Annotated in this window: 108 protein-coding genes (2 of these 108 cut by a window edge); 48 read left to right on the top strand and 60 right to left on the bottom strand. The window is 41.2% G+C overall.

Annotation, left to right across the window (positions count from 1 at the left end):
• The 9 genes from LH29_RS21655 to pheT all read right to left on the bottom strand — a co-directional run.
• A protein-coding gene (locus tag LH29_RS21655; protein WP_045033411.1) for a V-type ATP synthase subunit D crosses the window boundary here: on the bottom strand, nt 1-127 show its beginning. 479 nt of this gene lie to the left of the window's left edge; the window shows 127 of its 606 coding nt (coding positions 1-127); it begins with the start codon at nt 125-127; the stop codon falls past the left edge of the window.
• Nucleotides 128-144: 17 nt separating this feature from the next.
• Nucleotides 145-1,263, bottom strand: a complete 1,119-nt coding sequence (locus tag LH29_RS21650; RefSeq protein WP_045033410.1) for a universal stress protein — start codon at nt 1,261-1,263, stop codon at nt 145-147.
• 19 nt (nt 1,264-1,282) lie between these two features.
• On the bottom strand, nt 1,283-2,608 hold the full coding sequence (locus LH29_RS21645) for a V-type ATP synthase subunit B (protein ID WP_045033409.1): 1,326 nt from the start codon (nt 2,606-2,608) through the stop codon (nt 1,283-1,285).
• 11 nt (nt 2,609-2,619) lie between these two features.
• Nucleotides 2,620-4,392, bottom strand: a complete 1,773-nt coding sequence (locus tag LH29_RS21640; protein ID WP_045033408.1) for a V-type ATP synthase subunit A — start codon at nt 4,390-4,392, stop codon at nt 2,620-2,622.
• Nucleotides 4,393-4,398: 6 nt separating this feature from the next.
• Nucleotides 4,399-5,256 carry a DUF2764 family protein gene (locus LH29_RS21635; protein ID WP_045033407.1) on the bottom strand — a complete coding sequence of 286 codons (858 nt, stop codon included), beginning with the start codon at nt 5,254-5,256 and terminating at the stop codon, nt 4,399-4,401.
• 101 nt (nt 5,257-5,357) lie between these two features.
• On the bottom strand, nt 5,358-5,984 hold the full coding sequence (locus tag LH29_RS21630) for a hypothetical protein (protein ID WP_045033406.1): 627 nt from the start codon (nt 5,982-5,984) through the stop codon (nt 5,358-5,360).
• 20 nt (nt 5,985-6,004) lie between these two features.
• On the bottom strand, nt 6,005-6,874 hold the full coding sequence (locus LH29_RS21625) for a universal stress protein (RefSeq protein WP_045033405.1): 870 nt from the start codon (nt 6,872-6,874) through the stop codon (nt 6,005-6,007).
• A 165-nt stretch (nt 6,875-7,039) separates the two neighbouring features.
• Nucleotides 7,040-7,942: a DMT family transporter gene (locus LH29_RS21620; RefSeq protein WP_045033404.1), complete on the bottom strand. Its 903-nt coding sequence runs from the start codon at nt 7,940-7,942 to the stop codon at nt 7,040-7,042.
• A gap of 73 nt (nt 7,943-8,015) precedes the next feature.
• Nucleotides 8,016-10,466 carry a phenylalanine--tRNA ligase subunit beta gene (gene pheT, locus LH29_RS21615; protein WP_045033403.1) on the bottom strand — a complete coding sequence of 817 codons (2,451 nt, stop codon included), beginning with the start codon at nt 10,464-10,466 and terminating at the stop codon, nt 8,016-8,018.
• A gap of 240 nt (nt 10,467-10,706) precedes the next feature.
• Here pheT and LH29_RS21610 point away from each other — a divergent pair, with 240 nt between their 5' ends.
• From LH29_RS21610 to LH29_RS21595, 4 genes are all read left to right on the top strand, one after another.
• Nucleotides 10,707-12,827, top strand: a complete 2,121-nt coding sequence (locus LH29_RS21610) for a M3 family metallopeptidase (RefSeq protein WP_045033402.1) — start codon at nt 10,707-10,709, stop codon at nt 12,825-12,827.
• Nucleotides 12,828-13,552: 725 nt separating this feature from the next.
• On the top strand, nt 13,553-14,137 hold the full coding sequence (locus LH29_RS21605; RefSeq protein ID WP_052671163.1) for an RNA polymerase sigma factor: 585 nt from the start codon (nt 13,553-13,555) through the stop codon (nt 14,135-14,137).
• Nucleotides 14,091-14,660: a hypothetical protein gene (locus LH29_RS21600; protein ID WP_157493792.1), complete on the top strand. Its 570-nt coding sequence runs from the start codon at nt 14,091-14,093 to the stop codon at nt 14,658-14,660. The genes LH29_RS21605 and LH29_RS21600 overlap by 47 nt, the downstream gene beginning before the upstream one ends.
• A gap of 121 nt (nt 14,661-14,781) precedes the next feature.
• Nucleotides 14,782-15,282, top strand: coding sequence for a DUF4252 domain-containing protein (locus tag LH29_RS21595; RefSeq protein ID WP_157493791.1), 501 nt, complete (start codon nt 14,782-14,784; stop codon nt 15,280-15,282).
• A gap of 121 nt (nt 15,283-15,403) precedes the next feature.
• Here the strand turns inward: LH29_RS21595 and LH29_RS21590 are convergent, their stop codons facing one another.
• Nucleotides 15,404-16,249 (bottom strand): Nif3-like dinuclear metal center hexameric protein, encoded by an 846-nt coding sequence (locus LH29_RS21590; RefSeq protein ID WP_198152545.1) that lies wholly within the window; start codon nt 16,247-16,249, stop codon nt 15,404-15,406.
• Between the two features lie 337 nt (nt 16,250-16,586).
• Here LH29_RS21590 and LH29_RS21585 point away from each other — a divergent pair, with 337 nt between their 5' ends.
• The 4 genes from LH29_RS21585 to LH29_RS21570 all read left to right on the top strand — a co-directional run bounded on the left by LH29_RS21585 (nt 16,587) and on the right by LH29_RS21570 (nt 19,412).
• A complete protein-coding gene (locus LH29_RS21585) occupies nt 16,587-16,814 on the top strand; it encodes a 4Fe-4S dicluster domain-containing protein (protein ID WP_045033398.1) in 228 nt (75 codons plus the stop codon).
• A gap of 113 nt (nt 16,815-16,927) precedes the next feature.
• Nucleotides 16,928-18,049, top strand: a complete 1,122-nt coding sequence (locus LH29_RS21580) for a 3-methyl-2-oxobutanoate dehydrogenase subunit VorB (RefSeq protein ID WP_045033397.1) — start codon at nt 16,928-16,930, stop codon at nt 18,047-18,049.
• A gap of 13 nt (nt 18,050-18,062) precedes the next feature.
• Nucleotides 18,063-18,848 carry a thiamine pyrophosphate-dependent enzyme gene (locus LH29_RS21575; RefSeq protein WP_045033445.1) on the top strand — a complete coding sequence of 262 codons (786 nt, stop codon included), beginning with the start codon at nt 18,063-18,065 and terminating at the stop codon, nt 18,846-18,848.
• A gap of 12 nt (nt 18,849-18,860) precedes the next feature.
• Entirely contained in the window at nt 18,861-19,412 is a 552-nt protein-coding gene (locus tag LH29_RS21570) for a 2-oxoacid:acceptor oxidoreductase family protein (protein ID WP_045033396.1), read from the top strand.
• A 57-nt stretch (nt 19,413-19,469) separates the two neighbouring features.
• Here LH29_RS21570 and LH29_RS21565 read toward each other — a convergent pair whose 3' ends face one another.
• Entirely contained in the window at nt 19,470-21,554 is a 2,085-nt protein-coding gene (locus LH29_RS21565) for a helix-turn-helix domain-containing protein (protein WP_045033395.1), read from the bottom strand.
• A 336-nt stretch (nt 21,555-21,890) separates the two neighbouring features.
• Between LH29_RS21565 and LH29_RS24380 the strand changes: the two genes are divergently transcribed.
• The 15 genes from LH29_RS24380 (at nt 21,891) to LH29_RS21485 (ending at nt 38,995) form a co-directional block, all read left to right on the top strand.
• A complete protein-coding gene (locus tag LH29_RS24380) occupies nt 21,891-23,618 on the top strand; it encodes an acyltransferase family protein (protein ID WP_082063899.1) in 1,728 nt (575 codons plus the stop codon).
• A gap of 10 nt (nt 23,619-23,628) precedes the next feature.
• Nucleotides 23,629-24,825: a serine hydrolase domain-containing protein gene (locus LH29_RS21555; RefSeq protein ID WP_052671162.1), complete on the top strand. Its 1,197-nt coding sequence runs from the start codon at nt 23,629-23,631 to the stop codon at nt 24,823-24,825.
• 174 nt (nt 24,826-24,999) lie between these two features.
• Nucleotides 25,000-25,830 carry a C-GCAxxG-C-C family protein gene (locus LH29_RS21550; RefSeq protein ID WP_045033394.1) on the top strand — a complete coding sequence of 277 codons (831 nt, stop codon included), beginning with the start codon at nt 25,000-25,002 and terminating at the stop codon, nt 25,828-25,830.
• 86 nt (nt 25,831-25,916) lie between these two features.
• The gene (locus LH29_RS21545; protein WP_052671161.1) at nt 25,917-26,450 is read left to right on the top strand and encodes a DUF4382 domain-containing protein; all 534 of its coding nucleotides are present in this window, start codon (nt 25,917-25,919) and stop codon (nt 26,448-26,450) included.
• Between the two features lie 297 nt (nt 26,451-26,747).
• Complete coding sequence (locus LH29_RS24140; protein WP_082063897.1) at nt 26,748-27,389, top strand: porin family protein; 642 nt, start codon at nt 26,748-26,750, stop codon at nt 27,387-27,389.
• Between the two features lie 449 nt (nt 27,390-27,838).
• Nucleotides 27,839-29,008 (top strand): endo-1,4-beta-xylanase, encoded by a 1,170-nt coding sequence (locus LH29_RS21535; RefSeq protein ID WP_082063896.1) that lies wholly within the window; start codon nt 27,839-27,841, stop codon nt 29,006-29,008.
• Between the two features lie 705 nt (nt 29,009-29,713).
• Nucleotides 29,714-30,061 (top strand): hypothetical protein, encoded by a 348-nt coding sequence (locus tag LH29_RS21530; RefSeq protein ID WP_045033393.1) that lies wholly within the window; start codon nt 29,714-29,716, stop codon nt 30,059-30,061.
• A 56-nt stretch (nt 30,062-30,117) separates the two neighbouring features.
• Nucleotides 30,118-30,684 carry a hypothetical protein gene (locus tag LH29_RS21525; protein WP_045033392.1) on the top strand — a complete coding sequence of 189 codons (567 nt, stop codon included), beginning with the start codon at nt 30,118-30,120 and terminating at the stop codon, nt 30,682-30,684.
• A gap of 437 nt (nt 30,685-31,121) precedes the next feature.
• Nucleotides 31,122-31,496 carry a hypothetical protein gene (locus LH29_RS21515; protein WP_045033390.1) on the top strand — a complete coding sequence of 125 codons (375 nt, stop codon included), beginning with the start codon at nt 31,122-31,124 and terminating at the stop codon, nt 31,494-31,496.
• Between the two features lie 126 nt (nt 31,497-31,622).
• Nucleotides 31,623-32,006 carry a hypothetical protein gene (locus LH29_RS24855; protein ID WP_045033389.1) on the top strand — a complete coding sequence of 128 codons (384 nt, stop codon included), beginning with the start codon at nt 31,623-31,625 and terminating at the stop codon, nt 32,004-32,006.
• Nucleotides 32,007-32,011: 5 nt separating this feature from the next.
• Nucleotides 32,012-32,293, top strand: a complete 282-nt coding sequence (locus LH29_RS21505; protein WP_045033388.1) for a hypothetical protein — start codon at nt 32,012-32,014, stop codon at nt 32,291-32,293.
• 202 nt (nt 32,294-32,495) lie between these two features.
• Nucleotides 32,496-33,623 (top strand): hypothetical protein, encoded by a 1,128-nt coding sequence (locus LH29_RS21500; RefSeq protein ID WP_045033387.1) that lies wholly within the window; start codon nt 32,496-32,498, stop codon nt 33,621-33,623.
• Between the two features lie 123 nt (nt 33,624-33,746).
• The gene (locus tag LH29_RS21495) at nt 33,747-34,166 is read left to right on the top strand and encodes a VOC family protein (RefSeq protein WP_045033386.1); all 420 of its coding nucleotides are present in this window, start codon (nt 33,747-33,749) and stop codon (nt 34,164-34,166) included.
• A 297-nt stretch (nt 34,167-34,463) separates the two neighbouring features.
• Nucleotides 34,464-37,502 (top strand): beta-L-arabinofuranosidase domain-containing protein, encoded by a 3,039-nt coding sequence (locus tag LH29_RS21490; protein ID WP_045033385.1) that lies wholly within the window; start codon nt 34,464-34,466, stop codon nt 37,500-37,502.
• 224 nt (nt 37,503-37,726) lie between these two features.
• Nucleotides 37,727-38,995 (top strand): serine hydrolase domain-containing protein, encoded by a 1,269-nt coding sequence (locus LH29_RS21485; RefSeq protein WP_082063895.1) that lies wholly within the window; start codon nt 37,727-37,729, stop codon nt 38,993-38,995.
• Nucleotides 38,996-39,050: 55 nt separating this feature from the next.
• Here the strand turns inward: LH29_RS21485 and nifJ are convergent, their stop codons facing one another.
• The 12 genes from nifJ to LH29_RS21425 form a co-directional block, all read right to left on the bottom strand.
• Nucleotides 39,051-42,614: a pyruvate:ferredoxin (flavodoxin) oxidoreductase gene (gene nifJ, locus LH29_RS21480; protein ID WP_045033383.1), complete on the bottom strand. Its 3,564-nt coding sequence runs from the start codon at nt 42,612-42,614 to the stop codon at nt 39,051-39,053.
• Between the two features lie 67 nt (nt 42,615-42,681).
• Nucleotides 42,682-43,131, bottom strand: coding sequence for a four helix bundle protein (locus LH29_RS21475; protein ID WP_082063894.1), 450 nt, complete (start codon nt 43,129-43,131; stop codon nt 42,682-42,684).
• A 63-nt stretch (nt 43,132-43,194) separates the two neighbouring features.
• Entirely contained in the window at nt 43,195-44,376 is a 1,182-nt protein-coding gene (locus tag LH29_RS21470; protein ID WP_045033382.1) for an ATP-binding protein, read from the bottom strand.
• Nucleotides 44,377-44,522: 146 nt separating this feature from the next.
• Entirely contained in the window at nt 44,523-45,095 is a 573-nt protein-coding gene (gene rsxA / locus LH29_RS21465; RefSeq protein WP_045033381.1) for an electron transport complex subunit RsxA, read from the bottom strand.
• A gap of 11 nt (nt 45,096-45,106) precedes the next feature.
• Complete coding sequence (locus tag LH29_RS21460) at nt 45,107-45,691, bottom strand: RnfABCDGE type electron transport complex subunit E (protein WP_045033380.1); 585 nt, start codon at nt 45,689-45,691, stop codon at nt 45,107-45,109.
• A gap of 9 nt (nt 45,692-45,700) precedes the next feature.
• Nucleotides 45,701-46,318, bottom strand: coding sequence for an RnfABCDGE type electron transport complex subunit G (locus LH29_RS21455; protein ID WP_198152544.1), 618 nt, complete (start codon nt 46,316-46,318; stop codon nt 45,701-45,703).
• Nucleotides 46,305-47,282: an RnfABCDGE type electron transport complex subunit D gene (locus LH29_RS21450; RefSeq protein ID WP_045033379.1), complete on the bottom strand. Its 978-nt coding sequence runs from the start codon at nt 47,280-47,282 to the stop codon at nt 46,305-46,307. The genes LH29_RS21455 and LH29_RS21450 overlap by 14 nt, the downstream gene beginning before the upstream one ends.
• A 78-nt stretch (nt 47,283-47,360) precedes the next feature.
• Nucleotides 47,361-48,692 (bottom strand): electron transport complex subunit RsxC, encoded by a 1,332-nt coding sequence (gene rsxC, locus LH29_RS21445; protein ID WP_045033378.1) that lies wholly within the window; start codon nt 48,690-48,692, stop codon nt 47,361-47,363.
• 6 nt (nt 48,693-48,698) lie between these two features.
• Nucleotides 48,699-49,565: a Fe-S cluster domain-containing protein gene (locus LH29_RS21440; RefSeq protein ID WP_045033377.1), complete on the bottom strand. Its 867-nt coding sequence runs from the start codon at nt 49,563-49,565 to the stop codon at nt 48,699-48,701.
• 3 nt (nt 49,566-49,568) lie between these two features.
• The gene (locus LH29_RS21435) at nt 49,569-49,946 is read right to left on the bottom strand and encodes a SoxR reducing system RseC family protein (RefSeq protein ID WP_262485572.1); all 378 of its coding nucleotides are present in this window, start codon (nt 49,944-49,946) and stop codon (nt 49,569-49,571) included.
• 318 nt (nt 49,947-50,264) lie between these two features.
• A complete protein-coding gene (locus LH29_RS21430) occupies nt 50,265-52,157 on the bottom strand; it encodes a monovalent cation:proton antiporter-2 (CPA2) family protein (RefSeq protein WP_045033375.1) in 1,893 nt (630 codons plus the stop codon).
• The gene (locus LH29_RS21425; RefSeq protein WP_045033374.1) at nt 52,150-52,746 is read right to left on the bottom strand and encodes an NAD(P)H-dependent oxidoreductase; all 597 of its coding nucleotides are present in this window, start codon (nt 52,744-52,746) and stop codon (nt 52,150-52,152) included. The genes LH29_RS21430 and LH29_RS21425 overlap by 8 nt, the downstream gene beginning before the upstream one ends.
• 231 nt (nt 52,747-52,977) lie before the next feature.
• Here LH29_RS21425 and LH29_RS21420 point away from each other — a divergent pair, with 231 nt between their 5' ends.
• The 5 genes from LH29_RS21420 to LH29_RS21400 all read left to right on the top strand — a co-directional run bounded on the left by LH29_RS21420 (nt 52,978) and on the right by LH29_RS21400 (nt 64,204).
• Nucleotides 52,978-58,500, top strand: a complete 5,523-nt coding sequence (locus LH29_RS21420) for an alpha-2-macroglobulin family protein (protein WP_045033373.1) — start codon at nt 52,978-52,980, stop codon at nt 58,498-58,500.
• 12 nt (nt 58,501-58,512) lie between these two features.
• Nucleotides 58,513-60,873, top strand: a complete 2,361-nt coding sequence (pbpC, locus tag LH29_RS21415) for a penicillin-binding protein 1C (RefSeq protein ID WP_045033372.1) — start codon at nt 58,513-58,515, stop codon at nt 60,871-60,873.
• A gap of 93 nt (nt 60,874-60,966) precedes the next feature.
• The gene (locus LH29_RS21410; RefSeq protein WP_045033371.1) at nt 60,967-62,193 is read left to right on the top strand and encodes a bifunctional 3,4-dihydroxy-2-butanone-4-phosphate synthase/GTP cyclohydrolase II; all 1,227 of its coding nucleotides are present in this window, start codon (nt 60,967-60,969) and stop codon (nt 62,191-62,193) included.
• Nucleotides 62,194-62,272: 79 nt separating this feature from the next.
• Complete coding sequence (locus LH29_RS21405) at nt 62,273-63,820, top strand: arylsulfatase (RefSeq protein WP_045033370.1); 1,548 nt, start codon at nt 62,273-62,275, stop codon at nt 63,818-63,820.
• Nucleotides 63,821-63,913: 93 nt separating this feature from the next.
• Nucleotides 63,914-64,204 carry a hypothetical protein gene (locus tag LH29_RS21400; protein WP_045033369.1) on the top strand — a complete coding sequence of 97 codons (291 nt, stop codon included), beginning with the start codon at nt 63,914-63,916 and terminating at the stop codon, nt 64,202-64,204.
• 55 nt (nt 64,205-64,259) lie between these two features.
• On the opposite strand, the gene LH29_RS21395 is transcribed toward LH29_RS21400, so the two are convergent.
• The 4 genes from LH29_RS21395 to LH29_RS21380 all read right to left on the bottom strand — a co-directional run bounded on the left by LH29_RS21395 (nt 64,260) and on the right by LH29_RS21380 (nt 66,584).
• Complete coding sequence (locus LH29_RS21395; RefSeq protein WP_045033368.1) at nt 64,260-64,730, bottom strand: hypothetical protein; 471 nt, start codon at nt 64,728-64,730, stop codon at nt 64,260-64,262.
• Between the two features lie 5 nt (nt 64,731-64,735).
• Nucleotides 64,736-65,146 (bottom strand): hypothetical protein, encoded by a 411-nt coding sequence (locus LH29_RS21390; protein ID WP_157493790.1) that lies wholly within the window; start codon nt 65,144-65,146, stop codon nt 64,736-64,738.
• Between the two features lie 94 nt (nt 65,147-65,240).
• Nucleotides 65,241-65,789, bottom strand: coding sequence for an RNA polymerase sigma factor (locus tag LH29_RS21385; protein ID WP_045033366.1), 549 nt, complete (start codon nt 65,787-65,789; stop codon nt 65,241-65,243).
• Nucleotides 65,790-65,837: 48 nt separating this feature from the next.
• Nucleotides 65,838-66,584 carry an NUDIX hydrolase gene (locus LH29_RS21380; RefSeq protein ID WP_045033365.1) on the bottom strand — a complete coding sequence of 249 codons (747 nt, stop codon included), beginning with the start codon at nt 66,582-66,584 and terminating at the stop codon, nt 65,838-65,840.
• A gap of 167 nt (nt 66,585-66,751) precedes the next feature.
• Between LH29_RS21380 and ychF the strand changes: the two genes are divergently transcribed.
• Nucleotides 66,752-67,852 (top strand): redox-regulated ATPase YchF, encoded by a 1,101-nt coding sequence (gene ychF / locus LH29_RS21375; RefSeq protein ID WP_045033364.1) that lies wholly within the window; start codon nt 66,752-66,754, stop codon nt 67,850-67,852.
• A gap of 111 nt (nt 67,853-67,963) precedes the next feature.
• Here the strand turns inward: ychF and yajC are convergent, their stop codons facing one another.
• The 6 genes from yajC to LH29_RS21345 form a co-directional block, all read right to left on the bottom strand.
• Nucleotides 67,964-68,287: a preprotein translocase subunit YajC gene (gene yajC, locus LH29_RS21370; RefSeq protein ID WP_045033363.1), complete on the bottom strand. Its 324-nt coding sequence runs from the start codon at nt 68,285-68,287 to the stop codon at nt 67,964-67,966.
• Between the two features lie 11 nt (nt 68,288-68,298).
• Nucleotides 68,299-68,730: a DUF1573 domain-containing protein gene (locus LH29_RS21365; RefSeq protein ID WP_045033362.1), complete on the bottom strand. Its 432-nt coding sequence runs from the start codon at nt 68,728-68,730 to the stop codon at nt 68,299-68,301.
• A complete protein-coding gene (gene nusB, locus LH29_RS21360; protein WP_045033361.1) occupies nt 68,730-69,677 on the bottom strand; it encodes a transcription antitermination factor NusB in 948 nt (315 codons plus the stop codon). The genes LH29_RS21365 and nusB overlap by 1 nt, the downstream gene beginning before the upstream one ends.
• Before the next feature lie 496 nt (nt 69,678-70,173).
• Nucleotides 70,174-71,469, bottom strand: coding sequence for an acyloxyacyl hydrolase (locus LH29_RS21355; RefSeq protein ID WP_045033360.1), 1,296 nt, complete (start codon nt 71,467-71,469; stop codon nt 70,174-70,176).
• Between the two features lie 102 nt (nt 71,470-71,571).
• A complete protein-coding gene (locus tag LH29_RS21350; RefSeq protein WP_157493789.1) occupies nt 71,572-72,303 on the bottom strand; it encodes a rhomboid family intramembrane serine protease in 732 nt (243 codons plus the stop codon).
• 101 nt (nt 72,304-72,404) lie between these two features.
• A complete protein-coding gene (locus LH29_RS21345; RefSeq protein ID WP_045033359.1) occupies nt 72,405-73,430 on the bottom strand; it encodes a threonine aldolase family protein in 1,026 nt (341 codons plus the stop codon).
• Nucleotides 73,431-73,497: 67 nt separating this feature from the next.
• Between LH29_RS21345 and LH29_RS21340 the strand changes: the two genes are divergently transcribed.
• Nucleotides 73,498-74,172, top strand: a complete 675-nt coding sequence (locus LH29_RS21340; protein WP_045033358.1) for a GOLPH3/VPS74 family protein — start codon at nt 73,498-73,500, stop codon at nt 74,170-74,172.
• An 8-nt stretch (nt 74,173-74,180) separates the two neighbouring features.
• Complete coding sequence (locus LH29_RS21335) at nt 74,181-74,504, top strand: hypothetical protein (RefSeq protein ID WP_045033357.1); 324 nt, start codon at nt 74,181-74,183, stop codon at nt 74,502-74,504.
• Here LH29_RS21335 and LH29_RS21330 read toward each other — a convergent pair.
• Complete coding sequence (locus LH29_RS21330; protein WP_045033436.1) at nt 74,494-75,024, bottom strand: glutathione peroxidase; 531 nt, start codon at nt 75,022-75,024, stop codon at nt 74,494-74,496. The two genes, LH29_RS21335 and LH29_RS21330, sit on opposite strands and share 11 nt — an antisense overlap.
• Nucleotides 75,025-75,313: 289 nt before the next feature.
• On the opposite strand from LH29_RS21330, the gene LH29_RS24375 reads away from it, so the two are divergent.
• Both LH29_RS24375 and LH29_RS24370 read left to right on the top strand, forming a co-directional pair.
• Entirely contained in the window at nt 75,314-76,417 is a 1,104-nt protein-coding gene (locus LH29_RS24375) for a DNA polymerase III subunit gamma/tau (RefSeq protein ID WP_082063893.1), read from the top strand.
• A gap of 245 nt (nt 76,418-76,662) precedes the next feature.
• Entirely contained in the window at nt 76,663-77,064 is a 402-nt protein-coding gene (locus LH29_RS24370) for a hypothetical protein (RefSeq protein ID WP_082063892.1), read from the top strand.
• On the opposite strand, the gene pdxH is transcribed toward LH29_RS24370, so the two are convergent.
• Entirely contained in the window at nt 77,061-77,696 is a 636-nt protein-coding gene (gene pdxH / locus LH29_RS21320) for a pyridoxamine 5'-phosphate oxidase (protein ID WP_045033435.1), read from the bottom strand. The genes LH29_RS24370 and pdxH overlap by 4 nt on opposite strands.
• Before the next feature lie 226 nt (nt 77,697-77,922).
• On the opposite strand from pdxH, the gene LH29_RS21315 reads away from it, so the two are divergent.
• Nucleotides 77,923-78,531 carry a redoxin domain-containing protein gene (locus tag LH29_RS21315; RefSeq protein WP_045033434.1) on the top strand — a complete coding sequence of 203 codons (609 nt, stop codon included), beginning with the start codon at nt 77,923-77,925 and terminating at the stop codon, nt 78,529-78,531.
• 55 nt (nt 78,532-78,586) lie between these two features.
• On the opposite strand, the gene rsmD is transcribed toward LH29_RS21315, so the two are convergent.
• Genes rsmD through LH29_RS21300 form a run of 3 tightly spaced genes read right to left on the bottom strand, consistent with a single transcriptional unit; the run spans nt 78,587 to nt 80,574 of the window.
• On the bottom strand, nt 78,587-79,120 hold the full coding sequence (gene rsmD / locus LH29_RS21310; protein WP_045033356.1) for a 16S rRNA (guanine(966)-N(2))-methyltransferase RsmD: 534 nt from the start codon (nt 79,118-79,120) through the stop codon (nt 78,587-78,589).
• A 5-nt stretch (nt 79,121-79,125) separates the two neighbouring features.
• Nucleotides 79,126-79,938 (bottom strand): DUF3822 family protein, encoded by an 813-nt coding sequence (locus LH29_RS21305; protein ID WP_045033355.1) that lies wholly within the window; start codon nt 79,936-79,938, stop codon nt 79,126-79,128.
• Between the two features lie 3 nt (nt 79,939-79,941).
• Nucleotides 79,942-80,574: a hypothetical protein gene (locus tag LH29_RS21300; RefSeq protein WP_045033354.1), complete on the bottom strand. Its 633-nt coding sequence runs from the start codon at nt 80,572-80,574 to the stop codon at nt 79,942-79,944.
• Nucleotides 80,575-80,666: 92 nt separating this feature from the next.
• Between LH29_RS21300 and LH29_RS21295 the strand changes: the two genes are divergently transcribed.
• The gene (locus LH29_RS21295; RefSeq protein ID WP_045033353.1) at nt 80,667-82,094 is read left to right on the top strand and encodes an ATP-dependent DNA helicase; all 1,428 of its coding nucleotides are present in this window, start codon (nt 80,667-80,669) and stop codon (nt 82,092-82,094) included.
• A 2-nt stretch (nt 82,095-82,096) separates the two neighbouring features.
• On the opposite strand, the gene LH29_RS21290 is transcribed toward LH29_RS21295, so the two are convergent.
• The 3 genes from LH29_RS21290 to rpsA are packed head-to-tail and all read right to left on the bottom strand — an operon-like array spanning nt 82,097 to nt 85,367.
• Nucleotides 82,097-83,008: a ribonuclease Z gene (locus LH29_RS21290; protein ID WP_045033352.1), complete on the bottom strand. Its 912-nt coding sequence runs from the start codon at nt 83,006-83,008 to the stop codon at nt 82,097-82,099.
• A 7-nt stretch (nt 83,009-83,015) separates the two neighbouring features.
• A complete protein-coding gene (locus tag LH29_RS21285; RefSeq protein WP_045033351.1) occupies nt 83,016-83,369 on the bottom strand; it encodes an STAS domain-containing protein in 354 nt (117 codons plus the stop codon).
• A gap of 39 nt (nt 83,370-83,408) precedes the next feature.
• Nucleotides 83,409-85,367, bottom strand: a complete 1,959-nt coding sequence (gene rpsA / locus LH29_RS21280) for a 30S ribosomal protein S1 (protein WP_045033350.1) — start codon at nt 85,365-85,367, stop codon at nt 83,409-83,411.
• Nucleotides 85,368-85,675: 308 nt separating this feature from the next.
• On the opposite strand from rpsA, the gene rfbA reads away from it, so the two are divergent.
• The 5 genes from rfbA to LH29_RS21255 all read left to right on the top strand — a co-directional run bounded on the left by rfbA (nt 85,676) and on the right by LH29_RS21255 (nt 90,549).
• Nucleotides 85,676-86,557, top strand: coding sequence for a glucose-1-phosphate thymidylyltransferase RfbA (gene rfbA / locus LH29_RS21275; protein ID WP_045033349.1), 882 nt, complete (start codon nt 85,676-85,678; stop codon nt 86,555-86,557).
• A 7-nt stretch (nt 86,558-86,564) separates the two neighbouring features.
• Nucleotides 86,565-87,119 (top strand): dTDP-4-dehydrorhamnose 3,5-epimerase, encoded by a 555-nt coding sequence (gene rfbC, locus LH29_RS21270; protein ID WP_045033348.1) that lies wholly within the window; start codon nt 86,565-86,567, stop codon nt 87,117-87,119.
• Between the two features lie 5 nt (nt 87,120-87,124).
• The gene (gene rfbD / locus LH29_RS21265) at nt 87,125-87,982 is read left to right on the top strand and encodes a dTDP-4-dehydrorhamnose reductase (RefSeq protein ID WP_045033347.1); all 858 of its coding nucleotides are present in this window, start codon (nt 87,125-87,127) and stop codon (nt 87,980-87,982) included.
• Nucleotides 87,983-87,984: 2 nt separating this feature from the next.
• Nucleotides 87,985-89,727 carry a phospho-sugar mutase gene (locus LH29_RS21260; protein ID WP_045033346.1) on the top strand — a complete coding sequence of 581 codons (1,743 nt, stop codon included), beginning with the start codon at nt 87,985-87,987 and terminating at the stop codon, nt 89,725-89,727.
• Nucleotides 89,728-89,796: 69 nt separating this feature from the next.
• Nucleotides 89,797-90,549, top strand: a complete 753-nt coding sequence (locus tag LH29_RS21255) for a 3-keto-disaccharide hydrolase (protein WP_045033433.1) — start codon at nt 89,797-89,799, stop codon at nt 90,547-90,549.
• A gap of 75 nt (nt 90,550-90,624) precedes the next feature.
• Here LH29_RS21255 and LH29_RS21250 read toward each other — a convergent pair whose 3' ends face one another.
• The gene (locus LH29_RS21250) at nt 90,625-91,899 is read right to left on the bottom strand and encodes a hypothetical protein (RefSeq protein ID WP_045033345.1); all 1,275 of its coding nucleotides are present in this window, start codon (nt 91,897-91,899) and stop codon (nt 90,625-90,627) included.
• A 149-nt stretch (nt 91,900-92,048) separates the two neighbouring features.
• Between LH29_RS21250 and LH29_RS21245 the strand changes: the two genes are divergently transcribed.
• Entirely contained in the window at nt 92,049-93,137 is a 1,089-nt protein-coding gene (locus LH29_RS21245; protein WP_157493788.1) for a hypothetical protein, read from the top strand.
• Nucleotides 93,138-93,237: 100 nt separating this feature from the next.
• Nucleotides 93,238-93,924, top strand: coding sequence for a nitroreductase family protein (locus LH29_RS21240; RefSeq protein ID WP_045033343.1), 687 nt, complete (start codon nt 93,238-93,240; stop codon nt 93,922-93,924).
• A gap of 70 nt (nt 93,925-93,994) precedes the next feature.
• Here the strand turns inward: LH29_RS21240 and LH29_RS21235 are convergent, their stop codons facing one another.
• The 10 genes from LH29_RS21235 to LH29_RS21190 all read right to left on the bottom strand — a co-directional run bounded on the left by LH29_RS21235 (nt 93,995) and on the right by LH29_RS21190 (nt 100,588).
• The gene (locus LH29_RS21235; RefSeq protein WP_045033342.1) at nt 93,995-94,627 is read right to left on the bottom strand and encodes an NAD(P)H-dependent oxidoreductase; all 633 of its coding nucleotides are present in this window, start codon (nt 94,625-94,627) and stop codon (nt 93,995-93,997) included.
• A 31-nt stretch (nt 94,628-94,658) separates the two neighbouring features.
• Entirely contained in the window at nt 94,659-95,084 is a 426-nt protein-coding gene (locus tag LH29_RS21230) for a MarR family winged helix-turn-helix transcriptional regulator (RefSeq protein ID WP_045033341.1), read from the bottom strand.
• Between the two features lie 151 nt (nt 95,085-95,235).
• Nucleotides 95,236-95,733 (bottom strand): YciI family protein, encoded by a 498-nt coding sequence (locus LH29_RS24135; protein ID WP_052671155.1) that lies wholly within the window; start codon nt 95,731-95,733, stop codon nt 95,236-95,238.
• Nucleotides 95,734-95,761: 28 nt separating this feature from the next.
• A complete protein-coding gene (msrA, locus tag LH29_RS21220) occupies nt 95,762-96,301 on the bottom strand; it encodes a peptide-methionine (S)-S-oxide reductase MsrA (RefSeq protein WP_082063902.1) in 540 nt (179 codons plus the stop codon).
• 47 nt (nt 96,302-96,348) lie between these two features.
• Nucleotides 96,349-96,645 (bottom strand): DUF6787 family protein, encoded by a 297-nt coding sequence (locus LH29_RS21215; protein WP_045033339.1) that lies wholly within the window; start codon nt 96,643-96,645, stop codon nt 96,349-96,351.
• Nucleotides 96,646-96,699: 54 nt separating this feature from the next.
• Nucleotides 96,700-97,275 (bottom strand): hypothetical protein, encoded by a 576-nt coding sequence (locus LH29_RS21210; protein ID WP_045033338.1) that lies wholly within the window; start codon nt 97,273-97,275, stop codon nt 96,700-96,702.
• Between the two features lie 93 nt (nt 97,276-97,368).
• Entirely contained in the window at nt 97,369-98,637 is a 1,269-nt protein-coding gene (locus LH29_RS21205) for a metallophosphoesterase (RefSeq protein ID WP_045033337.1), read from the bottom strand.
• A 139-nt stretch (nt 98,638-98,776) separates the two neighbouring features.
• Nucleotides 98,777-99,508 carry a 23S rRNA pseudouridine(2604) synthase RluF gene (gene rluF / locus LH29_RS21200; RefSeq protein WP_045033336.1) on the bottom strand — a complete coding sequence of 244 codons (732 nt, stop codon included), beginning with the start codon at nt 99,506-99,508 and terminating at the stop codon, nt 98,777-98,779.
• Nucleotides 99,509-99,631: 123 nt separating this feature from the next.
• Nucleotides 99,632-100,075, bottom strand: a complete 444-nt coding sequence (locus tag LH29_RS21195) for a DMT family transporter (RefSeq protein WP_045033335.1) — start codon at nt 100,073-100,075, stop codon at nt 99,632-99,634.
• A 51-nt stretch (nt 100,076-100,126) separates the two neighbouring features.
• Complete coding sequence (locus LH29_RS21190; protein WP_045033334.1) at nt 100,127-100,588, bottom strand: GAF domain-containing protein; 462 nt, start codon at nt 100,586-100,588, stop codon at nt 100,127-100,129.
• Nucleotides 100,589-100,668: 80 nt separating this feature from the next.
• Between LH29_RS21190 and LH29_RS21185 the strand changes: the two genes are divergently transcribed.
• Nucleotides 100,669-101,025, top strand: a complete 357-nt coding sequence (locus tag LH29_RS21185) for a DUF4870 domain-containing protein (protein ID WP_045033333.1) — start codon at nt 100,669-100,671, stop codon at nt 101,023-101,025.
• A gap of 50 nt (nt 101,026-101,075) precedes the next feature.
• Here LH29_RS21185 and LH29_RS21180 read toward each other — a convergent pair whose 3' ends face one another.
• Nucleotides 101,076-101,681 (bottom strand): hypothetical protein, encoded by a 606-nt coding sequence (locus LH29_RS21180; RefSeq protein WP_045033332.1) that lies wholly within the window; start codon nt 101,679-101,681, stop codon nt 101,076-101,078.
• Nucleotides 101,682-101,810: 129 nt separating this feature from the next.
• On the opposite strand from LH29_RS21180, the gene hisS reads away from it, so the two are divergent.
• Nucleotides 101,811-103,172, top strand: a complete 1,362-nt coding sequence (gene hisS, locus LH29_RS21175; protein WP_045033331.1) for a histidine--tRNA ligase — start codon at nt 101,811-101,813, stop codon at nt 103,170-103,172.
• Between the two features lie 230 nt (nt 103,173-103,402).
• Complete coding sequence (gene hutH, locus LH29_RS21170; protein WP_045033330.1) at nt 103,403-104,905, top strand: histidine ammonia-lyase; 1,503 nt, start codon at nt 103,403-103,405, stop codon at nt 104,903-104,905.
• A 54-nt stretch (nt 104,906-104,959) separates the two neighbouring features.
• On the opposite strand, the gene LH29_RS21165 is transcribed toward hutH, so the two are convergent.
• The gene (locus LH29_RS21165; protein WP_045033329.1) at nt 104,960-105,481 is read right to left on the bottom strand and encodes a thioredoxin family protein; all 522 of its coding nucleotides are present in this window, start codon (nt 105,479-105,481) and stop codon (nt 104,960-104,962) included.
• A 194-nt stretch (nt 105,482-105,675) separates the two neighbouring features.
• Between LH29_RS21165 and LH29_RS21160 the strand changes: the two genes are divergently transcribed.
• Entirely contained in the window at nt 105,676-106,383 is a 708-nt protein-coding gene (locus LH29_RS21160; protein WP_045033328.1) for a NigD1/NigD2 family lipoprotein, read from the top strand.
• Between the two features lie 84 nt (nt 106,384-106,467).
• On the opposite strand, the gene LH29_RS21155 is transcribed toward LH29_RS21160, so the two are convergent.
• A complete protein-coding gene (locus LH29_RS21155) occupies nt 106,468-107,877 on the bottom strand; it encodes a S41 family peptidase (RefSeq protein WP_198152543.1) in 1,410 nt (469 codons plus the stop codon).
• Nucleotides 107,878-107,952: 75 nt separating this feature from the next.
• Nucleotides 107,953-110,025, bottom strand: a complete 2,073-nt coding sequence (locus LH29_RS21150) for an HD family phosphohydrolase (protein WP_198152542.1) — start codon at nt 110,023-110,025, stop codon at nt 107,953-107,955.
• 203 nt (nt 110,026-110,228) lie between these two features.
• Between LH29_RS21150 and LH29_RS21145 the strand changes: the two genes are divergently transcribed.
• Nucleotides 110,229-111,014, top strand: coding sequence for a C40 family peptidase (locus LH29_RS21145; protein ID WP_045033325.1), 786 nt, complete (start codon nt 110,229-110,231; stop codon nt 111,012-111,014).
• Nucleotides 111,015-111,261: 247 nt separating this feature from the next.
• The gene (locus tag LH29_RS21140; RefSeq protein WP_045033324.1) at nt 111,262-111,678 is read left to right on the top strand and encodes an NUDIX domain-containing protein; all 417 of its coding nucleotides are present in this window, start codon (nt 111,262-111,264) and stop codon (nt 111,676-111,678) included.
• A 62-nt stretch (nt 111,679-111,740) separates the two neighbouring features.
• On the opposite strand, the gene LH29_RS21135 is transcribed toward LH29_RS21140, so the two are convergent.
• The 4 genes from LH29_RS21135 to LH29_RS21120 form a co-directional block, all read right to left on the bottom strand.
• Nucleotides 111,741-113,351, bottom strand: a complete 1,611-nt coding sequence (locus LH29_RS21135; RefSeq protein WP_045033323.1) for a dipeptidase — start codon at nt 113,349-113,351, stop codon at nt 111,741-111,743.
• 104 nt (nt 113,352-113,455) lie between these two features.
• Nucleotides 113,456-114,394, bottom strand: a complete 939-nt coding sequence (locus LH29_RS21130) for a molybdenum cofactor synthesis domain-containing protein (protein ID WP_045033322.1) — start codon at nt 114,392-114,394, stop codon at nt 113,456-113,458.
• 8 nt (nt 114,395-114,402) lie between these two features.
• The gene (gene moaC / locus LH29_RS21125) at nt 114,403-114,849 is read right to left on the bottom strand and encodes a cyclic pyranopterin monophosphate synthase MoaC (protein WP_045033321.1); all 447 of its coding nucleotides are present in this window, start codon (nt 114,847-114,849) and stop codon (nt 114,403-114,405) included.
• A gap of 3 nt (nt 114,850-114,852) precedes the next feature.
• Nucleotides 114,853-115,343: the 3' portion of a GTP 3',8-cyclase MoaA gene (locus LH29_RS21120; protein WP_045033320.1), read on the bottom strand. The gene runs 310 nt beyond the window's last position; only the last 491 of its 801 coding nucleotides appear in the window; its start codon lies off the right edge, out of view — the gene reads right to left on this strand; it ends in the stop codon at nt 114,853-114,855.

Raw genomic sequence — 115,343 nt, 5'->3', positions numbered from 1 at the left:
CCTTTTTAACCTCCAAACGAAGAGCGGCTTCCTTGTTTTTTAAGGTAGGTAATGCCTTTTGCCTGATCTTCAGTTGTTTGTTCAGGTTGTGGAGGGCAGTTTTATTGTATTGAAATTTTATTGCCAATTTTTTGTTTTAATAAATTAAACCGGAAAAATCAGGATGGGCACATTTGCTTGTGCAATGAGTGTTGATACCAGATCGGTGTGGAAAAATTTGTAAATACCCGAGCGCTTTACCTTCGACAACGATATGATATCGATATGCTTTTTGTCAACAAATTCCTCAATTCCTTTAAGCAAGTCGTCACTCTCGAAAAGCTCGCATCTGATTCGGAATTCGCTGTAATCCCTTTCAAGCATGGCATTTAACTCGTTCACTTTTTCCTGATGTTGCTTGCCGTTGTTTATATCGAAATGAACGCAATAGATCTTTTTCTTAACGGGCTCCAGTATCTTCAGTAATTTGTTCAACGATGAATTATCGGAATCGTAAAAATCGGTTGAGTACAACACGTTAATTTCTTCTTTTCCTTTATAAACTGCGGATAAGGGAACGGCCAGAACCGAGTGTTGTGTTTGTTCAATTACCTTAATCAGCGTTTTTCCCAAAAACTCACCTTCGGCATTTTTTGTAGCGCGTGTTCCCATTAGAATGATATCGGGATTATAGCGTTTACATGCTGCAGTAATTACGTTTTCGGGCGTTCCTTTTAGCATTCGGTAATGCAATTTTACGGCGTTAAAAAGTTCCGCAGGAACCTGATTCTTTAGCTCCCGGCTAAAGTCTACCAGTTTTTGCTGTGCATTTTTATGTGCTTCTTTCAGCTCCATTCTTACGTACTTTTCCCACGAAGCGGTATAACGGCTGGGTTCATTAAAATTCGGGTCGGGATAAACATATAAAATCTTGATCTCGGCATTTTGTTTTATTGCCAGCCCGATGGCATATTTGCACAGGTCAATGCAGTCTTCGCTTAATTTTACGGGAAGCAGAATTTTTCTCAGTCCGGTAAAACTTGCATCATCTTTAACTTTTTCGAGGTCGTAATCTTTATGCAGCTGCAAAAGTCGGGCAATGGCTTTTTCCGACTGCCGGACCTTCACTTTTAGGAGCACTTCGTCGGGATTGTATCGTTCACCCGGGGTCATTCCCTCGTTGGTGAAAAATACTTCAATCCCGATTTCCTCCAGCTTATCTTTAACAAAAGATCCCAGCTGAGGTGTCGAAATCCTAAGGATTGTAACTAATTGATTTTCCATAACAACTCCATTTAATGTTTCATACTATCTGTTTTCCATATTTCTCCACCAACTCGGCTTTTATGCCTGTTTCTGCAGGAGAGAAATATTTATCGAATAATCTCCATGCCGTATCAATCATCGTATCAATTTCAATGTTTATGTCAATGGCAAGTAGTTCATTTGCATAATCTTTTGCAAAACTCATGGTACGTTTGTCGTAATCGGTAAGGTCGAAACCGTTTTCGATTTTGGTTTTGGCATTGGCGGCATCGGCATACAATCGGATGGCCGCATTCATTACCTGCGGATGATCTTCGCGTGTTTTTTTGCCAATTACCAGCTGTTTCAGGCGCGATAAACTTCGGAACGGATCGATGATAACCTTGCCAATGTCGGTTTCTTTACGCAAGAAAAGCTGCCCTTCGGTAATGTAGCCGGTGTTGTCGGGAATGGCATGGGTAATATCGCCGCCCGAAAGTGTGGTAACTGCAATAATTGTTATCGAACCGCCATCGGGGAATTGCACCGCCTTTTCGTATAGTTTGGCCAGATCGCTGTACAACGAACCCGGCATACTGTCTTTCGATGGAATTTGATCCATACGATTTGAAACGATACTCAATGCATCGGCATACAAGGTCATATCGGTAAGAAGCACTAGTACGTTTTGGTTTTTTTCTACCGCAAAATACTCGGCAGCCGACAAGGCCATATCCGGAACAAGCAAACGTTCAACCGGTGGATTTTCGGTAGTATTTACAAAACTGATAATGCGGTCGATGGCACCGGCATTTTCAAAAAGATTTTTGAAAAACAGGTAATCGTCGTTGGTAATTCCCATGCCGCCCAGAATGATCTTATCGGCTTTCGCACGTAAAGCTACCATCGCCATAACCTGGTTATAAGGCTGATCGGGATCGGCAAAAAACGGAATTTTCTGTCCGGTTACCAGCGTGTTATTCAGGTCGATTCCTGCAATTCCCGTTGCTATCAATTCCGAGGGCTGTTTACGGCGAACAGGATTTACCGAGGGGCCACCAATTTCTATCAGCTTCCCGTCCACTTCCGGGCCGCCGTCAATCGGTTGTCCGTATGCATTAAAAAATCGTCCGGCCAGCTCGTCGCTTACAGCCAGCTGCGGTGCATGACCTAAAAATACCACTTCTGCATTGGTAGGAATTCCTTCCGTTCCCGAAAAAACCTGCAGGGTTACCAGGTCGCCTTCAATTTTAACTACCTGCGCCAGGCGGTCGTTAACAAGGGCCATTTCCTCATTGCCAACCCCCGTAGCGTGTAACGAACAGGTTGCTTTCGTTATCTGATCAATTTTAGTATGTATTTTCTGAAAAGCTGTAGTTTCCATTCTCTTCGCATTTATAGTTGTTCGGTCTCAACAACGGCTTTTTCGTTTATTATTTCTTCTAATTCCTTTTCAAATTTTTTGAATTGTTCCGATTCAAACTCCGAGTAATTCATTTGTTTCAGCACGTTTATTATTTTTTTGAAGTAGGGATTTACCTCCTCAAAATGTTCGAAATTGAACCGGGTGTTATTGATGGTAAGTACTTTTTCGAGCATGTATTGCTGGCGGTTTATGGGCGTTGATGCATCAATCTTGTCAAAAGCATCTTGCTGAAGAATCACAAAATCGATCACCTCCGATTTCCAGAATATTTCGTGGTATTCTATCGGTACGCCATCATCTCCCAGAATATTTATTTGTTCGTAGGTTTCGCGTCCACGCACAAGGCTATTTCGGGCCTGGAGAATATTATCGACCCAGTTTGGTGAAATAGCTTTCGATACATAATCGATATATTCCGGGTATTCGAGGTACTTCGAATAACTTTCCACAGCATCAATAGCGGGATAACGTTTGCTATCGGCCCGGTTTTGCGACAGTGCATAAAAACACCTTGCTGCTTTTTTAGTGGCTTCGGTAACCGGTTCTTTCAGGTTGCCACCGGCGGGCGAGACGGTACCAATAAAAGTTACCGATCCGGTTTCTCCGTTCTTCAGATTTACAAACCCGGCACGCGAGTAAAAGTTGGAGATAATAGCGGGCAAATCCATCGGAAATGCATCGGGGCCGGGAAGCTCTTCCATGCGGTTCGACATTTCGCGCAAAGCTTGTGCCCAGCGCGAAGTGGAATCGGCCAGCAACAATATTTTAAGTCCCATCGATCGGTAATACTCGGCAATTGTCATGGCAGTGTAAACCGATGCTTCGCGGGCTGCTACCGGCATATTCGATGTGTTCGCAATAATGGTTGTGCGCTCCATAAGTTTGCGTCCGGTCCTCGGGTCGTCCAGCTCCGGAAATTCGGCAAATATCTCCACCACTTCGTTGGCGCGCTCGCCGCAGGCGGCTACTACAATCATATCGGCATCGGCTTGTTTCGACAGGGCGTGCTGCAGAACGGTTTTCCCTGTTCCGAACGGGCCGGGAATAAAACCTGTTCCTCCTTCAACAATAGGAGTAAAACTGTCGATTACACGGATTCCGGTTTCGAGAAATTTAGCCGGACGTGGTTTATTCTTGTAGGTTTTTATAGGAACTTTAACCGGCCACTTTTGTATCATTGAAACCGGATGATTGTTGCCTTCCGCGTCTTCCAAAACAGCAATTGTATCCTCAATTTTATAATCGCCCGAAGCTACAATTTTCGTTACCTTAAAATCGCCTTTAGAAGTAAAGGGAACCATAATTTTATGGGCAATCCAGTTTTCGGTAACTTCCCCCAGCCACGATCCGGTTTCCACTTCATCGCCAACTTTTGCAAGTGGTTTAAAACTCCAGTTTTTATCCACCTCCAGCGGGTGGGTGTAATCGCCTTTTTGCAGAAAAACACCTTCCATTTTATCAAGGTCGTGTTGCAGTCCGTCAAAATTCTTCGATAAAATTCCGGGACCAAGAATCGCTTCCAGCATGTGGCCGGTGAATTCTACCGGAGTTCCGGTTTTTAATCCACGTGTACTTTCAAATACCTGTATATAGGCGTTTTCGGAACCAATACGAATCACCTCGGCCATCAATTTTACAGCTTCGTGATCGATATAGCATATCTCGTTTTGCGAAACCGGGCCATTAACTTTAACCACTACCAGGTTTGAAATTATTCCAACTACTTTTCCTGTTGTAGCCATATTGTTTTATTTAGTCAAGCTGAACTCCGCAGGGAATTCATAATTTGTTTTTAACTCGTCAATTAATTTGTGCAGCAGTTTTTTGCCTGTTTCTTTATCCATTTTCATCCACCGCTCAATAAGCAGGAGTTTTATGGTAAATGCCAACACCTTCTCAATGGTAAAAAAGTGAAAGAAGGTATTCTCATCCAGGTATTCCCACTTGATTTTGTCAACTGCTTTTTCCTTTTCAATCCATACCCTATTCGATTCGGCAATCTTAAAAAGTTCTTCGTGGTAGGGAAGCAACTCTTCGAAGTAATCCGCTTTAAGTTTGTTTTCAATTAGTAGTGAATAGACAATACATTCGCCTTCAACTTCCAGTAAATGTATTTCCGGCTCGTAGTTGTATTTTTTACAGTTGAAAGCGGTAAATATATTTTTCAGGTTGAGCTCGAAACGAAACCAATTTTGAAGAAATGAATTTGGGCATTTCAATGCGTACTCGAAAAACAAAGTCGTAAGGATATTTTTATCTTCTAAATCAGCCTGTTTTTTATCCATGCCTTTCATCCAGCATAAAAATGTTTTCATGTATTCCGGAAGCTGAATTTCTTCGTTCTCCGGCGATAACTGAGACTCCAATTCGTGCTTGGTAATGTTGCCGGGGTAGAAGAAAGGTTTGTTTTGCCCGAAAAAAACATTGAGCAGGTTTCGATTGTCGAAAGGTAAAAAGAGGTACTCAACCAACTTAAAGTCGGGTTGACTAAGCTGGTGTTGCAGTTCTTCCCTGAAATCACTGCCGGTAACAGTTGGTTTGTTCTCGTCGAAGAACAAATCGGGAAGCCCGGCAATCAAACAATAATATTCTCTTTTTATCAGCATAACCGAATTTTAAATGGTCTTCAAAAATCATTTAAAGCCCGGTGTAAACAGCTCTTAATTTATGTTTGTATCACAACTCCTGCGATGCCTCTTTTCGGTTTTTACTCTGTTTCAGCGGCATCAAACAGTAACTTTTTTGTTCGGTCTTTAAAGTATTGTTTAAAATAATTTGCAAAGTCTTGTGCGGTGAAACTGATGAGGTAGCTGCCATCCTTTGGGCCAATTCTGAAACCGGATTTTAATTTGGGATCTACTGAAATTTCAATGCCATTGTTCATGGCTTCGGTTGCCCTTTTTTGCAGGAAAGCTGTCAGTTCTTTTTGATCATCGGGTGGAAGAAGCAGGTGGAGATCCATACTTTTACCGGTTTTTGGATTCCACTTTTCAATTAATGTAAGTATGATTTTTTTGATGAAATCGCTGTCGTTAAAGGCTTCATTAACTGGCGGGTTGATTTGGGCAGTGTTGATAAGCCCTGTAATTTGTTGTTTTAACTTGCTTATAAACTGACGTGCTGCCAGTTGCAATTCGGCTTCTGTTCTTTTTTTGTTTTCCGCTGCTTTTTTTTGTGCGTCGCGAATAATCTCATCCTGTTTAAGTTTAGCCGACCGAATAATGTCATCCGCTTTTTCTTTTGCTTCAGCAAGCAACTGGTCGGCATCGTCTTTGGCTTTAACAATGCCTTCGTTATAGATTTTTTGCGTTATTTCTGAAATGCGGTCAGTCATACACTTTGGTTTTGTAAGTTTTATATGGCATCCAAATCGTATTTTTGGGTAACACCGCCAACGGTAAAAACAGGTTTATTACACCCGTGAACAATTGCCGAAACAAATTTTCCAATCTTTTTTCCGGTAAACCTCGATTCCTGGTGCGTACGTATCATTACCATACCGGCGTTAACTTCTTCTATATAATTTAATATTGCGGTGTGTCTCTCTCTGTCATGAACTTTTAAAATCTTCACTTCACATTCAACACCTCGTTGCTCAAGCATCTTTCTAATCTTCTCCGCATTTTTGTAGGCTAAACTTTTTCGTTCCTCAATATCGATGTGCAATGCTGAAACAATGTGGATTTTTGCTTTCAGCCGTTTGGCAAAAAATGTTACCCAATACAATCTTTTTTTGGTGTGCTGCGAAATGTCGATCGGCACAACGATACTTTTGATCTCATTTATCGGATATTCTTTGTTTACTGATAGAACCGGACAGTAAGACTTGCTTACATACCGGCTTACATCAGCCGGTGAAAGGTGTTCGTTGTTGGCATGTTTACTTTTGTCTATCATTACAAAATCGTAACCACCACGTTCCGATTCGGCAATTAGCGTGTTGATGATTTTCCCCCAGCCAATTCTTAAAATTATGTTATCAGGAATATCAGTGCCTAAGCTGTTTTTTACAAAGTCTGTAAACTTTTCCAGGGCCTTCTGGTGGCGAATCTTGTTCCGCTTCGATTTTGGGTTATGAAATATTGCCGGCCCGGTTTTTATTACATCGAGAAGGAAGATGCGCATGTTTAATGCATTTGTAAAAAACAAAGCTTGTTTAAGAATGCTTTCTCCATCTCGGTTTTGAGGGATGTGTGTCAGAATACTATTCGATCTATAGTTCATAGCTATTCCTGTTAAAAGTTGTATCCCAATGCAATAAGTAAAGAGTTGCAACAGCTCGTTTATGTTTTATTATATACGAAAACGGGGGAATTAGTTACAGAAATCAGGTTTGAAACATATGGAATAATGATGTTAAAGCAGGTGTTTAGAATGGCTGAAAAGTACTTAGCGCGATTTATTTTTCCGGGCTACCAGAACGGCACCTAGAAATACCAATGCTGCACCAACAATTGTTATAGCCGAAAACCGCTCGTGTTCTACCCATGAAACATTGAGCTCGGTTAAAATTCCCATGGTAATAAAAGTGATCATCGGGTTTAATATGATGATGATACTTACTTTGTTGGCTTCGGCGTATTTAAGGGCTTTCCCGAGGCAGGTATAGGCAATAAAAGTGTTGGCACCCAAAAACACAAGAAGCAACCACCAGCTCCAGCTTAGTTCGAGTAAGGGACGAAATTCAACAAAAGGAATGTACAACAGCGCAGGAAGTCCGAACAATACGAGGTTGAGGCTGTCGACCGAAAAAGTACGAACCAGCTTTTTTTGCAAAATGGCATAAACCGACCATGCAAGGGCTCCCGATATGGTTAACAGAATTCCGAGTTGGTAAGTATCAGCACTTTCGAAAAATGCCTGCAGCTGGTCGCGGTAGAAAAATGAGAACCCTAACAGCGCTATTGAAAAACCGATAATCTGGTTGCGGAGCAGCTTTTCTTTAAATATGAGAAAGCCTGCAATGGCTAGAATAAGCGGTCCGGTTTGTATAAAAAGTTGCGCATTGCTGGGGGTTGTGTGGTGGATACCCAGCATGTAACCCATGTAGTTCCACGACAGGGCCAGCGCGGCCAGTATTAGCAGAACGGGCGGTTTTATCAGAATTCTGAACGATGCCGGAGATTTAAAAGACTGCCAGCCGGAGAGCATAATAAATGCTACTACAAAACGTATCCAAACCACAGTAACCGGGGCGACCTCGCGTACGGCAACTTTTAAGGCGATGGCTAAAAAGCCCCAAAAGAAAGCAGTTATTGCTGCGTATATGATTCCTTTTGTGTGGTTTTGCATACGATGTAGTTGCTTTAAACAAACATCCCGGAAATAAATCCGGGATGCAAGTTAGTTTATATGTGGTAATCTTTTAGCGTAATTCAGCACCAAAATCCCGTTCAAAAGCCATAATCAGCTTTTGCATCGTTTTGTCGATTTGTTTGTCTTTTAGCGTTTTGCTATCGTCGCGAAGAATGAAACTAACAGCATACGATTTTTTACCATCGGGCACGCCTTTGCCTTCGTAAACGTCAAACAGGTCCACTTCGCGTAATAGCTGGCGTTCCATTTTAAAGGCCGTTTCTTTTAGCTGGCTAAACTTCACCGATTTGTCGAGCAGCAAAGCCAGATCGCGACGAACAGCCGGGAATTTTGGCAACTCGCTAAACAGCACTTTATGTTGTTTGTGTGCTTTAAATACATTGTCCCAATTGAAATCGGCGTAATAAACCGGGTTTTCAACCTCGAATTTCTTCAGCCATTTTCCGGCAACAATACCCAATTTAAGTACAACTTTGTTGTTGTAAGTGTAAGCCAGTGCTTCGCTGTATAATTCATCTTCACAATCGTCAACCTGGATATTGTCAGCAGATAAACCAAGGCGTTTCAGAATGTTTTCAGCGTATGATTTTAATCCGTAGAACGATGCAGCTTCTTCTTTCATCGTCCAGCTTTCAGCCTCTTTATTTCCGCTTATGAAAAGTCCAAGGTGATTTTCTTCCCAATAATTATTGGCCGGCTGGTCTTTTAACTGCGTTCCTTTGTAAAAGTAAGTGTTCCCGAATTCGTATATCTTCAGGTTTTTATTCTGGCGGTTGGCGTTGTATGCAATACATTCAAGCCCGCCGAATAACAGGGTTTGGCGCATTCCGTTTAAGTCGGCACTCAACGGATTCAGCATTTTTACCGATTGCTCGTCTTTGTACTGTTCCAATCCTTCGTAGTAGCTCGATTTTGTTAACGAGTTCGACCAGATTTCGTTAAAACCCTGTGAAGTCAGCATTTCTGCAACCAGGTTTTTAACGCTGTCAGGATTTGGTTTGTCGGCAGTTTGCAACGACGATTTTACCTGTGTAGGAATTTCAATGTTATTGTATCCGTAGATTCTCAGAATCTCTTCAATTACATCGGCTTCGCGTTTTACATCAACACGGTAAGCCGGCACAAGCAATTCCAAACCGGTTTCGTTCTCGCTTTCAATTTTAATTTCCAGCGATTCCAAAATGCTTTTTACAACATCAGCCCCCAGATCTTTACCGATTAAACGTGTGATGTTTGCGTACGAAACACTCACTTTAAAATCTTCAATCGGTGTAGGGTAAATATCAATAATGTCAGAAGAAATAGTTCCTCCGGCAATTTCTTTAATCAGCAAAGCGGCACGTTTAAGTGCATAAACTTGTCCGTTAGGATCAACACCGCGCTCGAAACGGAAGGATGCATCAGTATTCAAACCATGACGACGGGCAGTTTTACGAATATAAACCGGATCGAAATAAGCACTTTCCAAAAACACGTTTTTGCTTGTTTCTTTTATGCCCGATTTCATTCCTCCGAAAACGCCACCTATACACATAGCTTCTTCTGCGTTGCAAATCATCAGGTCGTTTTCGTCCAGTTCGCGTTCCACTTCATCAAGCGTAGTGAATTTTGTTTTTGCAGGCAAGGTTTTTACAATCACTTTTCCGCCGGTAATTTCGTCGGCATCAAAAGCATGCAGCGGCTGGGCAGTTTCAAATAACACGTAATTGGTAATGTCAACCACGTTGTTAATCGGTGTCAGACCAATCATTTTTAAACGGTTTTGTAACCATTCCGGCGACTCTTTCACTTCGATGCCTGAAATAGTTACCGCAGCGTAACGCGGGCAAGCCTCCGTATTTTCTACCTCCACGGGAATAACCAAATCGTTGTTGTCAACTTTAAAATCGTCAACCGATGGTTTTGTATATTCAATATCCTGTGTTTTTTTCAGAAAAGCGGCCAAATCGCGGGCTACTCCAATTAGCGAAGCTCCGTCGATACGGTTGGGTGTAAGATCGATTTCGATTACCCAATCTGACTCCACGTTGAAAAAATCTTTTGCCGGTGTTCCCACTTTGGCGTGCGGATCGAGTACCATAATTCCGTCGTGACTTTGTCCCAAACCAATTTCATCTTCGGCACAAATCATTCCCATCGACACTTCGCCACGGATCTTTGATTTTTTAATTTTAAATTCCTGGTCACCATCATAAAGCGTAGTTCCAACAGTAGCTACAACAACCTTTTGTCCGGCGGCTACGTTTGGTGCACCGCAAACAATTGGCAACACTTCGTCGGTGCCAACATTTACAGTTGTTTTGCTTAAATGATCTGAATTAGGGTGTTGCTCGCAGGTAATAACTTCGCCAATTACCAATCCGGCCAAACCTCCTTTTACGGTTTCAACCTCTTCCAAACCGCCAACTTCCAAACCGGTTTGCGTTAAAATGTCGCAAATCTCTTCGGGCGATTGTTCCAGTTTAATGTAATCTTTTAACCAGGAATATGAAATTTTCATCTTATAATGATTTTTCTGTCAATTTTTTTTTTGAATCGCACAAAAGTACTGATTTTTATAACATATACATAAGCAGCTTTCTGCTAATCACAAAGAATTAAAACTTGAAGTAGTGTTCTTCCCAAAAATCAGACAAAAGCGATCCTAATCAGTTGAAAAACTTGAATTCTGTCATTTAGTAATGGTGTGAAAAGTATTATCTTGCGCAGCTAAATTTGAATTATCATAAATATTTGGGAAATGAAAAAACTGCTATTTTTTGTTTTTATCCTGGGTTTGGTGGTCACATCGTGCCAAACACAGCAAAAGGAAAGTACAAATAACATGGAGAATCCGTTTTTTAAGGAATGGAACACACCATTTGGTGTTCCGCCGTTTGATCAGATTGAAAACGAACATTTTCGCCCTGCTTTTGCAGAGGGAATGCGTTTGCACAAAGAAGAGATTGATGCAATTGTAAACAATCCGGAAGAGCCAACTTTTGAGAATACAATGGTTGCGCTCGACAAGTCGGGAACGTTTTTAAATCGTGTAAATAATGTGTTCAGTAACTTGAGTGGCGCTGATACTAACGACAGTATTCAGGCCATTGAAAAAGATATTGAGCCGCTATTATCGGCACACTACGACGATATCAACCTGAATGAAGGTTTATTCAAAAAAGTGAAAGCGGTTTACGAGCAACGTGAAAACCTTGATCTGACGACTGAAGAAGCTCGTTTCCTGGAGAAAAAATACAAGTCGTTTGTACGCGGTGGTGCTGAACTTCCGGCAGATAAAAAAGCGCGTATGCGCGAGATCAACGGTGAGTTGGCAACTCTTTCGGTGCAATTTGGCGAAAACGTTTTGAAAGATAACAATGCTTTCAAACTGGTTATTGAAGATGAGGCTGATTTAGAAGGTCTGCCGGCGTCTTCTGTTTCGGCTGCTGCTGCCACAGCAAAAGAAGAAGGACAGGAGGGAAAATGGATTTTCACCATTAGCCGCCCGAGTTTGTACCCGTTTCTTACCTATTCGCCAAACCGCGAATTGCGTGAGAAATTGTACAAAGGTTACATCATGAAAGGCGACAATGGCAATGAGTACGACAATAATAAAATTGTAGCCCGAATTGTTGAATTGCGCAGCGAACGTGCAAAACTGTTTGGTTACAACAACCATGCAGAATACATTCTGGTAGAGAACATGGCAAAAAATCCTGAAAATGTGTACGATATTCTAACGCAGGTTTGGGAAAAGGCTTTGCCGGTAGCCAAACAAGAGGTGGCCGACATGCAGGCTATTGCCGACAAAGAAGGCGCCAATATTAAAATTGAAGGCTGGGACTGGTGGTATTATGCCGAGAAAGTTCGCCAGGATAAATATGCATTGAGCGAAGAAGATGTAAAACCTTATTTTCAGGTTGACAACGTGCAGCAGGGAATTTTTACTTTGGCGAATAAACTTTGGGGAATTACATTCAGCGAAAGAACTGATTTGCCAAAATACCACAAAGACGGAAAAGTATTTGAAGTAAAAGAAGCCGATGGTACACCAATTGGAATTTTTTACACCGATTATTTTGCGCGCCCAAGTAAACGTGGTGGCGCGTGGATGAGCTCTTTCCGCAAACAGGAAATGCGTGACGGCGAAAATGTTCTTCCGGTAATTACAAACGTTTGTAACTTCCCGGCTCCAACTGATGATATTCCGTCGTTGTTGAGCCTGGACCAGGTAATAACAATGTTCCACGAGTTTGGTCATGGTTTGCACGGATTACTTTCTGACTGCGAAACAAGAACATTGTCGGGAACTTCGGTTTCACGCGACTTTGTTGAGCTTCCATCGCAAATTATGGAAAACTGGGCTTTCGAACCTGAAATGTTGGCGTTGTATGCAAAACACTATAAAACAGGTGAAGTAATTCCAGATGAACTGGTAGAGAAAATCAACAATGCCGCCCACTTTAACCAGGGATTTGCAACCATTGAATTTTTGGCTGCCGGATTGTTAGATATGGATTACCATACTTTAAACGAAGTGGATCCGAATATGGATGTTGCGGCTTTCGAGAAAGCGTCGATGGACAAATACGGATTGATTCCGCAAATTGCACCACGTTACCGCAGCACTTACTTCTCGCATATTTTCTCAGGAGGTTATTCTTCTGGTTACTACGCTTATTTGTGGGCTGAAGTATTGGATAAAGATGCTTTCCAGGCCTTTAAAGAAAATGGTTTGTTTGATCAGGCAACTGCTGCTTCGTTCCGCGAAAATGTATTGTCGAAAGGTGGATCAGACGATCCGATGAAACTGTACTTGCAATTCCGTGGGAAAGAACCGGGAATTGAGCCACTGTTGAAAGGCAGAGGGTTATTGTAATAAGTGAAAAGTTTTTTCAAGAGATATAAAGAAAGGTCGCCAGTGGCGGCCTTTTTTTGTTTTTGATCGATCATTCGAAGAGAGCTATTTTTCGTCCGGAACAACCATCAGCGTTGAACGGCTTTCTTCGCCGGACGATTAACACGTTACCTTGTTACCCGGGGCGACGTAATTTTAAGAATTACTTTGCCCCGGGCTAAAGTATAGCGCACTTTCAGCGCTTTTTATTTTGAGCCCCAAAGGGGCGAAAGGCAATAACCCGGTGCGACTGACGGTAGTCAGGAAGCGCCGGGAAAGAGAATGAAATCGATCTCGTCCGGCGAAGAAAGCTGGATAGAGATCGTTCGTAATCCCGGACGAAATCATCGGTTCTGACGATTCAGAATCATTTTTCCGCGCGGCGCAGACCATTCTGAAATATTTTTTTGATGAAACTGTGCAGCGCGAACAAAACTTACAGTCAATGCTAACCAAACCGCGCGGCGCGAGCAATCTTGATAATCTTTTTTGATGAAACCGCGCGGAATGTTCTATCCTGAAGGTTCAGATTCATAAATCCGCACGGCACGAACAATCCTGGCGGTCAGATTTCTTTGCGCCGGCTGGCGAAATGAAATCCAATGATGGATTTTATTGTCAACACCCGTCGTTATCCGTGAAATTCATTTCTTTTCAAAAAAAATAACCAAGCGATGTAATGCAATTGTTGCCCCCGCGTCTTAACTTTGAAAACAAGCAAAAACGAATACAAAACAAAGGAGCACATGGTTGCCAAGGATTTTAAAACAAGTGTACTACCTGTCAGTAATAAGCTGCTTCGCTTTGCAACGCACTTTTTACACGACGAAGATCAGGCACGGGATGTAGTGCAGGATGTGTTCCTGAAATTATGGCAACGAAAGGAAACGCTCGACGAAGTGGAAAACATTGAGGCCTTTGCGATGCGGATGACACGGAACCGCTGCCTTGATGTAATAAGAGCAAACCGAACAGTTCCGATAGATGAAGACACTGACCGAAGATTAAAGGCGAAAACGATAGACGTTCATTCAAAAGTTGAGTTAGGTGAGTCGGCAAAACAGATTAAAATGCTGATAGGGCAACTGCCCGAACTGCAGCAAAATATAATGCATATGCGAGACATTGAACAACTCTCGTACGACGAAATTGAGGAGGCCACCGGACTTCAGCGAAATGCGATAAGGGTAAACCTTTCGAGAGCACGAAAAAAAGTGCGCGATGAATATTTAAAAATGAATAGAAATGATGGAAACACAAGAAATACTACGATTACTGCAACGCTACTTTGATGGCGAAACCACTGAGGCCGAAGAGCAACAACTGAATGTTTATTTTCAGTCGGGGCAGGTGGCCGAAGAGTTGGCAGAGTACACCGAGTTTTTCGGAGGTATATCAGAGTTAGCGGAAAAAGCCAATGATCCGACCATTGAAGACGATGTGATGGATTACATTCTGGAAAACGAGCACCGCGATAAAACGAAATACCTCACGATGTGGAAAACGGTTACCGGAATTGCCGCAACAGTGATCATTGTTTTGGGTGGTTTCCTGTTCTACCAGGAGCAGCAAAAACCTTTCGAGGATACGTTTAAAGATCCGAAAGAAGCTTATGCTTACGCAGCCAAAACACTACAGTTTGTGGGCAGTAAATACAACGAGGGAATGGTGCACTTATCGGAGTTCGAAAAGCTAAGAAAAGGAAATGAACCTGTTAAAAAAGCCACCGAGCCGGTAGTAGAGTTTTACGAAGGAATTGAAAAAATAGAAGCAACAGAAGCTAGTAGCCCGTTGCAGGATATCGACAGCCTGTAATAAGCCAACAGTTTCGACTTAAAAATAAAGAAATAAACATTCAGAAACGATGTAGTTGGCGCGCAGTCTGCAAGTTCTGAGTGGAAACAGAAAAGTACAAACAATTAAAAAAACGAATATCATGAAGAAGTTATTATTGATTTTAGCAGTTGTATTGCCCATGGCAGTATTTGCACAAAAAAGCCCGGTTGACAAGCTCTTTGAAAAATATGCCAACCAAAAGGGAATGACCACCGTAAATATTTCGGGTAAATTACTGGGATTTGCCGCTCAAATTGAAACAGGCGACAAAGACACACAGGAATTATTGTCAGGATTAAACGGAGTTCGAATTTTATCTGTAGAAGATGACGCGTTGAACGAAAAACTCGATTTTTACAAAGAACTGGAAGCTGATGGTTTTTTCAAAAACAACGATTTTGAAGTGTTGATGGAAGTAACCGAAGACGATGAAATTGTTCGTTTCCTGGCACGCGATGCCGGTAATGGTAAAATATCAGATCTGATTCTTGTAGTGGGAGGAGATGACAATGCATTGATCAGCATCAGTGGAATAATCGATCCGCAAAATATTGGCAAGATCACCAAGGCAGTAAATGTTGATGTAGGTGATTTTGAATAAATGAGTTTACCATCAAATCCAACCATATCTGAAAAAAAAATCCGGGGAAAACCCGGATTTTTTTTATGCTTGATTTAACTGTCATACTGAGCGAAGTCGAAGTGTGAGTTCACTTCTAAATTTAAAACGTTACAAAATTCGCCTCATTCTCAATAAAATGAATAGGCACACCCTTTACAAATCCTTTTAGCCATTGTGCACAATAATCCATGCCGGCCTCCTCTGATTTTATATGACCAACAAAAATAACGGCTTTGTTTTTTCCTAAAGTGGTGGCATCATTGGCATAAAGGTAGGTTTCCCATTCGTTGGCTTCACCGGCAACCATAACTTCAACGTCGGGCATATTCAGCATTTGTATCTGGCGCGCGCCACCCGGTGCTCCAACAGCCAGTCCTACTTTGGTAAATTTCATTTCGGGGTTACCGATCACACGTACTGTTTGTAAGCCCAGTTGCTTTTTTAATTCTTGCGCAAAGTCTGCTAATTGTATCTCCGGCATTTTAAATAATGTACCCCGATCATCAACGGCATAGTCTTTCCATCCCAGTTTTTCAATCATTCCGGCATAAATTCCATCTGGTTTAGTCATGTGAATGTGATCATGAAACCGGAATACAACTAACTTGTGGTCTTCAATAAATTGGCGTTTTTCTTTATAAACCGGGTCATTTGCATAAGCTTCGGTATCATCAAGGTGATTGTAGAAAACCGGTTCGTGGGTAATAATAAAGTTGCAATTCATTTCAACCGCTTTTTGCAGGGTTCGCATATCGGCAAACATACATACGGCAATTCCTTTTATTTCGGTGTCCGGATTGCCAGCTTTAAAAACATCAACCGTTTTTTCGGCCCAATCGCAGGTTACATTTTCTTTTATTTGGTTTACCACCGAGCGGGGAGTTGGTTTATTTTGTGCGAATGTGCAAAAAGGAATAAGTATTACGAAAAGCAGAAGTTTTTTCATTGGTTTAATCATTAAATGGTATTGATGATTTCAAAAGTAAATATTTTTTATTTGCCATTGTACCGTATATGTGCTACAGCTGGTGTAAAACATAGATATTGTTCAATATCCGAAATTAGAAAGCAACTATTGTTGCACACATTTTATGTTGTATAAAATAGTTTTGTCAGCAGAGTAGAAACTCAAAATAATTTACGGTGATAAAATTCGAATCTGAAAGAAAAAATCCATTAAAAATTAAGAACTCAAACCACTGGTTATAAAAGTCTGATAAGCTGATTTTTATAGGTTTTTTACGTTGTTCAGATTGTTAATTTTGTTGTAAAATCATTATAAAATGGCAAAAGTAAAAGGAGCAGTTGTTGTTGATAAGGAAGGCTGCAAAGGCTGCAGTCTGTGTGTGGAGGCTTGTCCGCACGATGTATTGGCATTACACAAAGAGGTAAACAGCAAAGGATATCATTATTCGTATATGGAAAATCCTGATGCCTGTATCGGATGCGCCAATTGTGGTGTTGTTTGTCCGGATACCTGCATAACGATTTACCGAGCAAAAGCCAGCTAGAACTTAAGGGCTGAAGAAATGAGGGATTGAAGGAATGATTTAACTCTTGCATCCATCGTTCTTCATCTGGTATCAAGTATCAAAAATCAAGAATCAAAATTAATTACCAAGATATGGGAGAATTAAGATTAATGAAAGGAAACGAGGTGTTGGCCGAGGCCGCCATCCGCTGCGGATGCGACGGTTATTTTGGCTATCCCATAACACCTCAGTCGGAAGTGATGGAAACACTTATGGCACGCCAGCCCTGGAACGAAACAGGAATGACGGTATTACAAGCCGAAAGTGAAGTTGCTTCGATAAACATGGTATACGGAGCTGCGGCTACCGGCAAAAAAATTATGACTTCTTCATCGAGCCCGGGTATTAGCCTGATGGCCGAAGGAATCTCGTACATTGCCGGAGCAGAACTGCCATGTTTAATTGTAAACGTGCAACGAGGTGGCCCCGGACTGGGAACCATTCAACCTTCGCAGGCCGATTATTTTCAGAGTGTAAAAGGTGGTGGTCACGGCGATTATAAAATGATTGTGCTTGCCCCAGCATCGGTTCAGGAAATGAACGATTTTGTTGATCTTGGTTTCGAACTGGCGTTTAAATACCGCAATCCGGCAATGATTTTGGCTGATGGAGCCATTGGCCAGATGATGGAAAAAGTAGAGCTGGCCGACCAAAAGCCACGCTGGACAAAAGAGCAGATTCTGGAAATGAGCAGCGACTGGGCTACGACCGGAAAAACTGCCGACCGCAAAAAGAATATAGTTACGTCACTGGAGATGGATTCCGACAAAATGGAAGAAAACAACCGTCGTTTCCAGGAGAAGTACCGCAAAATGGAAGAGGAAGAAGTACGTTACGAAGCTATTCAGTGCGACGATGCCGAGTTTGTAATTGTCGCATTCGGAACGTCGGCGCGTGTGTGCCAAAAGGCAGTGGAAATTGCCCGGGCAAAGGGCCTGAAGGTTGGTTTGCTTCGCCCGATTACTTTATTCCCGTTCCCTAAAAAAGCCATTCAGGAACTGGCACGCAAAGCCAAAGGATTCCTTTCGGTTGAAATGAGTGCCGGACAAATGGTGGAAGACATTAAACTGTCGGTTTACGAGGCCGGAAGCAATGCCCGTGTTAACCATTTTGGTCGCATGGGAGGAATTATACCTACACCAACAGAGGTAGTTGAAGCACTGGAAGAAAAATTTTCGTGGGAGTTGAGTTATGGAGTTAAACGTAGTTACTAAACCGGAGGAGATTATGGACATTAAAGAAATTATAAAGCCGGAAAATCTGGTTTACCAAAAGTCGGAAGTTCTGAACGACGATATTATGCACTACTGCCCGGGGTGTTCTCATGGTGTGGTTCATAAAATACTTGCCGAATTGATTGAAGAAATGGGCCTTCAGGAAAAAACCATTGGTATTGCACCGGTGGGTTGTGCCGTTTTTGCTTACAATTATATCGATATCGATTGGCAGGAAGCAGCGCACGGTCGTGCACCTGCAGTAGCAACCGGCGTTGCCCGTGTAAATCCTGATAATTTTGTGTTTACCTACCAGGGCGATGGTGACCTTGCATCGATTGGAGCAGCCGAAATAATGCATGCCTGTAACCGTGGCGAAAATATTCTTGTGGTTTTCATCAATAACGGAATTTACGGAATGACCGGTGGACAAATGGCACCAACAACACTGGAAGGAATGGTTACAGCTACTACTCCTTATGGACGTAATGTTGATTTGAATGGTTATCCGATGAAGATTACCAACCTGATCGCTCAGTTGCCCGGAACATCATATGTAACACGCCAGGCGGTGCACACTGCAGCTACGGCTCGAAAATGCAAACGATCGCTGAAAAAAGCCATTCAGAATGTGCTGGATAAAAAAGGAACATCATTTGTTGAGGTGGTTTCAACCTGTAACTCGGGTTGGAAAATGAGCCCGGTGGAAGCCAACAACTGGATGGAGGAGAACATGATTCCTTATTATCCGTTGGGCGATTTGAAAGACAGTGTAAAAGGTGAACATTCGGAAAATTAAAAAATTGAAGCTATGACAGAAGAAATGATAATTGCCGGATTTGGAGGACAAGGTGTACTTTCAATGGGTAAAATTCTTGCTTATTCGGGTATTATGGAAGACAAGGAAGTTACCTGGTTCCCGTCGTACGGACCTGAAATGCGTGGTGGAACAGCCAACGTAACCGTAATTGTTAGCGATACCCGCATTAGTTCGCCTATTTTGCAGGAGTTTGATACTGCCATTATTCTGAATCAGCAGAGTATGGACAAATTCGAAAAAGCGGTGAAACCCGGTGGAACTTTATTGTACGATCCGAATGGAGTGATCAATCCGCCAACACGTACCGACATCAACATCTATAAAGTTGAAGCCACAAAAACGGCTGTTGAAATGGGAAACCCAAAGGTGTTTAATATGATCGTTTTTGGAAGTTACCTGAAAGTGCGACCAATTCTTTCGTTGGATAACGTTGAAAAAGGTCTGGAAAAATCACTTCCGGAACGTTACCACAAATTAATTCCACTAAACCTGGAAGCCATTAAAAAAGGCCAGGAAATTGTTGCTGATGTGCAATTGGTATAGAATAATTGAAGCTAATTATAGAAAGCCCTTCACTGTTTGAGGGGCTTTTTTTATGCGCTACAAAAGCCCTTTATCCTCAAGCGATTCTTTTATGCGTTTGTGGTTTGCGTTAAATTTGTTTTCAATCTCACGGAACACATTTTTATACTGCGGATGTTTCAACAGATTATCCATCAGCGGATCGATTGGGGTAAAAAGAATGGTCCAGTAGTGAAAGTTGTCCTGCTGCGAAAAAGCCTTTAAATAATCGATGGCTTTGTTGTTATCTCCGTTATAAGAGTAGTAAAATGCCAACGACAAGTTGCTGTATATCGACGGATCATTTTCTGCCCATGTTTTGTACTGCTCAAAATATTTATCCGCCAGTTCCTGCTCGCCAACTTTATCAAAGGTTACAGCTATTTTCCCGTTTTCCGATCGGTAAATATCAAGCTGATACAATTCCCGGGCCTCAACAAAGGCTTTGTAATATTTTGCTGCGCTTTCAAAGTCGCGCAGGTAGTAATATGACTTTGCGACTTCCTGCAAAATGTCGAGGCGCGTTTTGTCTTTTTCAAAGGTAGCCAGCAAGCTTTTATTCAGCTGGTGCAGGTCTTCGTCCTGAGCATATTGAATATACGCCTTTACGTATTGCGAGTATAGATTTTCAGGAAGATATTCCAATGATCGTTCAATATTCTTTTCAGCTTCATCAACAAAACCCGATTGAATAAAAGCATTGCTGATGTGCAGGTAACTGTAACTCGCGGCGGATGAATCGTAGGCTGCAACAATATCGATCTCAAGGCCTTTCAAGGCATATTCAAGGTACTTCTCTGTGTTGGGCAGGTAGTTTACATACAATTCAACCAGGAAAATTAGAACCACATCAGAGTTAGGGCTGATCTCCAAAGCTTTTTCAAGATAGGGGAGAGCCAGCTCGTATTCGCTGTGCTCCATATAAAAAAGCGCTTTGGCGGTTAAACTCTGTGGCAATTTCGAGTCGTGGAAAAGTGCCTGGTCGGCATAAAAATTTATGGAGTCGGCAAACTGTTTTTCCGTTTTATTCTGGTCAAGAAGATAGAAAGCAATAGCAATTCCGGCATAGGCACGGGCAAACTCATCATCATGTTTAATGGCTTGTTTGAAATATGGAATTGCTGCCCGAAGGTTTTCTTCGCTTGGTTTTCCAAGTAAATCATATCCTTTCAAAAACAGGTCGTAAGCCACCAAATTATTGGTAGGTGCTTTTTCAATGCGTTTTATTTCTTCCGGGGTAACAATGGCTTCTATTTGTTCTGCAATATTTTTTGCCACATCGGCCTGCAGCGTAAAAATGTCTTCTGTATCACGCCGGTATTGCTGGCTCCACAAATGTTTATCGCTTTCGGCTTCTATCAACTGAATGTTCAACAGTATCTGATTCCCGATTTTTTGTCCGCTGCCTTCAACCAGGTAGGTGGCATTCAGTTCGCGCGCAATTTCGGGTGTCGGTTTTGGATTGTTGCGGTACTGCTCAACCGAAGTGCGGCTAATCACCCTCAGGTCCTGAATTTGTTGGAGGTTATTCAATGTGGCCTCCATCAGGCCGTTAATGATATAAACATTCGTGGTGTCGTTACTATCGTTTAGAAATGGCAATACGGCAATTGATTTCACCTTATTACCAGTGTCGGACCCGGGGCGTAATGCTATGTATAACACCACAGCAATAACCGCAATTGCCAAAAAAGAGATCAATAAAACCGGAATCTTCTTTTGCCGATCGGGGGCCTGTAGCTCCTGCTCCGTTTCTGTTTCCTGGGTTTGCTGTTCTTCTGTTTCTTCGTGCATACTCATTTCGCCGGGAGGGTAACCGTACAGCTCGCGGAAGCATTTTATAAAATACGAGGGACTGCCAAAACCCACCTTATACGAAACTTCCGAAACCGTGTACGATCCTTCCTGAAGCAACTCGGCGGCATATTTTAAACGCACGTTGCGAATAAACTGGCTTGCAGATAGATCGGTTATTTTTTTTATTTTTCGTAACAGGTTCGAGCGACTCATTCCAACCGCATCTGCCAACTCCGAAACACCAAACTGCTCGTTGGAGATGTTCTCCTCAACAAGCTGAGTTATTTGGTTTAGAAAGTTTTTTTCTGCGGTGTTAAGACTAGGCATAGTTGACTGCTTCGGATAAATACGATCCTAAAAATACGAATTATGTTTGTTAGTCCCTTATACTATCCTTTCTTTCGATGATATTTTATTTTGAGGAGAGCGTTTTTTTCGATGTTTTTATGTGCTTCTTAGAACACTGACTTAGCAAGCTTTTCAGGGCTTTGCATCACGTGTTGCATCATAATTTATATGCTTGCGTCATAAGTTTTAAGCCTTCAGCAAACTTCATATTCCTGGCTGCATAGTTCATTAGACTTGCGTCACGCTTCACCCGACCTTTACACTAACGAAAAACTTCGGACTGCGGGCTTCCGTCTTCCGGCTAAATAAAAAATCATGAAAACACGAATTTATTTTCTCGACCATTTAAGAACATTAATGATCTTTCTTGTTGTGGTGCTACACTCAGGATTGGTTTATGAACATGTTTTGCAAAACTCCTGGATCGTTGTTGATCCCGTAAAAGCAAATTCAATCGGAATGATCCGTTTGTATCTCGACCTTTTTATAATGTTTACGATCTTCTTTATTTCCGGATATCTTGTTCCGCTATCGCTGAAGTCAAAAACATCAGTCGAATTTATTAAATCAAAAGTGAAACGCATTTTGATTCCCTGGGTAATCGCCGTTTTTACGTTGATTCCTGCTTACAAATTCATCTTTTTATATTCACGGGGTTTACCACAGGAAGAATGGTTCTCATACTTTCACTTTTTTGAACGGGCAGGAAGCGACCTAAGTTTTTATGCCAATAACCCGGCGCAAAACTGGTTGTGGTTTTTGCCTGTACTGTTCCTGTTTCAGGTGATTTACCTGGTACTTGCAAAAACAAAAGTGCTGTCATTAAAAATAAACCTGAAAACAGCTGTAATCGTAATGTTTGTAGTTGGAGTTGTTTACAGCGTTACAATTGCTCAACTGGGACTTAACGGCTGGTACGATTCTGCCATTCTGCATTTTCAACGCGAGCGCCTGCTGGTTTATTTTATGTCGTTTTTGCTGGGTACACTTTGCTACAAGTTAAAAGTGTTCGAATCAACTAAAAAGAATAAACGCCTGTATATTATTGCAAATGTAGTGCTGACTTTCACTCTGGGTATTTTTACCGCGGTTGCCCTGAATACCTTTTTTAATATAATCGATCCGCAACGTAACTACTATTTCATTTCGCAGTTTGCCGACCGTGTTGCTTATTATGCTTTTGGCCTGGCATCGCAACTTACTTTGCTGTATGTATTCCTTTATGGTTTCCGTCACAGCCTAAATAAAAGGTATGCACTTATGGACGAGCTGAACCGCAATTCGTACTCGGTTTATATCATACACACAATTGTACTTGGCGTGGTTGCACTGTCGTTAATGGCATTACCTATTCCGCCGATGGTAAAATTCCTGATGGTTACCCTATTAACCTTTGCTCTTTCAAACCTGCTTATTTACTCGTGGCGAACAATCCGTCAGCGCGAGATTAATACAAAAACCGTTGCTACTGCAATACTATCGGTAGTAATTGTAATGGCTGCTTTTACTGCATATCCCGGAACAACTGAAAACAATGAAGAACAGAAAACAGAAACAACAGAAACAAAAACAGCGCCTCAAAGCGGGAACAGTATACATGCAGCAGTAATTGCCGGCAACATTGAAGCTGTAAAATCAATAATTGCAGCTGGAGCCGATTTGAATGAAAAAGAGCCTGCTGGTGGTTCGAGCCCTTTAATGACTGCCAGTGTATTCGGAAAAACAGAAATTGCCCAGGTACTGATCGACGCCGGAGCCAACCTGAACGTAACCAATAACGATGGTTCTACCGCACTGCATACCGCTGCTTTTTTCTGCCGGACCGAAATAGTTAAAGCATTATTAAACAAAGGTATCGATACTTCCGTAGTAAATAATTCAGGTGCCACAGCTGCACAGTCGGTTATGGCTCCTTTTGAAGCAGTTAAAGGAATCTATGAATATTTTGCCAAAGTATACGAGCCACTCGGACTCCAACTCGATTTGAACAGGATTGAAAAAACACGTCCTGTAATTGCTGAAATAATATCAACTAACTCATAAATTTGAAGCCATGAAACTGCTTATCGGAAGAATGTTACTCATATTGGTAATACTGCAGGCAGTATTGGGAGCCAGCTCGTGTAACAATAAAAAAAGGGAGGAGGTTGTTCTAACTCCTCCGGCAGAAATGAACGACGGAATTCATGTTGGCACACCGGTTGACGCCAATATTGATGAACGTTTTATTCAGGATGCTATCCGGAAAATCTACGCAGGGAAATTTGGTGAAATTCACTCCATGTTGATCTACAAAAATGATAAACTGGTTGTTGAACAGTATTTCCCTGGCCATTTGTATGCATGGGACAAACCTTATTACCATGGCGAGTACGTGGAATACGGTCCGGAAACCATGCACAGTGTGATGTCGGTAACAAAAAGTTTTGTGTCGGCATGTATCGGAATCGCCATCGATAAAGGTTTTATCGAAAGTGTAGATCAGTCGATTTTTGATTACCTGCCCGAACATCAGCATCTGAAAACCAATAACCGCGAATACATTACTATCGAACATCTGCTTACCATGACTTCGGGATTGGCCTGGGACGAATGGAGCGCCGCGCACGGTACAGAATCGGCCAACGACATGGATCGTTTGTATTTCGATTGTAACGACCCGGTAACTTGTGTTTTAGATCGTGAATGGTGGGCCGAACCCGGAACATTTTTTACCTACAACGGCGGTGGTATTGTTATTCTTGGTGAGATTTTAAGAAACGCAACCGGCCTAAATCTCGACGAATTTTCGAAAAAATACTTGTTCGAACCGCTGGGAATTAAAGAAGGTACGTGGATGAAATATTCGGATGGAGTAGTTGTTGAAGCAGCCAGTTCTTTGAGTGTTACTCCCCGCGATATGCTGAAACTGGGAGTTACATACCTCGATAACGGAATGTGGAACGGCGAGCGCATTCTGTCTGCCGAATGGGTGGCAAAAAGCTCAACCGTTTACAATAACAATGTTGGGATAAATCTCCCTATTGAAGATTCGGGTAAAAACGGATACGGCTACACCTGGTGGCAAAGCGATTTGTACCACAGTGGCAAAAACATAAAAATGTATCGTGCCAATGGCTGGGGCGGACAGGTAATTATGGTTTTCCCCGAGCTGGATATGACCGTGGTATTTACCAGCGGAAACTGGGCCGGTAAATCGAAGTTGTTTAAGCTGGTGCGTGAGTATATTATGTCTTCGATTGAAATGTAAGTTTAAATAACCTAAAAAAATGAAAAAGATTGAAACAGACTTTAATGTCATTTCGACGAAGAATGAGGAGAAATCTCTAACAATTGAAACAGATTTCTCATTCGTACCTCATTCGAAATAACATCGCTGATGGTCTGTTACTTCCCGCAAAGCAATCCAAAACGATTTTATAAAATGAAAAACACCTGTTCAACCAGAAAAGAAGCCCGCAGCCTCCTGTTTAAACTGGGGTGCACCGGGGCACTATTTGCGGTGGTAAATAAAAATTTCGGACAGCGCGACAGTGAAGTTGAGAAGGCAACCGGGCCATTATGTGGCGGAATTTTGCAAGAGGGGCACCAATGCGGAATGCTTTGGGGAGCTGCTCTTGCTGCCGGTGCCGAGGCCAACCGAAGAACGAAAGACCCAAACGCTGCCACTTCGCTGGCTATTTCAACCGCCCGTGATCTGGTTGATTCATTTAACCAAAGAAAATCAAGTGTGAATTGCCGCGATATTACAAACTGTAACCAAAAATCTGTGCTGGGGCAAATTAAATTTTTTATAAGCGGGAAACCGCTGAATTGTGCCCGCTTGATAGGCCGTTGGGCACCCGAAGCAGTGACAACGGCAGAACGAAGCCTGGCTTTAACGCCCGAAAGTTCTGACATGCCCATTGTAAGTTGTGCCAGTATTGTGGCCGAAAAAATGGGTGCCGACAAAGAAAAAGCAATGATGCTGGCCGGTTTTGCCGGCGGAATAGGATTGAGTGGCAATGCCTGTGGCGCACTTGGCGCTGCTGTTTATCTGGGTGCCGAAAAGTGGTTTCGTGAGAATCCTGGTGAGGTAAGGTTTATCGTCCCCGGAGTGGAACAGAAGATGCTCGATTTTCTGATGGAAAACAGGGGAGAGGTACACTGTAGTAAGATATGCGGAAAGACATTTGCTACAGCAGAAGAGCACTCTGAATATATACGAAATGGCGGTTGCAGTAAGTTGTTGAATGTGTTGTCGGGAACAGGTTAGCTGAATCATCTTAGCTGTTGAAATGTTGATGTTCTCAACATTTTTCAATAATTTGCGTTATATTTTTTAATAAACACAAAACCATCATGAAGAAATTTATTACAGTATTTATTATTGCAGCAACATTTTTTGTGGCTTGCAGCGACGACGACAACAAGGCCGGAAACGGTACCTTAAAAGTAAACTTAACCGATGCCCCGGCAGAATACAGCAAAGTACTTGTTGATATCCAGGGCCTGCGAATTAATGTGAACGATGCCGATACAACTGAAGGCAAATGGATGGATCTGGAACTGGATACCATGGGACAGATCGATTTGCTGGAGTTAATGAACGGTGTTAGTATTCAGTTATCTGATGACGAAATTCCGGCTGGTTACCTGTCGCAAATACGTTTGATACTGGGCGAAAACAACCAGCTTGTGATTGGTGAAAACGATACTGTGGATATGGATACGCCTTCGGGACAGCAATCAGGGCTGAAAGTAAATGTACACGACTCGATTGCCGATGGCGAAACATTTAGTATGATGCTCGACTTTGATGCTGAACAGTCGGTAGTTGACAAAGGAAACGGAAGCTATTCGTTAAAACCCGTTTTAACTGTTATTAAAGACTAAGTATTAAATACGAAATTGAACAGGAGAGGTCGCTTATCAAGCGACCTTTTTTTATGCAAATTACTCTCGTTGCAATAATCAGATCAATCACCCTAAGATTGCTAAGCTTTTCGCTAAGCAATTAAGTTAAACGTTGTAATGAGTTAAAAACCTCTGCGATTGTTGTGCTTCTTCATTCCTTTGCGTGAAACGATATTCATATGCTTGTGTTCCTGCTGGTTCATCGCGCTTTATTCTACACCAAAACATATATCGATTCCGGCACGTATAGAATGCTATAAGCCAAAATCGAAAGTTATGAAAACGTTTACCCGGTTAGTAGCAATGCTTGCTTTTACTTTCTTTTCAGTTGGTTTGCTGGCACAAACCATTGGAATAAAAGCCGGATATACCTTGTCGGATATGTTGATTGAAACAAACGGTGAAATTTTAACCGAACCCTTGGATATGAGATCGGGATTTCACTTTGGGCCAACATTTGAATGGGGAATTAACGAAGGTGCGGGTATTGAAACGGCGCTGTTAATGACCACAAAAGGCATAAAAGTAAATCAGCCGGAGACCGTTGACGATATGTGGTACAGTGCCAGCTCGAAAGTCAACCTGTGGTACCTCGATATTCCTGTGTTTGGGAAATTGTATACCAATGTAAACGACATAAAATTGTACGGAATGTGTGGCCCTTACCTTGGCATTGGCCTTAGCGGCAAAATAAAGTCGGAAAACGGCAGGGACATGGTGTGGGGACCCGATGAGGACGACGATTTGCAGCGCCTGGGATTAGGTTTGGGCGTTGGCGGAGGTTTTGAGTTTAATTCGTTTTTGATTGAGTTCACCGCTCATTTTGCGTTGAATAACGTTGCACCCAAAGCCAACCCCGATGTAACAATGCGCAACCGTTCGTTTATGTTTTCGCTGGGGTATAAGTTTCGGAAGTAAAATATTTATGTATTTCCGTAATCACCAATAGAACTGAAAGCAATACAATTTACAGCTAACTCTCCCTCATTCCCTCTCTTTTCAAAAAGAGAGGGACGATTGTGTCGAAGGCACAATCAGGGTGAGTTAAAAAAACGTTGCACCAAATTTTGCTATTAATTTTTGGTGACTTTACTCTAACTATACTACCCCTCGTTTGTAACGAGGGGTAAGGTATTTTCGCATTTGTAATGCTAAAAGTGGTCGTTAAAAACGACAAAATAATAATCCCTCGTTACAAACGAGGGCTAGAGTAGGCAAGCTACCTTTCACGTATCAACGGAAAAGTAATTTCCAATTCGTGTCATTAAATATTTTTATCCGGAGTTTATATTTTTCCTGCTTTTCAGGAAAGAACAAATCTTTTTTCTAATTTAACTACTCTAAATAACCAAAGTAAATTCCAATCCATGAAAAATGCGATTCTTCTTATTTTAAGTTTTTTCCTGATTTCATCGTGTGCTCAAAAAAAATCAGAACAAACCAACGGGCAAGCTGCCCCTGAAAGTTTAAAAGAAGCCTATGCGGGTGCATTTAAACTCGGTAGTGCCGTTAACGGACTTGTAATTTCCGAGAGAGATACGGCCGCCCGGAACATCATAACCAGTCAGTTTAATACCATCACGCCCGAGAATTCGATGAAAGCGGCTCCCATAAACCCTCGTCCCGGAGTTTATAATTTTGAACCGGCCGACCGGATTGTGGAATTTGGTGAAAAAAACGGCATGTTCATCGTGGGGCATACCCTGGTTTGGCACAACCAGACTCCTGAATGGTTTTTTGTGAATCCTGAGGGTAATCCCAATACTCCGCAGGAACAGATCGAGCGTATGCGCAGCCACATCGAAGCAGTAGCCGGAAGGTATGCCGGGCGCGTACATGCCTGGGATGTGGTGAACGAAGTGATTGATAACGATGGATCGTATCGTCCTACCACCTGGGTAAATGCAGTTGGCGACGGTGATACACTGGTAAAATATGCCTTTCAATATGCCAACCAATATGCCCCGGATACCGAACTGTATTACAACGATTTTAATGCCTGGCGACCGACAAAAAGAGACGGCATAGCCCGCCTGGTGCGGATGTTGAAAAAAGAAGGAGTCAGGATCGACGGGGTTGGCATACAGGCACACTGGGGCCTGAATTTCCCAAAAAATGAATACATCGAAGCAGCCATCGACACCTTTGCCTCATTAGGTGTAAAAGTTATGATCACCGAACTGGATGTAGATGTTCTCCCCCTGACCAAAGAGGGGCAGATTATCGGACAGGTGATGAGCCACCCTCAGTTTCAGCTGGAAGAATTTGAGGAATTCCTCGACCCCTATAAAGACGGGCTGCCCGAAGAGGTGCAGCAACAGCTAACCGAAAGGTACGAGGAGCTGTTCCGGATTTTTTACAACAAACGCGACAAAATTGACCGGGTAACCCTGTGGGGAGTGCAGGACGATATGTCGTGGAAAAACGGGTACCCCATCCCCGGCAGAACAAACTATCCGCTTCTTTTCGACAGGCAGAAGAAAGCCAAACCAGCGTTAAAAGCGGTATTGGAAATACCGAAACAAACTTTGCAGTAAAGCGAATCAGCCAAAAACATCGATTGTACATAACGATTCTGATGCCCCTCGTTTGAACGAGGGGTAAAGGGAAACTAGCTAGTACAAAATGTAAATTATCCAATATCCAATCAGAAATTACCAATAAAAGAGAATGATGGAAATTGAGGATTGAAAATTCAGAATTGATTATTTGAGTAGGGGGCTCTATAAAAAGAGTCAGATTACGAGGCGCATACAACGATTGTGCCTTGAATAACTTATTAATTGCGCCTCTGTTTACTTTCACATCAACCCCGGGTTTCGCCCGTGGTTACTCATATTTTATCCCTTCGGGACATTGTGTAGAATTATAAAGTTACGACGAGTTGATTGCCCAACGGTGCCGGAATTTCAGACGTTTTATGGCGCTGAAAGCGTCGAAAGTAAATAACCCGGTGTGTAAGCGCCGGGATGAAATGACCAAAAGGAAATCGTCCGGCGAAGTACGCCGATCGAAGCCAGATAGTCCCCCCCGGACGAATAGCAGCTGTTGTCTTTTGATCTCAACTATCCCACGTTTGCAACGAGGGGTAAAACATCTTTGCATTTGTAATACAGCAGTAGTCGGTACAAACGACAAAATATTAGCCCTCGTTGTAACCGAGGGGCAGAGATCGGACTTAGTGCCGTAATAGTTTCTTCCCACAAACCGGAAATTTGCTAAGTTTGCGCAAAATTACAACGATGAATATTTCAGGGAACTGGACATACAACGAAGATTTTGAATACGGAAATTCAGTAGGAGAGGTGGAGCTAATCCAAACCGGCGACGAGGTTAGTGGCATATTTTCGTTTACCGAAGAGGTGAAAAACAACTACAGCATTCAGGTTACCGAAAAGGTAAAAGGCACCCTGGCCGACGGGAAACTACTGCTGGAGAGCGTTGAAGTAAAAGCCCTGCAAAACGGCCGCGAAATCAGTTACCTGCCCAATACTTTCGAAACACACCGCATTACCGAAACCCAAATCATTGGCTCAACCTACGACAGCGAAGACGTGTGTGGCGTTTTTGTGCTCGAACGGAAAGTTTGATTTTTACTTATTCTGCCCTAACTTGTAAGGAAATTAATCCTTTAAAGTAACAAGATATGGGACTTGAAGATTATGAAAATCTAATTCGCCGGATGGACGAAATGGAGAAGCTTTACGCGAATCGGTACAAAGGGTTTAGTCTGGAGCTTCCTCCTGCATTAACTTCTGTCGTGTTTGAATATTGGCCTGAAATGGCTGAGAACCCGGCCAAATACAAGCCTTTGTTGTTCAAACTTGGCGAAAAGTACATTGGCGAAATCTGGGAGGAATACAATAATTGTGACTCTTTAAACAGAAGTGGCGGACCGATGGCCGATCTTTATCCGGTTGACACGATTGATAAATTAAAACCAAAATACGACAAACGTTGCCAGGAATTAAAAAGTACTTACCCTGCTGCAGGCGATGAATTTTGGGACGAGATTATCCGGGAAGATTATGAACGCGAAAAAAAGGATCTGCAATTTAAGCTGGCGGTTCACGAAACAATGAAAGGCGTATTTAATGCGCATTACATCGATGATGTAATGGAGTTTGAAAGCCATATTCTACGGTATTTCGAGCGGGGCATGTACCTGATGTGCGCGTTACGATATGTTGACGAGGTATACTCGTTGGATTAAAACCGTGTGATTGCTTCATTCGTTCCTCCCTCGCAATGACAGTTTTGATGGCTATATTCCGGTAGCGGACAATGACCTCATTCATCCCGGCACGATTCATCACTGTTCTACTACCCCTCGTTTGCAACGAGGAGTACATATTCGCATTTGTAATGCTACCAGTAGTCGTTAAAAACGACAAAATTATAAGCCCTCGTTATATACGAGGGGTAGAGGGTACTCCCAAAGCTAATGTTTTACAAAAAATCTGTTATTTTTAAAGAATTAAAACCAAAATTACCGAATACATTGAACCCGACTCTTGCAAAAATAAAAACAAAAATCGGCCCGCTTTTCAATGTTAATACAAACATTATTAAAGTTTTACAGCAGTGCAGGCTAAATAATATGTATGTTGCATTGCAACATACACGTACGTTACCAACCATTTAAACAACATGACTTTAAATCATTTAGAAATATCATTAATTGAAGAAATAATTGAGGCTAATTCATCCTCTTTCCCTGAGTTGAAAGAACAATTGTCGAGGTTGAATGTCTCGGAACGAGAATATACAGGTGTTGGAATTTATGTCAACTTTGAATTGGATAATCAAATAGAGATATACAAATCAACTATAATATCGACTGAGATATTAGGAAGCAAGACTTCATTTTTCGTGGACAGTCTTGTGAATGAAATTGCATATGAACTTTGTTTAACTCAAAGCGGTAATTTCAAGTTTTTAGAAATTGTGAACAATGATGGAATAGATTGGAATGGGAAATTCAAAACATTTAAAAAAATAAAAACGGTTGGTAACAATTTGTAATATGGCAGGCGGGGGTTTTAGCGGTCTGACAAGTCAGACCTTGCGCCCACTTTCCTGCGGGTCTGACACTCCCGATTGCATCGGGACCGCCCGACCACATACAAGTGACCGTTACCACCAATTTAAATGGAACAACACACACCATATGAACAAATTAGAAAACGTCCTTGCGATTTCATCGTGAAGTACAGGTTTCTTACGGAAGAAGAAGGAGGTCGAAAGACAGGTCCACCTTCACAAAGATATAAGTCAGACTTTATGTATTATGGAGATAATCCTATGACAGAAAGAATATTTATGATTCATCCTGAATTTATAGATGACAATGGTAATGTAATCTTGGATAAGTCCCTGCATTCATGGACAGGAAAGGCGAATATGTGGATATTGAATACTGACTTTAATGAATACCATAAAAGGAGAATTAAGCTTGGGTTAAAAGGATTTTTTATGGAAGGTGCTCACAGGACTGCTGTGTGCGAAGTCATTGAAATTGTAGGACTAAAATAAATCGTATGGACAAATCGAAATCATTTCAGCTATTCATTTTGAGTTTCATAATAATTGGATTAACATTTCTGATAGCAACATTCTGGGATATGTTGGAATTGGGCGCGAATAAGATTCCATTAGCAATATCGATGACAATTACTTTTGGGATAAGCATAGCTGGAGTAATTTTAGGAATAACTGAATTAAAAAAAGCAAAGGAGAAAAAGAAATGGATTGGAGTAATAGGTAATATGCTGGTATTATTACTCTTTATTTTTATGATAATATTTAGCTTGAAAAAATAAAAAACTGGTGCTAACACATTGTACATGGCAGGCGGGGATTTTAGCGGTCTGACAAGTCAGACCTCGCGCCCACTTTCCTGCGGGTCTGACACTCCCGATTGCATCGGGACCGCCCGACCACATACTAGTGACCGTTGTAGCAAATTACTGAAGAACATAAACATATTAGAAACCATAGATTCAAACCATATAATTAATTATTATGACAACAAACTATTTAAGAAGTTTTGTTTTAGGAATTATCATTTTTAGTTGCTTCAATTGTAAAGATTCGAGCGAATCAATTGAACCTGAAGGTATCAATCCGATTGAAGTTCCAACAGAATCATCAATTGAATTTCAGAAGCAATACCAAACAAACGATTCTATATTTACATTGAATAGTGCTATTCAATTAATTGATAGTAGCTACACTATTGCTGGTGCAGTAAGGTATAATGGATCGTATAATAAAAATGTTATAATGAAATTCGACAAATATGGAAATAGAGTTTGGGTTAAAATAATGGAAAACACCAATACACCACATGGAATAGAGAAGTTATTTAAAACCGACAATGGCTACATAGGTTATCGTGGACATCATTATAATTTCCAAAATTCATCTCACATAATATATTTTAATGAAACTGGTGATGTCGAAAATGAAATCTTTATGAATAATGATATGTTAGGAAATGATATGTTAAGAGAAGGTAATAACTTTTTAATTGCAGGGAGAACAGGTGGAATGTTTTTTAGAATGATTAACCAAAATGGGGAATTGGTTTGGGAAAAACCATATGACTCATCTTATCCTGAAGCATTTTCAATTACTAAACTTACCGACGGTAATTTTATATCAATTGGAGGAGGTAACTATACTGGAAATGGAGATTTTTTAATAAAACTTAATGAATTAGGAGAGAAAGTTTGGGCTAAAAATCATAAAGGATTAAGTGTTTTAGCAATTTCAAATAACGAATTTTTGGCTATTATAAATAATGGAAATAATGGAAACTTAATTCGGTTTAATCAAGAAGGAAATATTGTATGGTCTAAACAATTAGATAACTTTAGTCCAGACGTCAATAAACCAAGTCCATCAACCATAATCAATTACTCTATGGAATATTTTATTTGTACATATGTTAATCAAAATAATAATCTCAAAATTTTAGTTCTTGATCAAAATGGAAATGAAATAAATTTACACATAATTGACAATTATAGTGGAGCAGATTATAGATGCGTTTCAAAAACTATTGATGACGGAATATTAATTACTTATGCTGGAAGTATTTATAACTTTGGTATAATTAAATTATCTAATGAATTTCTTTTTAATTAAAACATAAATTTCAAAAAGAGATAAAATTAACCTGCTACAACAAATTGTAATATGGCAGGAAGAAGATCCAGCGGTCTGCCATGTCAAACTCGTAGAAAACTGGCCGGTATAAAATAAAAGAACATGCATAAAAACAACGAAATAACCATTGAATTTTTAGACCATGTAGCGCTTAGGGTGGCTGATATAGAAGCTTCGGCAAAATGGTACGAAAAAGTGTTGGGCCTAAAACGGTATCAATTGCCCGAGTGGGGCGATTTCCCCATCTTTTTACTTGCCGGAAAGTCGGGAATTGCCTTATTCCCCGCAAAAACAACCGACCCTGAATTGCAGCCAACATCAAAAAATGTAAAAATAGATCATTTCGCTTTTAATGTAAACAACGAAAATTTTGAAAAAGCCAAAAAGCGATATGCTGAACTCGATCTGGATTTTAATATTCAGGATCATTATTTTTTTGAGTCGATATACACGAAAGACCCCGACGGACATACGGTTGAACTGACTACACTAAAAGTGAACGAACAGGAATTTTATAAATAGAAACAACATTCAACAGGTCGGCTTACAAGCGACTGTTATTACATGCCAAAACCAAAATTTACCAAAAGCCAACTAATAAAAACCGTTCTATATGTATCAATTTTCAAGGCACCAAAAAACGCCGAAGTACTTGCGTTTCTACAGCTTGCCGATAAGCATGAATATTCGTTATAATAATTTGAACATATAGACAAGTATTGGTAAGCCCAATCTATCGGCCATTGCAACATGTTTTCTAATTTTGAAACCGAAGTTGACGCAATAGTCGAATCGCATTAAAAACTTAAAATAAATAGTATGAATTTAGTAAAGCCGATCGTTGGAATAATACTTGCCTTTTGTGCCTGGGGTACAGACAGCGTATTTGCACAAAGCGGTGATCAGATTTTAGACGGAATTGGCGAAACGGGATTAATTGCCCGTTATACGCTGGAAGAAAATGTAAAAGACTGGTCGAGAAATAACCTGCACGGAAACATCGGGGGTTCCGGTTACGAATTTGTCGACGACGAAGTATTCGGCAAGGTAATCGCATTATCCGGCGACGGAAAAACGTATATAAGTATTCCCGGCGAATTGCTGGCAGGCGAGGAGTCGCTAAGTATTTCGGCCTGGGTTAATTTACGTTCGGCCAAAGCCGGTGCGCCACTTTTCGATTTTGGCAAAAACAATAAATCTACGTTCAGCGCAGCCCCTGCCGGCGAAAACGGTTTCGTGGCACAAGTGGCCGGTTATACAGCAAGTTCGGAAGCAGCAGCATTAAATAAATGGAACCACATAGTAGTTGTTGTTAATGTTCCTGAAAAAACGTTTACAACCTACCTTAACGCTGAGATGGTGAGCGAAGTAGAAGATGTTGAGGTGGAGCTAAAACAACTGTTCGATAGCCGCAAAGGAAATAATGATCAGTTTGTGATCGGGAAATCACTGGCTGCAAACGAAACCTCGCTGGATGCTAAATTGCACGATTTCCGCATCTACCGTATTCCTTTAAACCGTCGACAAATTGGATGGATTAACTTTAGTGCCCTGCACAAAGAGGAGGCAGAAGAGATGATGAGAAACAGGCAAGAAGCCGAACTACAGGAATTTCCGGAAACAACACCACAGCTGTATACCCAGTATTTAAACGGCGTTGAAACGATTGAAGTGGAAACCGAAGTGGGGTTTCTGCCGCGATTGCCACGTTTTGTAAAAGGCGTTTACAGCGACACTTTCGAGGGGCCTGAGGTACGTGTGCTTTGGCCTGCCCCGGAAGATAACAGTGAAGTGCAAAGTGCCGGAAAATATACCGTAACCGGACGAGTTGCCGGAACCGATATTCAACCCACGGCAATTGTTACGGTAGTTGAACACGATCATGATCGTCATGCTCCGCACCGCACGCTGGAGGCTTTTCATTTGAATGAGGTGCAGTTAACAGAAGATGCTCATAAGCACGAAACCAAATTTGTAGAGAACCGCGATAAGTTCGTTAAGGGTTTGTTGGAAACCAATCCTGATAATTTCCTGTACATGTTCCGCAATGCATTTGGTCAGGAACAACCTGCGGGAGCCAAACCACTGGGCGTTTGGGACAGCCAGGAAACAAAACTTCGCGGTCATGCCACCGGACACTACCTGAGCGCATTGGCACAGGCTTATTCGAGTTCGGCTTATGATCCTGCTATCCAGGCTAAGTTTGCCGAAAAAATGGAATACATGGTGAATACCTTGTACGAATTTTCGCAACTATCAGGAACTCCTAAAACTGCCGGAGGTGAGTCGGTATCCGATCCTTTGGCCGTTCCTCCCGGACCGGGAAAGGAAGGTTATGATTCGGATTTAAGCGAAGACGGTATCCGCACCGATTACTGGAACTGGGGAAAGGGTTTTATCAGTGCCTATCCACCTGATCAGTTTATTATGCTGGAACACGGCGCAAAATACGGAACCGATAACGATAAAGTTTGGGCTCCCTACTATACTTTGCACAAAATATTTGCCGGTTTAATGGATATTTATGAAGTGAGTGGCAACGAGAAAGCGCTTGACATTGTAGAAGGAATGGGCGACTGGGTGCATGCACGTTTAAGTGTGGTTCCAGCCGAAACGCTTATCAGCATCTGGAACACGTACATTGCCGGCGAATTTGGCGGAATGAACGAAGCGATGGCACGTTTAAGCCGCCTCACCAATAATAAAAGTTACCTGGAAACAGCGAAGTTATTCGATAACATTCGCCTGTTTTTTGGCGATTCCGAACATTCGCACGGACTGGCGAAAAACGTAGATATGTTCCGTGGTTTACACGCCAACCAGCACATTCCGCAAATTATGGGAGCACTGGAGATTTATCGCGATTCGAAGGAGCCGGAATATTTCAATATTGCCGATAACTTCTGGAATAAAGCCACGGGCGATTACATGTACAGTATCGGAGGTGTGGCAGGAGCCCGTAACCCTGCCAATGCCGAATGTTTCACCACTCAGCCGGCAACGCTTTACGAAAACGGGTTCTCGGTAGGCGGACAAAACGAAACCTGTGCAACCTACAACATGCTTAAATTAAGCCGCAATCTGTTCCTGTATAATCAGCAAGCCGAATTGATGGATTATTACGAGCGCGGGCTGTACAACCATATTCTGGCGTCGGTTGATGAGCATACTCCTGCAAACACCTACCACGTACCTTTGCGTGCGGGTTCTGTTAAGCATTTTAGCAACGAACACATGGACGGTTTTACCTGCTGTAACGGTACGGCAATCGAAAGCAACACAAAATTGCAGAACTCGATCTATTTCCACAGTGCCGATAACAAAGCTTTGTATGTAAACCTTTATGTGCCGTCGATTCTGAAATGGACAGATAAGGACATTACCATTACACAAACAACTGCTTACCCAAAAGAAGACCATACAACATTAACCATTAACGGTAGCGGTAAATTCGATTTGAATGTACGTGTACCACACTGGGCTACCAAAGGATTTTTTGTAACCGTTAACCGCAAAAAAGAAGAAATAACAGCAGAACCGGGAACTTACCTTACTATCAGCCGCAAATGGAAAGACGGCGATAAAGTGGAGCTGCGTATGCCATTTCACTTTTATCTGGAGCCGGTAATGGATCAGCAAAATATTGCCAGTTTATTCTACGGACCGGTATTGCTGGCCGCGCAGGAAGAAGGACCACGAAAAGAATGGCGTAAGGTAACGCTGGATGCAGAAGACATCAGCAAATCAATTTCAGGTGATCCTGAAAAGCTGGAGTTCGAAATTGACGGTGTTACTTACAAACCTTTTTATGAAACATACGGCCGTCATTCGGTATATCTGGATGTACGGTTGAAATAGTTGTACAGCAATGAAAAATAGTATCATTTCATTGCTGACAATAATACTATCTTTCACAAAAACAATTTATTAGTTTAAAATACCTGATTTTGTATTAGGTTTTGAAAGCCGCTTCACCTGGAGCGGCTTTTTTGGGTATAGTTAGCGACAGTCAGTTACAAATGAATGAAACAATGCATAGTAGAAAACGTAATATGGCAGGCAGGGAATAATCGAATCAAATAATGAAAATTCCGAAAGTCAACAAAATCAACCTGTTTTTGATGTTACTGGTAGTGGTTATTTTCTCCATTTCTTGGCAGAATAATAACAAGCTTTCGCTGGAAGAAAAATTACAGCAGGCACTCGATCAGAACCTTGACAAATTCAATGTAAAGGGAGCATCGGCCGCTTTAATTTTTCCTGATGGCAAAGTATGGACTGGCACAAGTGGTATATCGCACGATACGGTTACTATTAAACCCGATATGCTTTTTGCCATTGGAAGCATAACCAAAAGTTTTGTTGCCACCCTTACTCTTAAACTGGTTGAGGAAGAAAAGTTGGCTCTCGATGATCCTTTGTCGAAATGGTTGCCGGAATATCCGCATATAAACAGCAGTATTACAATCAGGCAACTGCTAAATCATACCAGTGGAATTTACATGTTCTGGAGTAACCAGCAAATTTGGGACGACCTGAAAAAGGACAGGGATAAGGTATGGACGCCGGAAGAAGTGCTGTCGTACATTAAAGAACCCTATTTTGAACCGGGAGAGCGATTTCGGTATTCCAATACTAATTATCTACTATTGGCAATGATCATAACCAAAATAACAAATACAAGTCTGTCATCGGAGTTAGAACAGCAGTTCTGGCAGCCATTAAATATTTCTAATGCCTACTTGTCCATAGAAGAGGTGATTCCTGAAAATCAGGCTCATGTTTACGGAGATAACTGGAATAACGATGGTTCTTATCTTGATGTGACTTTTCTTCCGCGGGCAGCGCACGAAAGTATAACCTATGGTTCAGGTGGTATTTTTATTACTGCTAAGGACCTCGCAGTTTGGAGCAGGGCTCTTTTTGAAGGGAAAATTTTGAAACAAGCAACCTTGGATGAGATGCTGGACTTTGTAACTTTTATGCCAAATGGAAATATGACCGGTTATGGATTGGGAGTTCAGCGCTACAAAAGGGATTACACTAACGGGAAACTGGCATACGGACATAGTGGAGCCAATATCGGGACTTCAACATATATGGCCTATCTGCCAAATGTTAAGCTAACTGTTGTTGCTACAATCAATGAGATGAAACATGATTGTTCTGAAGCCATTTTTAAAGATTTGGTGAAAATCTCGCTTCGAGAACTAAATGCATATTCGGTTATATCAGCTTTCGACTTTTTTCCATACGGTGTTATTTTGATTGTTGCAGGGACGTTCTGGACCGTGTTTATTGTTGTTCGGTTAAGGCGAAGGAGAAAAAGGATTAGAGCATTAACAAATTAGTACAAAAAAAGCCGCTTCAAAACGAAGCGGCTTTTCTATATAGCTCGAATAATTTCTATTCTTCTCCTTCTTCAGGTTTTGAATAATCCATAGCTGCCATACGTACGTACGACTGGTAACGCCATTTTGCGTTAACCTCAGCAGCTGCGAACAATTCATCAGCTTCAGCAGGGAACGATTTCTTCAATGAAGTATAACGAACCTCGCCGTTCAGGAAGTCCTGGAATTTGTTCCATTCAGGTGTTTTCGAATCCAATTGGAATGGGTTTTTACCCTCTTCTTCCAACAGCGGATTGTAGCGGAACAGGTGCCAGTATCCTGACTCAACAGCTTTTTTCTCCTCTTCCTGGGTACGTCCCATGCTGGCACGCAATCCGTGGTTGATACATGGAGAATAAGCGATAATGATAGAAGGACCCGGATAAGCCTCAGCTTCTTTCAGTGCTTTAAAGTACTGCGACTGGTTAGCTCCCATGGCTACTTGGGCAACGTATACGTAACCGTAGCTCATCATCATAGCGCCAAGGTCTTTTTTACGTACTTTTTTACCTGATGCAGCAAATTTAGCAACTGCTCCAACAGGAGTAGCTTTACTCGACTGACCACCGGTGTTAGAGTAAACCTCGGTATCCATTACCAATACGTTTACATCTTCGCCGCTTGCCATTACGTGGTCTAAACCACCGTAACCGATGTCGTATGCCCATCCGTCGCCACCAAATACCCAAATCGATTTTTTAACCAGGTATTGTTTCAACGATAGGATGTCTTTTGCATACTGGCTGTCGCTTGTTGCAATAACATCAAGAACTTTTTTAGAAGCAACAACAGAACCTTCTGCATTGTCTTTATTATCCAGCCATTCGCCAAATACTTCTTTCTCAGCGTCTGAAGCACCATTTGAAAGGGCAGTGGTCATAATGTCGGCAATGCGGCTACGTTGTGCGCTAACACCCTCCGAGAAACCAAAACCGTATTCGGCGTTGTCTTCGAACAGTGAGTTAGCCCAGGCAGGACCATGACCCGACTCTTTGTGTTTACAGTATGGAGTTGACGGAGCAGAACCACCATAGATTGAAGAACAACCTGTAGCGTTGGCAACCATCATACGCTCGCCGTAAAGCTGAGTGATCAGTTTAATGTATGGAGTTTCACCACAACCTGCACAAGCTCCCGAGAACTCGAACAATGGTTGAGCGAACTGTGAGTTTTTAACTGATTTTGTTTTGTCAACAACAGTTTCTTTAACCGTAACTTTTTTGTCCATGAAATCCCAACGACCAACTTCAGCCTGCTGTGTTGCAAGTGGCTTCATTACAAGCGATTTCACTTTCGATGGACAAACATCGGCACAGTTACCGCAACCTGTACAATCAAGTGGCGATACCTGGATACGGAAATTCAATCCACCAAATACTTTGGCAGGAGTTGCAGTTTTTGTTTCAGTACCTGCAGGTGCTGCAGCTACTTCTTCTTCTGTCATCAGGAACGGACGAATAGCTGCGTGAGGACAAACGTAAGCACACTGGTTACACTGAATACAGTTCTCTGACTGCCATTCAGGAACGTTTACTGCGATACCACGTTTTTCGTAAGCTGCTGTTCCAAGTGGGAACTGACCGTCTTCTGATCCGGCAAAAGTAGAAACAGGAAGGTCATCACCTTTTTGAGCGTTGATCACATCAACCACTTTGGTAATGTATTCCGGACGATCGGCATCAGCACTTGCATCATCAGCAATTACAATGTCTTTCCATTCAGCAGGAACGTCAACTTTTTCTACGTTTTTACCACCGGCGTCAACCGCTGCGTAGTTCATGTTTACAATGTGCTCTCCTTTATTACCGTATGATTTTACGATAGCCGCTTTCATTTTCTCAACAGCCAGTTCGTAAGGAATCACCTCAGTAATTTTAAAGAAAGCCGATTGCATAATGGTGTTGGTACGCGTTCCCAAACCAATCTCTTCACCCAGTTTAGTACCGTTAATGATGTAGAAGTTGATTTCGTTTTCGGCCAAATATTTCTTCATTGCATCAGGCAACTGTTTTTTGGTCTCTTCTGCATCGTTAATCGAGTTCAGCAAGAAAGAACCACCTTTTTTCAGGCCTTTCAGCACGTCGTACATATTTACATATGCCGGAACATGACAAGCAACAAAGTCAGGAGTAGTAACAAGGTAAGTTGATCGGATTGGTTTATCCCCGAAGCGTAAGTGTGAACAAGTGAAACCTCCCGACTTTTTCGAGTCGTACTGGAAGTATCCCTGACAATATTTATCTGTTGCGTCACCAATAATTTTAATCGAGTTTTTGTTAGCACCAACAGTACCGTCAGAACCCAAACCGTAGAATTTAGCCTGGTAAGTTCCTTCCGGAGTCATGTTGATCTCTTTTTTCAACGGTAGTGATTTGAAAGTCACATCATCAACGATACCGATTGTGAAGTTGCCTTTTGGCTCATTCATTTCAAGGTTTTCGTATACCGAAAGAATTTGAGAAGGAGTAGTATCTTTTGATCCTAAACCGTAACGACCACCAACAATAACAGGTGCATTCTCTTTTCCGTAGAATTGCGACTGAACATCAAGGAATAAAGGCTCGCCACTTGCTCCCGGCTCAGCAGCACGGTCTAATACAGCAATACGTTTTACTGTATCAGGTAATGCTTCAACAAAATATTTTGATGAGAATGGACGGAACAGGTGTACCGACATTAAACCTACTTTTTTGCCTTGAGCTGCCAGGTAGTCGATAGTTTCTTTAATGGTTTCGGTAACCGAACCCATAGCAATGATGATGTTTTCAGCATCAGGTGCACCATAGTAAGTGAAAGGACGGTATTTTCTACCTGTCAGTTCGCTGATCTGGTCCATGTAATCAGCAACGATATCAGGAACTGCATCGTAGTATTTGTTTGCTGATTCTTTTGCCTGGAAGAAAATATCAGGGTTTTGAGCTGTACCACGGGTTACAGGATTTTCAGGATTTAACGCACGATTGCGGAATGCCTGAATTGCTTCCTGGTCAACCAATGGTCTCATGTCTTCCATGTCGATTGCTTCAATTTTCTGAACTTCGTGTGATGTACGGAATCCGTCGAAGAAAGCAAGGAAAGGAACTCTTGATTTCAATGTTGCCAAGTGTGCAACACCTGCAAGGTCCATTTCTTCCTGTACCGAACCTGAAGCCAACATTGCAAAACCAGTTTGACGGGCAGCGTAAACGTCGCTGTGGTCGCCAAAAATTGATAATGCGTGACCGGCTAAGGCACGTGCACTTACGTGAAATACTGTTGGTAATAACTCACCTGCAATTTTGTACATGTTAGGGATCATTAATAATAAACCCTGTGATGCAGTGTAAGTAGAAGTTAAGGCACCCGATTGCAGTGCTCCGTGAACAGCACCGGCAGCACCGGCTTCACTTTGCATTTCTGCCAAACGTACTGGGCGACCAAACATATTTTTCTTTCCAAAAGCAGCCCATTCATCAACGTACTCTGCCATGGTTGACGACGGAGTGATCGGATAAATACAGGCGACTTCGCTGAACATGTAACTCATATACGCTGCGGCGTAGTTTCCGTCACATGTTACCATCTTTTTTTGTTTTGCCATCTTTATTCGTCTTTAATTTATTTAGATTGAAATTGATATTTTTCTTCTTGATGCTTGATCCTCGATTCTAGATGCTGGATTCTTGATCCGGGATACTTGATGTTTGATTTTCAAAATTTGTATAATAATCTTCAATTGGTTCTGCTAATGTGTTGTGGTGTTTGTCCACTGAACTAATAAAGTTGTTTAGCTTTCTGCCCAATAAGTTTGCTAAGTTTTTTAATTCGCTATATAATTTTTCGTTTTTCAGAGATCCTGTATTAAAAAGGTTCTCCAGGTGGTCGATTGTTTCATCATTCGATGCAATTGAATACGTTAGAAATCGTAAAAAATCCATTTTATATCTTCTTCTTCCATAACCCTCAACAATTTGCGATTTAGAAGATTTCGATGAACGTCTTATCTGACTGCCTTCTTCGTATAACTCGAAACCCGGCAGTTCTTCCATGGTCATTTTATGAACCTTAATTACCAGTTCATTTGCCAATTGCCATATTTCAAGTTTCTTATAAGACATTTATTTTATTCAGTTATAATCTATTTTATCGATATCCAGTATCCAGTATCCAAAATCCAGTATCTAGTACAGGAATCCAAAGAGCCATAATGGAATTTTATTTCCCTGGCCAACCTCGATTACATCAGAGGCAGCATAAATTCCTTTTTCAGGTTTTAGTTTTCGTCCGCCAACATTGAATTTGTATTTTCCGTTGACGCAAAAATCGGCAGCCGGCGATTTCGCCAACTGGCATACATAGCCAACCTGGTTGTAAAAGAACGTTTGTCTTACCGTGGCTTTATCGTAATTATTCGGAGCAATAGCGTTTAGCAGGTTGGTATTGTGCATGTACACTTTGTCCGGCTTCTTCATCTGGTCATCATCACTTCCGCCGTTTTCATAAAGCAGGTTAATCAGTCGGGCGTGCTTCAAATATTTCAGGTAATTCATAATGGTTGCACGCGACGTCTCAACTGAACTTGCTAATTTACTAACATTCGGAGTAAAAGGCGCTTCTGAAGCAATGATGTGCAGCAGCTTTCTGAGTTTTGGAAGGTATTTAAATTCAATCTGGTTGATGTATGGTACATCAATCTCCAATGCCAGGTTGATATTCTTTAACAACTTGTCGATATAAAAATTCGGATCGTGAATGTAGTAGGGGAAATAACCATGACGTAAATAATCGTCGAAATACGCCAGAGGTCTTACCTGATCGACCACTTTTTGTGCAATTTCAATGTGGTTTTTCAGTATCTCCTCAAGGGTGTATGTTGTAAAATTGCTTCCTGTTTCGTGATTCAGGTACTCGCGGAACGATAAACCTTCGAGGTGGTAAATGGTAGCCATTCCCTCCAAATCAGGGTTATCCTCGGTAATACGCAGTACCGGCGACGATGTGAAAATAATTTTCAGGTCAGGAATTTCATCCAGACATTTACGCAAATCGGCCGACCAGTCGGGGTACTTTTGTATCTGATCGAGCAGAAGTAATTTCCCTCCGCGTTTTGCAAATTCGTCGGCAAATGAACTGATTTTGCGTTTTGTGAAATAAAAATTATTCAGGTTAAGATAAAGTACATCGTTGCTGTCGGGGTGATGCGCTTTTATATAGTCGAGCAAAAATGTTGTTTTTCCAACACTCCTGAATCCTTTGATACAGATAAGCCTTTCGTTCCAATCGATATTGTTCATCAGCTCTCTCTGGATGGTATCTTTTGAACCCTGAAGTAATGACTTATGTACTTGTTGAAAAAATTCCAATGTTTACGATTTTAGATTAAATTGAGTTTGTAGATTTTGTAATCTCTACATAGCAAATTTAATAAATTTGTGTAAGGCGTGCATGTTTATTTTGTCTCTATGACAAAAATCATAAATGGTTAATATTGGGTTAATCTAAAACTAACTTACACTAAGCCAGAGAATCCCATAAAAGCCATTGCAAGAATACCTGCAGTTATTAATGCAATTGGAGTACCTTTTAATCCTTTTGGTACATCTTGCAGATCGAGGTGCTCGCGAATACCGGCAAAGATGATCAGTGCCAGTCCAAAACCGATGGCATGCGACGTTGAAAAAATAACGCCTTCCAAAAGGTTAAATTCGTTTTGCACAGTAAGAATTGCCACACCTAAAATAGCACAGTTGGTTGTAATAAGCGGCAGGAAAATTCCCAACGCCTGGTAGAGTGGAGGACTTACTTTTTTTAGAATAATTTCCACCATTTGCACCAACGAAGCGATTACCAAAATAAAGGCTATGGTTTGCAAAAATCCTAATCCGAATTTTTCAAGCACATAGTTTTGTATCAGGTAAGTTACAATGGTTGCCAGAATCATTACAAAGGCAACGGCGCCGGTCATACCAATACCGGTCGACACTTTTTTGGAAACACCCAAAAACGGGCAAATTCCCAAAAACTGCATTAGAACAATGTTGTTTACAAGTATGGCGCCTATTACAATTACTAAATAGTTCATCTTTTATCCTCCTAATTCTTTTTCATTCGGTTGATTAATGCAATCAGGTAACCAAGAACAATAAATGCTCCGGGTGCCAGCACAAATACAAGGGTTACGTAGTTCTCGGGGTAAATGGTAATATTAAAGATTTTACCGCTTCCCAGAATTTCTCTGATACCTCCCAGTAAAACCAGTGCGAATGTAAACCCGAGTCCAATGCCAAGTCCGTCAATGGCTGAAGAACCAACATTGTTTTTCGAGGCAAAAGCTTCGGCACGACCCAGTACGATACAGTTTACCACGATTAAGGGAATAAACAAACCGAGGCTTTTGTACAACGCAGGAACAAAGGCCTGCATAGTAAGTTGCACAATGGTTACAAACGTGGCTATAATTACGATAAATGCCGGAATACGCACTTTTTCAGGAATGGCGCTTTTTACCAGCGATACCACAATGTTCGACATCAGCAATACAAAAGTAGTGGCCAGACCCATGCCCAGACCGTTAATTGCCGACGAGGTAACACCCAGGGTAGGGCACATTCCCAGCAACAATACAAATACCGGATTTTCTTTTAAGAAGCCTTTTGAAAAGTTTTTCCACTGATTCATAACACGAAATTATTGTCCGGAATCTCCGGTGGTTTTATTGTCTTTATAAGTACTGTATGCTCTGTTCAATGCATCAAGAAATGCGCGAGAGCTAATGGTAGAGGCAGTAATTGCGTCAATGTCTCCTCCATCTTTCGAAACTGAAAATTTGGTTGTCTCCGGGTTTTTACCAATCACATACTGATTTGGTTTTTCCGGGTTGCTAAACCAAACATCCATTTTTGAACCCAAACCGGGTGTTTCGGCATGTTCCAACACGGAGTAACCCGAAAAATTGCCGTCTTTATCAATACCGGCCATTATGGAAATAAATCCGCTGAAACCACTTTTTGTATAGGTTTTTATGGCTGTTCCAACCAGTTCGCCATTTTTATAGGCAGGGAAAAATTCCAGTGAGTCTTGTCCTTCTCCGGGGCTGAGCACCATACTTTCTCCCAACTCGTCAAACTCGGGCAATACAGTTTTAATTGCCTCGGTTTGTGCTTTTAACTTTGCCACTTCGATAGGTCCTTTTGTGAAATCGTACACAAACCCCAGGGCAGCTGCAGCAATACCGGTTACTAAAACCAGTGTTACCACCATATTTGTAAAACTCGATTCTCGTTTTGCCATTTTACTGTCCTCCAAAACGTTTAGGTTTAACATACATGTTAATTAGTGGCACAAACGCATTCATAATCAGAATTGCGAACGAAATACCTTCGGGGTAAGCGCCAAACATACGAATGGAGATGGTGATCAAACCAATTCCAAAACCGTAGATCAGTTGTCCTTTTCCGGTCATTGGAGAAGTTACCATATCGGTGGCCATAAATATGGCTCCCAACATTAAACCTCCGGTAAATATGTGGTAAACCGGGTTTACATACATTTCAGGATTTATCATCCAGAAAATACCCGAAACCACCAAAACAGTAAGTAGAATCGATACCGGCGTTTGCCAGGTTATCACTTTTTTCCAAAGCATGTAAAGGCCTCCAAGAACCAGCAACAGCGCTGATATTTCGCCCATTGAACCGTGGTTGAAACCAATGGCCATGTCGGATAAGTTGGGCAGTCCCTGAAGTTGTGAAACCGGAATACCGTTTTTAATACCTTCTTTAATAATGGCAAGTGGTGTGGCTGCCGAAACAGCATCAACGTCCATCATTCGGGTTACGGGCCACGATGTCATTTGCACCGGGAACGAGATCAACAGGAATACCCTGCCTACCAAAGCCGGGTTAAACACGTTTGATCCTAAACCGCCAAACGACAGTTTGCCAACTCCCATGGCAGCAATAGCACCAATTATAATGATCCACCATGGCAGACTTACCGGCACATTAAATGCTAAAAGTACACCTGTGATTAAGGCTGAACCGTCGGTAAGACTAGGTTTTACCTTCATTACATATTTTTGAATGAGGAATTCGATAGCCAGACAGGACAGGACTGAAATTAATCCAACCCGAACGGCATCGAGGCCAAACATATAAATACCCCAGATCATGGCCGGAATCATCGCATATACCACCCGAAGCATAATCTTCTGGGTTGATTCGCTCGAATGAACGTGCGGTGATGGTGAAACTGTTAATAATTTACTCATTACTCAGTTGTTTGTTTTTCTTTCTTCTTGTCATTTCAATCCGCCGGTTGACGGACAGCATGACATTTGGTTTGATTTTTATTTTTTACGTGAGCGAATCATCGCTCCAACTTTCCCTTTTCCAAAACGGATATAATCGAGCAACGGACGGCTTGATGGACAGGTGTAACTGCATGAGCCACACTCGATACAATCCATTATGCGTTCGTTTTCTGCACGCTCGAAAATTTGTTTTTCACCTAATGTCATCAGCAGGTAAGGTTCCAGTCCCATCGGGCAAACCGATGTACAACGCGAGCAGCGAATACATGCTTGTATCTCTTCACGTTTACTTTCTTCTTCCTGCATCAGAAGAAGTCCTGAAGTCCCTTTTGTTACCGGAACATCGAGCGATGCAATGGCGCGTCCCATCATAGGGCCACCACTGATAATCTTTCCTGTATTCTCAGGAAGACCGCCGGCAGCTTCAATCAACTCGGAGGTAGCAGTACCAACACGAACCATAAAGTTCGATGGTTTTTCAACGCCTTTTCCGGTTACGGTAACTACGCGCTCAAACAATGGTTTATTTTTCTGAATGGCCTCGTAAACTGCAAAAGCAGTACCTACATTACTTACCACAGCACCAACTGCAATTGGTAAAGCTCCCGAAGGAACTTCTTTTCCTGTTACCGCGTTGATGAGTTGTTTTTCACCCCCCTGCGGGTATTGTACTTTAAGCGCCTGAACGCTCACTCCGTTATAGTCAGCGCATTTTTCATTTAGCAGTTTAATGGCATCGGGCTTGTTGTTTTCAATACCGATAACGGCTTTGTCAACGCCCATTGCTTTCATCAGCAACTGGATTCCCACCATAATCTCGTCGGCTTTTTCAAGCATCAAACGGTGGTCCGAAGTCAGGTAAGGTTCGCATTCCACGCCGTTAATCAACAGCACTTCAGCTTTCATTCCTTTTGGCGGCACCAGTTTTACGTGGGTAGGGAAGGTTGCACCACCCAAACCTACGATTCCGGCTTCCTGAATCTTTTTAACGATTTCAGGTCCGTCAACAGAAATTTCCTTAACCAAATCTTCCGAGCGGTCGATGCCTTCCACCCACTCATCGCCTTCAACGGTAATAAAAATACCTTGCTTCGGATAACCCGAACTGTCGGCTGAGAAATCAACCTTGGTAACTTTTCCTGAAACCGATGAATGGATATTTGTAGAAACAAAACTGCTGCTTTGCGCAATTACCTGTCCTACTTTTACCTCGTCGCCTTTTTTTACCACCGGAGTAGCCGGTGCACCAATGTGCTGAGCTACCGGGATAAACACTGTTTTTGGAAGTGGCAGTACCTCAATCTTTTTATCTTTCGATAACTTATTTTCGGGAGGATGTACTCCGCCAATTTTGAACGTCTTCAACATCCTGTATTAATTTACTGGTTCAGTTTCTTTTTTTTCTTCTGGTTTTACTTTCCGTGGAGGAAAGTTCTCTTCGATGATGGCACCTGTTGGGCAAACGGCCACACATTTGCGGCACAGTTTACACTTGTCGGAATCAATGTATGCCAGGTTGTTTTCCATGGTAATGGCATCAAACGGACATTCTTTGAAACACTTGCTGCAACCGATACATGCAACACTACAAGCTTTGCGAGCTACGCCACCTTTATCCTGGTTGCGGCACGATACCACCACTTTTCGGTTTTTAGGCATCTTCTTGCGCAACTCAATAAGGTCTTTCGGACAAGCGTCAACACATGCTCCGCAGGCCACACATTTGTCGTCGATAATTTCCGGAATTCCGGTTTCGGGATGCATAACAATAGCATCAAAATCGCAGGCATCGAAACAATCGCCGTAACCCAAACAGCCAAACTGGCAACCGGATTCGCCACTGTAAACCGATGATGCGATGGCGCAGGTAGTTGCTCCATCGAAACTACTGGTTTTCGGGCGGTGATCGCAGGTTCCGTTACAACGAATGTAAGCCACACGCGGATCTTTTTTAACAGCCTCAAGCCCCAGGATAGAAGCCACATTGCTCATGGTTTCGTTTCCTCCAACCGGACAGTTTAAATCGCCCAACTCGCTGGCTTTTACACAGGCTTCGGCAAAAGCTCTACAGCCTGCAAAACCACAACCTCCGCAGTTAGCTCCCGGCAATGCTTCGTCAACATCGTCGATGCGCGGATCTTCAATAACTTTGAATTTCTGTGCCACAAAATATAGAATTACCGCTGCTGCGGCGCCAATTACGGCTAATGTGACAATTGTATATACAACCGTGATACTCATGTTTTAATTGGTTTCTTCGAGTTCGAATTTCAATACTTTTTTTAATAAATGCCTAAAAAAATATAATGTTATATAGTATGGTACCAGAATGAATAAGGAGAGAAGCCCCGATTTTAGTTCGTCGCCGGTAACTTCAAGTGCAATGATTAAAGTGCCTAACACAACAAAAAACGGAATTACATACCCCCAGATAAGTGCTGTAAAACCTTTTGATTGTTTAAAAAGAATGGTAACCTCGTCGCCAATTTTGTAGCTGCCTTTGTATTCGCTTACCTCAATTTCCTTGTCCTGGAAATCGGAAACCGAACAGGCGCCTTGTGCGTGACAAGTTGAGCAGGCCGACTGGCTTACAATATTCACAGTAAGCGAAGCATCTTTTATTGCTTTAACAAATCCCTTATGTCTAATTATAGATTCCGTAGCTGTAAATTTTGCTATTTGCAGATGGCAAAACTATATAATAAATTGAATCTCGAAATGACAGAAATACAATTTTTCTGAAAACAGGACTATTTATAAGTAGTCTAATTTAGATTGTCGAACCTTTCTATAATTAGTTCGAAAAAGTAAGGAAATACGTTCTGAATTTAAGTTCAGATTTAAAGTGTAAACCAGTCTTTAATGCTTGAGTTTGTGCAATTAAAGTGTACTTCGTCTTTAGCCGTGTAATTTTGTTCTGTTAAATAAAACGGAAGGAATCTACTTTTCCTTTTTAGCTTCATCCTTCAGCGAATCCACATCCCAGGCGCAATCGGTTTCATGAATGGAGTAGTTTTTTTCGGCTTGCAAGGTTTCTTTTACCTGTTCTGCAAAACGACGGGTTTCCTGAATAAACTTACCCTGGTCTTCCAGCCAGTGTCGGTACAGCTCTTCTGTAACCTGGTCTTCGTGGTGTTTAAAAGTGCGTGTGGCACGGTAGGCTTCGTATTTCGAAAATCCCAGTTCAATCAATGCGTCGTTTCCCAGTTCGGCGGCCGAATGAAAGTTTTCGCGTTGTACTTTGTTAATGTTTAAATTCAGGTATTCAAACACATGGAAAATATCTTTGGCACGCGCCAGTATTTTTACATGCGGGTATTTCTTACGCACAATCTCTGCCACTTTCAACGCGTTTTCATGCTCGGCCATACTAAGAATCAGCAAACGGGCATTTTCAATTCCTGCTTTTTCGAGCATTGTAGGGCGGGTAATATCACCAAAATACAGTTTGAAACCATATTTACGCAGTGTTTCAACGTTCGATGGATTATTATCGAGGATGGTAACTTTTATTCCGTTTGCCAGTAAAATACGGCCAACTGTCAGTCCAAATCGCCCGAAACCTGCAAGAATTACCGGTGTCTCTTCATCCTCAATATCATCGTATTCCAGTTTGTTTTGCCAGCGCGCCAAAATAGGGCTCACCGCTTTGTCGTTAAAAATTAGCAGTAGTGGCGAAATCGCCATCGATAAGGTAACTACCAGTAAAAGCATGCCCGAAGTTTGTTCGTCGAACAGTTTGTTTTGTTTCGAGAAAGAGATAAGTACAAAAGCAAATTCGCTGGCCTGTGCCAACAGAAATGCAAAAAGAAACTCAAAACCTTTTTTAAGCCGGAATATTCTGCCCAATATCAACAGAACCACAAACTTTATAAAAATAAGAAGGAGCACAAACAGAATGATTACCCATGGATCTTCGATAAGCAGGTTAAAGTTGATGCCGGCTCCCACAGAAATAAAAAAGAGTCCCAGCAGTAATCCTTTAAACGGATCGATGGTTGTTTCCAGCTCGTGGCGGTATTCGCTGTCGGCCAGAACAACGCCGGCGATAAAAGTTCCAAGTGCGGGTGATAATCCAATGGCATCCATACCAAGAGCAGTTCCAATAACCATTAGCAGGGCCAGTGCTACAAAAACCTCGTGTAAACCGGTTTCGGCAACCAGACGAAAAATATGGCGGGCAGCAAACCGGCCAATAATAACCAATACGGTAATCGCTCCAATAATAATTAATAATTGCAGCCAGCCGGGCAATTGTGCAACCTGTCCAATACTGTTTATCGATGTATCCGAAAGATCGGCCGGTGTCCCCAGAGTGGCTATAATTGGTAGTAATGCAAGTATTGGAATAACCGCCATATCCTGAAACAATAAAACCGAAAAAGCCGATCGCCCGGCAATGTTGCGCATTAATCCTTTTTCGCTTAAAGTTTGTAATACAATTGCTGTTGACGAAAGTGCAAGAATAAGCCCGATTGCCACCGCCCTGTTTAGCTGGAAGTTGAGTAAAAGAGCTACTCCGGTAATTATTCCTGCGGTAAGAAGAACTTGTAATCCCCCGAGTCCAAAAATAGATCGCCGCATTTTCCACAATAGTTTGGGCTCCAGTTCCAGACCGATAATAAAAAGCATAAGCACAACGCCAAACTCGGCAAAATGCATCACTTCTCCGGCTTCGTTGCCCACCAATCGTAACACAAATGGTCCGATAATAATTCCGGCAAGCAGGTAACCCAGCACCGAACCAAGACCCAGTTTTTTGGCGATTGGAACAGAAACTACTGCTGCACCAAGGTAAATTAATGCGTTTAAAAAGAATTCCTGATTATGCATCGTGCTTAATTATTTCGTTCATGTACTCCATTGTGTTCAGTTGTTCCGAATCGATCTCGTTGTCGCGAAGCAGAGTTATAACCTTACGATAATCGTCGGCAAATTTTTTTATGTCATCTCTGCTTAGGGTATTTGAACCGTGCACTACAAAAGGCGGGAGGTTTTCCATCCGGCAAAGACTGGCCGATTGTATAAAAGGTGCTAAAAACTGGTTTATGGTATACCGGTTTTTCCCCTCGGCACTGTATACTTCTTTTCTTCCGCCTGTTGAAATGCACGACATGGCCCATTTACCTTCCAAAGCCCGTCCGTGTGTACCATAAGCAAAGCCATGTTGCAACACCAAATCCATCCATTCTTTGATAATAGCCGGAGCACTGTACCAGTAAAACGGATGTTGCCAGATTATGATATCGTGCTGGGTTAGCAGTTTTTGTTCAACAGGCACATCAATAAAAAAATCGGGATACTTTTCATACAAATTATTAACTGTAACGCCATCCAGATCTTTAATAGCTTCCATTAGCGTTTTGTTTATGAGCGACTTGTGAAAAGCCGGATGTGCAAAAAGTATTAGTATTTTTTTCATTTGCCTGAACTGTTTTTTTTCCCAATTTAATGAATAAAATTATGAAACGAACATGAATTTTGATATTCTAAAATTTACAAAACAGAATGATTAAAATTCATGGCGGGTTGCATCTGTTACGAAAATAAATAAACACGATTAAACAGATGAAACATAAATAACCAAAAGTTTAGAAGTGGTTACAAATTTCTTATTTTTATCATCTTAATATGAAATCATAAAACCCAAAAAGTGAAAAAGTTTATTGTCCCCTTGTTTTTTTTGCTTCTCGTTGCAGCTTCATGCAAAAAATCGAACAAAACAAAAGCTGATCCCGGAGCAGAGTTTGCTCATTACGTTCAGGCATACACGAGTGGTGTAATTTCCAGTAGAACAACAATTGCGGTTTACCTTACCAAACCAGTGGAGCTGGACGGCCCGGCAGGCGAACTTTTTGAATTTAAACCGGAGATAAAGGGCGAAACCGTGCAAGTTGGAGATCGGATTTTTGAGTTTCGGTCTTCAGAGCCGTTAAAACAAGGCACTGAATACGAAGCCAGTTTTTTCCTGGGCAAAGTATTGGATGTTAAAAACGATTTGCAGGAAATGCCATTCCGGTTTTCAACGGTACCTCAATCGTTTACAGTTACGGTTGAAGGGTTAAAGAATTACGAAGATATTGGTGCTACTCAGATGCAGTTAAACGGTTATATTTTAACCGCCGACGTAGCCGAGGCACTGGCTGTTGAAAATATGCTGACAACCCGATTGGATGGTGAAGAGTTGCCCGTAACATGGAACCATGAAACAGGCGGACGTAAACACTTTTTTACCGTCGATAGTATTCAACGCAAAGAGGATGAGTCGGGTCAACTGCAAGTCAGCTGGGATGGTGGTTCGCTGGATGTGGATGAAAAGGGAATGAAAGAACTTGAAGTGCCGTCGTTAAGTGATTTTAAAGTGCTTGAGGCCAATGTAGTGCAGCAACCTGAACAATGTGTTACTATAAGATTTTCTGACGCATTACTAAAAACACAGGACCTTACGGGACTAGTAGAACTTGAAGGTAATAAGAACCTGCGGGTTGAATTGGATGGCAACCTGCTTAAAGTTTGGATTGATAAAAGAATTATCGGTGAAGTAAATCTAACCGTTCACGAAGGAATTAAAAGTAGCAATTATGCGCGCTTGAAGTCGGGTGAGAATTTTTTATTACAATTTACCAATGCCGAGCCAAAGGTGAGGTTGTTGGGTAAAGGTGTAATTGTTCCGCAAAGCGAATCGATGATTTTTCCTTTTGAAGCCATAAGTTTAAATGCCGTTGATGTTCGGATCATTCAGATTTTTAAAGATAATGTAGCGCAGTTTTTTCAGGAGAACAGCATTGACGGAGACGAAAACTTAAAACAAGTTGGGCGTTTGGTGTACGAAAAAAAGGTTGATCTGTATTCTGATGAACCGATTAATTATAACAACTGGAACACCTTTAAAATTGATCTGGCCAAAATGGTCGATATTGAGCAGGGAGCCATTTACAGAGTGGAGTTGCGTTTTCGAAAAGAATATTCGTTGTACAATTGCCCCGATAACGAAACGGAAGAAAGCCTGCATGAAACAGATTTAAGCCGGGAGGAAGACTATAAAACCAGTTGGGATACGCCCGGTTGGTATAGCAATTACTATTATCCTGATGGTTACAACTGGCGCGAACGCGATAATCCTTGTCATGTTTCATATTACAATTACGACCGGTTTGTGAGCAAAAATATTATGGCTTCGCAATTGGGAATTGTTGCCAAAGAAGGAAAAGATCACCGGATGTTTTTTGCTGTTTCTAATTTGTTAAACACAGCTCCGGAAAGCGATGTGGATTTGAAGCTATATAATTTTCAACATCAGCTAATTGAACGAGTAAAAACTGATTCTCGGGGATTGGCAGAAGTGGACTTAAAGAAAAAGCCATTCTTGTTGATTGCTCATAAAGGAAATCAGTTTGGCTATTTACGTTTGGATGATGGAACTTCGCTATCGGTAAGTAATTTTAATGTTTCAGGACAGGAAATAACCGATGGAATGAAAGGATTTATTTATGGCGAACGCGATGTTTGGCGCCCCGGCGATACGCTGTTTCTCAATTTTATCCTGGAAACAAATGCTGACCGCCCCGGGAATCATCCTGTAATTTTTAGTCTGATTAACCCAAAAGACCAGCAGGTAGAACGACGTGTGGTAACCAACAATGAAAATGGTTTTTATCAATTAACAACAACTAGCGAAAAAGATGCACCAACCGGCAACTGGCGTGCAGAAGTGCAGGTTGGCAACAGCCGGTTTTCAAAACGGGTAAAAATTGAAACCATAAAACCCAACCGCTTAAAAATTGACCTCGATCTGCCGGAAGACAAAGTGCTAGATGAAAGTAATGATGTAGTACCAATTACAGCAAGTTGGTTGCACGGTAGCCCGGCAAAATCGTTAAAGGCAAAAGTTGAAGTATCGCTGGCCAAAACCAATACAACATTTGAAGATTATCAAAACTATTCGTTTACCGACCCTGCATCTGGTTATGCACAAAAAGAGCAAACTGTTTTTGATGGGAAACTGGATGAAACCGGAAAAGCAAAAGTTCCTTTTGTATTGGAAGGATTGGATAATGCTCCCGGAATGCTGAATGTATGGTTTACTTCGCGGGTGTTCGAAAGTGGAGGCGATTTTAGTACATCAATAAGCAGTGCCAAATATTCTCCTTTCGAATCGTATGTTGGTGTGCGAATGCCCGAATCGGATGATAACTGGTATACCACCGATACCGATTATTTACCGGAGATTGTTACGGTAGATAAAAACGGCAAAGCAGTATCAGGTGATGATCTCGAAGTAAGACTATATAAAATCAACTGGCGCTGGTGGTGGGAGTCGGGTTCTGAGAATCTGGCGCATTACGTCTCAGGCAGGTATTATCAGCCGGTGAGTAACTGGAATATTCCGGATGCCAAACATAAATCAAAAATTAAACTCAATGTAAAATACAACAACTGGCAAGATAACGGCCGGTACTTTTTGTGGGTGAAAGACAAAACTTCGGGGCATGCTACCGGAATAACTTTCTACATGTCGAGATGGGGAAGCTGGCGTTCTGATGGTATGGAGCAGGGGGCTACTATGCTTAGTGTTCGTACCGACAAAGAAAAATACAATGTTGGCGATGATATTGAAGTAATTATTCCATCGTCGAAAGCCGGGAAAGCATTGGTAAGTCTTGAAAACGGAACCGAAGTAATTGATATGTTTTGGGTAGAAACGACCGATAAGGAAACACGTTTTACGCTAAAAGCCAATAAAAAGATGGCACCCAATTTTTATGTGAATGTAAGTTTGATTCAGGCTTATGAAAGCACGGGAAATGATGCTCCTTTAAGGCTTTACGGTATAATTCCGGTTAAAGTTGAAGACCCGGAAACCATTCTTCAGCCACAGATTAAAACCAGTAAGGAAATTGAACCGGAAACAAATTATACAGTGGAAGTGTCGGAAAAAGCCGGCAAAAAAATGACTTACACACTGGCCATTGTCGATGAAGGATTGTTGGGCTTAACCAATTATAAAACCCCAAATCCGCACTACTCGTTTTATCAGCGTGAAGCATTGGGCGTTAAAACCTGGGATATGTACGATTATGTGGTTGGAGCGTATGGTGCGCGTCTTGAAAAAGCCTTTGCTGTTGGTGGCGATGGCAGTTTGGTAGAGACAGATAAAAAGGAAGCCAACCGTTTTAAACCGGTAGTGCAGTTTGCCGGGCCTTTTACGCTTGAGGCAGGAAAAACCCAAAAGCATGAATTTAAAATGCCAAATTATGTTGGTGCGGTTCGGATGATGGTTGTGGCCGGAAACCAGGGCGCATATGGTGCCGAAGAAGTTTTGGTGCCGGTGCGTAAAGGATTGATGTTGCTGGCCACGGTTCCCCGAATGTTGGCGCCATTAGAAACATTTGATCTTCCTGTTGATGTATTTGCCATGAAAGATCATGTGAAAAATGTTTCAGTTTCAGTAAAAACAAATGAGCTGTTTGAGCTTGTAGGCGAGAAAGAGAACTCCATTCAGTTTACTGAAATTGGTGATAAAATGACCTTCTTTAAATTAAAGGTAAAGGACGATATTGGCGTTGGGAAAATTGTTGTTGAAGCAAAATCGGGCAACGAACGCGCCACTTATGAGGTGGAGGTTGACGTGCGGAATCCGAATTTAGAGGTTGTGAAACAAGATGCAAAACTGGTTCCCGGTAACCAAAGCTGGACTTGTAATTTGCAGTCGCCCGGAACGCCGGGAACAAATGAAGCCTGGATTGAAATTTCAGGATTCCCTCCATTGAACCTGTCAAAACATTTGGATTATCTGATACAATATCCTCACGGTTGTGTAGAGCAGGTTACTTCTTCGGTTTTCCCGCAATTGTTCCTGGGACAATTAACCGATTTAACCGCCGACCAGAAACTGGCGATAGAGGACAATGTGCGTAAGGCGCTTGTAAAATTGCAGTCGTTCCAATTAGGTAGTGGCGGATTTAGCTACTGGCCCGGATCGGCTTACGTAAACAGCTGGGCAACAAATTACGTCGGGCACTTTATTCTTATGGCCGAAAAGGCCGGTTATTCACTTCCATTTGGCTTAAAAGATAAATGGCTGCGCTATCAGCAATCGGAGGCCAGAAACTGGAAAGGAAATCAATATTTCGCGCATTATTCGCAATTACGAAACTACGACTTAACACAAGCGTATCGTTTGTATACTTTAGCTTTGGCCGGAAATCCTGACATGGGGGCGATGAACCGTTTGCGCGAAAAAGGCAGTAAAGCCTCAGATGTTAGCTGGCGTTTGGCTTCGGCTTATATTTTGGCAGGAAAAAAGGATGCCGCAGAGCAACTGGTTGCTAACTTAACAACCGAAGTAAAAGATTATATCGAGTTTGGAGGAACTTTCGGATCGTCGTTACGCGACAAAGCCATGCTGCTTGATGCATTAACCTTGCTTAAGGATCAGGAAAATGCTTTCGAAATGTTAAAGTCGATATCTGATGAGTTGAACAGCCGTGACTGGCTGAGTACACAAACGGCTGCATGGTGTTTATACGCGGCAGCGCGCTTTTCGGAAGAATTTTATACCGATGGTAACGAAACCGCATTCGAACTTACGCTAAATGGTAAGAAGCATCAATTGCGCACAAAAATACCGGTAGTTAAAATTCCGGTGGAGAATGGTACTGCGGATAAAGTTAATGTTGAATATGAGAACAAAGGAAGTAGTGCAACTTATGTAAGAGTTGTGGCAAAAGGAGTTCCGTCGGGTATCGATTCTGTTTCTTCTTCAGCGAATCTGGTGATGAATGTGAAGTACCTGGATAGTGCAAACAAGGAAATTAATCCCGAAAGCATTGAGCAGGGTAGTGATTTCAGAATGGAAGTTACCGTAAAACATCCGGGTAAACGTGTTGATTATGAAGAAATGGTATTGTCAACGTTAATACCATCGGGGTGGGAAATTCTGAATAAACGCATTGGTGATGTTCCGGGAGAGGAATCGAATTTTGAGTACCAGGATATTCGCGATGACCGGATTTACACCTATTTTGACCTGGATATGAATGAGCAGAAATCTTTTGTATTCTATTTAAATGCGGCCTACAAAGGTCAGTTTTATCAACCTCCGGTAAGTTGCGAGGCCATGTATGATAATTCAGTAAACGCAAGAAAAGCCGGTAGAATGGTTGTTGTAAAATAATAGTTCAGTGCTTTGGTAAAGATTCTGAAAAACAGACGGTTTTGGAAATGGGGAAGTATTGGATTTTTATCAATACTTGTCCTTTTCTTGCTTGGTGGCCTTTTTATACCAAGCCCGTTGTTTACAACTTCCTATTCAACGGTTGTAGAAAGCAGCAATGGCGATTTATTGGGGGCACGAATTTCGGATGACGAACAGTGGCGTTTCCCTGCTAACGATAGTATTCCGTATAAGTATGAAGTTTGTGTATTACAGTTTGAGGACAAGCATTTTTATCATCATCCCGGTGTAAATCTGGCATCGATAGTACGTGCGATGGTTCAAAATATAAAAGCCCGTGAAGTGGTAAGTGGTGGTAGTACCATTACCATGCAGGTGAGCAGACTGGCACGTGGAAATAGAAAACGAAGCCTGAAAAATAAATTGATTGAAGTTTTTTGGGCTTTACACATCGAGCTGCGTTATTCAAAAGCCGAAATTCTGAAACTCTATGCATCACATGCACCTTTTGGCGGAAACGTTGTTGGTATTGAAGCGGCATCGTGGCGATATTTTGCCCGCGATAGCGAACAATTATCCTGGGCCGAATCGGCCACTTTAGCAGTGCTTCCCAATGCTCCTTCGCTAATTTATCCCGGCCGGCTCGACGATAAACTGAAGCAGAAGCGTGATCGCCTTTTAGAAAAACTACTGGAAGTCGGAAAAATCGACAGTATGACCTTCGAATTGGCAATTTCTGAATCTTTGCCTGAAAAAGTAAATGCTTTGCCAAATCCGGCTTATCATTTTACGGAAATGATGAATGAAGAAAGAAAGGGACAGCGAACACGTTCAACCATTAATAGCGTAATTCAAAACCGGGCCAAACAGGTTGTGCGAAAACACCAGAGGCGTTTAAAAGCCAACTACATAAACAATATGGCTGTTTTGGTGGCTGAAATACCATCAAAAAAAGTACTGGCTTATGTGGGAAATACTTTTTCCATTGATAGTTTGGATCACGGAAATTTTGTAGATGTTATACAATCACCCAGAAGTACAGGTAGTATTCTGAAGCCGTTTTTGTATTGTAAAATGATGGACGATGGCATGCTCTTGCCAGGCATGTTGGTACCTGATATCCCGATACGTTTTGGCGGTTTTACCCCTATGAATTTCGATCGGCAATACAATGGAGCAGTGCCTGCAGAAGAAGCTTTAGCACGGTCGTTAAACATTCCTGCCGTGCATTTATTACGCGAATTTGGCGTAGCACCTTTTTATTCCTTTTTGAAACAAACCGGAATGTCAACCTTGTATCAGTCCTCCGATTATTACGGACTATCACTGATTTTGGGGGGTGCTGAAGTAAAACTTTGGGACCTTGCCGGAATGTATGCCTCTTTAGCAACAATTTTAGATACTTACAATAACCAGGACGGTTTATATCTTTCAATGCCTTTTACCCCTTTAATTTGGCATGAAAATGAAAATGCAGAGCAAGGATCAGAATTGAAACAACCGGTTGTTCGGTCAGCATCAATATATTCAACGTTTAAGGCTCTTTTAGAAGTAACGCGGCCCGAGACTGAAAGTGGCTGGGAGCGGTTTGCTCATTCGAAAAGAATTGCATGGAAAACAGGTACCAGTTTTGGATTTCGTGACGCCTGGGCAGTTGGTATTACATCAAAATATGTGGTTGCTGTGTGGTGCGGAAATGCCGATGGAGAAGGGCGGGCCGGATTAACAGGCGTGTCGGCTGCCGCTCCGGTAATGTTTGATGTGTTTTCAACTTTACCCGATGCCAGCTGGTTTGAGACTCCTGTTGACGAAATGGACAGCATTGAAGTTTGCAGCGAAAGTGGCTTCTTACCCGGAGAAAACTGTGAAAATAGAAAGACTATACTTGTTCCACAAGGAAATAAAATTGGTGTTTGCCGGAGGCATCAGCGTATTCATTTAAATGCAGAGCAAACACACCGGGTAAACGCCAATTGTTATCCGGTATCAAAAATGGTGCACAAAAACTGGTTTGTCCTCCCGCCATCAATGGAATATTATTACAAACGAGAGAATGTACTTTATGCAACTTTGCCCCCGCTAATGCCCGGTTGTACAGAAAATCAACAGCAACTTGATTTTATTTATCCGAGAGAATGGAACCGGATTTTTATTCCGGTAGAACTGGATGGAACCAAAGGTAAGTTAATTGTTGAGCTGGCACACCGTTTAACTAATGTTGATGTTTACTGGTATCTGGACGATGATTTTCTGGGAATTACAAAAAATATTCATCAGTTTGAGCTTCGGCCGGAGCCGGGATGGCACACCCTTAGCGTAAGCGATAATCTTGGAAATATTCTCACAAAACGTTTTCTTGTGGTTAATCCTTAGTGTAGTTAATGTTATTTCACGCAAATGATATCAAAAAGTCATGAAACCGTTTCAGAAAACTTTGTAATTTTGCGGCTGATTTAAAGGACAGATATGACAGATATTAAGCTTAACACAATTCCTGAAGCCATAGCTGCTATACAGAGAGGTGAAATGGTAATTGTTGTTGATGATGAAGATAGAGAGAACGAAGGTGATTTAATTGTCGCCTCGGAATTGATCACCACTGAAATCGTAAATTTTATGGCTTCGCAGGCTCGCGGCCTTATTTGCGTAGCATTAACAGAGGACCGTTGCAAGGAACTGGAGCTGGAATTGATGGTGGGTAAAAACACTTCGGCCAATGAAACGGCTTTTACCGTTTCGGTTGATGCAATTCATCCAGAAGTAACTACGGGAATTTCTGCTGCCGACCGGGCAATTACCATTAAAATGCTGGTTGATAAAAAAACCCGACCGGAACAATTGGGCCGACCGGGGCATATTTTTCCTTTAAAAGCTATGGAACGTGGGGTGTTGCGCCGTACCGGACACACCGAGGCTGCTGTTGACCTTGCTCGTTTAGCCGGTTTAAAACCTTCGGGTGTGCTGGTTGAAATTATGAACGACGACGGAACAATGGCCCGTTTGCCACAATTGTATGAGTTTGCTCAAAAACATAAGCTGAAGCTGATTACCATAAAAGATCTGATTTCTTTCCTGTTCCAGAGCGAAAGTCTGATTGAAAGAGGTGAAGAAGTGGCTTTACCAACCGATTACGGCGATTTCAGAATCGTTCCTTTCCGTCAGAAATCGAATGGTGCCGAACATGTTGCTTTGATAAAAGGCGAGTGGGAGCCAAACGAGCCTATTATGGTTCGCGTGCACTCTTCATGTATGACCGGCGATATATTTGGATCCATGCGTTGCGAATGTGGCGATCAGCTGCATAGCTCGATGGAAATGATAGAAAAAGCCGGAAAAGGTGTTATCGTTTACATGATGCAGGAAGGACGAGGCATTGGGCTACTCAATAAAATTGCTGCTTACAAGCTTCAGGACCAGGGAATGGATACCGTTGAAGCCAATCTTCATCTTGGATTTAAAGCCGACGAACGTGATTATGGCGTGGGAGCGCAAATTTTATGTAATCTTGGTGTTACCAAAATGCGTTTGCTAACCAATAATCCGGTAAAACGTGTTGGTTTAGAAGGTTATGGTTTGGAAGTTACCGAAATTGTACCCATAGAAATTGCTCCAAACGAGCATAATCAGCGTTACATGAAAACCAAACGCGACCGAATGGGGCATCACCTTCGAAAATTTAACTACGATAGATAATTTGCACTTTGTAAATATTTTACAAAGTTGTCTTGATAGATGAAATTTCATGATTAGATTTGTAGTATAAATCTAATCTATGAAACATCTATTTGTAATTGCCTTTTTGGTAATGGTAGCGGCACTCAATGCTGCTGAAAAAGGAACACAACCCAACATTATTTTTATTATTACCGATCAGCAACGCGCCGATGCACTGGGCTGCATGGGCAATGCTGCCGTAATATCACCCAATATTGATAGGCTTGCTGAAGCAGGTGCTACCTTTGTAAACGCCTATTCATCGGTGCCCAGTTGTACACCGGCACGGGCGGGTTTGCTTACTGGTTTGTCGCCCTGGCACCACGGTATGTTAGGTTATGGCCGTGTAGCCCGCAAGTATAAATACGAAATGCCACGTATGTTGCGCGAAGCCGGTTATTACACGTTTGGAATTGGTAAGATGCACTGGTTTCCGCAAAAAGCTTTGCACGGATTTCACGGAACGCTGGTTGATGAAAGTGGCCGTGTTGAACAGGATGGTTTTGTTAGTGATTATCGCGATTGGTTTAAACTGCAGGCCCCCGGCGAAGATCCCGATAAAACGGGAATAGGTTGGAATGAACACCGTTCAGGAGTTTATCAGCTCGACGAAAAATTACACCCTACATACTGGACCGGCCAAACCGCTGTTGAATTAATCGAAAATTACAATCAGGATAAACCACTTTTTCTAAAAGTATCATTTGCTCGTCCACATAGTCCGTACGACCCGCCACAACGTTTTCTCGATTTGTATAAAGATGTTCAGATTCCGACACCGTATACAGGTGAGTGGGACGAACAATACGAAGGTTTGGAAGGTGGAAAAGACGCCGCTTTTGGAGATTTTGGAGTTGATCATGCCATTGAAAGCCGACGACATTATTATGCGAGCATCACCTTTATTGACGAGATGGTTGGAAAGATCATTCAAACGCTAAAAGATAAAGGGATATACGAAAACACGCTTATTTGTTTTACATCCGACCATGGCGACATGTTGGGCGACCATTACCACTGGCGCAAAACCTATGCTTACGAAGGTTCGTCCAATATTCCCTTTATTATAAAATGGCCTGAATCTCTCAAAAGTAAATCAGCGCCCGGAACAAAATTGGAACAGGTTACCGAACTGCGCGATTTTCTCCCAACATTTTTAGATGCAGCCGGAGCAGAAATTCCCGACGATATGGATGGCCTTTCCGTTCTCCAGTTGATAAAAAATCCGCATAATGCATGGAGAAATTACATCGATTTGGAACATGCAACAACCTACAGTGAAGAGAACTACTGGTGTGCTTTAACTGATGGTGCCTGGAAATATATCTGGTTTTTCAGAACCGGAAAAGAGCAGCTTTTTAACCTGAAAACTGATCCGGGAGAACAATTCGACCTTTCTTCCTCAAATTTGGAAATAACAGAAAACTGGCGCCAAAAGATGGTTGATCATCTAAGTGAAAGGGGAGAAGGATTTGTAAAGAATGGAAAGCTGGTTCAGAGATCGGAGACTTTATTGTACAGTCCGAATTACCCAACTGACGAGCGAACCCCAAATGAGTTAATGAATACCTGGAGATCAGAGTATAAAGGAGTGGACGAGGATTAAAAACCGGGATTACGAAAAAACTTCATTCAACTATTTTGTTTATTTACGAAAAGAAATCCCTACATTTCGTTACACTTTTTAAACTCAAATAATATGGATGGAAAAACAAAAGCAATTGTAGCCCACATCTTCTGGGTGGGTTGGATTATTGCGCTTATTGTAAATTCGAATGACAGAGAAGAGCTGGCAAGTTTTTATATCAGGCAAACGTTAGGCATTTGGCTGTTTTCGGTAGTTATATCTTTAATTCCTCCTCTTATTGCTATCGGATGGGTTGTTACACTGGTTTTCTGGATTATTAGTTTGCTTGGAGCAATAAACGGGGAAATGAAAGAAATACCATGGATTGGGAAATATTTTCAGGATTGGTTTAGAGCATTATAATCAAAAAAAAAGCTATAAAGAAAAAGACAGGTTATTGGCCTGTCTTTTTTTATGCTTAGTCATTGTTGTTTCCCCGGTTTCTATCGCGGTATTTGCGGAACATATAAATGCGGAACTCGTATTCCATTTTGTACAATTTTATCACTTTTAATGGTGGCAAAATTTCAAGAAATTTTTCATTGTATTTCTCCCGCACTTCTGCTTCAGTTTTCCCCAATGCTACGTGTTCGCGCGTTAGTTTTATCAACTCCTTGTTCGACAGGTTTTCATCCACATTTCTCACCTTATCTTCCAGCTCGTGGCGTTTTTGCTGAAATTCACCCATCTCTTTTTCCATCTGATTGTATACCGGCCAGAATTTTTGAGCTTCTTCCGGTGTAAAATCAAGATTGGTGGTAAAGAAGGCTACCTTTTCGGTGCGGTAACGCTCCCAGCGGTCTTCTTCATCGTCATTTCTTTGTGCATTTGCCTGTGTTTGGGTAAAAATCAACAATCCTAGTGTTAGTATTGCAATTAGTTGTCTCATAATTCTTACTCTTCTGTATATTCAAAAATTTCGTATGCATTAAAATTGGAGCTCACGTATGCAAGCAAATCTTCGTCGCTAAATGTTTCGTTGTTATCATCGTTTTCCAGTAATGTAAAGAATGATGTTTCGTCGAGTTCCTCCAGGATAGAATGCATTTGCTTATCGGAAAAGTTTGTTGAAACCGTTGTTTCAATAAACTGTTCCTGTGGTATAAATGTTTTTAATGGTATATATACCAGCATGAATATGATAGCAAAACTGGCAGCAAGACCAAGTGCAGGCTTTAAAAGAGTGATAAGTTTAAATTCCTTGTTGGTGGCCACATGTTTTTCCGCTTCGATTTGCATTTGCATGCGTGCGGAAAAATCGTCGAAATAATGTTTCGGAGCCCCAAAAGGGTTTTCCTTCTTCATTTTCGACAAATTTGGTGCTATGTTCTTTAATTCTTCCATTGCGGCATTTTTATCTATTGACTATATCTCATTTAAAAGGTTTAAAAACAAACTATTAATCCGTGCTTTTTAAGTATTCTTCAATTTTTTTTGCTGCATGATGATAGGATGCTTTTAACGCTCCAACCGATGTATCGAGGATTTCCGACATTTCATCGTACTTTAAATCATCAAAATACTTCATATTAAACACTATACGTTGCTTTTCGGGTAAACGTAAAATTGCTTTCTGTAGCTTTAGCTGAATTTCATCTCCTTCAAAATAGGGATCGGAAGTAAGATTATCCATTAAAAACTCGCTGGCATCGTTCATCGGCATCAAGCCCTTTTTCTTTTTCGAATTGATAAACGTGATCGATTCGTTGGTGGCGATACGATATAACCAGGTAAACAAGCTCGATTCCTCCCGAAAATTATCGATGCTGCGCCACACCTTTAAAAAGGTATTCTGCAAAACATCGTCGGTGTCGTCATGGTTCATTACAATTTTTCGGATATGCCAATACAATCGCTCCTGATAAGTACCAACGAGTTGATGAAAAGCAAGATCGCGCTTGTTTACATCCTTTAAATCGGCAATGATATTTTTATCCGTATTTTGCATGAAGCTACCAATCAGACACTATCTGCCGGCAAAGGTTTAACAAAAAAATCAGATTCTGAAATTTAATCCTTCTTCTCTTAATTTGTTGTACACATCAAGGTCGAAAGAATAAAGTTTTGCTGCCCGGTGTGCAACGTTGGTTTGTTTTTCGCCGGTATCGATTAGCAGCCCCATATTTTGAATTTTCTTCCTGAAATTGCGGGTATCGAGTGTGGTGTCAAGAATAACTTCGTACAAGGTTTGCAGTTCTGTTAACGTAAATTTATCGGGTAGCATTCGGAATCCTACAGGGTGATATTTTACCTCGGAATGTAGTTTTTTTAATGCTTCTTCAATAATTACTTTATGGTCGAAAACCAGTTTCGGAAGTTTGTCGATCTCGAACCAGTTTAATACTTTGGCCAATTCTGATTGGCGCAAATCGTGATATTCCGGGTTAATAATGGCATAGTAGGCCGTAGTTAAAACGCGCGAGAAAGGAACACGGTCCAACTTCCCGAAAGTTTTTACCTGGTTGAGGTAAACATTTTCGAGGCCGGTAGTTTTCGATAAAATAAATTTGGCGTATTCATCAATATCTTCATCTTCCGGCAGGTGAGATCCGATTAATGCCCAGTAATCTTGCCCGGTATGCATTGGGTTTTTGGTAAAGAGGTCTTCAACCTCCTCATAGTTATCTTTTTCGCTAAAAAAACGTTTGGCAACATCAGACTCCGATTGCCATAGCAGTACACACAGTTTGTTGTCTTTAAAGCCAAAAATTACACAGTCAATAGAAAGATGTCGTAGTATCATAAGTTAAAAGTTTACACAAATGTAGTTACTGATTTTATAAAAAACCAATATTTAACTTGTGAAAGATACAATAAGCCCTGTTTTATTGACGAAAAAGTATGCAAAAACATCAATTTTTAAATAGCAAAAATAAATTACCTTTGCACCGCAATTTTTAAATAAGTAAAATGGCTTTGAAATGTGGTATTGTTGGTTTACCAAACGTCGGAAAATCAACACTGTTTAATTGTTTGTCGAGTGCAAAAGCGCAATCGGCAAATTTTCCTTTTTGTACAATCGAACCCAATTTAGGGGTGATAACTGTACCCGACGAAAGATTAACAAAATTAGAGGAATTGGTAAAACCGCAACGTGTGGTTCCAACAACGGTTGAAATTGTTGATATCGCCGGGTTGGTTCGCGGGGCAAGTAAAGGAGAAGGTTTGGGAAATAAATTCCTGGGTAATATTCGCGAAACCGATGCGATTATTCACGTATTGCGTTGTTTCGAGAACGAAAATATTACGCACGTTGATGAAACTATCGATCCGGTGCGCGATAAGGAGACCATCGATATTGAACTTCAGCTGAAGGACCTGGAGACCGTTGAAAGCCGCATTGCCAAAGTTGAAAAACAGGCCCGTACCGGAAACGATCCGGAAGCCAAACGTATGTTCCGCATTCTTTCAAAATACAAAGAGGTGTTGATGGAAGGAAAATCGGCACGTACTGTTGAGGTTGATCCATCGGATGCTGCAGCTGTAAAAAGCCTTGAATTGCTGACCAACAAACCGATACTGTATGTTTGTAATGTTGACGAACCTGCCGTGGTTAAAGGAAATGCCCACGTTGAAGCCGTAAAAGAAGCCATAAAAGACGAGAATTCGGAAATGCTGATGATTGCAGCAGCAACCGAAGCTGATATTGCCGAGTTGGATGATTTTGAAGAGCGCCAAATGTTTTTGGATGATCTTGGATTAAAAGAAGCCGGAGTTAGCAAACTGATTAAATCGGCTTACAAGTTACTTCAGCTGGAGACGTATTTTACCGCAGGAGTAAAAGAAGTTCGTGCATGGACCTACCATAAAGGAAGTAAAGCACCACAGGCTGCGGGAGTAATCCACTCGGATTTTGAGAAAGGATTTATTCGCGCCGAGGTGATTAAATACAACGACTTTGTAACGTTAGGATCGGAACTGGCCTGTAAAGAAGCCGGTAAAATGTCGATCGAAGGAAAAGAGTATGTCGTAAACGATGGCGATATAATGCACTTCAGGTTTAATGTATGAAAGAGTCTGAAGTCGGGAGACCGAAGTCGGAAGAAAAATAAAAGGCGTGAAAGAATATTCTTTCACGCCTTTTATTGTATACTCCTTTATGGAGAGCTTAAAAGCGTTGTTTTACTTTTGTGGTTGAACGTCGCTTAAGTCTTTTACAATACCGTTTTTGTCAACTTTAATTACAACGTCTTTTGCAATTTCCAGTTGAATGGCTGTTTCTTCAATCTTTACAACTTTTCCGTAAATACCACCGGTGGTAACTACTTTGTCGCCTTTTTGCAAGCTTTCGCGAAACTTACGGGTTTCTTTCTGGCGTTTTACCTGAGGGCGGATCATAAAAAAGTAAAATACTACGATGATCAGCAACAATGGCAAAAAGCTCATTAAAGGATTGGCATCAGCACCATCTTGTGGCTGCATCATTAATAAAATCGAATTCAACATGTCTATAATTTTTAATATTTAATATCAATAAGTTCGTTCTCAACCTGGGCAAAAATAGCTAAATGTTTTAATTCTTTGCTATTTCCAAGTACTTCAATTGTTTTGTATTCTCTTCCAACCAATCCGGCAGTGTTAAATTCAACTTCAATTAAAGCGTTTTCTCCGGGTTTTACGGGCTGCCTGTTAAAGTGTGTGGTTACGCAGCCACAGTCGGTTTCAAGGCTCTCGATTACAAAATCGTTATTGCCGGTGTTGGTTAAAACAAAGGTGTGTAAAACAATTTCGCCGGCTTTTAATTGCCCAAAATTATGAATGGCTTCATCAATTGAAATTTCGGTTAGTGCCAATTTTTCAGTTGTTTGTTTTTGATCGTTACTGTTGCTTTTGCTGGCTTCGCACGAAACCAATACAATCATCAAAAATATGAATGCCAGTTTGTACATTATTCGCCAATCAATCCGCGTCCTTGTTTACTGATTTTTTCGGTGCTTTTTAAGTCTTTCAGCGTTTTATCCAAAATACCGTTAATAAAATTACGGCTCTTTTCGGTGCTGTAAAACTTCGATAGCTCGATGTATTCATTCAAGGTCACTTTTGTAGGAATAGTGGGGAAATACAGGAACTCGGTAATGGCCAGTTGCATAATTAAAATGTCCATAAAAGCAATGCGTTCCACATCCCAGTTGCGCGAGTGTTCCTTAATCAACTCACGTAATTCGTTGTGATTAATGATGGACTTACGCAAAAGATCTTTAGTAAAATCGCGGTCTTCCTGGTCTTTATACATTGGCATCAGCGACTGATCCGAATCTGAAAGTTCGTTAAAACGACGCAAAGTTTTAGCGATCATCGAAATCACAAATTCTACATCGTCGTTCCAGTAAATACTTTGCTCTTCAAGCACCATGTACAGGTCTTCCGAAATAAGGATAATCTTATTAAAAAGTTTCTCAATAAATTTGCGGTCGTCCATGTACGAGCGGTTTTTGTCGGCCATATACTCCTGGTACATATCCGATTCGATCATCATCAGGTACAATTCCTTGATGAGTTCAGGATGATCTTTCCAACTCAGTTTTTTCTGATCCAGGTAGGTGTTCAGTTTGTTGTTTTTACGCAACTGATCGATAACCTGGTTGGTTATAAACTTGGTGTTCGGATTCAGATCTTCGTGGGTTGGCTGATGTTTATTTCTTCTGATTTCGATACGGCCCTCTGCATAGTCTGCAATTTCGGGTACCAGCGCCAGCAGGTAGTGGTAAAGGTCGTAAGCTTTGTGGATACAAAAGAACAATTCTTTCTCTGTGTTGTTGATCGATTTCTCGTCGGTGGAGTAGTAGGCGTACAATACTTGTAAGACCTTTGTGCGGATAATCCTTCTGCTAATCATTTTTAATGAACTTCGTATAATTTCGATGCAAAATTACATCTTTTTTTGAATCCCTGCACAGAAAAGAAAGCAATTGCAGAAAGTTAAATCAATTGTTCTTTTAAATGCCGTACGAAATTTAGAAGACTACAATTGTTAATGCCGATAATACAACAGAATAGCAGGCAGAACAAGGTGAATGCAGGCTATAATTTGTTGTTTCACCGGTATTATTTTAATGTGAAGGAAGTGAATGCTGATGACCTTGATTGAGCAGATTTGCGCAGGTAGAGATGGGCAGAGCGAAAAGGCATGGTTGTAATAGAAGGATATCATCTTTCCGAAAAGATGACATCCTTTGTGTGTTCGGAGGTGTTAAACGTCTTCCGCAGCCTTCAAAAGTATTCTTATATATATTACGGTAGTTTTTCAGTCGTGCTTTGTTTTTCCAGAAAACCTAGCGGCCGCAGTTTTTTATTCCGTCGGCAATGTCACTCACTTTGTAAGGCTACACGTACTATTTGCGGTAAAAAGAAGGATATTGGTTGTTAAATCGGAAACCAAGACCAATCATCAGAAAATTTGGCATATGAAAATCTTTAATGCTGTAGCCAATATGCACAAACGAGTTGCGGGTAATTTCTGTTTTCAGTGCTATAATCTGGTAAAAAGCTTTTAAATCGCCTTTGCTGTACAGGAAACTTTTACCCACGCCCAGTCCAACGGTAAAATAGGGCATAACATATTCGGCACGGCCCGATATTCCCAAAGCCAGTTGCTCATCGAGTGGCGGTTTAAAAAACTCCTGTTCGGTACCTGCAATGTAATCCTGGGTGTAAACATTGGCGCTTCCGTCGTAAAATCCGTCGAGCGATACCCCAAGGCGAAGTTTATAGCCAAAATTATACATGGGCGCAAAACAAAATCCCATTACCGGGTAAGCCACGGGCGATGCAACTTGCGCATCCAGAAAATCAACGCCGGTACGTCGCCACGAGCCAAACATAACCAAGTCGTAGCTGATGTGCCGTTTAAATGTCGGAATAAATAAGTCCGACGGGCGAATTTGCGGCTCACTTTTGCGCGCGAAACTATACAGTACTCCGGCTTTTAAGGCAAGCGTATTAAGCCCGGCATTGGGGAACTTGGTATTGCCGTTTGAAAAATGGGTGATCGATAAACCGGTATCAAAATTCAAGCGCTCGGAAAGCAACCAGCTAAAATAAAAGTTGGTGTTGATGTAGGCATTTGCTTTCGAACCGATTACCGTATTGCCTGGGTTTGTTTCACGATTGTAAGGTTTCCATCCCAAAGATAATCCAAAGTTCCACTCGTAATTTAACGATAGTTTTGGGTTGATCTGGCTTATTTGCGCCCCCTGAAACAGGTAAAATACAAATGGGGTTCCCAGTTCCTGACTATGACTTAAATTGTAAGCCACCAGTCCAATTCCCTGGTATGGTTTGGCATAAATTTTATCGGCCAGGGTATTCGGGAAAAAGCGGAAAGAATATTTTAGATGTGTTGAAAAAGACGAGCGGACGGGCTGTGATGTGCTATTCTCTCCTTTAAAATACGGATTGGTTGGCAAAATATAACCGGGCCGTATTTCGACTCCGAGGCGGTGTATAATGGGCGTTGAAAAAAACAGGGAGTCGAATAATTCAGAAGGATCACTGTTGTTTTCCCGTAGTGTGATTGCCGTACTTCCTTCGGTTGAGGTACCTAAACTCTGCGCACTGGCAATAGCTGAAATGAAAAGCAAAATCGTTAAAACCCATACTATTTTCCAATGTATTTTTTCGCCTTTCATATTACATGCAAATCTGTTTGTTCAATCCCGATGGGAATCTGAAGGAGGCAAATATACTTTTTTATTTATTGAATATATCGGAAGCCGAAGTCGCGAAGTCGATTACAATGTGGAATTTGTTGAGTCATTCTTAGAGCTGTCGGAAAATTCTTTGTTTGAAAATGTTATTGTATCGTCATCATTTTCCTCATCCTCGTCGGGCTCGTCTTCCCAATCGAATTTTTCACGGCGAACGATGTATTTGCGGTAATAAAAGGCCAATGCCACACCAAATATAGCTCCCGATAAATGGCCTTCCCACGAAATTTCGGGGCGAATGGGCAACAATCCCCAAACAAGTCCGCCATAAAGAAAAACCACAATTGCCGAAAGCGTAAGCAAACGCACATCGGAGCGAATAATTCCGCTAACAAAATGAAAGGCTGCCAGCGCATAAACAACACCGCTGGCGCCGATGTGCCAGGCTTCGCGGCCCATAAACCAGGTGCTGATACCCGATAAAATATACAGCAGAAAAAAGATGCGGTACGAAATACGGCGATAAAAGTAAATGAGCATAAAACCCAGTATAAAAAAGGGCAGCGAATTGGAAATTAAGTGGCTGAAATCGGAATGAATAAAAGGGGAGAAGAGAATTCCCTGCAGCCCGTTTATGTGCCGCGGGAAAATACCAAATTCCACAAAACTCAATCCTGAGCTTAGTTCTACTATTTTAACTATCCATAACAACAATACAAACAGCGCCGGAAACAGCAGGCTATGGAAAAAGATCTTCTTTTCCATCTCCGGATCCAGGTTTTTCGGGTTGCTTGGATAGTATCTGAATAGTGGCATATAAGTGTTTACTTTAAAATATTTCTTGTAATACACACTTCGACTCCGCGCAGGATGACGATCAGGCCGAGTGGAGTCGAAGCCTCATTGTAATAACGAAATTAATTCAGCAACTCCTTAATCAATTCCACAAACGCATAAATTTCATCTTCGGTGGTGTCAAACGAAGTCATCCAGCGCACTTCCGAGTTTATTTCGTCCCACGTATAAAAAAAGAACCGTTCGCGCAGTGGCTCGATAATTTCTTTTGGAACGATAGCAAAAACACCATTTGCCGAAACCGGTTGAGTAATTTTTATCTGCGGAATTTTGGCCACTTCAGCTTCCAGCAATTTGGCCATTTTATTGGAATGCGATGCTGTTTCTTTCCAAAGATCGTTCTCGAGGTAGACAATAAACTGTGCACCCACATAACGCATTTTCGAGTACAGCTGCATACTTTGTTTGCGAAGATATTTGGTTTGTTTTGTCAAATCCGGATTAAAAAACAAAACTGCTTCACCCATCATCATTCCGTTTTTTGTGCCTCCAAACGACAGAACATCAACACCACAATCTACTGTAAACTCACGAAAATCCATGTCGAGCGCAATGGCAGCATTGGAAATCCGGGCACCGTCCATGTGCAAATACATTTGGTGTTTATGCGCCAGATCGGCCAGTGTTTTTATTTCACCGGGCGAGTACACCGTTCCCATCTCAGTAACTTGCGAAATAGAAATTACCTTGGGTTGCGAGTGATGTTCAAAATCAAAACCTTTTAAATGTGGCAATACTGCTTCGGAAGTAACTTTTCCGTTCACCGGCTCTACAGGAATGAGTTTGCAGCCGGTAAATTTCTCAGGTGCTCCACATTCGTCTTCCTGAATATGCGCGGTTTCGGCGCAAATTACCGAGTTAAAACTTTGGGTAAGCGTTGATAAACTCAGCACATTGGCGCCGGTGCCGTTAAAAACAAAAAATACCTCGGTGGCGGCACCAAACTTCTCTTTAAAAATGTCGATGGCTTTAGCCGTAAACGGGTCGTTGCCATAACCCACAACGTGTCCGTGGTTGGCATCTTCCATAGCCCTTAAAATGGACGGATGAACGCCTGAATTATTATCGCTTGCAAATCCTTTAAACATATGGTTGTTTATTTGTAATTTTATGTCAATTGTCGTACGAATTAAGTAAGAAAAAACTAAATATTATATGGATCAGCCAATTCCTTTAGCTCAAAAGATTTATTTTCTAGGTATTCATCCTGAAAAAGGTGGAATTCGGTCGGGGTCAGTCTCGGCAATGCACTTTGTTGTTATCGGAACACTTCTGATGGATTTGTACCTGCAGAAGAAAATTAAATTTGAAGAGAAACGGGTGATTGTACTTTCCACGAAATCGGATAATGAATTACATCGGTTTGTGCTGGGAAAAATGAACCAGGTTAAATCGCCAAAAAAGATTTCGACCTGGATTAGTAAACTCAATTACTCGCAGAAATTCATCAGAAGTGAAGTACAAAAAGGATTAGTAGCCAAACGACTGATACGATTGGAAGAAAAGCAGTTTTTGTTTTTCAAATGGAAAAAGCCGGTTATTTTGAATAAGCAGGTGCTGTACCGAATGATATCGGAAATTGATAATCAAATTTTTAAAGGAACTACAGCCGAGGATGAACTGATCTTTCTGTCGTTTTTGGAACCGGCAGCCATGTTACGAATGATCTATCAGGACCGGAGAAAACGGAAACAGGCCCGGGAACGCCTAAAACAAATGAGGATTAAAAACCAGGTGTCGGGTGCGGTTGCCGATGCTATTGCTGCATCTCAAGCCATTGCCGCCTCGGTGGCTGCAAGTGCCGCTGCAACTGCTGCTGCCAGAAGTTAATTTACACCATGGAAAAGCTGAAAAAAATAGTACTAATTATTGCCGGACCGGGTGTTCTGTTTGTTGAACTGGTGGCCTTGTTCATTCATTTATTTACGTCTGTTAATGCGCGTCCGTGGCTAATCGGCGGTCTGATCGTTTTTTTTGTGGTTTTCATTCCGCTGTACAGTTACGAGTATTTCAGGCAGGAATTTGGCAAGACCGATAAGAAATCGATCAGTTTTAATAAAAACAAAAGCCGCACCGAATGGCGGGGCGGGAATATTCACGGAAAAGTACCAACGAAGACTAAGGCTCCTGGCAAATACTTTAACAAAAATTCTACTCGTTAAGCCAGTTGATGATTTTATCGCATAACGGACTTTTGGTCGGGCGCACAAAATCAACCACTTTCCCTTCTTCGTCAATCATAAACTTTTGAAAGTTCCACCAGACTTTTGCATCAAGTGTGCCATTCTCTTCGCTGTTCATTAACCAACGGTAAACCGGCGGAGGATTGTCTTTTATCGCTATTTTTTCCATTAGCGTAAAACTGATGTGGTATTGGGTGCAGAATGTTTTTATGGTTTCGTTGTCGCCCGGTTCCTGTTTCCCAAAATCGTTACACGGAAATGCAACAATTTCAAAATCATCACCACCATATTCTTCGTAAAGTTCCTGCAATTTTTCGTATTGCGGTGTTAACATACATTCCGATGCTGTATTTACGATCAGCACTTTCTTGCCTTTTAAGCTTGAAAAATGCAGGGTGTCGCCATCAATTGTTGGGGCCGAAAAGTCGTATAAGGTTTTATATTGGGCGGCAACCGAAGTGGTGCAAAAGAGCAGAACAAAAAAGATATATTTTCTCATGGTAATTAAGCTTTTCACTATCAAACTGTTCTAACCTGAAAAATTCTACAAATTTTTCACACAAAATGTTGACGATTGAAAATCAGAAGAGTATGTTTCGGTGGGCAATAAATACGTTGATTTTCAATGTCAAGGTTAGCCCTGACAAATAATTGTTTATCAATTATTTCGTCAGCCCTACGGGTGATTAATTCAATTAATCAGGCTAAAAGTAAGGCTTTCGATGTTAATAAAAAAACACTGCTAAAAAGCCATATTTAATTATCTTTGGTCAACTTCTAAAGTGACTATGGAGAATTTTATTGTATCAGCACGAAAATACAGACCGGACTCGTTTCAGACGGTTGTTGCACAAGCATCGATTACCAACACGCTAAAGAATGCCATTAAGAGCAATCAGTTGGCGCATGCCTATTTGTTTTGCGGGCCGCGTGGTGTGGGGAAAACAACTTGTGCGCGTATTTTTGCCAAAACAATAAACTGCACCAACCTTACCGACGAGACTGAAGCATGCAACACATGCGAGTCGTGTACTTCGTTTAACAGCAGCCGTTCGTTTAATATTCACGAATTGGATGCCGCTTCGAATAACTCGGTCGACGATATCCGGAACCTGACCGACCAGGTGCGTGTACCGCCTCAAATGGGGAAGTACAGCGTATATATCATCGATGAGGTTCACATGTTGTCGTCGCAGGCTTTTAACGCTTTCCTGAAAACGCTGGAGGAGCCGCCAAAACATGCCATTTTTATTTTGGCTACCACCGAAAAACATAAGATCATTCCAACCATTCTTTCGCGTTGTCAGATCTTTGATTTTAACCGCATTGGCGTATCCGATATTTCAGAGCATTTGGAATATGTGGCGAAAAGTGAAAGTGTTGAAGTGGAAGGCGAAGGATTGAATATTATTGCGCAAAAAGCCGACGGCGCCATGCGTGATGCACTTTCAATTTTCGACCAGATAGTAAGTTTCTCAGGAAAAAAGATTACCTATCAGGATGTAATTACCAACCTGAATGTGTTGGACTACGATTACTATTTCCGTTTGGTTGACGAGTTTCTGAAAAACAATGTAACCGAGGTATTGGTGATTTTCAACGATATCCTGAACCACGGTTTCGACGGGCATCATTTTATTACCGGGCTGAGTAGCCATTTCAGAGATTTGCTGGTATGTAAAGATCCGGTAACGATACAGCTGCTGGAAGTTGGTGGCGATATAAAAGAACGCTATCGTGCTCAGGCCGCAGCCACCGAAAGCGACTTCCTGCTGGATGCGATGCAAATTGCCAACACCTGCGATATACAGTACAAAACAAGCCAAAACAAACGTCTGCTTATTGAGCTGGCTTTGATTCGGATAGCACAGCTAACCTTAAAAAAAAAATAGCTGAAGGTCAGGATGACATCCTGGAACCCATTTTTTCGGGCATAAACCTGCCCGACGAAAAGCTTGTTGCTCAACCCAAAAGTCAGCCGGTTAAAATACCACAACAGAATACTCAACCGGAACAAGCGGTAAGTTCAACACCGGCAACACCACCAAAAAGATTAGTAAAACGTTCGGGCCGCGGACTTGGAACAACCTCGATAAAAAGAGCACTGAAAGGTGATTTTGATGATGAGAACAAACAATTGTCGGCGAAAGAGCAGTTTAAATTGTATTCAAAAGCTGATGAAACCGAACCGTTTACGGCCGAACAGCTGGAAGAAAAGTGGAAAGCATTTTTGCCACGTCTGGATGATCGTCCGAGTTTGAAAGCCACCTTGTCGATTTTACCAACAATTCAGGAAGACTGGAGTTTGTTGCTGGAAGTGGATAACCGTATTCAGGATGAGTTACTGGTAAATATTAAGCCGGAATTGGTTTCGTACCTGCGCAAAGAATTACGCAACTCGAAGATTGGCCTAAAAACGGTGGTTTCAGATATTGTGCGTGAGAAAGTGATTTATTCCGATATTGAAAAGTACCAGGAAATGGCCAAAAAGAATCCAAACCTGGCCTTACTGAAACGAACTTTAAACCTTGATTTTTAAGGCGACAGACGTTTAATTTTCCATTCGTTTTCAACTAACTCATAAACAATACGGTCGTGCAGGCGGCTTTCGCGGCCCTGCCAAAATTCCATTTTTACCGGACGAACCAGGTAACCTCCCCAATTCTCCGGGCATTCAGGATGGTCGCCCTGTAAGGCATTTTGTAAGGATCGGTATTGTTCTTCAAGTTTACTTCGGGAGGTTAATGTGGCACTTTGAGCCGAAGCACAAGCTGCAATCTGACTTTCCAAAGGGCGCGATTTAAAATACTGTACCGATGCTTCTCTTGATGTTTTTTCGGCAACGCCGTCAATACGCACTTGTCGCTCCAATTCGGGCCAAAAGAAATGAAGACCAACCTTGTTGTTCTTTTCAATGGCCTTTCCTTTTTGGCTGTCGTAATTGGTGAAGAAGGTAAATCCATCCACCGAAATATCTTTCAACAGCACAATTCGTGATTGGGGAAAAGCACCGGTTTCTGCAGTAACCAGGCTCATCGCCGAAAAATCGTTTACGTTGGCACGTTGCGCGTCGTTGAGCCATTCTTTAAACTGATCGATTGGGGAAGCAGCCACACTTTGTTTGGTGAGTGCTGCAAATCGGTATTCTCTTCTTATGCTATCTAATTTCATAGTCTTGCGCGGTTTTTTTTTGATTTCTGATTGTTTTTGCAAAGCCTAAAATCGTTTGTCAGCATAACCCCAAACACCATATTTTGTTTACACATTGTCGTATCACTGAACCATTTATTTATGCCATTGTTTTTAAATAAAAGACTATGAGGTCTTTTAAAATGTGAAAATTCCTGTCTTCAACCGGCAGGACTACAAAACCGTTTTTAATTTAAATTATAGCCGTATGAAAAAATTAGCTTTTATTTTAGGAATTCTACTGAGTGTGAATATTGCTTATGCCGGAGACGGTAAACAGTTGGCAATTGGCGATAAAGCTGTTCATACCGATGTAAAAATGAAAGATGTATCAGGAGCTGAAATATCCTTGAGTGATGCCAGTAAGGAAAATGGACTTTTAGTAATGTTTTCGTGTAATACTTGTCCGTTTGTTGTGGCCTGGGAAGATCGTTTTAACGAAGTGAAAGAGTGGGCCGACAACAATGAGGTTGGTATGATCGTGTTAAACTCGAATTATCAGGAACGCGACGGAGCCGATAGTTTTGATGAGATGAAAAAAAAGGCGGAAGCCGAAGGATACAACTTTAATTACGTAGTTGATAAGGACAGTAAAATTGCAAATGCTTTTGGAGGGCAAACAACGCCGCATGTATTTTTATTTGATGGCGATATGAAACTGGCCTACAAAGGGGCAATTGATGATAATTACAAAGATGCTGAAGGCGTTAAACAAGCGTATTTGAAAGAAGCTCTTGTAAGTTTGGGAAACGACAAAAACATCGCTATTGCCGAAACAAAACCTTTGGGATGCGGAATTAAGCGAAAAGTAGATTAGTTATAGTTTTGATTATAAATTGTAGAAACTCTCGTCTGTAATGGACGGGAGTTTTTTATTTCTCAAAGAAACTGAAATTTACTTTGCCGTAAGTTCGCAGCTCTTTAAAACAGGTATGCGATGAGAAATCAAATTCTTTTGGATGCTCCAGAATAAACAGACCGTCCGGTGCTAAAATGTCGGTATTTAACACAGCATCCGGTACTTCTTTAAACTTCGGGTGATCGAATGGAGGGTCGGCAAAAATAATATTAAAGCTGTCGGGTGTTTTTTGCACAAACTTAAATGCATCGGCCTTAAAAACCTTCGCGTTGCTTATTTTAAGGGCGTCTATTACCTCCAAAATAAATTTATAGTGTGGGAAGTGCGTTTCAACCAGTGTGGCGCTTAAACAGCCTCTGCTCAAGAATTCGTAACCCATACTTCCTGTTCCCGAAAACAGATCCAGAATATTTTTATTCGAAAACTCATAACGGTTTTCAAGAATATTAAACAAGCCTTCTTTTGCAATGTCGGTTGTTGGCCGGGCTTTAAATTTTTTGCCCGGGTGAAAAATCCTTCCTTTAAATTCGCCTCCGATTATTCTCATATGAACTACAAAAATAGACTAATATTTTTTGTAATAAGCACTTTGTCGATAAATGGAGGTACGGCAATTTCGGCATTTATTAATGCTGGTTGCGAAAAATGCTTTTGCAATACATCCTCTAATCCGGCATGGGCTTTTGTATTTCCTGCAAACTGCACCGTAATATCTTTGGCCGAAATACCAAACTGGCGCAAAACAGTTAGTACAAAATACACCACATCGTTGGGGTGTTTAAAACTAAAATTATTGATCAGCTTCAATTCGTTCTGGCCAAACAGGGCCAGCGAAAAATGATCGGTACCAAAAAGAAGCAGAAGTTTTGGAGCAGCCTCCGAAATGCTTGTTTGCTCAATTATTCGATACAAAGGGTGAATAATTTGTGCTGAAGGTAAACGTTTGTTTAGTGCCTGCTGAAAACTCTCCGGAATGGCAAAAAGCAATTCTCCGTTTACTCCGGCAATTTTGTTGTTCATCCAGTTGGCCTGCTCGTTCTGCTCAAAAAGCAGTGGAGTGATATTTTGGTCAATGTTATCCTGATAGAACTGTTCCGGAATCAATGTGAAATTTCGGGAATGGTAAACAAGGAAAATTTTGTGGTAGTTATTTTGAAGAATAGTTTCTTCTGCAAACAACGATTCAAAATGCCTGGCCAATAAATTTGCGTTACTTATTTTCAGGGCAATATCCTTAAAGTAGAGCAATTTTCTTTGATTGGGGCAAACAATAGAAAAAGAAAATCCATTCAGGCTAGCCTGAATGGATAATATTTTTTCACCGGTAGTTTCCGGCTGAAACGTTTCGTCTACAAATTCATGCATGGTTTATTCCCAGTTACCCGCATTATTGTTTGTTTCTTCTAACGAACCAACTCGTAAACCAGGATATTTTTCGTTTGTTCTGCGCTGATCGTTAAGGTTGATGACCAATTGCTCATCTAAGCCTCTTAGAATAACGTTGTTATGTGCTTTTGCTTCAAAAACAGGAACCTTGATACCAGAACCGGTAGTAATGATTGTTGCTCCCAGGTGGAACTCAGTAGGTTCGCCAGGAACAGGAACATAACGCAAACTATTTGCATCGTATTCACCACCAAAAAGTGCATCGATTACTCCAATTTTAATCGTATCACGAATGATAAGTCCCATTTCAATTGCTTTTTTCTCAGTAATTTTGGCTTCGATCATACTGTCAGTCAATTCGCCGATAGCTCTTACGTTTCTTACCGAGTCGTTTGAAACGAAGCTGATTAATGTATCCCAGCTTCCTGTAAACTGACCATAAATATCTTTGTAGGCCAATTCCGCTTTACGAATATCTTTTAACTTTGCAACGGTTGCTTCGTAACGCGCATCTTTAGCTTTTTCAAAATCAATTGGGCGCTGAATACTTTGATAGATTAAATAGGTAAGCACAACGGCTACAAGGAAAAGTACAATCTGAATTACGGTTCTCATTTTTATTTTTTTATAAGTTCATTTTTCGTTTGCCTGCAAATTTAAAAAAAAAAATAAATTAGTTTCTTTTACCCTGTGTTATTTTAGCTGCTATGATCAAAAATCACTTAAAAGCCATATTAACTGAAAAACTGGGCTTTCCGCCAACAAATTGTCAAGCTCGTTTAATCGACAATTTAGCCGAATTTATCTCCGCTTCAGAGCCCGATCGGATAATGTTGATAAAAGGCTATGCCGGAACGGGAAAAACAACCATGCTTTATTCTTTGACACAATGTTTGCTCTCCCTCAAAATTCGTTCCGTTTTAATGGCGCCAACCGGTCGCGCGGCAAAAGTTATGGCCTCATACTCCGGTATGCCTGCTTTTACCATCCATAAAAAAATATACAGGCAACAGTCGGCATCAGACGGAATGGGGCGTTTTGTGCTAAATAAAAATATGTATAAGAATACCTACTTTATTGTTGACGAGGCTTCGATGATTTCGAACGAAATGAGTGAGAACGCTGTTTTTGGCAGCGGGCGTTTGCTTGATGATTTGCTTCAGTATGTTTATTCGGGCGAAAATTGCCATCTGGTTTTGGTTGGAGATACCGCACAGTTGCCGCCAGTTGGTTTAAATATCAGTCCTGCTTTGGAAGCGTTTAGTTTGGAGCAATATGGTTTTTCGGTTACCGAAGTGGAACTGAAAGAAGTGGTTCGTCAGGCAGAAGGATCAGGAGTATTATCGAATGCCACCGAAATGCGAAATATTATTGCCGAACAGCATTACGAAGGTTTTTTCCCGATAGAAACTAAAAGCTTTCCGGATGTTGAACGTATATCGGGAGGAGAGTTGATTGAAACCATTTCATCGTGTTACGATAAATACGGTTTTTTTGATACTACTGTGGTTACCCGTTCGAATAAACGCGCTAATCTGTTTAATAAAGGAATACGGGGTTCCATTCTGTATAAAGAGAATGAAATTGAGCGGGGCGATTTAGTGATGGTCGTAAAAAACAACTATTTCTGGCCCGGCGAGGATGATAAACTTGATTTTATTGCCAACGGCGATATTGCCGAAATCATATCGATTTACGGATACGAAGAATTGTACGGATTCCGGTTTGCTGATGTGTGTTTGCGTTTTGTTGACTACGAAGATGTTGAACTCGACTGTAAAATCTTTTTGGAGACACTGAGTATTGAAACGGCCTCTTTTTCGTCGGAGCGGAACAGAGAGTTATTCAATGCCGTTTCTGAAGATTACCAGGATGTCCGTAACAAAAAAGAGCGTTGGAAAAAGATTAAAGAGAATCCGTATTTTAATGCTTTGCAGGTGAAATATGCTTATGCTTTAACTTGCCATAAAGCGCAGGGTGGGCAGTGGAAGGCTGTTTTTGTCGATCATGGTTACCTGGTGGAAGATATGCTGGATACGGAGTATTATCGTTGGTTATACACGGCTTTTACGCGCCCAACAGAAAAACTATATTTAGTAAATTTCGATAAAGGATTTTTCGAAGGGGAAGAATAAATCTAAATAATGTATTTCTTTCCTTCAATGGCCAATTCTGTATTCTTAAAAACTTCCCGGGCTTCGGTTTTAAAATTCTCGAGCTTTTTAAACCGGCTTGAAAAATGACCGATCAACAGTTTGGAAGCGTTACTAATTTTTGCCATTTCTGCGGCCTGGCGGGCAGTGGAGTGGAGTGTTTTTTCTGCCAGATCTTTTAGCTCTTCCAAAAATGTAGCTTCGTGGTACAACAAGTCCACACCACTAATAATTTCTGCAATTGGCGGATGAAAAGCAGTGTCGGTGCAAAATGCATACGATTTTGGTTTTGGTGGGGGAGTTGTCAGTTTTTCGTTTGGAATTAATCTTCCGTCTTCCGTTTCAAAATCGGCTCCCGCTTTAATATCCTTAATTTTTGCAAGAGGGATATTGTAGGCCTTAATCATTTCCTTTTTAATATTGGCTTGTTTGGGCTTTTCACGGAACAGGAAGCCAACAGTTGGAATGCTGTGTTTTACCGGAAACGAAAGTACTTCGATGTTTTTATTCTCGAATACTGTTTGCCGTTTTTTCAGGTTTAGCGGATGAAAAATGGGTTTTATGCTCATTTCTCCGCGAATAAAATCGAGTTGAGGCTGGATGAGCGTTTTTAATTCCGATGGGGCATAAATGTGCACATCGCTTTTTACCCCCAGCAGATTCATAGTCGATAACAAACCAATTAATCCGTAGTAATGGTCGCCATGTAAATGCGAAATAAAAATATGCCTGATTTTGCTGAAACTGATCTTGTTTCTGCGCAGTTGTATTTGGGTTCCTTCACCACAGTCGATTAAAAAACAACGCCCAGGTACATCAAGTACCTGGGCTGTTGGATATCTGTTTGAAGTCGGTAATGCTGAATTACTACCCAGTATGGTTAATTCGAAAGACATTCTGTAATTACAGGTTTTCTTTCTTCTCCAACAATTCCTCTGCTTGCTTAACCGTATCAGTAATTAACAACACGGTATGAAGCATCGAAATCTTTACCAGGTTTTCTACATCGGGCTGCAAACCGCAAAGGATAAAAGTACCTATTGCGTCTTCGCATAACCGGTTGGCGACTAAAACTGATCTCAAACCTGATGAGTCGCAGTAAGCAACGCTACTCAGGTCAAGAACGATGTTTTTTTCACCATTGTTATTAATAACTACAAGCTCCGATTTCAAGTCGGGCGCATTATTGGTGTCTAATCTGTCGGTGTTTACCTTTACTAAGGTATACTTCTCGTTTTTTCGAATTTCGAATGCCATGCTTCAATTTACGAAAATCAAATTAAATTCACCAAGTGCTTATTTGTCTTTTTTCTCTTCTTGCTCCATTTGCTTCTTCAGCGCAGCCAAATCGCTTACGTCGCCAAGAGTAGTTTTTTCGATGTTATCGCTAACAGTTTTCATGGCGCGCTTGTTAGTGCTCTTCTGAGCTTTACGCTGCTCGCCTTCTGCTGCACGTTTCACATCTTCGAAAATACGTGAGTGAGAAACAATGATTCGTTTAGCCGACTTGTTGAACTCGATAACTTTGAAATCAAGTTTTTCGTCTTGCTTAACTGAAGAACCGTCTTCTTTCACCAGGTGACGAGGAGTTGCGAATCCTTCAACACCGTATGGAAGTGCAATTACAGCACCTTTGTCCATCAACTCAACCACAGTTCCTTCGTGGATTGAATCGGCAGTGAAAATTGTTTCGAATACATCCCATGGATTTTCTTCCAGTTGTTTGTGTCCTAAACTTAAACGACGGTTTTCTTTGTCGATGTCAAGTACTACAACTTCAATTTCTTCACCAATTGCAGTGAATTCTGATGGGTGCTTGATCTTTTTCGTCCAGCTCAGGTCTGAAATGTGAATCAAACCGTCAACACCTTCAGTAATTTCTACAAATACACCGAAGTTAGTGAAGTTGCGCACTTTTGCAGCGTGCTTGCTTCCAACAGCGTATTCAGTATCAATTTTCGACCAAGGATCTTCTTTCAGTTGTTTAATACCCAACGACATTTTGCGTTCGTCGCGGTCTAATGTAAGAATTGCTGCTTCAACTTCGTCGCCAACGCTTAAGAAGTCTTGTGCACTGCGCAGGTGCTGGCTCCAGCTCATTTCTGAAACGTGGATCAAACCTTCAACTCCAGGAGCAATCTCAACGAATGCACCGTAGTCGGCAATAACAACAACTTTACCTTTTACTTTGTCGCCAACTTTCAACTCTGAATCCAGGTTATCCCATGGGTGAGGAGTTAATTGTTTCAGACCAAGAGCAATACGTTTTTTGTCATCATCAAAATCAAGGATAACAACGTTCAGTTTCTGGTCTAATTCAACGATCTCGCTTGGGTGAGAAATACGTCCCCAAGACAAGTCAGTGATGTGGATCAATCCGTCAACACCACCAAGGTCCATAAATACACCGTATGAAGTAACGTTTTTAACGGTTCCTTCCAATACCTGACCTTTTTCAAGTTTAGCGATAATTTCTTTTTTCTGTTGCTCAAGCTCAGCCTCGATAAGTGCTTTGTGAGAAACAACAACGTTACGGTATTCGTGGTTGATTTTAACAACTTTGAATTCCATTGTTTTACCAACGTATACATCGTAATCGCGGATAGGTTTAACATCAATTTGCGAACCTGGCAAGAATGCTTCAATACCAAATACGTCAACGATCATACCACCTTTAGTACGACACTTGATGTATCCTTTGATGATTTCATCGTTTTCAAGCGATTCGTTAACACGCTCCCATGAACGAGTTGCACGCGCTTTTTTGTGCGAAAGGATCATCTGTCCTTTTTTATCTTCAAGACTTTCGATGTAAACATCTACTTTGTCGCCTACTTTCAACTCTGGATTGTAGCGGAATTCGTTCAAGCTAACAATACCGTCCGACTTGTAACCTATGTCAACAACTACTTCGCGTTTGTTTAACGAAATAACTTTTCCTTCCAGAACTTCTTTTTCTGTAACGGTGTTTAGTGTGTTGTTGTAAAGATCTTCAAGGCTGCCACGTTCTTTTTCAGAATAGGCATCTCTTCCTTCTTCCAGGCTGTCCCAATCGAAATCAGCATCTGCTTCAGCTGTTGTTTCAACGGCCTTTTTTTCTTTTTTTGCTTCTGCTTTAGGAGCTTCCGCTTTTTCTTCAGCTGCAGTCTCTTCAACCGGAGCTTCTGTAGTTTCTGCAACTACTTCATTTTTTTCGTCTTGAACAGGAGTTTCTGCTACTTCTTGTTCAAGCTCTTTTTTCTTCTCTTCTGTCATGTAATTTTAATTAAATTAATGAGTTAGACTTTATATTTGTTAAAATTTGCGCGCGCAAAATTATAACTAAATTCAATTAAAACAAAAGATTCGTGTTATTTTATTGAAATAGAGCAAAATTGGGCTGTTTTTTAGCTTTAAATGCCCTTTGATTAACATAGTTTAGTTTTATGCCCTTATTTTGGATTGCATTCCGATTTTCTTTTATTTACTTTTGAAGCCTGATAAAATGAGTCCTCTTTTCATAATCATTAAAAAGTTGGGAAATAGGAAATCAGACAAGCTATAGAACGAATAAACCATATAATATGAAGGGAATAATTTTAGCCGGCGGTTCAGGAACCCGTCTTTATCCAATTACACGATCAATTTCAAAACAAATAATTCCGGTTTACGATAAACCAATGATTTATTACCCGCTGTCGGTTTTAATGCTGGCAGGAATTCGTGAGATATTAATTATATCAACACCCGAAGATATTGGTTTGTACGAGAAATTATTTGGCGACGGTTCGCAACTGGGCTTGAAGCTGGCGTATAAAATTCAGCCATCGCCCGATGGTTTGGCACAGGCATTTATCCTTGGCGAAGAATTTATTGGTGATGATAACGTAAGTATGATTTTGGGCGACAATATATTTTATGGTTATAAATTCAGAAAAATACTGGAACAGGCTGCCACACTTGAGGACGGTGCAACAGTGTTCGGGTATTATGTGAATGATCCGGAGCGCTACGGAGTTGTTGAATTTGATGATGCAGGTAAAGTAATAAGTATCGAGGAAAAACCGGATGAGCCAAAATCGAATTATGCGGTAACCGGCCTTTATTTCTATTCGAATGATGTGGTTGAAAAAGCGAAAGGATTAAAACCATCAAAACGTGGAGAGCTTGAGATTACGGATTTGAATCGTATTTATCTTGAAGAGAACCGTTTGAACGTGAAACTGCTTAGCCGGGGATTTGCCTGGCTGGATACCGGAACACACGACAGTTTATTGCAGGCTTCTAATTTTATATCAACAATTGAGCAACGGCAGGGCCTGAAAGTTTCGTGCATTGAAGAAATTGCATGGAAAAAAGGCTATATCAGCACCGAACAATTGATTGATTTAGCCAAACCACTCAGTAAAAATCAATACGGCGAATATTTATTAAAAATCGCCAGCAAAAAAGCATTTACATTTTAATTAACGAATGAATATAGTAGAGACGGGAATCCCCGGACTGGTTGTTATTGAGCCGCGGGTGTTTGAAGATGACAGAGGGTATTTTTTCGAAACATTTCAGCAGGAAAGGTACCGCGAGGCAGGAATTGAAAGACCATTTATACAAGATAATGAATCACGATCGGTAAAAGGAGTTGTCCGGGGTTTGCATTTCCAATTGGGTGATGCGGCACAAGCCAAGCTGGTGCGCGTTATACAGGGAAGTGTTTATGATGTAGCCGTTGATTTACGCAAAGGATCACCGACTTTTGGAAAGTGGTTTGGAGTGGAATTGAACGAAAATAATAAGAAACAGTTATATGTGCCGCGTGGTTTTGCTCACGGTTTCTCGGTTTTAAGCGAAACAGCTATTTTTACCTACAAATGTGATAACTTATACAATCGCGATGCCGAAAGTTCAATTAACCCGTTTGATAAAACATTGGGAATCGACTGGCAGGTAAAAGAAGAGGAAGCCTTGGTTTCTGAGAAAGACAAAAACGCTCCGGCGTTTGAAAAGGCTCAAATGAATTTTGTGTATTAACAACAATGAAGATATTAATAACAGGCGCTTACGGACAACTGGGGAACGAATTAAAAGTACTCAGTAAAAATTACCCCAAATGGGAATTTGTTTTTACTGATGTTGATTCGTTGGATATTACGGATGAAGATCAGGTAAAAAGTTACTTTGCCGACAACAATTTTGAGCTGGTAATTAATTGTGCCGCTTACACTGCTGTAGATAAGGCCGAGTCGGATTTTGAAACGGCACAAAAAGTAAATGCATTGGCTCCAAAGCTGCTTGCAAAATACTCGAAAGCTGTTGGTGCAAAGTTGATTCATGTTTCAACCGATTATGTTTTTGCCGGCGATGCACATCTTCCTTATGAAGAGACTGATGTAGTTGCGCCAAACGGAGCGTACGGAAAAACAAAGCTGGAAGGTGAGCAAAACTGCCGGGCTGAGAATCCGGAAACGGTGATCATCAGAACGGCTTGGTTGTATTCAACCTTCGGAAATAACTTTGTAAAAACCATGTTGCGCCTCGGAAAAGAGCGAGGAGAATTGGGCGTGGTTTTCGATCAGGTAGGATCGCCGACTTATGCCGCCGATTTGGCTGAGGCAATTTTAGAAATAGCCGAAAGTAAAGAGTTTGTGCCGGGTGTCTATCACTATTCCAACGAAGGAGTGGCCAGCTGGTACGATTTTGCTTTGGCAATTTTCGAACTCTCGGGAGTGGACTGTAAAGTTAAACCGGTACTCTCGGAGAATTTTCCGACACCGGCAAAACGACCGGCCTACAGCGTGCTGAATAAAGCAAAAATAAAAGAAACTTATCACCTGGAAGTTCCGTATTGGCGTGATAGTTTAAAAATCTGTATAAAACATCTAGAAAGAGAATAATCATGGAAAATCAAGAATTGATGGAAGTAAGAGCGAAAGCGCAGGAATGGCTTTCGGATACTTACGATGAAGAAACAAGAGCTCAGGTTCAGGCATTGCTTGATGCTGAAGACCCGACAGAGCTGATTGATTCTTTTTACCGCAGCCTGGAGTTTGGTACCGGCGGTCTTCGCGGCATTATGGGCGTTGGAACCAACCGCATGAATATTTACACCGTTGGTGCAGCCACCCAAGGATTAAGTAATTATCTGAAGAAGAATTTCGCTGATCTTGATGAAATAAAAGTGGCGATTGGTCACGATTGCCGGAACAACAGTCGTTTGTTCTCTGAAACCAGTGCAAAGATTTTTGCCGCCAATGGAATTAAAGCGTACTTATTCGACGATTTGCGTCCTACACCGGAGCTTTCATTCGCCATTCGTGAGTTGGGCTGCCAGAGTGGTATTATTCTTACCGCATCGCACAACCCAAAAGAATACAACGGCTACAAAGCGTATTGGGAAGATGGTTCGCAGATTGTTGGCCCACACGATGTAAACATCGTTAACGAAGTGGCCAAAATTAAACCTGAGGACATTAAGTTTGACGGTCCCGACGAGTTGATCGAAATTCTGGGAGAGGAGATGGATAACAAATTCCTTGCAGAGGTTAAAAAGGTTTCCATTTCACCTGACGTGGTTGAGCGCCACAAAGACATAAAAATCATATATACGCCAATTCACGGAACAGGAGTGAAATTAATTCCTGCCGCCTTACGCGAATTTGGTTTTACCAACATCATAAATATTCCTGAACAGGATGTGGTTAGCGGCGATTTCCCAACAGTGGTTTCGCCAAACCCGGAAGAACCTGCGGCTATGGAAATGGCAATGAAAAAAGCCGCCGAAATTGATGCGGATGTTGTTATGGCTTCCGATCCCGATTCAGACCGGATTGGTGTTGTTGTAAAAGACGATAAAGGCGAATACATCATTATAAACGGTAATCAAACAGCGCTGCTTTTCTTCTATTACATCATTGTAAAAATGAAGGAAGCAGGCAAGTTGAAAGGGAATGAGTTTGTAGTAAAAACCATCGTTTCTACCGAAATGATTGCTGAAGTTGCCCGCCGAAATAACATCGAATATTTTGACGTATACACCGGATTTAAATTTATTGCCGAAGTAATTCGCGATAACGAAGGTGTGAAAAAATACATCGGTGGTGGCGAGGAAAGTTTTGGTTTTATGCCTTCTGACTTTGTTCGCGACAAAGATGCCGTTTCTGCATGTGCTTTAATGGCAGAGATCACTGCATGGGCAATCGATCAGGGCAAAACATTGTACGAACTGTTGCAGGATATTTATCTGGAATATGGTTTCTCGCGCGAGAAAATGAAATATGTGGTTCGTAAAGGAAAATCGGGTGCCGAAGAAATTCAGCAGATCATGACGAAATTCCGCAACGATCCGCCAAAAGAACTGGGTGGTTCGCCAATGGAGTGGGTAAAAGATTATTCTACATTAGTTGCGAAAAACCTGATTACCGGCGAGGAAAAGAAAATCGATCAGAAAATTACTTCAAACGTGTTGCAGTTCTTTACACAGGATGGAACAAAAATTTCGGTTCGTCCATCGGGAACAGAGCCTAAAATTAAGTTCTATTTTGAAGTAACCGGCGAACTGAAATCGCGTGAAGATTTTGATGCAGAAGAGCAAAAAGCCGATGCCAGGATCGATGCCATAATGGAAGAACTGGGATTGTAAATTGTGATAAACGCTAAGCGGTTCAAAACCGCTTGGCGCATGAATAATAAAATACCTAAATCAATAAAAATGAAATTTAAAATTTTAACAGTAGCGCTGCTTTTTGTTGCAGTGTGCGCAGTAGCTCAAGATGAGAGACCGCAAATGGTTCCTGAAATGACTGAAATCTGGGATCCTGAAGTGCCGGTAATTACACCGGGAGAAACTCCGGCAGATGCACCTTCGGATGCCATAGTTTTATTCGACGGTGTTGATATCGACCGCGAGTGGACAAACGGAGATGGTGGCCCTGTTGGCTGGAAAGTAGCCGATGGTTGTGTAACCGTTGAAAGAGGTGCCGGAATCATTCAGACAAAACGTGCTTTCGAAGATTTTCAGTTACACATCGAGTGGAGATCTCCTGCCGAAGTAGTTGGCGAGAGCCAGGGACGTGGAAACAGTGGCGTTTTTCTTCAGAAACGTTACGAGGTTCAGGTGTTGGATAATTACAACAACCGTACTTACCGCAATGGCCAGGCCGGAAGTTTATACAAACAACATGCACCACTGGTAAATGCATGTAAAGGACCGGGCGAGTGGCAGGTGTACGATATTATTTACACTGCACCACGTTTTAACGAAGATGGTACGTATTTTACTCCGCCAACTGTAACTGTTTTGCACAACGGCGTTTTGGTTCAAAACAATTCAAAACTGCGCGGACCAACGGAATACATTGGTATTCCTGAGTACAGCGTTGAAAAACATGGCGCCGATGTTATTCAGTTGCAAGACCATGGAAATCCGGTGAGTTACCGCAATATCTGGATTCGCGAATTGTAGATCAATTCCAAAAGATAAAAGAAAACCGGGAGTTTGTACTTCCGGTTTTTTTATGAAATAAACTGTGGATGTGAATCATTCAAATTCTTCAGAGAAAACAAGTTGATCGTTATTGTCCGACAATTTTGCATAGTCAACAGCTCCGCTGCCTGCAAATCGGTACGAAATGCCTTTTAAAGCGCCGTTGCTGTTCTGATACGTGGTGGTGTAGATTTCCTCATCGTTCAGTAAAACAGTTACGAATTTATTGCTGATTTCCAGTTTAACGGTGTTCCAGTTATTCAGATCAGTGCCGAATGCCGACAGATCGTTGTTCGTGCCCATCGCGTATTCTGTTCCGAATTTCTGAAAAATACTTCCAATACATCCGGGATTCGCCAATTGAATCACATGTCTTCCGTATTCTGCAAATATTGATATTTCGCAAATCTGGCAAGCCAGTGCTCCCTCGTCAATATTATTTTTTACGCGGCTTTCAAATGAAAAATTGTCACTGTCGCCGCTAAAATTTTCGTTTACATAGTAAAAACATGTTGCATGATTATTCTTCGACAGATCGATATGATGGGCTTTAACCGTTTCCGGCGAAATGTAAATTTGATTGTTATTGATACAGTTTTCATTCACGTAAATCGGGATAAGATCATTTTCCGGATTTTGAATGAGCGATAGCCAGCCGCTGGTTGTAATGTAAACCGGAATTTCTTTTACTAACTGATCATTGATCATGATTTTTGCACGATGATAGCCCGGATAATAGTATACCGAGGTGGAATATTTTTCGTGCCTTTTAATTTCTGCACGTCGGCGGGCATCCCACGATTGTTGAATAAAAGCACTGTCAAAATCATACATCGAGATATCGTAATCGAAAATAACCGTGTTGGGAACTCCGCTGCTAACATTTGTGCGGCTTGTAAAGCTGGCCTCAGCGTAACTTTGCGCCGGTTTACTGTTGAAAAGAATAACTGCAAACAGGGCCGCAACTATGGCAGTAACCGGGATATACAACGCGCGTTTACGAAACTTAAAATTCAACCTTCTACTTTTTCTTTTGGCAACAGGTGTATCCGCATGGTTATCTTTAAAATCGTACCAGTCTTTATAATCAAGAAATTGTGCCAGTGCGTTAAGTGTATTTTTTTGAGGAATGCGCTGAAACTGGTTTTTAGAAATTCTTTTCAGGGTAGAAACACTCAGATTGATACCGGTTTTCTCCTGAATCAGAAGGTTCAGATTTTCATAATCGCGTTGCTGTAATTGTTCCGGATCCTTAACATGCAATTTCTCTGCAATATGCTGAATAATTATTGTTACGAACTTTTTTTCCTGTTCTGCTTCGGTATACATGGTTATTAATTTCTGGTTCCTAAAAATAGTAAGAACGATTGGTTTTTTAGGCTTGAATGTATTTTGATTATGTTTTGACCATGGTTTGAATCTTGATTTCCAGACTGATTACTGAAATTTGTTTCATAAAATTCAAAAACACCAAAACAATGAAAACAATTCTAACACTACTTTTTATACTGGTCAATCTTTCTGTTTTTGCACAGGAGCATACCAGCATTAACGGAATAGAATGGATTTTGAACGGAAAAGTTGTAAGCGAAAATTATAAAGGAAAAGACTGTTTAAAAACCGACGATGGAGTTGCCATTGCTAGAGATATTGCGTTAAAAAACGGCATCATTGAATTTATGATGTGTATTCAGCCGGGAAGGGGATTTGCCGGCGTACGTTTTCGGGGCGATGGAATGGGAGACACTGAAGAGTTTTACATTCGCAAACATCAAAGTGGTAATCCCGATGCCATGCAATATACGCCGGTTTATAACGGCAATGCAGGTTGGCAGCTATACTACGGCGAAGGTTATGGTGCGGTAAAGCAACATGTTTTTGACGAGTGGTTTCAGGTAAAACTCGTAGTCTCGGGAAGTAGAGGCGAGGTTTACATCTCGGATATGCAAAAGCCGGTGCTGGTAATTCATGAGTTGAAAATGGGCGAACGCGAAGGGAAAATTGCATTTTACGGTCCGGCCCGCTTTGCAGATATAAAAATTACTCCAGCGGAATTTCCTGAGTTAAAGGGAGAATTCGTTGAAATTGTTGAAGCTGGCAATGAAGTAATAAAAAGCTATGAGGTTTCTGAAGCATTTGATGCCGAAAAGCTGATGAATGAAAACCTGTTACCGGCAAATTTTATCAATAAACTGGAATTCCGGAATTGGGATACGGAAGCCGATGGTTTACTAAATATCTCGAAAACCGCTGCTTTGGCAGAGAAAAAGAATGCGGTTCTCCTGAAAATCACCATTGACTCGGAAACCGACCTCGTTAAGATGATGAATTTTGGTTTTAGCGATGTGACCAAAATATTTGTAAACGGTAAAGCTGTGTGGATGGGCGTTGATATATATCGAAGCCGCGATTATCGTTTTCTGGGAACGATAGGCTATTTCGATTCTGTTTACCTCGATCTGAAATCCGGGAAGAATGAAATCCTTGTAATGGTAGCCGAGAATTTTGGCGGCTGGGGATTTAAAGCCCGGTTCGAAAACCTGAACGGCATAAAAATTCTGAAATAAAATAAAACCAATAAAGCAGCGACAGTGAACAATCCGATTTTTGAACGGATAATTTTACTTATTGCTGTTTTGCTGAAATAACCTTTAAAAAATTGAAACAATGAACAGAAGACACAGTTTAAAGGCCGGTGCTGCATTAGTTACCGGACTAACATTAATTCCGGTTGTAAAATCTGCCGGAGAAAATTTGGTTAGCCAGACCGAAGACTCATTTTGGGAGGTGATTAAAAAACGCCGCTCAGTACGTGCATTTAAATCCGATCCGGTGCCGGAGGCTGACCTGAAAAAAATAGTAGATGCCTCACGAATGGCCCCTACAGCAGGAAACCAACAGCCCTGGAAATTTCTGGTTGTTACCGACAAAAACAAAATTGAGGCATTAAAAGCTGCAAAACTGAAAGAAACTGAAACCTATTTAAAAGAGGAGAAAAAGCTGGCAGGCGAAGAACTGAAGAAGCAATTAAGCGAGTACGACAAACAGTTAACAGGTGGGTATCTGTCGGCACCGGCTTACATTGTAGTTCTAACGGATAATAACAGTCGATATCCGCAGTACAATCATTGGGATGGCCCGCTGGCTGCCGGAAATTTAATGCTTGCTGCACGTGCGCTTGGTTATGGAACAGTTCATATAACTGATTCCTTTTCGGAGGAGCTGACTCGCAAAGTATTTAATATCCCGGAGTATTATACACGCGTATGTATTACACCTGTTGGCGTTCCGGTTGAATGGCCTGAAAAAGAAAAGCAGGCACTCGGAGATTTTATTGTTAGCAACAGTTTTTAATTCTTAAATAAAATTAAAAAGCCTGTTCCAACATTCTGGAACAGGCTTTTTAATAGTATTTATCTTTTAATTAGAATTCCATCACAAATTCTTCTTTCGGGTTACGTACTTTTTTCATTGATGCTAACCAGTCGCCATCATTATCACGATATCCTAATGGAAGCATCGTTACACTTTTTAATCCTTTTGATTTTAAATCAAGCAATTCATCCAGCTCTTCGGTCGTAAAACCTTCCATTGGCGTACAATCTACTTTTTGTTCAGCGGCTTGTGCAATGGCTAATCCAAAGCCAATGTACGCCTGGCGTGCAGTATGGATAAAGTTTTCCTCAGCCGATTGAGGTAAGTAAGCTGCTTTTAGTTTATCAGTGTAAGATTCAAAACGCCCGCGAGGCAAACCACGCTCATCGGTTGTTCTGTTGTAAATTTCATCAATTCGTTCTTCGGTATAACGATCCCAGGCTGCAAAAACCAACAAGTGCGAACACTCGGCAACGATTTCTTGTCCCCATGCAATCGGAACGATTTTATCCTTCAATTCCTGGTCGGTGATTATAATTACACGAAACTGTTGCAATCCTGAAGAAGTAGGAGCAAGGCGCGCTGCCTCAACAATTTTATCTACATCTTCCTGTGCTACTTTTTTTGTGGGGTCGTACTTTTTAGTGGCATATCTCCACTGTAAATTTTCTAATAATGACATTGTTTAATATTTTGACTTTAATAATGAAGCCCTATTTGGCTCTGTTTAATATTTTAACTACTAAATCCTTCAGCTGCATTAAATCTTCAGGCGTAATTCCCATTGCTTTTACAACTTTTTGCGGAACCTCTGCCGCTTTTGTTTGTAATTGTTTACCGCTCTCGGTAAGCGAGATCTCCACTACACGCTCATCCTTGGTGTTTCGTTTACGCGAAATCAAACCTTTTGCGGCCATTCGTTTTAATAATGGGGTGATTGTTCCGTTATCGAGATTGAGTTTATCGCCAATTTCATTTACCTTTTGCGGTTCATTTTCCCACAAAACCATCATTACCAGGTATTGCGGATAGGTAAGATCGATCTCTTCAAGAATCGGACGATATACATTAACGATTTCGCGCGATAAGGCGTAAACCGGAAAACATACCTGACTCTTTAATTTTAACTCCTCATCCATTTATTAAAACTTTTGGTGTGCAAATATAGTGCAAAATAAAATCGCACACGATATAATAGTGAAAAATGCAATTGAGTTTAGAAAAGATTAATATTCAAGAAACAGATATGACATCAAATGAAAGAGGGGAGATTTGTGAATTGATAGGGAATTATTTAATGACTGTACCTTTTGCACCCCACCAATAAAAGGCTTCCATACTCAACCGGCCTTTTTTTACTGCCGGATCTTCACCTTCCAATTTTAGCGCTTCATCAACCGTTTCAACATCAAAAATCAGCAAACCGCGATGATCGCCGCCTTGCTCGAAAGGACCTGCCACCACTAACTTTCCCTGTTCTGCAAGACCATTCAAATGCGCCATATGCTGCGCCTGAATTTGAGCAGCCTCGGTAGAATCCTGACTGGTGCTGGTTCCTTTATTCAGCAGCATAAAAACATAACGTTTCATGGTGTAGGTGGTATCGCCTTCGGTGTAGGAGAATTCTCGCTGATCTTGCGCCGAAACAGCATGGCTAAAGGCAAAAGTGAAAAGGAAAAAGGCAAAAATTAAAAGGTAAAAGTTGAGAGCAGCTGTGCTGCGCGAATTGAAAATCGGCCCAAGCCAAATCCCGACCGAAGCGTCGGGAGCAAAAGCAATTCTTTTCATACGTGACAATTTGGTGAAACGCTCTTAATTATTTCAGTTGGTCTTTAAATATCTTTTTGAATTTCTCCAGTTTCGGAGCTACCACAAACTGGCAATAACCTTTCGTTTTGTTTCGTGCATAATAGTTGATATGGTAATCTTCGGCAATATAAAATTGGTCGAATTCGGAAACTTCGGTTACGATTGGATTACTGTAAACCTCTTCTTTTTCAAAAAGATCGATAACGCGTTCTGCCACTTCTTTTTGTTCTTCGTTATGATAGAATATTGCAGAACGGTACTGCGGTCCAACATCGTTACCTTGTCTGTTTAATGTTGTTGGGTCGTGTGTCATAAAAAACACTTCCAGGATTTCGGAATAGCTCACCACTTCCGGATCAAAAGTAATTTGCACTACTTCGGCATGGCCGGTAGTTCCGTCGCAAACCTGCTTATAGGTTGGGTTTTTTACGTGGCCTCCGCTGTAACCCGGTTTTACATCAGTAACTCCTTTTAACTCCAGGTAAATGGCTTCGGTGCACCAAAAACATCCTCCGCCAAGTGTGGCTTTTTGCAAATCTTTACTCATGCCGCTGTTTGAATAAATTAATAATGTGAATATAAGTGCCAGTGTCCTCATTTCTTTTTGGGTATAAATCGTGAAAAGGTTTTTTTCTCAAACTCCCAGGCAAAGCGAAATTGCCCAAAAACAGATGCAATCAGTAAAAATAGCACCTGGTAAGCCGGAACTACGGTTACGATATACAGAGGTACTTTTATCCAAAGGCTGGTTGCTTCGGTTATACCCACCAAATCGAAAACTCCTTTGCGCACATAAAGCGCGGCACTTCCGGTAATTGAAAATACAAACAGAATAATTAAAACCTGGAAATTACTGTTCAGGTTCCATCTCTTTTTTAGTCGCTCAAACATTATCTCACTTTTGCTACTATTAACAAAAGAATAGAATGTATGTTTTGTGTTAATTTAAATAATATGGGTTTGAAAGATGATGTAACCGTAGATGGCAAATCGTAAAAAGCGGAACAGGGCATATTTCAGGTAGCGTTTCGAGGGGTAGCCGGCCGAACCAACCAGCAAACTTATTGCAGCCCACGGCAGCGGAGTAAGCGCCGCAACAATAATCAGAAACAAACCATATTTTTTTAGCAAAGGCCATTGTTCTTTCAGCAGGGTGTTTCTGAAACGTTTAAGCCCGTCGCGTTTGTAGAAAAAGCGACCAATAAGAAATGTGAGGTAGCCCATAAAATAGGAAACCGTAGCAAAGAAAGCCAGGTTTATGAAATAATGCGCAATGGTATCTTTATTGATGGCCCAAATCATAAAAAGTTCGGGAGGAATAATTCCAAAGAAAAATTCGGAGAAACAATACACCAGGTAAACCAATAGGGGTTGGGCGTATATTTTATCCATCCAGGCATCGGGAGTGCGCGATATTACAAATTCTTTAAAAAGAAAGTAGGCACCCAAAATTATGAGTAACCAGACAAATCCTTTTAAGCCATTTTTAATCAGAAATTGTATTCGCGGACTTAGATTCATAGCTGATTTCGTTTGCACGGCAATTTACAAAATAAAAGACATGTTAGCCGCCAAAACTATGCCAATGTAAGCGAATGGGGAGAAGATTTTTTCTTAAGTTAATTCTACCACGGTAATCTCGGGAGGCATGCCAATTCTGCCCGGAAACCCAATATATCCAAAGCCACGGTTGACGTACAAAAATTGTTTTTTCTCGCGGTACAAACCTCCCCAGCGCGGGTATTTATATTGAACCGGGCTCCACTTAATTCCGGCACGTTCAATTCCAAACTGCATACCGTGGGTGTGCCCGGCAAATGTGAGGTCGATATCGGTGGATTCTAACACTTCAGCATCCCAGTGCGAAGGATCATGACTCATTAAAATTTTGAATGGCTGGCCTTGCGCTTCTATGGAAGCTTTTTGCAAATCGCCATGTTGAGGGAACGGTGGTTTGCCCCAGTTTTCAACACCAATCAGTGCAATTTCTTCGCCGTTAATGCTTAAAGTTTCTGTTTCATTCAGCAATAAGCGGAAGCCAATTTTCTGATGAAATTTTTTGATGGCAGCCAGGTTCTTTTCCTTGGCAGCCGCCGATTCCCATTCCGAATAATCACCGTAATCGTGATTTCCAAGCACCGAGTATTTTCCTATTTTGGCTTTCAATTGTGATAAAACAGGCGCCCAACCATCGGTTTCTTCGGCAAAATTATTTACCAGATCACCTGTAAATAAAAGAATATCCGGTTCTTGTTCGTTAATCAGCTCAACAGCTTTAGCTACCTGGTCGAACTTTTTGTTAAAGCTACCCAGATGCATGTCTGATATCTGTACGATTTTTAATCCTTTAAACGATTTTGGCAAATTATTGAAGGTCAAATTTTCGCGCATTACGCGGTAATTAAATTTCCCTTTTGTAACTCCATAAAGAATCGACGCAAACGGAACGGCTGCCAAAACCAACCCCATTTGATATAAAAACTCTGCTCTCTCCATTTTCCTTCCCGAATTATTTTGTGATAGATCCTTTTCTCTTTTTCCTTTAATCCAGTTGAAAATCTTCTGAAAAATCAACTGTATATCTCTTAATAATACAAATACAATAAACACGAACTTCGGGAAATAGAACAATGCAAATGCTGCTACCAGGTAGCCGGCATAAATGTACGCTTCGGATTGTTTTACATGTTTTATCCCGAACATAAAAAGGCAAAATCCGCTAAACACAAGAACTGAAATTGCCCAGAACAAAATGCTTAAGGATTGTTTTATGAATTTATTTCTGAGTTTTGCAAGTAGTGGTTTTATGCCACGGAAGGTGTAAAAATCTACCAATAGCATAAAAATAAAAAGTGGTATTAATAAGAAAATACTCGCTCTCATACAATTACCTCATCGTTTAACTCGTTGCAAATAAACACTTTTATTATTAAAATGTTTTTGATTGAGCGACCAAATTAATCACAAAAAAACTTAAATGTTACAACAAAATATTATGCTTGATAGGAGACCGGAACCTGTCTTAATCTTCAGAAGCTTCTGCTGTTTTGCTTGAGTTGGCGACCAGGCGATTAATTTCATTTAGTTCGTCCGGTGTAAAATGACGGTATTCTCCCCGTATTAAATTCCCGAGTTCGATATTCATTATTCGTACACGTTTCAATCGGTTAACTTCGTAGCCCAAATGCGAGCACATTCTCCGAATTTGCCGGTTCAGTCCCTGCGTAAGAACAATTTTGAACGTAAAATCGTTGATGCGTTCCACCCGGCATTTTTTAGTTACCGTATCAAGAATCGGAACGCCATTACTCATTTGCCGTATAAATGCTTTTGTAATTTTACGGTTTACGTTAACAATGTATTCTTTTTCATGATTGTTTCCGGCGCGAAGAATTTTGTTGACGATGTCGCCGTCGTTGGTCATAAAAATCAGTCCTTCGCTGGGTTTGTCCAATCGGCCAATGGGAAAGATACGCTCGGGGAAATTGATAAAATCAACGATGTTATCCTTTTTGCTGGTGTCGGTGGTGCAGGTAATTCCAACCGGTTTATGAAATGCCAGGTAGATATTCGGAACCTCTTTCGTGATTAGTTGTCCGTCCACTTCAATACGATCGTTTGAAGACACCTGAACACCAAGTCCTACCACTTCGCCATTTACTTTAACCTTCCCGCTTTCAATCAGCCGGTCGGCTTCGCGCCGCGAGCAAAATCCGGTTTCCGAAATGGCTTTATTTAATCGTTTGCTTTCCATCCTGGTACAAAAGTAGGAAATAAATAGTTAGCGCCGGGTGATTGCTTTTAGTGCAGTTTAATTCAAATGAATCCGAATATCTGGCTTCGAATCAGTTGAATAGCTTTTGCAAGGGTGCATCTGTTAATATTTTTGGATAAGGAAAATACCAAAGGCTAATAGAACAATTCCTCCGATTTTACCCATTGAAACAGGGTGCTGGGCTAAACCGAAAAACCCAAAATGATCAATAACAGAAGCTGCAATGAGTTGCCCGGCAATAGAAGCCGCCAAAACGGTGGTGACGCCAATCTTTGGTATGAAAAATATAACAGACGAAACAAAAATTGCTCCCAGCAAACCGCCGGCAAATACATACCATGGAGCCGTATTTAAATGTCCCCAGTTTGGAACTTCTGTTTTGAATATGAAATTTAATGCGAGAAGTGCCAAAAAACCCACAAAAAAACTTATTAAAGCTCCTTGCATCGGGTGTTTTAAATAGGTAGTTAGTTGGGTATTAATACTTCCCTGAATTGCCAGTAAAAAGCCAATTAGCAAAACAATTGTTGTATATATTAATTTCATGATAAAACTAAAATTGGGTAATATTAAATCTTGTCTTGCAAAATGAGAAGATTAGCTCCAAATTAATTCCAGAATTTTTTCCAGCCATTGCGCATCAACTTCAGTAAACGCAGCTTTTTCAGAGCTGTCGATATCCAAAACACCAAATATTTCGCCGGCTTTGTTTTTTAGCGGAACTACAATCTCCGAGTTCGAGCGGGCATCGCAGGCAATATGGTCAGGGAAAGCGTGCACATCTTCAACAACAACCGTTTCTTTTCGGTTAAAGGCAGCCCAACACACTCCTTTATTTTTTTCCAGTATTTGGCAGGCAACAGGCCCCTGGTAAGAGTTAACGGTCATTTCACCATCTTCAATCAGGTAGTATCCCGTCCAGAAAAAGTAGTCCATTTTATGGTGCAAAATGGCAATTATGGTCGCCATACGCGCCTGCGTGTTGTTACTTTTTAGTACCAGTTCGCTCAGTTGTTTGTAGATCCTTCCGTATCGGCCTTCTTTTTTTCGGTCTTCCATTTTTATATTAATTCTGCCTTTTGAATTGTTGCACGAATTAACAAAAAATCGTTAGTTTAGTTGATCTAAAAACTAAAAAAATGCACCGAATAATCGAAGATCCAAACGAACGCCAGTGGGGAATGTTAGTACATATTGCTGCTTTGGCCACTTTTATTTTACCTGTTGCCGGAAATATAATTGGCCCGCTTATTATTTATTTAATGAAAAAAGACGAGTATGAATTTGTTAACGAACAAGGCAAGGAAGTACTTAATTTTCAGATCACCTGGTCGATCATATTTTTCATTTCAATCCTACTTATCATTGTAGGAATTGGCGTTTTAATGCTGGTTGGATTCGGCATAGCCTGGCTGGTTTTGGTTATTGTGGCTTCGGTATCGGCAAGTAACGGAACACCTTATAAATACCCTTTTACCATCCGTTTTTTGCAATAATATTAATTGCCAAAGGATGTAATCTTTTTAAAAGATGACATCCTTCAATATCATTCAATAACAATTGCTGTCCTTTCGTAATGCATTCCGTTATGGTACGATGCAAAATCTTTCTTGCTGCCAAATATTTCATGTACTAAATCACGTTTTAACTTTGTAGGACCTTGGGAGCATAGCGTAATAAAAGAGCTATAGTTATATGTTTTGAAATTCTCTGTTAATCCATGCCGCTCAGGATTGTAATGCACATAAAATATTGCGTATTCCAGGTAATCTTGTTGTGTAATTTCTAGTCGTTTAAAAGGCCGGTTAAATAAACTTCCGGTTCTGCTTTCCTGATTATTAATAGCCATTGAATAACTAACAAACATTTTCCTAAATTGATTCGAAACAATTTTGCCTATTTCGGTTTCATTTTCAATTATGTAATCGTTTTGAAAAATGACATCCTTGACTTTTATAACTAAATGAAAATGATTGGGTAAAAGACAATAGGCCAAAATATCTACATATTCTGTTAAATGTTTTTTTATTAGTGTGAGAAAATGCTGATAGTTCTTTTTCTTTATGAAAATTCTCTGTCCATTAATTCCACGGTTGAAAACATGGTAGTAACTTCCACTAGTAAAGGGTGTTATTGATTTTATTGAAGGCATACATAAATATACGAAATTATTAATAGAACAGTTTTCATGGATAAGGATGTCATCTTTTTAAAAGATGACATCCTTTCTGTTTGTTTAAACAGAAATTCTTACTTTTGCAGCCTCATAAAATTTAAAACGATGGCACAGAAACCTTCGATTCCAAAAGGCACCCGCGATTTTTCACCGTCAGAAATGGTGAGAAGAAACTATATTTTCAATACGATTAAAGATGTATTTCGTTTGTACGGATTTCAACCCATTGAAACACCGGCAATGGAAAATCTATCTACATTGATGGGAAAATACGGTGAAGAAGGCGATAAGCTGTTGTTTAAAATTTTGAATTCGGGTGATTTTATTTCGAAAGTTCCGCAGGAAATGTTGGACGAGAAAAACTCGAATAAGCTTACCACAAAACTATCTGAAAAAGGATTGCGTTACGACTTAACTGTGCCATTTGCACGTTACGTTGTGCAATACCGAAATGATATAGCTTTCCCGTTTAAACGTTACCAGATACAGCCGGTTTGGCGTGCCGACCGACCTCAGAAAGGACGTTACCGCGAGTTTTACCAGTGCGATGTTGATGTAATTGGCAGCAACAGTTTGCTGAATGAAGTGGAGCTGGTACAAATTATCGATGAGGTTTTCCAACGACTGGGAATTAATACAACGGTAAAAATCAACAACCGTAAAATTCTGGCCGGAATTGCCGAAGCAATTGACGAAGCCGACCGAATGGTAGACATTACCGTCGCCATCGATAAACTGGATAAGATCGGTTTGGAAAAGGTAAATGCTGAAATGCTTGACAAAGGAATTTCGCAGGATGCCGTTGATAAACTTCAGCCGATTTTGAAACTGGAAGGAAATACCGTTGAAAAACTGGCGCAGATTGAAACAGTTATTGGCGGAACCGAAATTGGTGCCAAGGGAATTGCCGAAATGCGTACCATGTTTGCTTATCTTCAAAACATTGAGCTAAATACAACAGTTGAATTAGACCTGACTTTGGCGCGTGGATTGAATTATTACACCGGCGCAATTTTCGAGGTAAAATCGAACGATGTGCAAATTGGTAGTATTTGCGGTGGAGGCCGTTACGACGACCTGACCGGAATTTTTGGTATGCCTGATGTTTCAGGTGTTGGCGTGTCGTTTGGTGCTGAGCGTATATACGATGTTTTGGTTCAACTGGATGCTTTTCCTGAAGAGTCGCTGGAAACCACAAAAGCATTGTTTGTGAACTTCGGAGAGAAGGAAGAAGCTTACTGTTTACCGATTTTGGCTCAGTTGCGTAAAAATGGTATCAATGCCGAGATCTTTCCCGAAAGTGCCAAAATGAAAAAGCAAATGACGTATGCCAACCGCAAAGAAATTGCATATGTTATTCTGGCCGGCGATAATGAAATAGCTGCCCAAAAGTTCACGCTTAAAAATATGGAAACCGGAGAGCAGCAAATAGTTGACTCGCAAGAACTGATAAATATCCTTAAATAGCTGCTTCGTTTGTACGATATTGCTCCAAAATAAGTGGAGCAATGATTGCATCGGTTTCAAACAGACTTGTAAAAACACTTGGTGGAGATGTACGTTTCCCGTGATTGACGTGCATTATTTATGCCCGACTGCTGGCAGATGAATTGGATATTTCAGCGTATCCGTTATTTACAATTCATCAATTTAACAGTTTCTCAATTTTGCAATTTCACCAATTTACAGTTTAAATCATGGCCAACCGTATATTTGAAATAACACCCAAAAACCTCACATTCGATATTATCCAGGATATTTTTGAAAACAATGTAAAGCTCAAACTTTCCGAAATATCTGTACAACTCATTCATAAAAGCAAAAAGTACCTCGACAATAAACTGGAAAGAGCCGATAAGCCTCTTTACGGAATTAATACCGGCTTTGGCGCCTTGTGCGATATTGAAATTTCGAAAGACAGCTTAAGTAAATTGCAGGAAAATCTGGTCGTTTCACACGCCTGTAATATTGGTCCGGAAATACCGGCCGATATTGTGAAACTGATGTTGTTGCTAAAAGCACACGCACTGTCAAAAGGGAATTCGGCGGTGCAATTAATAACGGTACAACGAATTCTTGACCTCTTTAACAACGATGTTTTACCGGTAGTTTGCGAGCAGGGATCGCTTGGTGCCAGCGGTGATTTGGCGCCTCTGGCAAAATTATTCCTTCCTTTGCTTGGCTTAGGCGAAGTTAATTTTGAAGGGAAAAAACAACAGGCTGGTAAAGTGCTTGAAAAATTGGGGTGGGAGCCCATAAAACTGGAAGCCAAGGAGGGACTTGCCTTGCTGAATGGTACACAGTTTATGAGTGCACACGCCGTTTATACTTTGTTAAAAACATTCCGAATCATCGATCAGGGCGATATTATCGGGGCACTTTCGCTGGATGCTTTTGACGGATTGATTGAGCCATTTTCTGAAAATATACAACGTATTCGTCCGCATAAAGGACAGGCCGAAACCGCAAAGAATTTCAGAAATGTTTTGACCGGCAGCGAAATGCAGGCCAAACCAAAAGCTCACATTCAGGATCCATATTCTTTCCGCTGTATTCCGCAGGTTCACGGAGCAGTAAAAGATGCGGTTAATTATGTGGCAACGGTTATTGAAACCGAAATTAACTCGGTAACGGATAATCCAACGGTTTTCCCGGATGAGGACCTGATCATTTCAGGAGGTAATTTTCATGGCGAGCCGCTTGCCCTGTCGCTTGATTTTCTGGCAATGGCAATGAGTGAGTTGGGCAGTATATCGGAGCGAAGAACTTACCGCCTGATATCGGGCGAACGAGGATTACCCGAGTTTTTGGTGGCCAATCCGGGATTAAATTCAGGGTTTATGATTCCGCAGTATGCTGCAGCATCGATTGTTAGCCAGAATAAACAACTTTGTACACCTTGTGTGGTGGATTCTATACCATCGTCGAACGAGCAGGAAGACCACGTTAGTATGGGAGGAAATGCCGCTACAAAAGCCTTAAAAGTGGTTTTGAATACCGAGAAGATTCTGGCAATTGAGTTGTATAACGCAGCTCAGGCAATGGATTTTCGCCGGCCAATAAAATCGTCGCCGTTTATCGAACGTTTTATAAAAGAATACCGTAAAATGGTAAGTTTTGTAGAGGAAGACATTGTAATGTACGAAGCTATTAATCTCACCATTGACTTTTTGAATGAAACAAAATTCAACCGTTTATAAAAAAAGGCTGTCTGAAAATTTTCAGACAGCCTTTTTTCTTTCGCACCTTAATTATTAAAGTGCACTGTTACCTGCTTGCTTATTAAGCAATATGGTATTAATATTTTCTGTAAACATTTTTTTAGTGTCTTCCTTGGTACGGGCAATACCTGAAGCCATCGTTGGTCTTCCTTCCATCGGAATGTAAAGAAAAGCCGGTATACTTTTTACGCCAAACACAGCGGCCAGCTCGCGTTCAACTTGTGTATCAATTTTGTATACAATTACTTCTCCCGAAAATTCTGCTGCCACTTCTTCCAAAATAGGAGCTGCAGTTCGGCAAGGACCACACCAGTCGGCATAGAAATCGATCAACGCCGGTTTATCGCCTTTGTATTTCCATTCTTTCGGAGAACTTTCATAGTCCCAAACTTTTTCCAAAAACATGGCTTTGGTTAGCATGGTTGTGGCTTTTCCTGCTTCAGAAACCGATTCTGTTGGTTTTTCGCTATCGTTTTTCTCTGCTTTTGCCGTACAAGAGCTGTAGCCAAACAACAAGAAAGCAGCCATCATAAGTGTAATAAATCTTGTTTTCATTTTATTCTGTTTTTATTAATATCAACCTGTAAGAACAAAAATTTGTTCAAATATATGCAAATATATAGATATTTAAATGACAAATGCTGTGCCAAATTTTATCTTCCTAAAACTACAATATATTTTAAGTTCTCAACGCAACCTTTTTTCTTATTCATTCGTCTATCAGCTGTGATTAAATTAATAAAAGAGTGATGAAAAAATTAGCATTTGGAATTTTAATGGGATTACTGGTAGCTTTTACCAGCTGTTTAGATGACGACGATGGTTATTCGTTGGGCAATTATTGGATTGGGTTTGGAATTTATAACGGAGATGATGCCGGAGCAGTTAGTTTGGTAATGGACAACGGTTCTGTTTTGATTCCTGTCGCTGCATCAAGCCCTGGTTGGTCTTCTCATTTTTCTGATGGCGACCGTGTTTTGGTGAACTATACCATTTTAGATGATGATGATACCAGCAGTGCGGTAGAACGTTACCTTGTAAAGGTAAATGATATCAGTGATGTTTTGATGAAAGGAATTATGGACATTACTGAAGAGATTGAAGACAGTATTGGTAACGATCCGATAATTGTTCAAGATGCCTGGATTTCGGATAGTTTGCTGAATTTTAGGTTGAAATACTGGGGATACAATAAAACCCACTTTTTAAACCTGGTAAAAGAACCGGGAGAATTGACTGCCGACGATCAGCCTTTTCAACTGGAGTTGAGACACAATGCAAACGACGATCAGGAGTCGATTCCTTATACCGCTTATGTATCGTTTAGTTTGAATAGTTTGCGCGTGGATGGTCTTGATTCGGTACGTTTTGAAGTGATTGCAACCGATTATGATGGTGTTGCTTATCAAGACAGTGGCGTGTTTAATTATAGCAATCTGGAATTACCCACACCATAAAAAATTAAACAGTGTAAAACAGAAAAGGTGCTCATTTTGAGCACCTTTTTTTATGGTTGTGTTTCTATAATTCTTTGTTTTTGCCTATTCCTTCAGTTTGATCAACCCAATTGGTGCATTGCGTTTGTTTTCATCGAAACGTGAAAAACCACGATCAATCATTTTGTAGTTGAAACTTACTTTAGGTGCACTTTTCATGGCTACAACAGGTGTTCCGGTAATATCTTCAATGGCGGCTTTAAATAATGGATCGTTTTTATCGCCCAAAGGAAAAGCATTAAATAAGTTATCCTCTACCAGAATATCCGGCACAAAACCATCTTTAAAGTCAGTAACACCGGCCGAATTAGCATAACGCAAAACAATAGGTTGCACTGCCCAGTTACTAATTTCCTCCGCATCTGCATCGTTTAGATACATTTCAGGTAGTAAGGTTTGTGAGCCTACATATTTTCCGTATGTAGTATCGCCCACCATTATCACTTCGTCCATATAAGGTTTTAAGCCGGTTATGGTGAGTTCTGAAGACGATGCCGTGTGAGATCCGGTGAGGAAATATACCTTGTTTAGCCCCATTTTGAATGGCACCTGGTTATTAAAATACATTTCCAATTGACTCATAATTTGTCTGTCGGTCCAGTACTCTTGCCAGTACCTGTTCCACTTATATGTAACAAGTATTTCGTTGTTATCTACTACATTTAAAGGGGCTATGCACGAAGCAAGATATTGTGCAGATGAAATCATGCCGCCTGTATTATATCGAAGATCTACCACTAAGTCGTTAACATTTTGACTGATAAAGCTTTGAAATGCTGCACCGAGCTGGCTATCATAGTTGGGAATAAACTGGGCATAAAAAAGGTAGCCTATCTTCCGTCCATCATGTTGTACTACGTTGGTGGTTAACACCGGATTTAGCGAAAGTTGGTCGGATAACAATCGTATTGTAGTGTCTGCAACTATATCGTTTCCTGAAGGCATGCCAACAGTAACATCAACCTGATCGAGGTTTAGCAAGTCTTTGTAATTTGATTCTGATAAGTTATTGCCATTAACCTTAAGTAGTATGTCTCCGCGCTGAAATCCTGCTGCCGACGCAGGAGTTTCGGGATATACAAACTCCACTACCGCAACAATTTTTCCAATGTCGGTAATATTGTAAAAGGCGAGCGACCAGCCAAACGACTTCTCATTTCCCTCAAAACTTGCTAACAGCGCATCCACATCATCTGTAATCCACGAGAATTTATCGTCTTCGTCTAACAATTTATAAAAGTATTCTTTCGAATCGGTTTCGTAATTGTAATTCAGACTTGGCATATCTTCGTTCCAGAAATATCGGTCATCCATAGCGGCTTTTATGAAACGATTTACCTTTTTTGTATATTCCGAGGCCTCCGGTCCTTCAGGAGTGGGATCATCTTTTGAGCAGGCTGTAAAAACAGCCACAGCTACAAATAACAATAATGTTGATTTTACTAAATTTTTCATAATGTATTCTCTTACGTCCATAATTTCTTTATAAGCATTCTTATTAAACGCAGTAAGGGTCGTTTTCGTTTATTTCTACTGCTTTTTTTCCTTTTTCTCGTTAGGATATTCAATTCTGATATGGTAAATATTTATCAGTTTTTCTAAAAGTGTACGTTTTATTGTATTGATATCGCTGAACGTCAGGTCTGAATCATCCAGCTGTTTATCTTCAATTTTCTTATCAATCATACTGTCGATAAGTGCCTTAAGGTTTTCGTGCGTTTTTTCTTTCATACTGCGCGATGCCGCTTCAATACCGTCAACCAGCATAACAACGGCAGCTTCTTTAGAGCGTGGGAGAGGTCCGGGATAAGCAAAAGCATCTTCATCCACTTCCTGATCAGGATTTAGTTCCTGATGTTTCAGGTAGAAATATTTTGCTTTTGTTGTTCCGTGGTGCGTGGCAATAAACTCGATAATAACAGCCGGGAGCTTATGTTTTTGTGCCATTTTAACCCCGTTTTTAACGTGGTCTATTATTACTTCTGCACTTTTTAAATGACTGATCCGGTCGTGAGGATTCATTCCCATGGCCTGGTTTTCGATAAAAAAGTTCGGTCGGCCAATTTTTCCAATATCGTGGTAAAGGGCACCGGCGCGCACCAAAAAAGGGTTTCCTCCAATACGAAGGATAACCTCTTCGGCAAGATTGGCAATTTGCATTGAGTGCTGAAATGTACCAGGTGCCTGCTCGGCAAGTTTTCGCAATAATGGCTGGTTGCTATCCGATATTTCGATTAAAGTTACATCGGAAACAAATCCAAAAAGTTTTTCAAAAATATATACCAGCGGGTATACCAAAAGGATTAGCACACTGCTAATGGCAAACCATTTTAACATCGAATAATCGTAGGAAATAAATGTTCCTTCGTGAATTAGGTTTAGTGCCGTAAAAACAACCAGGTAGGTTAAAAATACCCACAAGGCTGCCAAAACCAGGTGCACGCGGCGATGCATTTTATTAAGGCTAAAAACCGCAATTAGGCCTGCCGACACTTGCAGTAGTATAAATTCGTAATTGTTTGGTGCATAAAATCCCATTAACAGGGTTGTGATAATGAGTGTAAAAATGGCCGTTCGCGAATCGAAAAATGTTCGGATCATAATCGGGAACACCGCAAACGGAACCATATAAATGTGCAGGTTAGGGAAGGTGTTAATAAAATTCGACAGCAAAATAGTTCCTGCCATCAGCATCAGCATAAAACTTAACTTATTGAGGTGCTGAAGTATATCGCGACGGTACAGCAAAAGGAATACAAAGATGAAGCTTAGAAGAACCGAAATAAGCAACACTTTACCAATAGACACCATGTAGCGGTTTACATCATTACCCCGTTCTTTTTCGTAACTGGCTTTTAACGATTCCAGCATCTGATATTTTTCGGCATCTACAATTTCTCCCTGCAAAACAATTCGCTGCCCTTGTTTTACCATTCCGCGCGTGGCCGATATGGATTGTGTAATCTCATCAATTTCTTTCTGGCTGGTTTCGCTATCGTACGAAAGGTTTGCGGTTATGTACCGTTCAAGATTAAGATTGGTCAGCCACGGGAAATTATTGCCTTCGCTTACCAGATTTTGGCGTGTATTTAACAGGGCATTGTAGGCCGATTTTTCAGAGTACAACTGGTCTACATCTTCTTTCTGAACAATATTTCCGGTACGTTTATTAATCTCTTCTTTTCCCTTCAGTTCTTCATAAATATCTATTGAAAAAAGCAGAATTCCGTTTCCGTATAATTCATCGAGTTTTGTTGATAAAGCTTCAAATATTCTTTTTTTTGCGGTATTTGTGGTGTCAATATCCAATTCCAGATCCTGACGAAGACGTGCTACACTTTCACTTTTTTTGGTTGTATCGTTCGAAAAATAGGGAACAAGCGAACTGATTTGTTCTGTTTTTTCATCATTCAGTTCGTTTGCCGTTTTTAAAATAGCAAAGTCAAAAGGTGCCACCAGGTTTTCGTGTTGCCACGGAAATCCCCTTTGGTACTCGTATTTAAACTTTGGCTCTCCGGGCAAAATTAAATACAAAGCCACTGCTGTAAGTACAAATAACGACAGTTGTAAAAACAGTCGGGTGTAGCTTTTTAGTTTTCTCATTAATTTCTTCATATACCGAATATCGAAATTTTGATTTAAAATACCATTACTCTCATCTGCTTCTTTTTAAACTAACTCTTAATATTTCGTTGACAAATAAGGTTTGCAGATAAGTTTGTAAAGCCCATTTTTTCTTAGTTTTGTGTTTATACGCTTCAAACAGGGCTATTCCTGTTTTACAAAATAAAATTAAGAAAATATTGATGAACTACGGCATTTCCAATTTAAGTATTATTCCGGTTCGGCTCGAGCCTTCTGAAAAAAGCGAAATGGTTACTCAGATTCTTTTTGGCGAACACTTTGAAATGCGCGAGCAAATGGTAGGCTGGACGAACGTTAAGTTGGCCTACGACGGTTACGAAGGTTGGATTGATACAAAGATGATTACACCGATAAATGCCCGCACATTAAACAAAATTGAAAAAAGCCCAACTGCCGTAACATCCGATATAATTACCATTGTTCCGGTTAACGAAGAGCAAAACCTGATGCTGGCAGCCGGAAGTACATTGCCGGTTTGGCGGCCCTATTTAAAGCAGTTTTCGGTTATACAGGACACCTACCTGGCTACCGGTGAAGTTATTTATGGGAATTTAAAAAATCAACGGGAGATTGCCATTCAGCAAGCGTTGAAATACTTTAATGCGCCCTACCTGTGGGGAGGAAGAACTCCTTTTGGTGTTGATTGCAGTGGTTTTACCCAGATTATTTACAAGATGATTGGCATTAAATTGCCACGTGATGCCAGCGAGCAGGTAAAAATAGGAACGGCTATGAGTTTTGTTGATGAAGCAGAACCAGGCGACCTTGCCTTTTTCGACGACGAGGAAGGAAATATTGTTCATGTTGGGATTATCTGGAAACGTAATAAAATCATTCATGCATCGGGGAAGGTGCGTATCGATAATGTCGATCAGTTTGGAATTTTTAATATCGATACGCAACGTTATACCCACAAAATGCGTGTAATGAAAAAAATAATTGAATAAAATGGAACACATTGAGTTTGTTATTTATGTTGCCCTTTTTGTAGCCGCCGTTTACCTGGTAGTAAAACACTGGAAGACAGGTCGAAAGAAGTAATGTCTAAGGTGAGATTGATGTTGTGTAATATGAATCTGGTCGTTTGAATCTCAGCCAGCCAGCAACTTTTAGCTCCGATGCTACGGTCGGAATTTCGACCAGCAAAACCATTTTATACTTTTGCCTTTTAACTTGTTACTTTTTACTTGAATCATGTATACTTATAAATATCCACGCGCAGCCCTTACCGTTGATGCCATCGTTTATGTAAAATCCGAACCAACAACTTTCGTTTTGCTGATTGAGAGGGGGAGGGAGCCATACAAAAACAAATGGGCCTTGCCCGGCGGTTTTGTTGATTTGGATGAGACACTGGAAAAAGCATGTATTCGTGAGTTGGAAGAAGAAACCGGTTTGCAGGTGGAAAAGATGCAGCAGTTCAGGGCTTATGATGCCATCAACCGCGATCCGCGTCATCGGACTATTTCTGTGGTTTATTCGGTGGAAATGGAGGAACTGGGGCCGGTAAAAGGCAGTGATGATGCGGCACAGGCCAAATGGTTTTCAATTAATGATTTACCCGAACTGGCATTTGATCACGCTGAGATTTTAGCCGATTTCTTTAAGTAAAAATAGCGGTAAAGAATTGTGAAATCTATACCGCTACTTCGTTTTCTATAATTAGAATGCTTCTAAAACTTCCAACGCATATCAACCCACAGTTTGTCGCCAAGTTCCCACCAGCGGTTTATTGCCGAGCGTAACGAAGCGTTACTGTAACCGGTCAGATATTCGCGGCACAATTGTGTAGGATTACCATTTGCTGCATTTTCCTTGTCTTTTTTCAGCAATTCCATGGCGCGACTTTCAACAAATTCAGTTTCACTCAGTACCTGGTTTTCAAAGGCAGTAACTTCCGGCTCAACTAGCTCTTTTCCGGTGCCCCAGTTTACCAAAGCCAAACGGTTGGCGCGGGTAAATGCCCACATGGCCGACTGACGGCTAAAATGTTTATGTCCGCAATAGTTGTAAGCATCGGGTAAACTCAGGTTGCCACAATAAATGGGCACACGTGGCGATAAACGCGGAATATCGAGGCTGAACCACACTTTGCCACCAATTTCATCAGGCAGATCATCGCGTAATTGTGCAATCCATGAGTACGAACAATACTGCACCGAAATGGGGCGGTGACGATAAACAGAATTCTCTTCCAGGGCATTCATTAAATCACGCTTATCTTTTGCCAGCCATGGATGTGCAGCAGGACTGATGATGGTATCGATTACCTCTTGGCCATCGTCGTTCTTAGTTTTGTGTGCAACTTTCAGCTTACGGATCATTTCGTATTCGGTACCGTCATAGGTTTGTTTGTACAGCGCAATCACATCGCTGATGTTCACTTTTTTCTCCACTTTCACCGAGAACGGCAATTCATCGGCATCAAATTTCAAATTCAAATCGGGCGCCATCGAACTTAGCACAAAATACTCGCGAATATCAAATGGTTTTTCTCCGCTGTAGGCCTTCCAGAATTTAAATGTTTCCTTTCCATCCCAGTATCCCAGCTCTTTGGCTACCTCAAAAACATTGTCGGAAGCCATATAATAATCCGGATTATCAAGATCGAGTTCGCCTATTCTTGGAATATTTGCGGATATTCCCACATGGTCATCCGGAATACGTTGAGCAGCCCAAACGCCACCAATTTTATCCGGACCTTCGCCAAAAATCTCCAGCTGCCAAACCTCTTTTGTGTCGGCAATGGTTATACATTCACCATAATCGGCAAAACCGTATTCTTTAATCAGTTCGCCTATCAGTTTTATGGCGTCGCGTGCTTTTGTGCAACGCTGCAGTGCAATACGTTCAAGTTCTTCAATCAGGAAAAGACCGTTTTCGTTATGTAATTCTTTGCGACCGGTAATAGTCGTTTCGCCAATGGCCAGTTGTTTTTCGTTGATACACGGATAGGCTGTATTCAGGTAAGCGTATGTTTCGCGTGCCTCGGGAATTTCACCTTTTAGCTCCATTCCGTCCATACTCCATGCGGTGTGCGTGTGCATGGTTCCCCAATAAATTTTATGGGTGGTATCGCGGTCGAATTTTTGAGCCGGCACAAAATTTACCCAGGTGCGGTAATACGCGTCGCAGGTGTGAGCTGTAATCACCGAACCGTCATCGGTGGCATCTTTTCCAAACATGATGCTGGTGCAGCTTTCGTTCCTGTTATCGTCGGGTTGGGCAAACAAAAATGATGCTGATGACAGTACCAGCATCACGAGTAAAGATATTCGTAACATAGTGCAAAGTTTTGCTCAAATTTAATAGAATTGGCAGGCGGAGCAAACTAATTTGACATTATGTGAAGAATTTTGTTGAAAGATTGACAAAATTATTGCGGTTGTTAATGCCCGTCAATTCCATGAAGCATTAGAAACGAATGCATCAGAATTTTATGAATTTCGGTTAAATATTCGTTTACAGCTTTGGTACTTCCCGGAAGCGAGAATACCAGTGTTTTGTCTTTAACTCCGGCGATCGATCGGCTGAGCAATGCATTGGGTTTTTCTGCGCCATATTTCAACCGGATGTGATCCATAATTCCCGGAATTTCCATATCAATAAAGTTTTGGATGATCACCGGGGCAATATCGCGGGGACCAATTCCGGTGCTTCCGGTTGTGTAAATGATATCGAATCCATCGTTTACAGCATTTTGTAGTTCGGCTTTTAATAACTCTTTTTCATCAGGAATTACAGTGCGCGAAGTTTCGCACAGGTATGTTTTTGATGCAAAAAAGTCTTTACTAAGTTTCTCGAGAAGTGGTCCGCTTTTGTCTTTGTAAATGCCTTGGTAAGCGCGGTCGCTCAACGTAATAACTTTTATACGGAATGTTTTTGGGATGTATTCCAGCTCGTCGTTTTCGGTAAGAGTTCCCGGTTTTATCACACGGCAGAAGATCCCTTCTTTTGGCATCACACATTTTCCTGCCAGTTGAAAAATTTCGCAGTTATCTCCATGGCATTTTTTCCCGATCTGTGTTACTTCCAGCTCCACGCTGCCTGCTCTGAACCGATCAAAAGGCATGGCTTTATGCACAGCAATTCCTTCTGTGGTAATGTTTTCGGCAAACTCGCCATATTTGATTTCACGGCCTAATTCTCCTTCAAAACTTTTGATACTCTCAGCAGCCAGCAAACTTATCTGGCGGTGCCATTTTCCGGCGTGCGCATCGCCATCAATTCCTTCAAGGTTAAATTGCAATTCCTTTCGCGGGGTTTTGATCGTGCCTTTTTTCTCCGAAATATTTAGTGATTTTATTTTGCAGGTTTGTGCTTCCATTTCTGTAGTTATATTTTCTCCTTAAAGTCTAGTTTTATATCTCCAATAATCATGTTCTTATCAACAGCTTTGCACATGTCGTAAATGGTTAGCAATGTAACATTCACGGAAGTTAAGGCCTCCATTTCAACGCCGGTTTGCCCAATGCATTTGGTTAAACTTTTTACTAAAACGCCATTCTTCTGAACTTCTGCTTTCACCTCAACTTTGGTCAGCTGTAGTGGATGACAAAGCGGAATTAGCCTTGATGTTTCTTTTGCTGCCTGAATTCCGGCGATTTCCGCAATGGTAATTACATCGCCTTTTTTTATCAGGCTTTCATTAATCAGCCGAATGGTTTCGGGTTGTAAGGCTATAAACCCCGATGCTTTGGCCGTACGTACCTGTTGTGGTTTGTGGCCCACATCCACCATATTGGCTTTTCCTTCGTTGTTGATATGTGATAACTGGCTCATATTTTATCCTCCAATATTTGAAAAATCGTGTGATTCTGTTCCTACTCCTTTTTCCGGTTTGTTTTGCAAAGCCTGGTTGTATGCTTCTTCAATGCCCAGTTCGCGGGTGCTGTATCGTTGTCCTGAATGCAGGCAAGGAACGATAAATCCGTCGGCAGTTAAACGCAGGCGGTTACAGATTTTGCAAATGCCGCCTAAACCGCCGTCAACCGCATAAAACTCGCCCGTGCGCAAATCCATCTGTCGGATGAAACGCAACTTCAGTGCTTTCTTCTGGCAGAACTCCCGTACTTCCTGTTCGTCCTCTTCATTTTCGCCCGGAATACGTACAAAGTTTATTTTCACCGGAAGAAGTCCGGCTTCGGTTGCTGCGTCTATTCCGCGCAGAACATCATCAAGCTCTCCAACACGGGTAATTTTTTTGAATTTTTCAGGATTCATGGTATCCAGACTGATGTTCACCCGTTTTAACCCGGCAGCCTTTAGAGCTTTGG

The organism is Draconibacterium sediminis (assembly GCF_000949475.1).
GTDB lineage: Bacteria > Bacteroidota > Bacteroidia > Bacteroidales > Prolixibacteraceae > Draconibacterium > Draconibacterium sediminis.
This window is presented reverse-complemented; position numbering and strand designations above follow the sequence as displayed.

Coding starts and splice junctions, on each gene's coding strand:
- LH29_RS21650 (WP_045033410.1), bottom strand. CDS start 1,263: ATGGAAAATCAATTAGTTACAATCCTTAGGATTTCGACACCTCAGCTG.
- LH29_RS21645 (WP_045033409.1), bottom strand. CDS start 2,608: ATGGAAACTACAGCTTTTCAGAAAATACATACTAAAATTGATCAGATA.
- LH29_RS21640 (WP_045033408.1), bottom strand. CDS start 4,392: ATGGCTACAACAGGAAAAGTAGTTGGAATAATTTCAAACCTGGTAGTG.
- LH29_RS21635 (WP_045033407.1), bottom strand. CDS start 5,256: ATGCTGATAAAAAGAGAATATTATTGTTTGATTGCCGGGCTTCCCGAT.
- LH29_RS21630 (WP_045033406.1), bottom strand. CDS start 5,984: ATGACTGACCGCATTTCAGAAATAACGCAAAAAATCTATAACGAAGGC.
- LH29_RS21625 (WP_045033405.1), bottom strand. CDS start 6,874: ATGAACTATAGATCGAATAGTATTCTGACACACATCCCTCAAAACCGA.
- LH29_RS21620 (WP_045033404.1), bottom strand. CDS start 7,942: ATGCAAAACCACACAAAAGGAATCATATACGCAGCAATAACTGCTTTC.
- pheT (WP_045033403.1), bottom strand. CDS start 10,466: ATGAAAATTTCATATTCCTGGTTAAAAGATTACATTAAACTGGAACAA.
- LH29_RS21610 (WP_045033402.1), top strand. CDS start 10,707: ATGAAAAAACTGCTATTTTTTGTTTTTATCCTGGGTTTGGTGGTCACA.
- LH29_RS21600 (WP_157493792.1), top strand. CDS start 14,091: ATGATGGAAACACAAGAAATACTACGATTACTGCAACGCTACTTTGAT.
- LH29_RS21595 (WP_157493791.1), top strand. CDS start 14,782: ATGAAGAAGTTATTATTGATTTTAGCAGTTGTATTGCCCATGGCAGTA.
- LH29_RS21590 (WP_198152545.1), bottom strand. CDS start 16,249: ATGAAAAAACTTCTGCTTTTCGTAATACTTATTCCTTTTTGCACATTC.
- LH29_RS21585 (WP_045033398.1), top strand. CDS start 16,587: ATGGCAAAAGTAAAAGGAGCAGTTGTTGTTGATAAGGAAGGCTGCAAA.
- LH29_RS21580 (WP_045033397.1), top strand. CDS start 16,928: ATGGGAGAATTAAGATTAATGAAAGGAAACGAGGTGTTGGCCGAGGCC.
- LH29_RS21575 (WP_045033445.1), top strand. CDS start 18,063: ATGGACATTAAAGAAATTATAAAGCCGGAAAATCTGGTTTACCAAAAG.
- LH29_RS21570 (WP_045033396.1), top strand. CDS start 18,861: ATGACAGAAGAAATGATAATTGCCGGATTTGGAGGACAAGGTGTACTT.
- LH29_RS21565 (WP_045033395.1), bottom strand. CDS start 21,554: ATGCCTAGTCTTAACACCGCAGAAAAAAACTTTCTAAACCAAATAACT.
- LH29_RS24380 (WP_082063899.1), top strand. CDS start 21,891: ATGAAAACACGAATTTATTTTCTCGACCATTTAAGAACATTAATGATC.
- LH29_RS21555 (WP_052671162.1), top strand. CDS start 23,629: ATGAAACTGCTTATCGGAAGAATGTTACTCATATTGGTAATACTGCAG.
- LH29_RS21550 (WP_045033394.1), top strand. CDS start 25,000: ATGAAAAACACCTGTTCAACCAGAAAAGAAGCCCGCAGCCTCCTGTTT.
- LH29_RS21545 (WP_052671161.1), top strand. CDS start 25,917: ATGAAGAAATTTATTACAGTATTTATTATTGCAGCAACATTTTTTGTG.
- LH29_RS24140 (WP_082063897.1), top strand. CDS start 26,748: ATGAAAACGTTTACCCGGTTAGTAGCAATGCTTGCTTTTACTTTCTTT.
- LH29_RS21535 (WP_082063896.1), top strand. CDS start 27,839: ATGAAAAATGCGATTCTTCTTATTTTAAGTTTTTTCCTGATTTCATCG.
- LH29_RS21530 (WP_045033393.1), top strand. CDS start 29,714: ATGAATATTTCAGGGAACTGGACATACAACGAAGATTTTGAATACGGA.
- LH29_RS21525 (WP_045033392.1), top strand. CDS start 30,118: ATGGGACTTGAAGATTATGAAAATCTAATTCGCCGGATGGACGAAATG.
- LH29_RS21515 (WP_045033390.1), top strand. CDS start 31,122: ATGACTTTAAATCATTTAGAAATATCATTAATTGAAGAAATAATTGAG.
- LH29_RS24855 (WP_045033389.1), top strand. CDS start 31,623: ATGGAACAACACACACCATATGAACAAATTAGAAAACGTCCTTGCGAT.
- LH29_RS21505 (WP_045033388.1), top strand. CDS start 32,012: ATGGACAAATCGAAATCATTTCAGCTATTCATTTTGAGTTTCATAATA.
- LH29_RS21500 (WP_045033387.1), top strand. CDS start 32,496: ATGACAACAAACTATTTAAGAAGTTTTGTTTTAGGAATTATCATTTTT.
- LH29_RS21495 (WP_045033386.1), top strand. CDS start 33,747: ATGCATAAAAACAACGAAATAACCATTGAATTTTTAGACCATGTAGCG.
- LH29_RS21490 (WP_045033385.1), top strand. CDS start 34,464: ATGAATTTAGTAAAGCCGATCGTTGGAATAATACTTGCCTTTTGTGCC.
- LH29_RS21485 (WP_082063895.1), top strand. CDS start 37,727: ATGAAAATTCCGAAAGTCAACAAAATCAACCTGTTTTTGATGTTACTG.
- nifJ (WP_045033383.1), bottom strand. CDS start 42,614: ATGGCAAAACAAAAAAAGATGGTAACATGTGACGGAAACTACGCCGCA.
- LH29_RS21475 (WP_082063894.1), bottom strand. CDS start 43,131: ATGTCTTATAAGAAACTTGAAATATGGCAATTGGCAAATGAACTGGTA.
- rsxA (WP_045033381.1), bottom strand. CDS start 45,095: ATGAACTATTTAGTAATTGTAATAGGCGCCATACTTGTAAACAACATT.
- LH29_RS21460 (WP_045033380.1), bottom strand. CDS start 45,691: ATGAATCAGTGGAAAAACTTTTCAAAAGGCTTCTTAAAAGAAAATCCG.
- LH29_RS21450 (WP_045033379.1), bottom strand. CDS start 47,282: ATGAGTAAATTATTAACAGTTTCACCATCACCGCACGTTCATTCGAGC.
- rsxC (WP_045033378.1), bottom strand. CDS start 48,692: ATGTTGAAGACGTTCAAAATTGGCGGAGTACATCCTCCCGAAAATAAG.
- LH29_RS21440 (WP_045033377.1), bottom strand. CDS start 49,565: ATGAGTATCACGGTTGTATATACAATTGTCACATTAGCCGTAATTGGC.
- LH29_RS21430 (WP_045033375.1), bottom strand. CDS start 52,157: ATGCATAATCAGGAATTCTTTTTAAACGCATTAATTTACCTTGGTGCA.
- LH29_RS21425 (WP_045033374.1), bottom strand. CDS start 52,746: ATGAAAAAAATACTAATACTTTTTGCACATCCGGCTTTTCACAAGTCG.
- LH29_RS21410 (WP_045033371.1), top strand. CDS start 60,967: ATGACAGATATTAAGCTTAACACAATTCCTGAAGCCATAGCTGCTATA.
- LH29_RS21405 (WP_045033370.1), top strand. CDS start 62,273: ATGAAACATCTATTTGTAATTGCCTTTTTGGTAATGGTAGCGGCACTC.
- LH29_RS21400 (WP_045033369.1), top strand. CDS start 63,914: ATGGATGGAAAAACAAAAGCAATTGTAGCCCACATCTTCTGGGTGGGT.
- LH29_RS21395 (WP_045033368.1), bottom strand. CDS start 64,730: ATGAGACAACTAATTGCAATACTAACACTAGGATTGTTGATTTTTACC.
- LH29_RS21390 (WP_157493790.1), bottom strand. CDS start 65,146: ATGAAGAAGGAAAACCCTTTTGGGGCTCCGAAACATTATTTCGACGAT.
- LH29_RS21385 (WP_045033366.1), bottom strand. CDS start 65,789: ATGCAAAATACGGATAAAAATATCATTGCCGATTTAAAGGATGTAAAC.
- LH29_RS21380 (WP_045033365.1), bottom strand. CDS start 66,584: ATGATACTACGACATCTTTCTATTGACTGTGTAATTTTTGGCTTTAAA.
- ychF (WP_045033364.1), top strand. CDS start 66,752: ATGGCTTTGAAATGTGGTATTGTTGGTTTACCAAACGTCGGAAAATCA.
- yajC (WP_045033363.1), bottom strand. CDS start 68,287: ATGTTGAATTCGATTTTATTAATGATGCAGCCACAAGATGGTGCTGAT.
- LH29_RS21365 (WP_045033362.1), bottom strand. CDS start 68,730: ATGTACAAACTGGCATTCATATTTTTGATGATTGTATTGGTTTCGTGC.
- nusB (WP_045033361.1), bottom strand. CDS start 69,677: ATGATTAGCAGAAGGATTATCCGCACAAAGGTCTTACAAGTATTGTAC.
- LH29_RS21355 (WP_045033360.1), bottom strand. CDS start 71,469: ATGAAAGGCGAAAAAATACATTGGAAAATAGTATGGGTTTTAACGATT.
- LH29_RS21350 (WP_157493789.1), bottom strand. CDS start 72,303: ATGCCACTATTCAGATACTATCCAAGCAACCCGAAAAACCTGGATCCG.
- LH29_RS21345 (WP_045033359.1), bottom strand. CDS start 73,430: ATGTTTAAAGGATTTGCAAGCGATAATAATTCAGGCGTTCATCCGTCC.
- LH29_RS21340 (WP_045033358.1), top strand. CDS start 73,498: ATGGATCAGCCAATTCCTTTAGCTCAAAAGATTTATTTTCTAGGTATT.
- LH29_RS21335 (WP_045033357.1), top strand. CDS start 74,181: ATGGAAAAGCTGAAAAAAATAGTACTAATTATTGCCGGACCGGGTGTT.
- LH29_RS21330 (WP_045033436.1), bottom strand. CDS start 75,024: ATGAGAAAATATATCTTTTTTGTTCTGCTCTTTTGCACCACTTCGGTT.
- LH29_RS24375 (WP_082063893.1), top strand. CDS start 75,314: ATGGAGAATTTTATTGTATCAGCACGAAAATACAGACCGGACTCGTTT.
- pdxH (WP_045033435.1), bottom strand. CDS start 77,696: ATGAAATTAGATAGCATAAGAAGAGAATACCGATTTGCAGCACTCACC.
- LH29_RS21315 (WP_045033434.1), top strand. CDS start 77,923: ATGAAAAAATTAGCTTTTATTTTAGGAATTCTACTGAGTGTGAATATT.
- rsmD (WP_045033356.1), bottom strand. CDS start 79,120: ATGAGAATAATCGGAGGCGAATTTAAAGGAAGGATTTTTCACCCGGGC.
- LH29_RS21305 (WP_045033355.1), bottom strand. CDS start 79,938: ATGCATGAATTTGTAGACGAAACGTTTCAGCCGGAAACTACCGGTGAA.
- LH29_RS21300 (WP_045033354.1), bottom strand. CDS start 80,574: ATGAGAACCGTAATTCAGATTGTACTTTTCCTTGTAGCCGTTGTGCTT.
- LH29_RS21295 (WP_045033353.1), top strand. CDS start 80,667: ATGATCAAAAATCACTTAAAAGCCATATTAACTGAAAAACTGGGCTTT.
- LH29_RS21290 (WP_045033352.1), bottom strand. CDS start 83,008: ATGTCTTTCGAATTAACCATACTGGGTAGTAATTCAGCATTACCGACT.
- LH29_RS21285 (WP_045033351.1), bottom strand. CDS start 83,369: ATGGCATTCGAAATTCGAAAAAACGAGAAGTATACCTTAGTAAAGGTA.
- rpsA (WP_045033350.1), bottom strand. CDS start 85,367: ATGACAGAAGAGAAGAAAAAAGAGCTTGAACAAGAAGTAGCAGAAACT.
- rfbA (WP_045033349.1), top strand. CDS start 85,676: ATGAAGGGAATAATTTTAGCCGGCGGTTCAGGAACCCGTCTTTATCCA.
- rfbC (WP_045033348.1), top strand. CDS start 86,565: ATGAATATAGTAGAGACGGGAATCCCCGGACTGGTTGTTATTGAGCCG.
- rfbD (WP_045033347.1), top strand. CDS start 87,125: ATGAAGATATTAATAACAGGCGCTTACGGACAACTGGGGAACGAATTA.
- LH29_RS21260 (WP_045033346.1), top strand. CDS start 87,985: ATGGAAAATCAAGAATTGATGGAAGTAAGAGCGAAAGCGCAGGAATGG.
- LH29_RS21255 (WP_045033433.1), top strand. CDS start 89,797: ATGAAATTTAAAATTTTAACAGTAGCGCTGCTTTTTGTTGCAGTGTGC.
- LH29_RS21250 (WP_045033345.1), bottom strand. CDS start 91,899: ATGTATACCGAAGCAGAACAGGAAAAAAAGTTCGTAACAATAATTATT.
- LH29_RS21245 (WP_157493788.1), top strand. CDS start 92,049: ATGAAAACAATTCTAACACTACTTTTTATACTGGTCAATCTTTCTGTT.
- LH29_RS21240 (WP_045033343.1), top strand. CDS start 93,238: ATGAACAGAAGACACAGTTTAAAGGCCGGTGCTGCATTAGTTACCGGA.
- LH29_RS21235 (WP_045033342.1), bottom strand. CDS start 94,627: ATGTCATTATTAGAAAATTTACAGTGGAGATATGCCACTAAAAAGTAC.
- LH29_RS21230 (WP_045033341.1), bottom strand. CDS start 95,084: ATGGATGAGGAGTTAAAATTAAAGAGTCAGGTATGTTTTCCGGTTTAC.
- LH29_RS24135 (WP_052671155.1), bottom strand. CDS start 95,733: ATGAAAAGAATTGCTTTTGCTCCCGACGCTTCGGTCGGGATTTGGCTT.
- msrA (WP_082063902.1), bottom strand. CDS start 96,301: ATGAGTAAAGATTTGCAAAAAGCCACACTTGGCGGAGGATGTTTTTGG.
- LH29_RS21215 (WP_045033339.1), bottom strand. CDS start 96,645: ATGTTTGAGCGACTAAAAAAGAGATGGAACCTGAACAGTAATTTCCAG.
- LH29_RS21210 (WP_045033338.1), bottom strand. CDS start 97,275: ATGAATCTAAGTCCGCGAATACAATTTCTGATTAAAAATGGCTTAAAA.
- LH29_RS21205 (WP_045033337.1), bottom strand. CDS start 98,637: ATGAGAGCGAGTATTTTCTTATTAATACCACTTTTTATTTTTATGCTA.
- rluF (WP_045033336.1), bottom strand. CDS start 99,508: ATGGAAAGCAAACGATTAAATAAAGCCATTTCGGAAACCGGATTTTGC.
- LH29_RS21195 (WP_045033335.1), bottom strand. CDS start 100,075: ATGAAATTAATATATACAACAATTGTTTTGCTAATTGGCTTTTTACTG.
- LH29_RS21190 (WP_045033334.1), bottom strand. CDS start 100,588: ATGGAAGACCGAAAAAAAGAAGGCCGATACGGAAGGATCTACAAACAA.
- LH29_RS21185 (WP_045033333.1), top strand. CDS start 100,669: ATGCACCGAATAATCGAAGATCCAAACGAACGCCAGTGGGGAATGTTA.
- LH29_RS21180 (WP_045033332.1), bottom strand. CDS start 101,681: ATGCCTTCAATAAAATCAATAACACCCTTTACTAGTGGAAGTTACTAC.
- hisS (WP_045033331.1), top strand. CDS start 101,811: ATGGCACAGAAACCTTCGATTCCAAAAGGCACCCGCGATTTTTCACCG.
- hutH (WP_045033330.1), top strand. CDS start 103,403: ATGGCCAACCGTATATTTGAAATAACACCCAAAAACCTCACATTCGAT.
- LH29_RS21165 (WP_045033329.1), bottom strand. CDS start 105,481: ATGAAAACAAGATTTATTACACTTATGATGGCTGCTTTCTTGTTGTTT.
- LH29_RS21160 (WP_045033328.1), top strand. CDS start 105,676: ATGAAAAAATTAGCATTTGGAATTTTAATGGGATTACTGGTAGCTTTT.
- LH29_RS21155 (WP_198152543.1), bottom strand. CDS start 107,877: ATGAAAAATTTAGTAAAATCAACATTATTGTTATTTGTAGCTGTGGCT.
- LH29_RS21150 (WP_198152542.1), bottom strand. CDS start 110,025: ATGAGAAAACTAAAAAGCTACACCCGACTGTTTTTACAACTGTCGTTA.
- LH29_RS21145 (WP_045033325.1), top strand. CDS start 110,229: ATGAACTACGGCATTTCCAATTTAAGTATTATTCCGGTTCGGCTCGAG.
- LH29_RS21140 (WP_045033324.1), top strand. CDS start 111,262: ATGTATACTTATAAATATCCACGCGCAGCCCTTACCGTTGATGCCATC.
- LH29_RS21135 (WP_045033323.1), bottom strand. CDS start 113,351: ATGTTACGAATATCTTTACTCGTGATGCTGGTACTGTCATCAGCATCA.
- LH29_RS21130 (WP_045033322.1), bottom strand. CDS start 114,394: ATGGAAGCACAAACCTGCAAAATAAAATCACTAAATATTTCGGAGAAA.
- moaC (WP_045033321.1), bottom strand. CDS start 114,849: ATGAGCCAGTTATCACATATCAACAACGAAGGAAAAGCCAATATGGTG.